This is a genomic window from Streptomyces sp. H27-H5 (assembly GCF_026627505.1).
Classification (GTDB): Bacteria; Actinomycetota; Actinomycetes; order Streptomycetales; family Streptomycetaceae; genus Streptomyces.
In genome coordinates, this window is the sequence record NZ_JAPNLK010000039.1 from 1 (window position 1) to 81,147 (window position 81,147).

65 protein-coding genes are annotated in these 81,147 nt (G+C 73.5%); 32 read left to right on the forward strand and 33 right to left on the reverse strand.

The genetic code is table 11. The annotated features are described in order from the left end of the window. The first annotated feature begins 288 nt into the window (after positions 1-288). A complete protein-coding gene (locus OTB19_RS20145; RefSeq protein WP_267799712.1) occupies positions 289-852 on the forward strand; it encodes a pyridoxamine 5'-phosphate oxidase family protein in 564 nt (187 codons plus the stop codon). Between the two features lie 28 nt (positions 853-880). Here the strand turns inward: OTB19_RS20145 and OTB19_RS20150 are convergent, their stop codons facing one another. Next, positions 881-1,222 carry a hypothetical protein gene (locus OTB19_RS20150; RefSeq protein WP_267799713.1) on the reverse strand — a complete coding sequence of 114 codons (342 nt, stop codon included), beginning with the start codon at positions 1,220-1,222 and terminating at the stop codon, positions 881-883. A 185-nt stretch (positions 1,223-1,407) separates the two neighbouring features. Here OTB19_RS20150 and OTB19_RS20155 point away from each other — a divergent pair, with 185 nt between their 5' ends. From OTB19_RS20155 to OTB19_RS20165, 3 genes are all read left to right on the forward strand, one after another. After that, positions 1,408-2,175: a class I SAM-dependent methyltransferase gene (locus OTB19_RS20155; protein ID WP_267799714.1), complete on the forward strand. Its 768-nt coding sequence runs from the start codon at positions 1,408-1,410 to the stop codon at positions 2,173-2,175. 180 nt (positions 2,176-2,355) lie between these two features. Beyond that, a complete protein-coding gene (locus OTB19_RS20160) occupies positions 2,356-2,940 on the forward strand; it encodes a dihydrofolate reductase family protein (protein ID WP_267799715.1) in 585 nt (194 codons plus the stop codon). Then, positions 2,937-4,001 carry a GNAT family N-acetyltransferase gene (locus OTB19_RS20165; protein ID WP_267799716.1) on the forward strand — a complete coding sequence of 355 codons (1,065 nt, stop codon included), beginning with the start codon at positions 2,937-2,939 and terminating at the stop codon, positions 3,999-4,001. The genes OTB19_RS20160 and OTB19_RS20165 overlap by 4 nt, the downstream gene beginning before the upstream one ends. On the opposite strand, the gene OTB19_RS20170 is transcribed toward OTB19_RS20165, so the two are convergent. The 4 genes from OTB19_RS20170 to OTB19_RS20185 form a co-directional block, all read right to left on the reverse strand. After that, positions 3,996-6,815 carry an ATP-binding protein gene (locus OTB19_RS20170; protein ID WP_267799717.1) on the reverse strand — a complete coding sequence of 940 codons (2,820 nt, stop codon included), beginning with the start codon at positions 6,813-6,815 and terminating at the stop codon, positions 3,996-3,998. The two genes, OTB19_RS20165 and OTB19_RS20170, sit on opposite strands and share 6 nt — an antisense overlap. 210 nt (positions 6,816-7,025) lie before the next feature. Next, entirely contained in the window at positions 7,026-7,667 is a 642-nt protein-coding gene (locus tag OTB19_RS20175; protein ID WP_267799718.1) for a sortase domain-bontaining protein, read from the reverse strand. Positions 7,668-8,112: 445 nt separating this feature from the next. Further along, entirely contained in the window at positions 8,113-9,060 is a 948-nt protein-coding gene (locus OTB19_RS20180) for an alpha/beta fold hydrolase (RefSeq protein WP_267799719.1), read from the reverse strand. A 60-nt stretch (positions 9,061-9,120) separates the two neighbouring features. Further along, entirely contained in the window at positions 9,121-10,524 is a 1,404-nt protein-coding gene (locus OTB19_RS20185) for an alpha/beta hydrolase (protein ID WP_267799720.1), read from the reverse strand. A gap of 87 nt (positions 10,525-10,611) precedes the next feature. On the opposite strand from OTB19_RS20185, the gene OTB19_RS20190 reads away from it, so the two are divergent. From OTB19_RS20190 to OTB19_RS20205, 4 genes are all read left to right on the forward strand, one after another. Beyond that, entirely contained in the window at positions 10,612-11,226 is a 615-nt protein-coding gene (locus OTB19_RS20190; protein ID WP_267799721.1) for a TetR/AcrR family transcriptional regulator, read from the forward strand. 70 nt (positions 11,227-11,296) lie between these two features. Next, positions 11,297-11,668: a hypothetical protein gene (locus OTB19_RS20195; RefSeq protein WP_267799723.1), complete on the forward strand. Its 372-nt coding sequence runs from the start codon at positions 11,297-11,299 to the stop codon at positions 11,666-11,668. A gap of 106 nt (positions 11,669-11,774) precedes the next feature. After that, entirely contained in the window at positions 11,775-12,158 is a 384-nt protein-coding gene (locus OTB19_RS20200; RefSeq protein WP_267799724.1) for a hypothetical protein, read from the forward strand. A 125-nt stretch (positions 12,159-12,283) separates the two neighbouring features. Beyond that, entirely contained in the window at positions 12,284-12,451 is a 168-nt protein-coding gene (locus tag OTB19_RS20205) for a hypothetical protein (protein ID WP_267799725.1), read from the forward strand. A 69-nt stretch (positions 12,452-12,520) separates the two neighbouring features. On the opposite strand, the gene OTB19_RS20210 is transcribed toward OTB19_RS20205, so the two are convergent. From OTB19_RS20210 to aroF, 6 genes are all read right to left on the reverse strand, one after another. After that, positions 12,521-13,255, reverse strand: a complete 735-nt coding sequence (locus OTB19_RS20210) for a hypothetical protein (RefSeq protein WP_267799727.1) — start codon at positions 13,253-13,255, stop codon at positions 12,521-12,523. A 207-nt stretch (positions 13,256-13,462) separates the two neighbouring features. Continuing rightward, positions 13,463-14,545: a histidinol-phosphate transaminase gene (hisC, locus tag OTB19_RS20215; RefSeq protein WP_267799728.1), complete on the reverse strand. Its 1,083-nt coding sequence runs from the start codon at positions 14,543-14,545 to the stop codon at positions 13,463-13,465. Between the two features lie 46 nt (positions 14,546-14,591). Then, a complete protein-coding gene (locus OTB19_RS20220; RefSeq protein ID WP_267799729.1) occupies positions 14,592-15,782 on the reverse strand; it encodes an NAD(P)/FAD-dependent oxidoreductase in 1,191 nt (396 codons plus the stop codon). A 115-nt stretch (positions 15,783-15,897) separates the two neighbouring features. Further along, positions 15,898-17,535, reverse strand: coding sequence for an isochorismate synthase (locus OTB19_RS20225; protein ID WP_267799730.1), 1,638 nt, complete (start codon positions 17,533-17,535; stop codon positions 15,898-15,900). Positions 17,536-17,537: 2 nt separating this feature from the next. Further along, a complete protein-coding gene (locus tag OTB19_RS20230; RefSeq protein ID WP_267799731.1) occupies positions 17,538-18,635 on the reverse strand; it encodes a phenazine biosynthesis protein in 1,098 nt (365 codons plus the stop codon). Positions 18,636-18,660: 25 nt separating this feature from the next. Continuing rightward, the gene (aroF, locus tag OTB19_RS20235) at positions 18,661-19,731 is read right to left on the reverse strand and encodes a 3-deoxy-7-phosphoheptulonate synthase (protein ID WP_267799732.1); all 1,071 of its coding nucleotides are present in this window, start codon (positions 19,729-19,731) and stop codon (positions 18,661-18,663) included. Between the two features lie 406 nt (positions 19,732-20,137). On the opposite strand from aroF, the gene OTB19_RS20240 reads away from it, so the two are divergent. From OTB19_RS20240 to OTB19_RS20270, 7 genes are all read left to right on the forward strand, one after another. Further along, the gene (locus OTB19_RS20240) at positions 20,138-20,803 is read left to right on the forward strand and encodes a cyclase family protein (RefSeq protein WP_267799784.1); all 666 of its coding nucleotides are present in this window, start codon (positions 20,138-20,140) and stop codon (positions 20,801-20,803) included. 159 nt (positions 20,804-20,962) lie between these two features. Further along, a complete protein-coding gene (locus OTB19_RS20245; RefSeq protein WP_267799734.1) occupies positions 20,963-22,309 on the forward strand; it encodes an aldehyde dehydrogenase family protein in 1,347 nt (448 codons plus the stop codon). A gap of 61 nt (positions 22,310-22,370) precedes the next feature. Further along, positions 22,371-23,471, forward strand: coding sequence for a hypothetical protein (locus tag OTB19_RS20250; RefSeq protein WP_267799785.1), 1,101 nt, complete (start codon positions 22,371-22,373; stop codon positions 23,469-23,471). A gap of 42 nt (positions 23,472-23,513) precedes the next feature. Beyond that, entirely contained in the window at positions 23,514-24,713 is a 1,200-nt protein-coding gene (locus OTB19_RS20255) for an ATP-grasp domain-containing protein (protein ID WP_267799736.1), read from the forward strand. Positions 24,714-24,755: 42 nt separating this feature from the next. Next, positions 24,756-26,012 carry an ATP-grasp domain-containing protein gene (locus OTB19_RS20260; RefSeq protein ID WP_267799738.1) on the forward strand — a complete coding sequence of 419 codons (1,257 nt, stop codon included), beginning with the start codon at positions 24,756-24,758 and terminating at the stop codon, positions 26,010-26,012. A gap of 53 nt (positions 26,013-26,065) precedes the next feature. After that, a complete protein-coding gene (locus tag OTB19_RS20265) occupies positions 26,066-27,331 on the forward strand; it encodes an MFS transporter (RefSeq protein WP_267799739.1) in 1,266 nt (421 codons plus the stop codon). Between the two features lie 102 nt (positions 27,332-27,433). Next, a complete protein-coding gene (locus tag OTB19_RS20270) occupies positions 27,434-28,810 on the forward strand; it encodes a hypothetical protein (protein ID WP_267799740.1) in 1,377 nt (458 codons plus the stop codon). 100 nt (positions 28,811-28,910) lie between these two features. Here the strand turns inward: OTB19_RS20270 and OTB19_RS20275 are convergent, their stop codons facing one another. Beyond that, positions 28,911-30,275, reverse strand: a complete 1,365-nt coding sequence (locus OTB19_RS20275) for an FAD-binding oxidoreductase (RefSeq protein ID WP_267799742.1) — start codon at positions 30,273-30,275, stop codon at positions 28,911-28,913. Positions 30,276-30,314: 39 nt separating this feature from the next. Next, positions 30,315-31,262 carry an ArsR/SmtB family transcription factor gene (locus OTB19_RS20280; protein ID WP_267799786.1) on the reverse strand — a complete coding sequence of 316 codons (948 nt, stop codon included), beginning with the start codon at positions 31,260-31,262 and terminating at the stop codon, positions 30,315-30,317. A 112-nt stretch (positions 31,263-31,374) separates the two neighbouring features. On the opposite strand from OTB19_RS20280, the gene OTB19_RS20285 reads away from it, so the two are divergent. Both OTB19_RS20285 and OTB19_RS20290 read left to right on the forward strand, forming a co-directional pair. Continuing rightward, a complete protein-coding gene (locus OTB19_RS20285; RefSeq protein WP_267799743.1) occupies positions 31,375-32,601 on the forward strand; it encodes an MFS transporter in 1,227 nt (408 codons plus the stop codon). A gap of 20 nt (positions 32,602-32,621) precedes the next feature. Continuing rightward, positions 32,622-33,467: a siderophore-interacting protein gene (locus OTB19_RS20290; RefSeq protein ID WP_267799745.1), complete on the forward strand. Its 846-nt coding sequence runs from the start codon at positions 32,622-32,624 to the stop codon at positions 33,465-33,467. A 172-nt stretch (positions 33,468-33,639) separates the two neighbouring features. On the opposite strand, the gene OTB19_RS20295 is transcribed toward OTB19_RS20290, so the two are convergent. From OTB19_RS20295 to OTB19_RS20320, 6 genes are all read right to left on the reverse strand, one after another. Continuing rightward, on the reverse strand, positions 33,640-36,120 hold the full coding sequence (locus OTB19_RS20295) for a dolichyl-phosphate beta-glucosyltransferase (protein ID WP_420716873.1): 2,481 nt from the start codon (positions 36,118-36,120) through the stop codon (positions 33,640-33,642). A gap of 418 nt (positions 36,121-36,538) precedes the next feature. Continuing rightward, entirely contained in the window at positions 36,539-39,076 is a 2,538-nt protein-coding gene (locus OTB19_RS20300) for an acyl-CoA reductase (protein WP_267799746.1), read from the reverse strand. Then, positions 39,073-40,305: an acyl-protein synthase gene (locus tag OTB19_RS20305; RefSeq protein ID WP_267799747.1), complete on the reverse strand. Its 1,233-nt coding sequence runs from the start codon at positions 40,303-40,305 to the stop codon at positions 39,073-39,075. Before OTB19_RS20305 ends, OTB19_RS20300 begins: the two co-directional genes overlap by 4 nt. Continuing rightward, on the reverse strand, positions 40,302-41,438 hold the full coding sequence (locus OTB19_RS20310) for a GNAT family N-acetyltransferase (RefSeq protein WP_267799748.1): 1,137 nt from the start codon (positions 41,436-41,438) through the stop codon (positions 40,302-40,304). Before OTB19_RS20310 ends, OTB19_RS20305 begins: the two co-directional genes overlap by 4 nt. Continuing rightward, on the reverse strand, positions 41,435-42,817 hold the full coding sequence (locus OTB19_RS20315; RefSeq protein WP_267799750.1) for an MFS transporter: 1,383 nt from the start codon (positions 42,815-42,817) through the stop codon (positions 41,435-41,437). The genes OTB19_RS20310 and OTB19_RS20315 overlap by 4 nt, the downstream gene beginning before the upstream one ends. Then, a complete protein-coding gene (locus OTB19_RS20320; RefSeq protein ID WP_267799751.1) occupies positions 42,814-44,082 on the reverse strand; it encodes a phenylacetate--CoA ligase family protein in 1,269 nt (422 codons plus the stop codon). The genes OTB19_RS20315 and OTB19_RS20320 overlap by 4 nt, the downstream gene beginning before the upstream one ends. A 526-nt stretch (positions 44,083-44,608) precedes the next feature. Here OTB19_RS20320 and OTB19_RS20325 point away from each other — a divergent pair. After that, positions 44,609-44,749 (forward strand): hypothetical protein, encoded by a 141-nt coding sequence (locus tag OTB19_RS20325; RefSeq protein WP_267799752.1) that lies wholly within the window; start codon positions 44,609-44,611, stop codon positions 44,747-44,749. On the opposite strand, the gene OTB19_RS20330 is transcribed toward OTB19_RS20325, so the two are convergent. From OTB19_RS20330 to OTB19_RS20340, 3 genes are all read right to left on the reverse strand, one after another. Then, positions 44,689-45,957, reverse strand: coding sequence for an amidase (locus tag OTB19_RS20330; RefSeq protein WP_267799753.1), 1,269 nt, complete (start codon positions 45,955-45,957; stop codon positions 44,689-44,691). The genes OTB19_RS20325 and OTB19_RS20330 overlap by 61 nt on opposite strands. Before the next feature lie 64 nt (positions 45,958-46,021). Continuing rightward, positions 46,022-50,221, reverse strand: a complete 4,200-nt coding sequence (locus OTB19_RS20335) for a bifunctional nitrate reductase/sulfite reductase flavoprotein subunit alpha (RefSeq protein ID WP_267799754.1) — start codon at positions 50,219-50,221, stop codon at positions 46,022-46,024. A gap of 230 nt (positions 50,222-50,451) precedes the next feature. Beyond that, the gene (locus OTB19_RS20340; protein WP_267799755.1) at positions 50,452-51,486 is read right to left on the reverse strand and encodes an aldo/keto reductase; all 1,035 of its coding nucleotides are present in this window, start codon (positions 51,484-51,486) and stop codon (positions 50,452-50,454) included. 106 nt (positions 51,487-51,592) lie between these two features. Between OTB19_RS20340 and OTB19_RS20345 the strand changes: the two genes are divergently transcribed. The 10 genes from OTB19_RS20345 to OTB19_RS20390 all read left to right on the forward strand — a co-directional run bounded on the left by OTB19_RS20345 (position 51,593) and on the right by OTB19_RS20390 (position 64,057). Then, a complete protein-coding gene (locus OTB19_RS20345) occupies positions 51,593-52,246 on the forward strand; it encodes a TetR/AcrR family transcriptional regulator (protein ID WP_267799756.1) in 654 nt (217 codons plus the stop codon). A 362-nt stretch (positions 52,247-52,608) separates the two neighbouring features. Beyond that, positions 52,609-52,800: a thiazolylpeptide-type bacteriocin gene (locus OTB19_RS20350; RefSeq protein WP_053684594.1), complete on the forward strand. Its 192-nt coding sequence runs from the start codon at positions 52,609-52,611 to the stop codon at positions 52,798-52,800. 232 nt (positions 52,801-53,032) lie between these two features. Next, positions 53,033-53,221 carry a thiazolylpeptide-type bacteriocin gene (locus OTB19_RS20355; RefSeq protein ID WP_267799757.1) on the forward strand — a complete coding sequence of 63 codons (189 nt, stop codon included), beginning with the start codon at positions 53,033-53,035 and terminating at the stop codon, positions 53,219-53,221. Positions 53,222-53,329: 108 nt separating this feature from the next. Beyond that, on the forward strand, positions 53,330-56,032 hold the full coding sequence (locus OTB19_RS20360; RefSeq protein ID WP_267799758.1) for a lantibiotic dehydratase: 2,703 nt from the start codon (positions 53,330-53,332) through the stop codon (positions 56,030-56,032). 53 nt (positions 56,033-56,085) lie between these two features. Further along, the gene (locus OTB19_RS20365; protein WP_267799759.1) at positions 56,086-57,261 is read left to right on the forward strand and encodes a lantibiotic dehydratase C-terminal domain-containing protein; all 1,176 of its coding nucleotides are present in this window, start codon (positions 56,086-56,088) and stop codon (positions 57,259-57,261) included. A 188-nt stretch (positions 57,262-57,449) separates the two neighbouring features. Next, the gene (locus tag OTB19_RS20370) at positions 57,450-59,222 is read left to right on the forward strand and encodes a hypothetical protein (RefSeq protein ID WP_267799760.1); all 1,773 of its coding nucleotides are present in this window, start codon (positions 57,450-57,452) and stop codon (positions 59,220-59,222) included. Beyond that, on the forward strand, positions 59,219-61,183 hold the full coding sequence (locus tag OTB19_RS20375; protein WP_267799761.1) for a TOMM precursor leader peptide-binding protein: 1,965 nt from the start codon (positions 59,219-59,221) through the stop codon (positions 61,181-61,183). The genes OTB19_RS20370 and OTB19_RS20375 overlap by 4 nt, the downstream gene beginning before the upstream one ends. Positions 61,184-61,220: 37 nt before the next feature. Then, positions 61,221-62,960, forward strand: a complete 1,740-nt coding sequence (locus OTB19_RS20380; protein ID WP_267799762.1) for a thiopeptide-type bacteriocin biosynthesis protein — start codon at positions 61,221-61,223, stop codon at positions 62,958-62,960. A 75-nt stretch (positions 62,961-63,035) separates the two neighbouring features. Continuing rightward, positions 63,036-63,401, forward strand: coding sequence for a hypothetical protein (locus OTB19_RS20385; RefSeq protein ID WP_267799763.1), 366 nt, complete (start codon positions 63,036-63,038; stop codon positions 63,399-63,401). Next, the gene (locus OTB19_RS20390; RefSeq protein ID WP_267799764.1) at positions 63,398-64,057 is read left to right on the forward strand and encodes a nucleotidyl transferase AbiEii/AbiGii toxin family protein; all 660 of its coding nucleotides are present in this window, start codon (positions 63,398-63,400) and stop codon (positions 64,055-64,057) included. The genes OTB19_RS20385 and OTB19_RS20390 overlap by 4 nt, the downstream gene beginning before the upstream one ends. Positions 64,058-64,237: 180 nt before the next feature. Here OTB19_RS20390 and OTB19_RS20395 read toward each other — a convergent pair whose 3' ends face one another. Then, positions 64,238-64,789 carry a MarR family winged helix-turn-helix transcriptional regulator gene (locus OTB19_RS20395; RefSeq protein WP_267799765.1) on the reverse strand — a complete coding sequence of 184 codons (552 nt, stop codon included), beginning with the start codon at positions 64,787-64,789 and terminating at the stop codon, positions 64,238-64,240. 293 nt (positions 64,790-65,082) lie between these two features. Between OTB19_RS20395 and OTB19_RS20400 the strand changes: the two genes are divergently transcribed. Then, positions 65,083-66,162 carry an alkene reductase gene (locus tag OTB19_RS20400; protein ID WP_267799767.1) on the forward strand — a complete coding sequence of 360 codons (1,080 nt, stop codon included), beginning with the start codon at positions 65,083-65,085 and terminating at the stop codon, positions 66,160-66,162. 45 nt (positions 66,163-66,207) lie between these two features. Beyond that, positions 66,208-67,113, forward strand: coding sequence for an NADP-dependent oxidoreductase (locus OTB19_RS20405; protein WP_267799768.1), 906 nt, complete (start codon positions 66,208-66,210; stop codon positions 67,111-67,113). Positions 67,114-67,173: 60 nt separating this feature from the next. Here the strand turns inward: OTB19_RS20405 and OTB19_RS20410 are convergent, their stop codons facing one another. Together OTB19_RS20410 and OTB19_RS20415 are read right to left on the reverse strand one after the other, a co-directional pair. Beyond that, on the reverse strand, positions 67,174-67,665 hold the full coding sequence (locus OTB19_RS20410) for a DUF3515 family protein (RefSeq protein ID WP_267799770.1): 492 nt from the start codon (positions 67,663-67,665) through the stop codon (positions 67,174-67,176). 73 nt (positions 67,666-67,738) lie between these two features. Beyond that, the gene (locus tag OTB19_RS20415) at positions 67,739-68,989 is read right to left on the reverse strand and encodes an MFS transporter (protein ID WP_267799771.1); all 1,251 of its coding nucleotides are present in this window, start codon (positions 68,987-68,989) and stop codon (positions 67,739-67,741) included. 203 nt (positions 68,990-69,192) lie between these two features. Here OTB19_RS20415 and OTB19_RS20420 point away from each other — a divergent pair, with 203 nt between their 5' ends. After that, a complete protein-coding gene (locus tag OTB19_RS20420; protein WP_267799773.1) occupies positions 69,193-70,158 on the forward strand; it encodes a LysR family transcriptional regulator in 966 nt (321 codons plus the stop codon). Between the two features lie 129 nt (positions 70,159-70,287). Here the strand turns inward: OTB19_RS20420 and OTB19_RS20425 are convergent, their stop codons facing one another. The 5 genes from OTB19_RS20425 to OTB19_RS20445 form a co-directional block, all read right to left on the reverse strand. After that, the gene (locus OTB19_RS20425; protein WP_267799775.1) at positions 70,288-71,508 is read right to left on the reverse strand and encodes an NAD(P)/FAD-dependent oxidoreductase; all 1,221 of its coding nucleotides are present in this window, start codon (positions 71,506-71,508) and stop codon (positions 70,288-70,290) included. An 80-nt stretch (positions 71,509-71,588) separates the two neighbouring features. Then, complete coding sequence (locus OTB19_RS20430) at positions 71,589-72,533, reverse strand: RNA polymerase sigma-70 factor (protein WP_267799776.1); 945 nt, start codon at positions 72,531-72,533, stop codon at positions 71,589-71,591. A 148-nt stretch (positions 72,534-72,681) separates the two neighbouring features. Continuing rightward, the gene (locus tag OTB19_RS20435) at positions 72,682-73,212 is read right to left on the reverse strand and encodes a hypothetical protein (RefSeq protein ID WP_267799777.1); all 531 of its coding nucleotides are present in this window, start codon (positions 73,210-73,212) and stop codon (positions 72,682-72,684) included. A gap of 312 nt (positions 73,213-73,524) precedes the next feature. Continuing rightward, complete coding sequence (locus OTB19_RS20440) at positions 73,525-74,370, reverse strand: SDR family oxidoreductase (RefSeq protein WP_267799779.1); 846 nt, start codon at positions 74,368-74,370, stop codon at positions 73,525-73,527. Continuing rightward, positions 74,367-75,506 carry a helix-turn-helix transcriptional regulator gene (locus tag OTB19_RS20445; RefSeq protein WP_267799780.1) on the reverse strand — a complete coding sequence of 380 codons (1,140 nt, stop codon included), beginning with the start codon at positions 75,504-75,506 and terminating at the stop codon, positions 74,367-74,369. The genes OTB19_RS20440 and OTB19_RS20445 overlap by 4 nt, the downstream gene beginning before the upstream one ends. 60 nt (positions 75,507-75,566) lie before the next feature. Here OTB19_RS20445 and OTB19_RS20450 point away from each other — a divergent pair, with 60 nt between their 5' ends. Continuing rightward, entirely contained in the window at positions 75,567-76,181 is a 615-nt protein-coding gene (locus OTB19_RS20450) for a TIGR03086 family metal-binding protein (protein WP_267799781.1), read from the forward strand. A 90-nt stretch (positions 76,182-76,271) separates the two neighbouring features. Here OTB19_RS20450 and OTB19_RS20455 read toward each other — a convergent pair whose 3' ends face one another. The 3 genes from OTB19_RS20455 to OTB19_RS20465 form a co-directional block, all read right to left on the reverse strand. Continuing rightward, positions 76,272-77,798 carry an FAD-binding oxidoreductase gene (locus OTB19_RS20455; protein ID WP_267799782.1) on the reverse strand — a complete coding sequence of 509 codons (1,527 nt, stop codon included), beginning with the start codon at positions 77,796-77,798 and terminating at the stop codon, positions 76,272-76,274. 136 nt (positions 77,799-77,934) lie between these two features. Further along, positions 77,935-79,635, reverse strand: coding sequence for an NAD(P)/FAD-dependent oxidoreductase (locus tag OTB19_RS20460; protein WP_267799783.1), 1,701 nt, complete (start codon positions 79,633-79,635; stop codon positions 77,935-77,937). 61 nt (positions 79,636-79,696) lie between these two features. After that, entirely contained in the window at positions 79,697-80,965 is a 1,269-nt protein-coding gene (locus tag OTB19_RS20465) for an FAD-dependent monooxygenase (protein ID WP_324290531.1), read from the reverse strand. Between the last annotated feature and the right edge of the window lie 182 nt (positions 80,966-81,147).

Here is an 81,147-nt window from a genome sequence, read left to right on the forward strand (position 1 = left end):
GCCCACCACTTCAGTGTCTGGCCCGCGGTCATCTCCTGCATCGAGCGCGGCACCCGACGTGACGACGACCTCGCCAGCGCCTACCGCGACTGGCTCACTGCCGCTTGACAGCCAATAGGAGCTTCAGCGCCGCCCGAACGGGAACCCGGGGGCCCGGCCCGGCCGCTCGACCGCTTGCCCACTCGCCCGCTCGACCGCCATCAGGCGTACGGATGGGTACAGAGCGGCGTGGCGGTGATGTCCGCACGGGCCGCCGGTCGTTGTGGGAGAAAACGAAGGAGAGGTGCCATGACCACTCAGGAACCCGCCGACCGGCCCGCGCCCACGACCGAGCTCGACGGGCGCTACAGCTCCGCGCTCAATCCCCGCCCCGGCGCCGAGAACGTCACCGCCACCGAATGGGCCGATGCCCAGAGGCAGTTGGAGACGGCCGAGATCTTTTGGGTCTCCACGGTGCGACCCGATGGCCGGCTGCACGTCACGCCCGTGATCGCCGCCTGGCACGGCGGGGTGCTGTACTTCTCGACCGGCCCGGACGAGCAGAAGGCGAAGAACCTCGCCCAGGACGGGCACTGCGCGCTGACCACCGGGGGGAACTCTCTCACGCGGGGACTCGACCTCGTGGTCGAGGGCACGGCGAAGCCCGTCGCCGATCCGGCGGCACTGGAGGAGGTCATCGCGGCGTACGAGGCGAAGTACGGGGCGCACATCACCTCGCCCGAGGGCACCTTCCACGGCATCGGGGACGCCTTCCGGGCCGGGAACGCCGTGGTGTTCGGGGTGACCCCGGACACCGCGTACGGCTTCGGCCGGGACGACGGGCTGTACACGCACACGCGGTGGACGTTCTGAACCCTGCCGCGCGCGGGGCCGCCGGGGGTCATGGTCGCGTCTCCTTCACCGTGAGGCTGCCGTCGGGCGTGAGGGTGAAAGCGGTACGGAAGAAGACGCTGGTGTCGTGGTCCGTCCCGCCGAACGCGTCGAGGTGTACGTCTTCGGCCTTGCCGTAGTGAACGCGGGCCTGGGCGGCGGGCACCCAGGAGTTGGTCCGCACGTGCGTCGACCAGGCGCCCATCGTTTCGCTCTTCCAGGGGCCCCAACTGCGTTCGGGGTAGAGTCCCGGCGTCCTGCCCTGGTGAAAGAGCACGCCGGTGAGGGCGAGCACCAACACGGCCACAAGGACCAGAATCCACGCGATAGCGCGGTGACGGTTCAGCGGCACGGGCCTCACTCCTGACGGTCGGTGGATCGGTGGATCGGTGGATCGGTGGATCGGTGGCCCCAGCATCCGTCATCGAGATCGTCCTCCGGGGCCCTGTTACCGCATCGTCGGGTAGCAGGGCTCCACCGCGGCCCCGGGCCGAATTGCCGGGCACTCGGGGCGCGGTTCGTGTCAGGATGCAAGGCATGTCCGATCGCGCACTGAGCTTCGGAGCAAGGGCGGAAGCGTACGAACGGTTCCGGCCGGGGTATCCCGACCGGCTCTTCGACATGGTCGCGGCGTACGCGGGTCATCCGCTCCGGACCGCGCTCGAAATCGGTGCCGGGACGGGCAAGGCGACTCGTCTCTTCGCCCGACGGGGGATCGCGGTCACCGCGACCGAGCCCGACGGGGCCATGCTCGCCGAGCTGCGCAAGCACGTTCCGGCGCACGTCACGGCGGTGCGGGCCGCTTTCGAGGACGTACGGTCGGGCGAGAGGTACGGGCTGGTCTACGCCGCGGCGGCGCTGCACTGGACGAGCCCGGAGGGCCGGTGGTCGCACGTGGCCGGGCTGCTGGAGCCGGGCGGCGTGTTCGCCTCGTTCGGCGGACCGTTCCGGCCGGCCGATGCGGCGGTGGAGGAAGCCGTTCGCGCGGCGCGGGCGCCGTTCCTGGAGAGCGACGAGGTCCCCTCACCGGACGGGACTCCGCCGGAACACACCATGCAGTGGCCGGGTACGGAACTCCAACGGTCCGAGTGGTTCACCGATGTCCGACAGTCCCTGATCGAGAGGCGCTTGACGTTGAGTGCGCGCGACTACGTCGGCCATCTCTCGACGATCTCGGCCTATCTCGTCCTGCCGGCCGCCGCGCGGAGGCAGGTGTTCGAGCAGATCGCGCGGGCCCTGCCGGAGCGGGTCGAGCTCACCGCCGACCTCACCGTCCACCTCGCCCGTCGCCGCGCCGAGGGATAGCACGTCGGGCGGACGCAGGACGGTACCGCTCCCCCACCAACCCGCCGCCGCGACCCATGGCCGCGGGCCGGGGGGCGGTCACATTACGTCGGGGTGACCGATGCCGGGCGGGGAGTGGCCGACCTACCGTCAGTGACGTCACCCCAGTGCATCACCTCATCGTCTCGAAAGCAGGTCCGCGTGCGTCCCCTCACCTACTGCGTCGGTACCAGCCTCGACGGCTTCATCGCGGGCCCGGACGGGCAGTTCGACTTCATCCCCTTCGAGGGAGACCTCGCCGCCGCGCTGCTGGCCGAGTACCCCGAGACCATCCCGGTGACGGGTCGCGGGCCGTTGGGCATCGAGGGGGCCGCCAACCAGAGGTTCGACACCGTTCTGATGGGCCGGGGAACCTACGAGCCCGGTCTCGCGGTCGGCGTCACCAGTCCCTACCCGCACCTCACCCAGTACGTCTTCTCCCGCACCCTGTCCCGACTCGACCCCGCCGTGGAGATCGTGTCCACGGATCCGGTGGCGTTCGTCCGCGACCTCAAGCGGCGGGACGGGGCGGGCATCTGGCTGTGCGGCGGCGCGGATCTGGCCGGGCAACTGCTGGAGGAGATCGACGAACTGATCATCAAGCGCTACCCGGTCGTCATCGGGTCCGGGATCCCGCTGTTCCGCGCGCCGTTCCTCCCGGTGAGGTTCACGCTGACCGACTCCCGCGTCTTCAACACGGGCGCGACCCTCACCACCTACTCGACCTCCTCGACACCTCAGAAGTGAGTACACACATGTTGTTCCGTTCCACGACCGAGACCGACCTCGACCGCGTCACCGCCGTGACCGTCGACGAACCCGTCGGTTGGATCCCCGCCGACCGCTACCTCGAAGAGCTGAAGGAGGGCATGTACAGGCCGGAGTGGACCTGGATCGCCGAGGACGGCGACCGGATTGTGGCCCGCGCCCTGTGGTGGGGTCATGCGACCGGCGAGCACCCGCTGGCCCTGGACTGCCTGTACGTCGACCCCTCGGTTCCCGACCGCGCGGCGGTCGCGGCCGGGCTGATCACGGCGGGGCTGCGGGCCTTCGCCGCACAGGGCGCGACCACGCCCCCGCTGTACAACCTGACGCTGCCGACCGGGTGGCGCCAGGACCCGGCCGTCGTCGCCGCCCTGGAGTGGCGGCGCGAGGCCGCCCGGGCGGCCGGGCTCACCGATCAGGTGGAGCGGCTGCGCCTGGAGTGGACCCCCGAGGCCGGGCTCCCGGTCTCCAGCGGGCGTCTCATGTTCACCGAGGGCTCGGACGAGGAGTTCCTCGACGTGTTCCGGCGGATCGCGGTGGGCAGCCTGGACGGCGAGACGCGCCGGAACCTGGCGTCCATGGGAGCCGAGGCCACCGCCCGCGAGGAGGTGGACTTCTACCTCGGGTGTCCGGGCGAGCGTTCGTGGTGGCGTCTGGCGCGCACCCCCGACGGGCAGGTCGCCGGGCTGGCGCTCCCCTCGGCGACGCCGTACAACCGCAACGTCGGCTATCTGGGCGTCGTCCCCGAGCTGCGCGGACAGGGGTACGTCGACGACGTGCTCGCCGAGATCACCCGGGTGCAGGTGGAGGCGGGCGCCGAGCTGATCACGGCCACCACGGACACCGACAACGCGCCGATGGCCGCCGCGTTCGCCCGGGCCGGCTTCCGGACCACCCAGACCCGGATGATCTACTCGGTTCCGGAGGCCTCGCAGCCGGCGTCGGTGGGTTCGCAAGAGGCGACGGAGGGTTCGCCGGAGGCGGCGGAGGGTTCGCCGGCCACGTCGGAGGGTTCCCGGGCGGCGTCGGCCGCGGCCTCATGAGTCGTGTACCGGGGCGAGCAGCGCGGCCAGTTCGGTACGGGAGCCGACGCCGAGTTTGGGGAACGCGCGGTAGAGGTGGTGCCCGACCGTGCGGGGGCTCAGGAACAGTTGCGCGGCGATCTCCCGGTTGCTCGCGCCGGCCGCCGCCAGCCGGACGACCTCGCGTTCCTGCGGGCTCAGCAGGCTGATCGGGCCGTCCTCGCGGGTGGTCAGCCCGGTCTCCCCGCCCGCGGCTCCCAGCTCCGCCCGGGCCCGGCCGGCCCAGGGGCGGGCGCCGAGCCGCTCGAAGGCCTCCAGCGCGGCGCGCAGTTGGTCGCGGGCGTCGATCTGGCGTCGCAGCCGGCGCAGCCATTCCCCGTAGAGCAGCGCGGTGCGGGCCCGGTCGTAGTCGCTGCCGTTCTCGTGGAGGGCCAGCGCCGCGGTGAAGTGTTCCTCGGCCGTACTGTCGGGGCCGGTCAGCGCCTGGCAGCGGCGGGCCAGCGCGGACAGGGCCGGTTGCCCCAGGGCGGTGGCCCATTCCCCGAGCAACCGGGCCGGTTCCTTCGCCCGCTCCGGTCGCCCGGCACGTCCGGCCGCCTCGACGAGGTCCGCCAGCAGGGGCAGGCAGAGCAGTGGACCGGCGGCCTTGTGCGGCGCCGAATCGAGTCGCTGCGGGGTGGAGTTCAGGGGTTCCGGTGCGGACTTCAGCGACCGTGCGGGCTCCGGTGATTGCGGCGCGCAGTTCTGTGGTTCCGGTGCGGAGTTCAGGGGGTGCAGCGCCGATTCCAGGGGTTCCAGCGCCGCCTCCGCCCGTCCCAGGCCGAGTTCGAGCACGCCCAGCGCCCACAGGGCGTCCGCCGTGCCCCGCCCCACCCCGCGCGGTCGCGTGTACGCCAACGCCTCGGCGGCCAGGGCGCGGCCCTGTTCCTCGTCGCCCCGTACGGCCGCCGTCATCGCCAGTGCGGCCCGCAGGTGGGCGGCCCGGTGGGCCAGGTCGTGGTACTCGGCGAGCCGCAGCCCCTCCGCGGCGTGCGCGGACGCCTCGTCGTGGCGGCCGAGCGCCAGTTCCGTCTGCGCCAGCAGGTGGAGCGTGGTGGGCAGCCATCCGCCGATGCCCTGCTCCCGGCAGTGGGCGACGGCTCCGGCGGCGGCCTCCCGCGCGGCCGCGTGGTCGCCGGTCAGCTGACAGTGGATCCCGGTCATCAGCCGGTCCATGACGCCGGTGGCCGGGTCCCGGCAGTCCTGGACGAGCGCGCGCAGCGCGTCGAGCGCGCCGGGTACGTCACCGCCGAACAGCCGGGCGGGCACGGCCAGTACCGGCAGGCCCGGGGCGCGGGACGCGATCTCCTCGATCAGCGTCGCGTCGCCCGCGGAGAAGGCGGCGTGCACCGCGTCGGTCAGCAGCGAGGCGACGGTGTCCGGGCGGTCGGTACCGGTCAGGTCCGCGCTGTCGAGCAGGATCCGGGCGGCCGTCTCCGGCCTGCGGAAGCCGAGTTCGACGACCGCCCGGGCGCGCGCGAAGTCCGCCGCCACGCCGGGGGCGTCCAGCGGCAGCGGTACCTGGTCGGCGAGCGCGCCGCACCGCTCGTCCTGTCCGGCGTCGGCGGCCCGCTGGGCCGCCCGGACCAGGCGGCGCGCACGGGGGCCGGGATCCGCGGTGAGCTGGGCGGCCCGCTCGTAGGCCGCGGACGCGGACGCCATCGCCTGTCGGCTCCCGGCCCACTCGGCGACCCGTTCCAGTTCCTCGGCGACCCGCTCGTCGGGGCCCGTGGACGCGGCGGCCAGATGCCAGGCACGCCGGTGCGCCTGGCCGGCGTCGCCCAGCGCCCGCGCCAACGCCCGGTGAGCGGCGATGCGCCGGGCGAGCGGGGCGCCCTGGTAGGCGGCGTACCGCACCAACGGATGGCGGAAGCGCACCACCCTCCCGGACACGCGCACGAATCCGGCGCGCTCGGCGGGTTCGAGGTCCTCGACCGCCGCGCCGAGCGGTTGAGCGGCCCGCAGTACCACGGTGAGATCCCCGGAGTCGTCGGCGGCGGCCACCAGCAGGACCGCCTGCGCGGCTTCGGGAAGCCTTCGGATCTGCTCCAGGAAGCCGTCCTGGATCCGGCTCGGCAGGCCGGCGCCCTCCTCGGGGAGCGCCAACGGGCCCAGCCGCCCGGCGCGCTGGGCCGGGGTGAGCGCGGCCGACAGCTCGATGAGGGCGAGCGGGTTGCCGCGGGCCTCCTCGATGACCCGGTCCGCCACGTACGGCGGCAGCCCCGGCAACAACTCGGCGGCGTCCGCGCGTTCGAGACCTTCGACGTGCAGCCGGGGCAGTCCCTTCACGGCGGCGCCGGGCGCCCCGTCGCGGACCGCGAACAGCATCACGACGCCCTCCGCCCGCAGTCGGCGTGCGGCGAACGTCAGCATGTCCACCGACGGCTGGTCGAGCCACTGCGCGTCGTCGACCAGGCACAGCAGCGGGCCGCCGGACGCGGCCTCCGACAGCATCGTGAGCACCGCGAGGCCGACGGTGAAGGGATCGCGGACCCCGTCGGCGGTCAGCCCGAAGACGGCTCGCAGGGCTGCGGCCTGCGGTTGCGGCAGGCCGTCGACGAGGTCCAGTACGGGCAGGAACAACTGGTGGAGGCCGCCGAAGGCCAGTTCCATCTCCGACTCGATGCCCTCGACGCGCAGTACGCGCGTCCCGTCCTCCCGGTCGGCGGCGTGGTCGAGCAGCGCGGTCTTGCCGATCCCGGCGTCGCCGTGCAGCAGCAGGGCGCCGCTCTTGCCCTGACGCGCGTCGACGAGCAACTGCTCGATCCGGTCCCGTTCCGCGTTCCGCCCCCGCACGATGTGCCCCTGCTTCCCGTTCTTCCCGTGGTCCCGTCGTCTGTCCGCCCGGGGTGTGGGAGTCATTGTCGCTGGTCAGACGTTCCGCCTGCCGGTCCGGGTCGGGCGCCGGCGGTGCGCGTGGTTCCCTTGCCGAAGGCGGCGGGCACACGGCGGGACGTCGAGGCACACGGGGCGGATGCCACCGGCCACCGGCCGGCGGGGTGTTGCTCAGGGCTTGGTGGACGTGAGGACGCCGATCTTGTCGATGCGGTGTTCCGGGTTGTTCTGCGCGTCCCGCCAGTGATTGCCCGCCGCTTCGTCCTCGGGCGTGAGGCACGTGGTCACGGTGATCATCGCCCGGCTGGGCACGGCGCCCGGGGAGCCGGGGACCGCGGCCCGTTGGGCGTCCATGGAACCCGGAGACCGGAACGAGGTCGTCCGTGTCGCGGTGATGGTGTACTCGTACGTCACGCCGCCAGCGGTGACGTGGACCGCCGCGCCGTTCGGCAGTGACGGCAACGCCCGCAGGGGCCCGCCCGCGACGATGCGGTGGCCCGTGACGATGTAGTTCCCCACGTCGCCGGGACCGACCCCGCCGCCGGGCCCGTGGGGGCTCGCCGCCGCGCCCTGGTCCTGGATCCGGGTGCCGGGCGCGTCGTCGGGAGTCCCCTGGTACGGGACGACCGTGAGCCCGGACACGCCGATGGCGGGGATGGACAGGACGGCCGTTTGGATGCCGGTGACGGCGCGGCCGGGTGGTGCCGCCGGTCCGGAGGTGGAAGCGGGCGCGGCCGGTCCCGCCATCAGCACGGCGAGGGCGGCGCCGGCGAGGACCGCCGGCGCGGCGCGGAAGGCTGGGCACTTGGGCATGGCTACATCCGTGGTTCAGCGGGCCGCACGGGGCAATACCGGCCCGGGTGGCCCTTCCAGCGTTGCACAAGGGAGTCCGCGCGGCAGCCCGTGGGATGGGGGGCAGCCCGTCGCCGAAGGCCGCGGCCCCTCGTGGCGGACCGTGCGCGCAAGAGTGCGCGGGCGCGCGGGCGCGCGGAGCGGAGCTGGCCGAGGAGGGCCTCGGTGATGAGGGGCAGCCCGGCCCACTGCGGGAACTGTCGGTCGATCAGGTGCCTGACCAGGGCGGTGTCGATGGACGGGCGGGCATCGGGCGGTGTCCCGGTCACTGGGGCGGCTCCGACGATCGGCCCGCTTCGTGCGGCGGGCTCCGTGCGGCGGGCGGCGGGCGGCCGAGACCAGGACACTGCGCCGCGGCCGCCCCTGTCCACCCGTTGATCGGCGTCGTCGGCCGGGCGGCTCCGTGTCAGCCGTTGGTGTCGAGTACCTCCCGCAGGGTCCGGGCGAACTCCTCCGGCGCTCCGTGTTGCCCGTACTCGCCGCCCAGGAAACCGCCGTGATCGCTGGGGAACAGCGCGAGCGGGGTCCCCAGGCCGGCGGCGGTCGCCGCCGCCGCGCGGGCGGGGAACTGCTCCCCCGATTCCTTGCCCGCCGCCACCACGATGCGCGTGGGGGCGGCGCGCAGCGCGGTGAAGTCGGGGCGGTGGGCGGTGCAACCGCGCATGTTCTGACCCAGCAGGGGGTCTTCGCGGGAGCCGTCGTCCTCGGTCGGCAGCCCGAAGTCGGCCGGGGAGGGCGCCGGTCGGTCGGTCCAGTCGTCGGGGAGGGGGCCCTGGTGGGAGACCAGTACGAAGAACTTCGCCATCGCCGGGCCCGTTCCCTCGCGCAGGTACGTCCGGTGGATGTCCGCGCAGGCGGCGAGCGCCGCTTCCCGGTCCGGGAGCACCCGGGCCAGCGGGGGCTCGTGCGCGATGAGGGTGTGTACGAGGCCGCCGTGTCGTTCGACCAGGGTCAGCGCGTTGACCGCGCCGCCGCTGCTCGCGAAGACGTCCACCGCTCCGACGCCGAGGGCCTCGATGACCCGGCGCAGGTCGTCGGCGTGCTCCTCGGGGCTCGACTCCGCGGCCCCGTCGGTGCGCGCGCTGCGACCCACGCCCCGAGGGTCGTAGGTGACCACGGTGCGGTCGGTGAAGTGGGAGGCCAGGGTTCGGAATCCGTCGGCGCCCATCGGGGATCCCACCAGCAGCAGCGCACGCGGCTCCCCGCCCGTGCTCTCGCCCGCCGCGCCGCCCTTCCCCGTCCCGTTGCCGTTCCCGTTGTCGTTCCCGGTGTTGTTCCCGGTGGTGGGCCGTCGCACGTCGAAGCCGAGGGTGGCGCCGGTCGCGTCGAGGGTCCTGGTCTCAAGGTCGGTCATGTCGTCCGTCTCCTGCCGTGCGGGGGTCGTCAGGAAGAAGACCGCCGGCGCCGCGGAAACTCATCGGTCTCCCGCGAAGTCCCTGAGGAAGTCGGGGATGTCGTCGCGGGTCGGGTGGTTGGGCAGGGGTGCCGGTTCGTCCTGGAGGAAGGCGTCGATGACGGCGGCGGCCCGTTGGTCGTTGTCGTCGAGACCGTTCCACATGTGGTGGCCGACGCCGGGCATGTACTGGGTGCGTCGGATGCCCGGGGTGTCGGCCAGGATCGCGGTCGCCCACTCCCGGAGTTGGGAGGAGCATGCGGCGATCATCAGCATCGCGGGGGTGCGGGAGCGCCTCAGCTGCGGGGCGATGGAGGGTGAGTCCTTGATCGTCTGCTGGACGCGGAGGCTTGCGGCCGGGCTGAAGGAGAAGGTGCGCGCGGTGTCCTCCTCGGGGATGCGGTGCGCGTCGCGGGCGCAGTACGCGGAGGCGGTGTCGCTGCCGAGGTCGGCGGCGGTGAACGCGTTGACGCCCTCGGCCTGGCCCACCAGGGCGCTGTCGGGGCCGAGGAGTCCGAGCCGCATCAGTCCGAACGCGGTCGCGTAGCGGGGGAGGCGCGTCGAGCGTGGTCCGGTCACGGGCGGTGCGGTGTCGCGCGCGGACGGCAGGCCCCGGTGCCCCGTGAGGCGCGCGGTGGGGCCGTCCACCGGGCCGGGCTCCGCGATGACGGCGCGGTGGACGCGCGGGGCGACGTTCGGGTCGGCCAGGGCGCGGGTGAGTACGACGGCGCCCGAAGAGAATCCCAGGACGTCGACGCTGCCCTTGCCGAGCCGGCCGAGGAAGGCGTCGAGGTCGCGGACCGACCTGGAGATGGAGTACTGGTCCATGGGGAGCAGATCGCTCCGTCCGCCGCCGGCCTGCTCGTAGGCGTGGACGTCGTAGCCCTGGCGGGCCAGTAGTCGCAGGAACCGGTGGTCGAGCGTGGAGATGCCGCGCACGGGTCCGCCGTGGAGGTACACGAGCGGCACGGGTCGTCGGGTGGCGGAGTTCGCGGGCGGGTAGTGGTAGACCGCGACCCGGCTGCCCGTGCTCAGCGTCCAGTGCTGCACGGCCACGAACGGCAGCGCCGCCGGTACGCGTCGCGCCGTCGCCACGGTCGGGACGCACACGGACGCCGTCAGCACCGCCGCGACGACCACGGGCAGGAACGGTACGCACCGGGCCCGCCAGGCACGGCGACGCCCGCGCCGCAGGGCGGCGGCGACCGCGACGGCCAGGGTGGCCGACCACGCGACGAGCCCCGAGGCCGCCCCGTCCGTGAGGACGATCAGCGCCAGGAAGACGACCACCAGGGCCACGACGGCGGCGGCTGCCGCGAGCACGCGACGGGCGCCGGCGACGAGGAGGGCGGGGCGTAACGCGGCGGAGCGGGGGGCGAGCTGCGGGGCAGCGTGCGATGTGGGCTGTGGGGTGGGCTGTGGCATGGGTGTCCCCCGGGAGGTCCGCGATGGAGCGAACAGTTTCAGAACGGCGTTTCAAAACAACGTTACCAGCGCCGGTAGGCTGTCCCCGTGGGTAGGCCGAGAACGAACGACGCCGCGGTCAAAGAGCGGCTTGTGGCATGCGCGACCGAGATGTTCGCCACCCGTCCGCGGGAGTCGGTCACGGTCCGCGCCCTGGCCGCCGCCGCCGGGACGTCGACGGCGGCGGTGTACACGCTGTTCGACGGCAAGGACGCGCTGATCGGCGAGGTGCGCGACCGGGCGGTCGCCGGCCTGTTCCGGGACCTGTCGGCGGTACCGACCTCCGACGACGTCCTCGCCGACCTCTACGCGCTGGCCGCCGCGTACCGGCGCTGGGGCGCCGAACACCGCCATCTGTACACGGTCCTGTTCGGCGGAGCACAGTCCTTCGACCCGTCGGGGGCGGTCGGCACCCGCGACCCGGTACGGCCGCTGGTCGCGGCGATCGACCGCGCGGTGGCGGACTCCGTCCTCGACGGCGAGGCGACCCTGATCGCCGTCTCGCTGTGGGTGACCCTGCACGGGCTCGTCACGCTCGAACTCGCCGGAGCCCTCGACGCCGCCACGGCCGAGGGCGCCTTCGCGTCCACGGTGCGGGCGGCGCTGCGCGGCTGGGCGACCCCCGAGGCGTTCGGCGGGCTCCGGCGCGGCGACCCCGCATGATGAGGCGGCAGGGCCATCCGGCCCGGTTTCGGAACCCACTGACGATGATGCGAGAGGCGAGGAAGAGTCGATGACGTTCACAAAAGGCCTGCGGGTGAAGCTGGCCGCGGACACCAGGCTGTCCGATGCGATCGAGGTGTCGGGGCTCGTCGTCGGGTTCCTGTCCCTGGCGGCGGGTACCGAGGGGACCGTCGAACGGGTGGTCGAGGATCGGCAGGAGACCGAGGGAGTCCGCGAGTACGAGCGGCTCAAGTCGCTGCTCGACTCCTTCGGCGGCCAGATGCCCGCGGAGAGCCGGAAGCAGCTCGAAGAGAAGGTCGGCTCCCTGGAGCCCGAGTGGGTCGCCTTCCAGGAACAGGGCCCCCGGGTGACGGTGCGCGTCCGCTTCGACAACGGATTCATCCTCGACGACGCGGACGCGGCCGTCTTCACCCCTGCCTGAGCCGCGGCGACGCCCGACTCCCTCGCCGATCCCGCCCCCGAACGCACCGTGAGCGACCTGTGAACGCCCCTGTCCACGCCCCCGTGAGCATCCCTGTGAGCGACCGATGACCCGAGACCTCTACAACGTCCGGTACGCGTCCGCCTCCACCTCCGCGGAACCCGGCCCGACGTCGACACCGCTGACCGACGACGAGGAGCGCCGCGCGCGGACGACCTTGTTCCACGAGCTCGGCGACACGATCTCCGCCCAGGGCTGGGTCCGTTTCCCCGCCCACTCGCCCGAGGAGCGCCGCCGTCTCGTGGACGTCGCACGGCGCCTCGGCGCCCACTGGGGTCTGGAGGTGTTCATCGAGGCCGAGGACCAGTGCGCGATGCGGCTGTACGTCGCCGGGTACGAGGCGGTCACCGGGCGGGAGCAGGGTGCCGGGTACGGGACGGCCGAGGGGCACGGGGCGGCGGCCGGACACGGGACCGCGCCACAGGGCTGACCCCGATCGGCGCCCACGGCCCACCGCCGGCGAGACCCGGCGGCCCGCGCCGATCGACCGGCTCGCGCCGCCTGACCGGTCCCCTCCACCTGGCGCCCGTGGCGGGGCACCCGCAGCATCGGATCATGGCCGACCTCAGCCTCACCGTTCTCGTGTTCCAGGGCATCCGCGTCGAGCACCACCACGGGGGCCCCGTCACCGAAGGCCGACGGAACGGGTCGACGCGACGCACCCGGTCACCGCGCACGCGCACCGTCCCGGCCGGCCTCCGCCGTCGCCGCGACCGCTCCTGAGCCAGTACCGTTCCCGAGCCCGGTCCGGTCGGGTGTCGCCCGAGTCGGGCGCCCGGGGCTCCGGCGCGGTCAGCAGAAGGACGTGCCCGACGGCGGGACGAAGGTCGCGGCGAGGGTGCCTTCGGCTTCGACCTTCACGTCCATGGCGCCGCGGCCCGCCGCGGTGAAGGAGGTCGGCATCTGCAAGTCGTCGGGAAGCTCGTCGATCGCGATGTCGTGCCCGACGTGGACGACCGACAGCGAGCCGCGGCACCCCGTCGAGTCCGGCGGGACGCTGCCCTTGGCGATGCCGTCCTCCGGGCCGACCGAGAGGGACGGGCGGTCCATGAGCGTGTACCGGAACTCGTACGTGGGTGCCGTGGGGGACGTCCGGGACGAGCCGGCCGCGTCGCTCGCGCGGGTCATGTCCACCCAGAAGCGGCTGAGGCGCACCTCGACCGCCTCGCACGGACGCTCGATCTGCTCCGGGCGGAAGTTCAGCCCGTCCCCGTCGATGGTCAGGGCCTTGCTGCCGTAGGAACCGCTGGTGCTCTTCAACCCGGCGAGGTACCGGCCACGCTTCCCCGGGTCCATGGCCTTGGTGTCCACGCACTGCCCGCCCGCGTCCGCCGGGGCCGGAGTCGGGGTCGGGGAGGGACTGGGGGTCCGGGACGGGGACGGGGGCGGGGTGGCTGTCGGGGAGGGGGCGGCGGACCGGCTCGCGGGGGAGCCGGAGGCGGCCGGTGCGCCCTCCGAACAGCCCGCGACGGCGAGTAACACCAGGGAGACCACCGGAAGAACGGGTCGTGTCGAGCCGCGACGCATGTCTGCTCCAGCCGTGGGGACGGAGGGATGTCGTGCCATGGGCTGCCATCGTCGCAGGAGTGGGGGCGGTCGTACGTCGGTACGCCGAAGCCGGCTGGCGGCTCAACTCCCTCCTCCTGCGCCGCAGTCGAACACACGAGCCGCCGGCGTCAGGAGGGCGGCGAAGACATTGCCCTGGCCCGCCCCCGCCCCGGGGAGCCGTGTCGCTCAGGGGCGGGTGGCGGGCGCGTGCTCGAAGGTGGCGGCGGCCGCGAGGAAGGCGTCGTTCTCCTCGGGGGAGCCGATCGAGACGCGGGCGCCGTCGCCCGCGAAGGGGCGGATCGCCACGCCCGCCTCCGCGCAGTGTCGCCCGAAGTCCAGGGTGCGTTCGCCGAGCGGGAGCCACACGAAGTTGGCCTCGCTCGGGGCCACGGGCAGGCCTTGGGCCAGCAGGGCCTCGCGTACCCGTTCGCGTTCCCGGGTGGTGGTCTCCACGCGGGCCATCAGTTCGGCCTCGGAGCGCAGTGCGGCGATCGCGGCGGCCTGGGCGACGCTGTTGACGCTGAAGGGGACGAAGGCCTTGCGGATCGCCTCGATCGTCTCGCGGTGGCCCACCACGTAGCCGATGCGCAGGCCGGCGAGGCCGTAGGCCTTGGAGAAGGTGCGCAGGACCACCACGTTGGGCCGGCCGGTGCGGAGCGCGAGGCCGTCGGGGACCTCCCGGTCGCGGACGTACTCGTGGTAGGCCTCGTCGATGACCACCAGGCAGTCGGCGGGCACCCGGTCGAGGAAGGTTTCCAGCGCGGCCGCGTGCACCACGGACCCGGTCGGGTTGTTCGGGTTGCAGACGAAGATCAGGCGGGTCCGATCGGTGATCGCGGCGGCCATCGCGTCAAGGTCGTGTGCCCCGTCGCGCAGGGGGACCTCGACGGGGGTGGCGCCCGAGAGGCGGGTCAGGATCGGGTACGCCTCGAAGGAGCGCCAGGCGTACATGACTTCGGCGCCGGGTTCGGCGACGGCTTCCAGGAGCATCTGGGAGACGCCGACCGAGCCGCAGCCGACGGCGATCTCGTCCTCGGCGACCCCGAAGCGCGCGGATATCTCGGCGGTCAGCGCGACGCAGTTGTTGTCGGGGTAGCGGTTGACGTCGAGGGCCGCCTCCTCGATGGCCTTGACCACGGCGGGGAGCGGCCCGTACGGCGACTCGTTCGCGGCGAGGGGGTACGAGCGGCCCTCGGGGGAGCGCACCGGCGGACCCGGCTTGAAGTTCACGAGTCGGTCGAGCACCGGGCGGAAGGTGGGTTCGGGCATGCGTGTTCTCTCCTTGTGGTGGTCGTCGGCCGGTCGGCGCGTGCCGTCAGCCACGTACGGCCTTGCGGAGCGGCACGTCCGGGTCGGTGGCCAGGTCGAGGTCGAGCCGGCCGGCGTCGGTGATGAGGCGGCGGCCCTGCACCAGGTCGCGGGGGCGGTCGACGGTCAGGATGGCCTCCAGCCGGTCCCCGGTCAGCCACAGGACCGTCCAGGCGGGGTTGTCGGGCGAGCCCCGGAAGACCATCCGTTCCGCGGCCGGGTGGTGGCCCGCGTACTGGACCATGCGCCCGAACTGTTCCGACCAGAAGTAGGGCACGGTGTCGTGGGCGGCGTCGTGGCCCAGGAGCGTCGCGGCGGCGGTCTCGGGGGCGTTGAGGGCCGCGTCCCAGTGCTCGACGAGCAGCCGTCGGTCGTAGCGCCCCGACCACCAGGCGGCGCAGTCGCCGACCGCGACGACCTCGGGCCGGGAGGTCCGCAGCGCGGCGTCGACGAGGACGCCGCGCCCGACGTCGATCCCGGAGCCGTGGAGCCAGTCGACGTCGGGGCGTACGCCGATGCCGGTGACGACGACGTCGGCGGCCAGGAACTCCCCGTGGTCGAGGGTCAGTCCGCCGTGGTCGACGGTGGTGACGCGCACGCCGCACCGGAGGTCGATGCCGGCCTCGGTGTACCAATCGGCGGTCAGCGCGCCGAGTTCCGGCCCGAGGGCCTCGGACAGCGGGGCGGCGGCGGCCTCGACGACGGTGACCCGGCAGCCCTTCGCGGCGGCGGCGGTCGCGACCTCGGCGCCGATCCAGCCGGCGCCGACGACGGCCACGCGCGCGCCCTCGACGAGTTCGGTGCGCAGTGCCAGGGCGTCGTCCCGGGTCCGTACGACGTGCTGGGGGCCGTCGCCCGGCAGCCGGACGGGGCTCGCTCCCGTCGCGAGGACCAGGGCGTCGAACTCCAACGGGCCGCCGGTCGTCTCCAGGATCCCGCCGGGCCGGTCGGCGTGCGGCCGCAGGGCCTCGGCGCGGCGGCCGAGGAGCAGGGTGCAGCGGAGTTTGTCCCAGTCGGTGGGGAAGGCCGTGTCGTCGGTCTCCCCCGTCAGGACGCCCTTCGACAGCGGGGGCCGGTCGTAGGGGGCGTGGGTCTCGGCGCCGACGAGGGTGAGGTCGCCCTCGTAACCCTGTGCGCGCAGCGCTTCGGCGGTGCGCAGGCCGGCGAGACCGCCGCCGACGACGATCACATGGCGCATGGTCGGACCTTCGGTTCTCGGGCGGTGGTGCCGGCGGCCGCGAGGGCGGCCGCCGGGGGTCCCGGCCGGGTGTCCGGCCGGGACGTGGGGCGGGGCGTGGGGCGGGGCGTGGGGTTCACTCGATGTCGAGGGCGTGGAGCATGGGGCGGAGCTTGGCGCAGGTCTCCGCGTACTCGGCCTCGGGGTCGGAGTCGGCGACCAGGCCGCAGCCCGCGTACAGGGAGGCGGTGTCGCCGTCGAGGAGGGCGGAGCGGATGGCGACCGCGAACTGGCCCTGGCCGGTGCGGTCGGCCCAGCCGACGGCTCCCGCGTACCAGCTGCGGTCGAGTCCCTCGTTGTCGGCGAGCCAGCTCAGGGCCGCCTCGCGGGGGTGGCCGCCGAGGGCCGGGGTGGGGTGGAGGCGCTCGACGAGGTCGAGGATGCCGGCCGGGGAGTCCTCGGCGAGCCGGCCGTGGACCTTGGTGGACAGGTGTTGGACGTTGGCGAGCTTGACCACGCGGGGCGGGGTCTCGGCGTCGACGTCGGCGCAGGAGTCGCCGAGCGCGTCGCGGAGCATCTGGACCACCACGTCGTGCTCGTGCTGGATCTTGGGGCTGTCGACCAGTTCGCGTTCGTGGGCCTCGTCCTGTTCGGTCGTGGCGCCGCGCGGGGTGGTGCCGGCCAGGCCGAGCGCGTGCACGGTGCGGTCCTCGACCCGTACGAGGTACTCGGGGGTGGCGCCGAGGAAGGTGCATCCGTCGTGGTCGACGGCGAAGACGGTGGTGCCGGGGTTGGCCGTGCGCAGCCTGCGCACGGCGTCCGGTACGTCGAAGGGCGTGGACGCGGTGACGCGCAACTCGCGTGCCAGGACCACCTTCTCGAACCCGCCGGCGCGGATCCGGCCGGTCGCGCGGCGGACCAGTTCCTTCCAGTCCTCGGCGGCCGGCAGCTCGACGGCGGTGTGGGCGCGGCCGGCCGGGGCGGTGGGCAGGTCCCAGGCGGGCTCGGGTTCCCACAGCAGGCAGGTGTCGGCGAGGGCGGCGAGTTCCTTGGCCCGCTGTTCGGGGTCGTCGTCGGGCGACAGGGCCGCGTTGAGGCGCAGTTCGGCGCGGGCGGGGGCCTCGGCGGCGCCGCGGGCGGGTGTCAGGCCGCGGATCTGCAGCGCGGGCACCCACATCAGGGCGTCGGGGAGGCGGCTGCCGCGCGGGTCGGCGGCGGCGAAGGCGAAGCCGCCGATGGCGAGCGGGCCTTCGCCCGATGCCGTGGAGGGGTCTGCGGCGCCGCCGCAGACCGGGTCGCGGACGAGTTCCGTCCAGCCGGCGCGGACGCTGTCCACCCGGTCGGCGCCGTGTCCGTCGAGGTCGTGGGCGCTGCCGAAGGCGACGACGGAGCCGCCGTCCCAGGCGGACTGCCACAGCAGCGAGCGTGTCGTGTGCAGGCGGGCGCGCTGCCAGATGTCGACGGCGGAGCCGAGCGAGAGGGGCTTGGCCCAACTGGCGAGCGTGGGGCGGCCGGTGTGGCGGGCCCGGTCGGAGGCGAGCCGTAACGTGGCGAGCAGGCTCTCCAGGTCGTGGTGGTCGAGGGCGCGGCCGTACGGAGCGGCTTCGACCGGCGGGGTGAGCGCCAGGGTGGCCGCCGGCGCGGCGACCGCCGGCGCGCACGCCGGTTCGGCCGCCGGAGCGGTGCGGGAGTCCGGGGCGGTGAGGGAGTCCGGCACGGTCAGGCTGTCCGGCGCGGTCAGGGACTGCGGCGCGGTCAGGGAGGGGGTCGCCATGCTCAGTACACCCCTTCGATGGCGGTCGGGCCGCCTTCGACGGTGAGCGGCTGGACGTCGGCCAGGCCGTCCTGGGGGTACTTCGACGTCGGGGGGACGCGGAGCACGGAGTCGCGCTCCAGGGTCCACGGCAGCAGCAGGTCCCGGGAGACGAGGCTGATCCGGGCCTGGCCGCGTTCGCCGTAGCCGACCTGGGCGTCGGTGTTGTCGGGGTCGACGACCGTCACCCGGCTGAACGGGTGGAACGGCACGAAGACACAGCGTTCCTCGTCGGGTTCGCCGGTGCGGGGACGCTGCGGGGCGATGCCCATCATGGTGTTGCCGTACAGCCCGACGACGGTGGCCTGCGGGAACAGCTCGTCCTCGAAGACGCTGAGGGTCTCGGGGCTGACGCTGGTGCCGGCCCAGATGATCCCGCGCACCTTGTCCTGGACGAGGTCGAGGAGTTTCTCGTCGGCGGCGATCGCCTCCAGGACCGGCGGGGTGGCGAAGAGCACGGAGACGGGCTGGGTGGCCAGGATGTCGTGGGCCTGCGCCAGGATGTGCTTGACGTAGCGGCCCGCCTCCTCGGCGCGGCCCTGCTTCACGCTGCTCTTGACCCAGCGCGGGTCGAAGTCGATGTAGTGGCAGAAGGTGCCGCGCTGGTGGGCCAGCAGGCCGACGGAGCGTCCGACGATGTGCGGGCCGGTGGGGCCGATGTGCAGCCAGTGGCCCTCGCCCTCGCCGGGGATGCCGTGGTCGGCGAGGACCTCGCTGACCCACAGGACGCCGTTGCGGCGCGATCGGGATTCGACGATGCGCTTGGGGCGGCCGGTGGTGCCGCCGCTGTCGAACACCTGGAAGTCCCAGCCCTCCCGGCCGATTCCGGCCGGGACGAGCGCGTCGACGGATATGTCCCGCCATTCCTCGCTGACGTCGGGGAAGAGGGCGAGGTCTTCCCAGGTCTTGACGTCCGTCAGCGGGTCGAAGTCCAGCGCCGCGGCGCGCTTCACCCAGTACGGGGAGCCGGTCGCGGGAGAGAAGTGCCAGTGCATGGCGGCGCGGATGAACTCGTCCGGCGCGAGATCGGCGGTGAAGGGCTCGGCGGTGTCGTCCAGCATGTTCTTGTCTCCAGGAGGGGGCGGGTCAGACCGAGGCGAGGGAGTGCGCCCGCGTGGGCGCCATCGTCCGGCCGACGGCTTCCACGACGGGCGTGAGCCGGGTCATGACGTCGGCGAACTGTTCACCACTGAGCGCCTGCGCTCCGTCGCACATCGCGTTGCGCGCGTCCGTGTGGACGTCGATGATCAGGCCGTCGGCTCCGCAGGCCGCCGCGGCCAGGGACATCGGCGCGACCAGGTGGGGCTGTCCGGTGCTGTGACTGGGGTCGACGATCACCGGCAGGTGGGTGAGCCGCTTCGCCTCGGCCACGGCGCTGAGGTCCAGGGTGAACCGGGTGCTGCGGTCGTAGCTGCGGATGCCGCGCTCGCACAGGACGACGTCGCCGTTGCCCACGTGCAGCAGGTACTCGGCCGCGAGCAGCCACTCCTCGATGGTGGCCGACATGCCGCGCTTGAGGAGGACGGGCCGGCCGGAGGCGCCGGCCTCGCGGAGCAGCTCGAAGTTCTGCATGTTGCGGGTGCCGATCTGGAGCATGTCGCTCTCCTCGGCGACGAACTCGACGTCCTTCGGCGTGACGACCTCGGTGACGACGGGCAGGCCGGTGCGCTTGCGCTGCTCCGCGAGGAGGGTCAGGCCCGCGAGTCCCAGCCCTTGGAAGCTGTAGGGGGAAGTACGCGGTTTGAACGCGCCGCCGCGCAACATGACCGCGCCGCTTCCGACGACGGTGTCGACGGCCGCATTCATCTGGGTCACGTTTTCGACCGCGCACGGGCCGGCGATGACGACGAATTCCGGCCCGCCGAAGACGGCACTCGCGAGGGCACCCACCCGTACGTGGGTATTTTCCGGCCGGAAGACCCTGCTGGTCAGTCGCTGCACGCCCGGGACCACGACGACGCGCTCCACGGCCGGCAGCTTTTCGACAACAGAAATAAATTCGGAAGTTCCGGTTCCCTCACTGATGAGCATTGAGGAATCCATTACCGAACTCTCCATGGCGGACATTCCATGGACGTGAAGTCTTTCCTTCACGGATTCAATCTCTTCACGCGTGGCGTGCGGACGCAATACCACAATCACGATGATGCCTTCCATGGGATCAATCGCCGGGATTTCGCACTTCAGATTGCGGCGAGGCTAGCGCACAGATATTTGGACGAGCAACCCGCTAAAAATGGAGGCTACTGCTCCGTAACTCGTTTCAAGACAGCGGGCGTTCATGGCCAGAAACGTTCGTAGACAACGGGGTTGGGGCCCACACAAATGGAAGGGTTAAATCCATAAAGAAATGCCTGGCAGGCTGTAGTCCGGCCCCCCGCGCTGTGGTAGAAAGTCATGCTGCGGTGAAGGCGACAGCACACCCGGGACTTCCCCCTTTGGTCACTTAAGCGACATGGCTCACCGCCATTGCCTCGCCGACCGCTGTGCTAGCTTCCGCAATGTTCCCGCGAGAGCGGGAGCCGAGATGTACGCCGCTTGATCAATGGAGTAGATCGTGAAGATGATTGACATTAGCCAGGGCTGGCACGAGGGCATGCCCTCCTACGACGCCCCCTGGTACCCGAAATTCGGGATCCGCCGGGCCATGACCCCGGAGACGGACCCGGCCAAGGGCGGGCGGACATTCTCGGATCTGCAGATATTCCCGCACAACGGGACACACGTGGAGTCCGGCTACCACTTCTTCGAGGACCGCGAGAAGATCGACGAGGTCCCTCTGGAGACCTTCGTCGGCCGCGCGTGCGTGGCCGATCTGTCGCACAAGCGGGATCTGGATCCGGTCACCGGCGAGGACCTGGAGGAGGCGCTGCGCGACGTGTGGCAGCCCGGCGACCGGCTGCTCATCCGCACCGACCACCCGAACCGCTACCTGGGCCGCGAGGACTACTGGGACAAGCCCCCGTACCTCACCCTGTCGTCGGCCGACTGGATGGTCGAGAACGGCGCGACGCTCGTCGGCATGGACTGCATCACCGAGCGCCCCGACGACCGCAGCGGCCAGGTGCACCGTCGTCTGCTGGCCGCGGGCATCCCGATCCTGGAGAACATCCAGAGCCTCGACCAGATCACCAACCCGATCGTCCAGTTGATGGCGCTTCCGATCAAGGTCGCCGGTGTGGAGGCCGCCCCGTCGCGTGCCGTGGTCTTCGACGGATGGCAGTTCTGAGCCTCCCGCGGCCCCGAAACCGCCCGCACGCACAGGGAGTTCGCATGACCGGCGGGTCCACGGCCGACGCCTCCACCGGGGCCGGGGCCGTGGGCTGCCCGCCCCGGGCGATCCGGACGGCCGGTCTCGCCCGGCCCGTACCCGAGGAGTTGGTCTGACATGACGCTCGCCATACCCGTGCTCCGGGACGGACGGGAGCGGACCTCCCGGGACACCCGCGTCCTCAACGGCGTCGAAGGCGTCCCGCTCGCCACGGTCCACGAAGCGCCCGCCCTGGTGACGAGGTTGACCGTGAAGGCCATGCGCCAGGCGCCGCGCATGGCACCCGACGAGCGCCTGGCGGTGCTCGCCAAGGCCGGTGCCCTCTTCGGCTCGGCCACGCTGGGCGGGGTGACGCCCGCGGAGTACTGCCGGGTCCAGGCGCTGGCCTCCGGTGTCCCCGTCGACGTGGCCCGGCGGACGCTCGGCCGCATCGGCGACGACTGCGCGCGGCTCGGCGAGGTCGTCGACCGGCAGGCGCCGGTCGGGGCCGGTCGCACCGCCCGCTGGGTGCGCCGCGGCTCCGTCTTCGGCGTCGTGGCCCCCAGCAACCACCCAGCCACGCACGGCGCGTGGCTCCAGGCGATCGCCATGGGCTACAAGGTCCTGGTGCGCCCCGGGGCGCGCGACCCGTTCACCCCGCTGCGGCTGGTGCGCGCGCTGCTGGAGGCCGGTCTGGAACCGGGTTGGATCAGCCTGCTGCCCGGTCCCCACGCCGCCGCCGACACCCTCGTGGAGACCGCCGACCTGTCGCTGGTCTACGGCAGCGAGTCCACCGTGGCCCGGCTGCGCGGCAACGACCGGGTACTGGTCCGCGGCCCCGGCCGCAGCAAGATCCTCGTGGACGGTCCGCTCGACGAGGCGACCCTGGACCACCTGGTGGCCGAGATCGCGGCGGACGGCGGCGTGCGCTGCACGAACACCACCGCCGTCCTCACCTCGGGCGATCACCGGGCATTGGCCGAGGCGCTCGCGGAGCGGCTGGCCGCGCTCCCGGCCCACCCCGTCACCGACGACCGCGCGGTCCTGCCCGTACGCCCGCGGCGGGAGGGGGAAGGCCTGCGGGCGGCCCTCGACCTGGCCGCGGCGGGTGCTCCGGACCTGGTCGCGCGTCACCACGAGGACGGTCCGCTGCCGCTCGTCGCGGCGGACGCGGTGGCGCTGCGGCCCGCCGTGATGTGCGTGGACCGCTCCGACCATCCGGGGTTGGCGACCGAACTCCCCTTCCCCTGCGTGTGGGTGGCGCCCTGGCGGCGCTCGGAGGGGGTGGGTCCGCTGGACGACTCGTTGGCGCTGACCCTGCTCACCGACGACGCCTCGCTCGTCTCCGAGGCCCTGGAGTCCCCCGGTGTCCGCACCGTGCTGCACGGCAGGGTCCCCGGCTGGTGGAAGGACCCGTTCCTGCCGCACGACGGGTATCTGGGGCAGTTCCTCAAAGAGGCACGTGGTTTCGCCGCGTCGTCGTGACACCCGCGGGCCCGCGCCCGGCCTTCCCCACGGCAATTCCGAACGTTCTGAGGTGACCGACATGTTTGCTGCCTGCCCTGACATCCCCATCGTGGTGCTTCCCGCGAACAACCTGGTGCGGGCCGCCGCCCGACCCGCCGAGCGGGTCGAGACGGCCCTGACCGCCGCGATCGAGCAGCTGACGCAGCTGCACGCCGCGCTGCTCGATCCCCGGGGGGCGAGCCCGGCCGCGAAGGCGGCCATGGACGCGGCGGTGGAGGGGGTCGGCCGGCTCGCCGCCGAGGCCCGCGTCGCCCCCATGGACGCCGCGGCGCTGACGCCGATCGTCCCCAACCACGAGTACTTCGGGGTCAGGACGGCGCCGATCGACGACGCCCGCCTCGTCTCCGAGGTGACGACGATCGTCGCGCGGGCGCTCACCGATCTGCGCGTGGCCCGGCTCGACCTCAACGACCAGGCCGCCGTGGTGCTGTCGATGGTCCGGATCCTGCGCGGTCTGCTCGCGGTCGACGGCGCCCCCGCCGCGCCGGGGTCGACCGGCGCGGAGGCGGCGGAGGTCGGCGCCCCGTATGTCGTGGGCTCGGACGAGCTGACCCGGTGGGTCATCACCCACCACTTCTACTTCGTCCTGAACCTCGCGGCGGCCGACGCCGTCTCGCGGGCGATCACCGCCCTGAAGGCGATGGACCGCGACACCGCGCTCGCCGCCGTGGAGGAGGCCATCGTCCTCGTGCGCGGTTTCACCGCGGCGATGCTGCACTCCGGGGACATGTCGGCGGCCTGCTACGGCGCCGTGGTCCGGCCCACGATGGCCGCGCCCGCCTGCCCGGTCGCGCTGACCGGCCGTACGCAGCCCGAGCACAAGGCCTTCCGCAAGGCGATGCGGAACCTGATCAAGGTTTCCGCCGAGCCGTTCGGGAAGCTGGCCGCGACCGATCCGGAACTGGCCGCCGCGCGCGACGCGTTGCTGGAAGCCGACCTCCAGGACATCGAGAAGCACGTCATCATCACCGCCAAGCTCGTCGGTGACGACCGCTCGATCGTGCAGGGCGAGGACTCCGAGAGCGCGATCGCCGTGCTGCGCACGATGCGGCACGCCCGCGCGGAGTCGTACCGCGACCTGATGCGGTTCGGCGACACGGTCACCCTCATCGGGGGCTGACCCATGGTTCCCACGACACCGCTCCCCCTGGAAGGTTCCGAGATGGCTCCGCGCATCGCCCTGCTGGGCGGCCGACCGAGTGTGTTGAAGTCCGCGTCCGACCTCGGTTGCGACGTGGTGCTGATCCAGACGCCGGGCGTGTACGACCCGGAGGCCGCCGCCGCGTTCTGCGTACAGGTCGTCGACACTCCGCTCGTCGACCAGGAGGCGGCGGTCGCCGCCGGTCGCAAGGTGTTCGCCGAGCAGCCGGTGGTGCGGTTCTTCTCGCCCGCCGAGCTGGGGCTGGTCGCCGCCGCCCGGTTGAACGAGGAATTCGGCCTCGGCGGCAACTCGGTGGAGACCGTCCGGCTGCTCAAGGACAAGGCCGCGATGCGGCGGCGCCTGGCCGAGGTGGGCCTCTCCCCCGTCCGCTTCCGTGTCGTGGAGAGCGAGGCGGAGCTGCTGGAGTTCGTCACCGAACTCGCGGGCCCGGTGATGATCAAGCCGTTGGACTATGGCGGCAGCCGCGACGTCCACCGGGTCGAGGGGCCCGACCGGGTCCCGGAAATCTGGCGGAAGGTCGAGGCGGTCGGGCGCAGCCGCATGCTGGCCGAGGAGTTCCTGTCCGGTCACGAGGTCAGCGTCGAGGGCTTCTCGCAGGACGGCGTCCACTCTGTCGTCGCGGTGACGGACAAGCTGCTGGGCGAGGGCGGGTCCGGGTTCATCGAGGCGGGCCACTCCGTCCCGGCCCGGGTGGACGAGGCGACCCGGCAGGGGATCGTGGACCTGACGGGGCGGCTGCTCGACGCGGTCGGTCTGGTCGAGGGGCCCTCGCACACCGAGATCATGATCACCGATGCGGGTCTGCGGATCATCGAGTCGCACAACCGTGCGGGCGGCGACAACATCCCCGAACTGGTGCGCCTGGCCTACGGCGTGGACCTGGTCCGGGCCGCGGTGGCGGTGCCCCTCGGCCTGGAGGCCTGGGACCCCGAGGTCCCGGAGGCCACCGCGGGCGCGGCGATCCGGTTCCTGCTCGCCGAGCCGGGGGTCGTGACCGACGTCGAGGTGCCCGCCGAGGCGGAGGAGGGCGTCACCCTCGGCATCCAGGCCGTGCCCGGGACCGTGGTGCCCCCGCTCACCTGGTCCGTGGACCGGGTTTGCGGCCATGTGATCGCCGTCGGCGCCGATGCCGCCGAGGCCGTCGCCCGCTGCGAGAAGACGGTCGCCGCCATCGAGATCAGGACCAGGCCGGTCGGCTGACGCGGCTCCGTCACACGTCCACATCCACAGCTGAGGTAAGTAATGAGTGGTGACACCGTTCCCCGTACGGTCGTGATCGTCGACGCGTACGCGAGCGCACGCTGCCTGGCGCCGCTGTTCCGGGCCCGGGGCTACACCTGCGTCCACGTGCAGAGCACCCCCACGATTCCGCCCGCGTACGAACGGAGCTTCCGACCGGAGGACTTCGTCGTCAACATCGTCCACGACGGGGACGTCTCCCGGACGGCCGCGGCGATCGCCGCGCACGGCCCGAAGGGGCTGGTGCCCGGCGTGGAGCGGGCCGTCGTCCTCGCCGACCGGCTGAGCGAGGAACTCGGCCTGCCGGGCAACGGGACCGCGCTGAGCGCGGCCCGCCGCGACAAGTACCGCATGATCGAGACGGTCAGGGAGGCCGGAGTCCCCGGCACCGACCAGGTGCTGGCCGCCGACCTGGACACCCTGCTGCGGTGGTACGAGAAGGCCGACGGCCGTGTGGTGCTCAAGCCGGTGAGCAGCGCGGGCAGCGACGGCGTCCACTTCTGCGACACCGTCGAGGAGGTGCGGGCGGCGTTCGACGCCCTGCTCGGCAGCACGAGCGCGCTGGACCAGGACAATCACGCGGTGCTGGCGCAGGAGTACCTCGTCGGCAGCGAGTACATCGTGAACACGGTGAGCCTGGACGGGCGGCACTACGTCAGCGACATCTGGAAGATGCACCACCTCAGCGCGAACGGCGTGCGGGACCTGCCCGCGGGCGCCGAGCTGATGACGCGTCACGGGGTCGAGCAGGAACAGCTGGTGGAGCACACGCTGCTGGTGCTCGACGCCCTGGGCATCCGCAACGGCCCGGCGCACACCGAGTTGAAACTGACGCCCCGGGGCCCGCGGCTGGTGGAGACGGGCACCCGTGTCTGCGGCGCCGACGTGCACGTGCCCGTCGAGGCGGCCATCGGCGAGAGCCAGTTGGACTGGACCGTCGACGCCTGCGTCGATCCCGAGCGGTTCGCGCAGCGGTGGGAGAGCGGCTACGAGCTGAACCGGCACGCCCGGGTCGTCAACATGGTCTCGCCCGCCGAGGGCCGGCTCGCCGGGTACCCGAGGATGGCCGAGCTGCGGGCGCTGGAGAGCTTCCACGACGTGCTGTTCCGCGTCACCCCCGGCAACCCGGTCTTCCGGTCCGTCGACGACTGGACGTTCCCGCTGCGGGTGTACCTGCTGCACGAGACCGCGAGCACCGTGGCCCGTGACGCGCTGACCGCGCGGTACATGGACGGGGACGGCTTCTACGACATCACCTGAGACGTCTTGGCCGGCGGTCACCTCCCGCAACCGCACCCCACTTTTGGAGATCCATGTCCTTCCTGCGCCCTCGGTTTCCCGGTGAGCGCGCCCTGGCCGCCGGGATCGCGATCGACGCGACCGGCAACGGGATGTACGTCCCGTTCAGCCTGGTGTTCTTCCTCCACGTCACCGGATTGCCGCTGGCGCTGATCGGCCTGGTGCTCACCGTCACCGGGCTGATCGGCATCGCCGCGCTGCCGGTGGCCGGCATCGCCGTCGACCGCTTCGGCGCGCGGAGGGTGCAGCTCTTCCTGTACGTCCTGCGCGGGCTCAGTTTCGCCTGCTTCCCGCTCGCCCACTCGCTGCCCGCCTTCGCCGCGGTGGCGATGCTCGCCGCGATCGGCACCCGGGCCTTCCCCGCCGCCCTCCAGGCCAGGATCGGGGAGCTCGTCGACGGGGAGAACCGGGACCGGATGCAGGCGCTCAGCCGCAGCCTCGGCAACGCCGGGCTGGGCGTGGGCACCCTGATCGCCTCGCTGCTCATCGCCACGTCGGGGGACTCCGGCTACATCGCCGCCGCCTTCCTGAACGCGGCGAGCTTCCTCGTCGCGGCGGTGTTGGCCGCGCGCACCCCGATCACCGTGCCGGCCGCCCGGTCCCGGGCCGACAAGCGCGGGGGGTACCGGCTCGTCGCCAAGGACCGCCCGTTCCTGACGCTGACCCTCGCGAACCTGCTGGTGGCGTTCGGCTACACCTCGCTCAGCGTGCTGTTGCCCGTGTACGCCGTCGACTGGCTGCACCTGCCGCAGGGGCTCACCGGTGTCGCGTTCGTCGTCAACACCGCGCTCTGCGCCACGGTCTCCGTGCCGGTCGCCGCGTTCGCCCGGCGCCGGTTCACGACCCGGACCCGGGCGGCGGCGGCCGGGGCGGCGCTCTTCGGGACCGGTTTCATCGGGCAGATCGTGCTCGGCACGCTGCGCCCGGAGAACGTGCAGGTGCTGTTGGCCGGGCTGCTGGCGGCCGTGATCGTCATGACGGTGGGCGAGATGGTGCACAGCACCTTCTCGGGCTCGCTGGCCCAGGCGGCGGCGCCGGAGGCACTGCGCGGGCGGTACCTCGCCGGATACCAGCTGTCCTGGTCCCTGGCGTACGCCCTCGCGCCCACCGTGTTCACGGCCCTGATCACCCTCGACGGCCGGCTGCCCTGGGTGCTGGTCGCGTCCACGACCCTGCTGGGCGCCGGTCTGCTCCTGCGCGTCGAGCGCTCCCTGCGTCCGGACGTCGTCGCGTTTCCCGCGCCGCCCGTCGAGAGCAAGGCGGCTGCGGCGAGCCGCTGAACGCCGTGCCGGCCCCGGAGCCGGCACGGCCGATCGGCGCACGCCGATCACCACCTGACAGCCAATCGACCCACATCGCACAGAAGTCAGAAAGAGGTTCGCATGGATCGCGTCGCCTTGACCGAGGAGTACCTGGCCGAGCTGGCCGGCGGCAACCTGAAGACGAGCGAGCTGCTGGGAGGGCTGCCGCAGAACAAGATCCTCAACAGCGACAAGCCCAACGGCATGGGCCAGTGGCTCTCGCGGCCCCTGTTCCTGGGCCGCGACGAGCACACCCGACTCGCGGGTGACCTGGACAACCTGCTGAACGCCCTGTCCAGCCTCCCCGACCGCCTCTTCGGCGGGGACTTCGCCGCGTTCGCGAGCGCGGGCGGCCTGAACGAGGTGCAGGTCGCCGCCGTCATGCGCAACCGGGGCGCGAGGATGACCCGCCAGACCCGGGCGGACCTGATCTGCGACGAGGCCGGCTTCAAGCTGCTGGAGTTGAACATCGGCAGCGCGGTCGGCGGCATGGACAACGTGGACGTGTGCCGCGAGCTGCTCGCGCACCCGGTGCTCGCGGAGTTCGCCGAGCGGCACGGGCTCACCTTCATGGACTCGCTGCGCGAGCAGGTCAACAACATCCTGGTGGAGAGCGGGTTCGCTCCCGGGGACCGGCCGGTGGTCGCCCTGACGGAGTGGCCGAGCGTCTTCGAGGACGAGATCCCGTACATGACGCAGCTGTGCGAGCGCTGGGGCGAACTGGGCCTGGACGCCTCCCCCTGCCACCTCGGGCAGTTGGAGGTGCGCGACGGTCGGGTGTGGCTCGGCGAGAAGCCGGTGGACATCATCGTGCGCACGTTCCTGATCCGGGACCTGCTGACGCCCGGGGCGGAGGAGCTGACCGCGCCGGTCTTCGACGCGGCGAACCGGGGCGAGGTCAAGATCTTCACCCCGCTGGACACCACCGCGTACGCCAGCAAGGGCGCCCTCGCGATGCTCTCGGACGAGAACAACCGCGGTCTGTTCAGCGCCGAGGAGCTGGCCAGTCTGGACCGCATCCTGCCGTGGACGCGGATGGTGCGGCCGGGTCTGGTGACCCTGGAGAACGGCGAGCGCGTCGACCTCGTCTCCTACGCCGTGGAGCACCAGGCGGACCTGGTGCTGAAGCCGACCTCCCTGTCCGGCGGCAAGGGGGTCGTGCTCGGCTGGTCCGACGACCTGACGCCCGAGCAGTGGCGGGAGCAGGTCGACCTGGCGCTGGAGAGCCCGTACGTCATCCAGCGCAGGATCCGCTCCGTCCTGGAGTCGGTGCCCGTGGACGAGGACGGCACGCTGGGTCGGTTCCGGCCGGTGTGGGGCGTGGTCACGGGTGTCAACGGCTTCACCGGCGCCAGTGTCCGGGCCATCCCGGAAGCCGCCGGGGACGTCGTGGTGAACGTGGTGAACGGGGCGCACGTGGGCGGCGTGCTCCACCAGACGGCCGAGTCCGGCGCCTGACCCGGCCCACCGGTCTCGTCGGCCCCCGGCTCCGTGGTGACACGGTGTCGGGGGCCTTCGCGTGCGGTGGGCCGGTCGGTCGGGACCCGCCCTCGGGGCGTCAGTCGTGGTCGGGGAAGAGGGTGTGCGGGCTGAGCAGGTGGTCGGGGTCCAGGGCCGCCTTCACGGAACGCATGACGGCGATGTCAGCGGCGGACCGGGTGAGGTGCAGGTGGCGGGACTTGGCCCGGCCGATCCCGTGTTCGGCGCTGATGCTGCCGCCGACGGCGGCGACGCGGCCGAGCACGGCCTCGGTGACCGCCTCCTCGTCGTCGGGCGCGACGTCGAGGAGGTTGACGTGCACGTTCCCCTCGGCCAGGTGGCCGAAGAGGTACGGCGTGGCCCGGCCGGCGAGCAGGGCGGGCAGGTCGGCGGCGAACGCGGGGAGGTCGGCGAGGGGGACGGTGACGTCCAGTTTCAGCGGGATCCCGGCGGCGTTCAGGGACTCGGTGTGCCGTTCGCGGTAGGCGGCGAGCCGGCGGCCGTCGGAGGCCGTCCGGGCGACGGCCACCTCCCGTGCGGGCGCCTTCTCCAGTGCGTCGGCGAGTTCCTCGGCCGGGTCGCGGCGGCCCGCGCACTCGACCAGCAGGTAGACGGGGTGGGTGGTGCGGAAGGGGGCGGGGAGTCCACTCGTGGCCAGGACGAGGGCCAGGCCGTCGGCCGTGAAGAACTCGACCAGTTCGAGGGATTCGAGCCGGCGGAGGTCCGTCAGGAGGGTGACGGCGGCGTCGAGCGAGTCCAGGGCGAGCAGGGCGGTGACCCGTCGGGGCAGGTGCGGGACCAGCGCGAGTCGGGCCCGGGTGATGACGGCCAGGGTGCCCTCGCTGCCGACCAGCAGGCCCGTGAGGTCGTAGCCGGTGTTGTCCTTGGGGAGACCGGCCAGCCGGTCCAGGACGCTCCCGTCGGCCAGGACCGCCTCCAGTCCGACGACGTTGGCGCGTGTGGTGCCGTACCGCACGACGCGTTCGCCACCCGCGTTGGTGGCGATCATGCCGCCCAGGGTGGCCGAGTCCCGGGAGGCCAGGTCGACCCCGAACTCCAACTCCCGCGGGGCGACGTGCCGCCGCAGCGCGGCGAGGGGGACGCCCGCGCCGACCGTGACCCGGCGCGCGGCCACGTCGATCGGGCCGAGTGCGGTGAGGCGGCGCGTCGAGAGGACGACCTCGGTGCCGGAAGGGTCGGGGACCGAGCCGCCGACCAGGCCGGTGTTGCCGCCCTGCGGGACGATCGGGACGCCGGCGGCGTGGCACAACCGCACCACCTCGGCGACCTGGGCGGTGTCGGCGGGGCGCACCACCAGCCGGGACCGGCCGACCCAGCGGCCGGTGAAGTCGCTCTCGTGGGAGGCGCGCAGTGACGGGTCGGTGAGCACGTGGGCGGCCCCGACCACGGCCGAGAGGCGGGTGGCGAGCGGGTCGGGTTCCATGGGGGTCGGTCGGTCCTCTCGGTCCTGGGGGCTTGCCGATCAGGTGGGGGCGCCGGCGAGGATGGACTCCCCGACGGAGGTGCGGGCGTAGAGCACCGAGCGTCCGGCCCGGTGGGCGCTGACCAGGCCCGCGTCGCGCAGCGCCGTGAGGTACTGGGACACCCCGGCCGTGGATATGCCGGTGCGGTGGGCCAGTTCGGTGGTGGAGGCGGGGGCGTCCAGCTCGGTCAGCAGCAGGGTCCGTGAGCGGCCGAGCACGGCGGCGATGGCGTCGGTCCGGGCGACGGGCCGGGACTCCCACAGCGGGCCGATCCCGCGTGCCGGGTAGGCGAGTTGGGGCGGATCCGGCAGTCGTACCCGGGTCAGGACGCGGGGTCCGGCGAAGGCCGAGGGGACCAGCAGCAGGCCCGCGCCCGCCGTCTTGCGCGTCAGGGTCCGCTGCCTGCGGACCATCCGCAGGCCGTTGTCGACCCAACTCAGCGACACGTGGAGTTCGTTGAAGAGGCGTCCGGCGCCGTGCTCGGCGACCTGCCGGGCCCGGTGGAAGACGTCGGCTTCGAGCACGGTCCGGATCCGGGCCCAGTAGGGGGCGAGCGCCAGTTCCCAGTACGCCTCGATCTCCTCGCCGACGCGCGCCAACTGGGGCCGCGGCTCGGCGTACAGGGCCCGCAACCGGGGCCCGCGCGAGCTCATGTGCTTCTCCAGGTGGTCGAGGTCCTGGCGGACCCGGTCGTCCGGCTCCTCCCGGATCGCGGCCAGTTCCTCCGCGAGGGTGGGCGCCGCGCCGGGGGGCGCGGGGGTGAGGAAGTCGGGGAGGTAGCGCGCGGGCGGGATCAGCTCGGCGAGCCAGCCCCGGTCGAGGCCCGCCGCCTCGACGCGCGGCCGCACCTGTTCGATCCAGGGACCGTGCACGGGGTGCGCGAGGCCGGATCGCAGGAGCCGGAAGCTGGTCACGACCTCCCACATCGGCGAGACGGCGAACCGCATCTGCGCCAGGTCACTTGCCGAGAACGCCAGTTCCGCCACGACAACCACCCCATGGATTCAAGCATTTCTTAATCAATGGCCATCAGCGTACAGCGGCGGGAGGATCCGGCACATGCTCTCCACCTTCAGTGGGCTGCCCCGCACAGCCTGGATCGTCTTCGCGGGCACGATCGTCAACCGACTCGGTTTCATGGTCACCCCCTTCCTGGTCTACTACCTGGGATCGCGCGGGATCAGCACCTCCGACGTCCCCTACGTGCTGGGCGCCCTGGGGGCCGGCAACCTGGTCGGCCCGCTCCTCGGCGGTTTCCTGGCCGACCGCAGCGGCCGGCGCGCGACGATGGTCATCGGTCTGGTCGGTGTCGCCGCCTCGCACGGCCTGCTGTTCGTCGCCCCGAACCTGCTGAGCCTCATGCTCACGGCCGCGCTCCTGAGCGTCACCGGCAGCCTCGTCGGTCCGGCCGCCTCCGCGCTGGTCGCCGACGCGGTCGACAAGGACCGGCGTCGGGCCGCGTTCTCGCTGGTCCACTGGGCGGTGAACATCGGCACCGCGGGCGCCGGCATGCTCGGCGGGTTCCTGGCCACGAAGGGCTACTGGCTGCTGTTCACGGTGGACGCGGCGACCTCGCTCGTCTACGCGGTGATCGCGGCCACGATGCTGCCCCGGGGAACGGGCCCGAAAGCGGCCGGTCCCCAGGCCGGCGCCGGCGGGGCCGGTTACGGCGTGGTCTACCGGGACCGTCTGATGCGGGCCCTGCTGCCGCTGTTCGCCACCTCCGTCGCGATCTACTGCCTGATCGAGGCGAGCCTGCCGCTCGCCATCCGCGACGACGGCCTCTCCCCCACCGTCCTCGGCCTGATGTTCGCGCTCAACGCCGCGCTGGTCGTCATATTGCAGCCGATCGCGACGGCCGTGCTCGCCGACGTGAAGCCGCTGCCGGTCTACGTCTCGGCCAGCGTCCTGGTCGCCCTCGGCGTCGCGCTGACCGGTGTCGCCGACACCCCCTGGGCGTACGCCGGTACGGTGGCGCTGTGGTCCCTCGGCGAGGCGTCCCTCGGGGGTCTGCACTCGTCGATCATCCAGAGCATCGCCCCGGAGGACGCACGGGCCCGCTATCAGGGAGCCTTCCAGTGGTCCTGCGGCATCGCCCGGTTCACCGCGCTCACCGCCGGCACCGCGGTGTACGCCCACGCCGGTCCCGCCGTCCTCTGGTGGATCGCCGCCGTGGCGGGCGTGGCGGCCTCCCTCACGGTCGGCGCCCTCGGCCCCATGATCAACCGCCGGCACGCCGCCATCGAACTGGCCGCCGCGTCGGACTCCGCGCCCGTCGCCGGCTGAACCACCGAAAAGGAACAGCAATGCCTGAAGCACAACCGAGGAAGAGGGTCATCCACCGCGGGCGGGTCCTGCGGACCGAGCGGATCGCACCCGCGATGGTCCGGATCGTCCTGCACGGCGAAGGGCTCCGTGAGTTCAGCGCCGGGCGGTTCACCGACCACTACGTCAAGATGCACTTCCCGCCGCCGGGCGTGGAGTACGCCGACCCCACCGACATCCCCGCGATCCGCCGCGACCACCCGAGGGAGGAATGGCCGCGGACCCGGACGTACAGCGTGCGCGGTTGGGACGCCGAGACCGGGCAGCTGACCATCGACTTCGTGGTCCACGGCACGGCCGGCGTGGCGGGCCCCTGGGCGGCGGCGGCCCAACCGGGCGACGAGGTGGTCTTCTCGGGTCCGGGCGGCGGCTACGCCCCGGACGCCGAGGCCGACTGGCACCTGCTCGCCGGGGACGAGAGCGCCCTGCCCGCCATCGCGGCGGCCCTGGAGGCCATGCCCGCGGACGCCGTGGTGCGTGCGTTCGTCGAGGTGGACGGCCCGGCGGACGAGCAGCCGCTCGTCTCGCCCGCCCGGGTGGAGACGACCTGGCTGCACCGGGGGGCGCGGCCCGTCGGCGAGGCCCTGGTCGAGGCGGTGACGGGACTGGAGTTCCCCGCCGGATCGCCGCAGGTCTTCGTGCACGGCGAGGCGCACTTCGTCCGGGAGCTGCGCCGGTACCTGCGGGTCGACCGCGCTCTCGCGCCCGCTTCGCTGTCGGTGTCCGGCTACTGGCGCAGGGGCGCGGACGAGGAGGCCTGGCAGGCCACCAAGGGCGAGTGGAACAGCGATCCCGTCCCCCCCGCCGCACCGGCCGGCACCGGCTGACCGGCGGCGCCGGAGTCCGCACGGCCGGGAGAGCCCGTCACACGTGCCGTCGTGTGCGCGGGCGGCGCCTCCGTGCACGCGACGACGGGGCCCGCCCCCGGGTGGGGGCGGGCCCCGCGGGCCGTGTGGGTCATCGCCGTGGCGGCGGTACGGACGGGCGACGCCGGGCGGGTCAGGAGGAGGCGACCTGCCAGATGAAGCAGTCGGCGACCTTGCGCGGTTCCTGGTCGAGCAGCGCGGTGAGGGTGCCGCGCAGCTCGGGGGCGCGGTCCTGGGTCACGGGAAGGACGATCAGGCCCGCCTTCCAGTGGGCGAGGTCCGCACGGGCCTGGTCCCGCATCGGCGGGGGGATCTCCGAGGGGCCGTCCGCGCCCCGGCGGACGTCGCGCAGCAGGTCGGACAGCATGCGCGGCTTCGCCCCGTAGATCCCGACGCGGTCGGGGCCGTCCGGGCCGTTGAAGTAGCCGCCGGCCAGCTTGAAGCCGAAGCCGGTACCGCTCTGCCAGCGCAGCGCGGCCGCGGAGCCGGGGTCGGGGAGCGGCACCGGGACGAGGGAGCGGCCGTCCTCCAGGTAGTCCTTGTAGTGGCCCTCGGCGATGAACGCCGGCACGGGCTCGCGGTCCGCGGTGACGAGCGGGAGCGGCAGGATCGGCACGAGCGCGGCGGCCACGGCCAGGTATCCGACGACGCGGTGCTCGCGGGCCCGCAGGCCCCCGATCCGGTCGAGGGCCAGGGCGATCAGCATGCCGAAGACCGGCGCGCACACCATCGCCACCCGGCCCTCGATGACCGATTCGAGCAGGGGCAGGTGCCGCAGCAGCGCCCAGGGGGCGGGCAGGGTGACGTCGAACTTCTCGATGCGGACCTGCGGGCCGAGGGAGAGCACGGCTGCGGCGAGGGCGGTGAAGCCGAGGGCGCGGACGACGGGCCGGCGCCACAGCCAGAGGGTGATCCCGGCGGCCAGGGCGAGCAGCGGCCAGCCGTAGAAGGCGTTCTGCTCGGTGGTGTTCAGCGAGAGCTTGCCGGCCGTCTCGGCGTCGCCGAACAGCGAGCGGGCCGAGTGCTCGGCCAGGGCGCCCAGCGGGTTGCCGGCCCCGCCCTCGCCGTGCAGCACGGAGTGGTAGCTCTGCGGCCCGAAGAACTGCCAGGCCAGGGGGAAGGCCACCAGCGGCACGGAGACGATCGCGGCGATCGCCAGTCCCTCGCCCAGCGGCCGGACGGCCGCTCGGGCGGCCTCGCGGTCGTACAGCGCGAAGACGAGGGCGAAGATCAGCATGCCCATCGCCGCCAGCAGGAACGGCTCCTCGCCCAGGAAGACCTGGTACGCGGAGAACAGTCCCAGCAGGATGCCGTCACGGACGACGTTCCTGCCCTCGCAGAGCCGCAGGGCCCGGTCGATGATGACCGGGATCATGAAGAGGACGACGAAGTTCGGATGCGCGTTCGCGTGCGAGACCATCGGCGGCGCGAAGGCCGCCAGGGCCCCGCCGACGGCCGCCGCCCAGCGTTTCTCCGTCAGCCGCCGGTGGATCAGCCAGTACCAGGCCCAGGCCGTCGCGGCGATGCCGAGGGTGAACACCAGGGCGAGGGTGATCGTGGGGCCGAAGAGCAACGTGACGGGGGTGAGCGGCACGGACAGGCCGAGCATCACCGTGTTGCCCATCAGGTTCACGCCGTCGGGCATGTTCTGGAAGTCGGTGAACAGCGGATTCCGCAGGTGCGCGACATTGTCCGCGGTGACCCCGAAGAACCATTCCCACTGGTTCTGGTCCTGGAGGGAGTGGGCGAGGATCGCCCCGTCCGGATCCGCCCACAACCCCTTGTAGAGGAAGAAGGCGGCGAACAGGTACAGCGCGGCCACGAGGATGCCGTGGGCATTGAGGCGGACCAGTTCGCCGAGGGTGCGCACGTAGTCCGGGAACCGGACCTTGGAGCCGTCCTGGTGGGCCCAGCGGACGGGTACCTCGGCCACGGGCCACCCCTTGCGTCGGAAGTACTGGAGGATCTCCACGTCGATGGCCCAGCCGTCGAGTCGGGAGGCGCCGAAGGCGGCGCGGGCCTGGTCCCCGTCGAACAGCTTGAATCCGCATTGGGTGTCGCGGATGCCGCGTACGGCCACCAGCCGGATGACGCGGTTGCCGGTCCAGCCGAGCACCTCGCGCAGCGCGCTCTGCTGCCGCTCCACGGTGGAGTCGCGGTGGGCGCGCGAGCCGATGGCGGCGGCGAGCCGCGGGTCGTCGGCGAGCGTCTTCTCCAGCCCGGCCAGTTCCTCCATCGGCGTCGACAGGTCCGCGTCCATGACCAGGACCCGGCGGCCCAGCGAGGTGCCCACGCCGAGGCGCAGCGCGCTGCCCTTGCCCTTGTTCTCCTCGGACCGGACGAGCCGGATCCGGTGCTCCCGCACGCCGGCCTTCAGCGCGATGGCGGTGGTCCGGTCCGGGGAACCGTCGTCGACGACGATGACCTCCCAGTCCTCCGGGCCGCTGCCGACGTGTGCGTCGAGGTAGGCCCGGACCTCCTCCAGGGTCGGAGCGAGACGCTCCTCCTCCAGGTAGGCCGGGATGACCACGGACAGGCCGACGGACCCCGGTCCCTGGTCGACGGGCTGACCCGTGATGGTCGCACCACGAGGCCTGAGTCTGTCGTTCTGCACGTGCAAGCCATTCGTCGAGTTGTCCCGTTCCACCGGGAGATGCACGGCGACCGCGCGGGTGACGGGTCCGAAGCCACTGCGTGCGTCCGCCGCGGAGACGGCGCGGGGAATGGCCCTCGGACCACGCCGACCGTTCCGGTCTTCATGACGGTGCCGGGTCTACCCCGCGGTGTGACGCATCGTCCCCCCTCGGAGCGACTCCGGCTGTCTGTTGTTCGCAGCGGAACGGGCGGACAGCCCGACCAATATAGATCAGCCCTCGCGGGGGCCACCCACGCGTCGCGGCCTTCGGGTGCCGGTGCGCCGTCGACGCGCGCCGGGAACGGGGCCCGCCGGGGCCGGGACGGGCGGGTCGGGCCGTGAGGCGTTCCTCACGGCCCGGCCGGCCCGGCGACGGCGGCCCCGGCGCGGCGACGGCTCAGGCGAGCCCGTCCGGGGACCGCTGTCCGCGCCTGCGGTCCACGACCGCCGGCAGCTTGCCGCTCGTCGGGGTGCGGAACAGCGCCGCCCCGTCGACCGCCTCGACCGTGAAGTCGAGCAGCTTCTCCTCGACCGCCGAGCGCACCTCCGGGTAGGCGGCGAGGAAGGCCTCGCGCGCGGTGTCCGGGTCGAGCGCGTGGGACCGCTCCATCCGCAGGGTGATCCCCTCGCGGGTGGTCCCGCTCGTCAGGACGGTCTGCATCTCGCCGGCGTGACCCAGGTGCTCCGCCGCGATGGCGACGAAGCGGCGGTGGTTCAGGAAGTACGTCGCCACGCGCATCACCTCGCCCAGCCGGCCGAGCAGTTCGAAGCGCGGGGCGTGGCTGCCGCAGGGGCAGCGCCCGGGCAGCGCCCGTCCGAGGTCGCCGATGACGTACCGGTCGAGGTGCTGGCCGCGGCGGGCACGGGTGGTGAAGACGAGCCGGCCGGTCTCCCCCGGTGCCACCGGGCGGTCGGTGTCGACCTCGACGATCTCCAGGGTGTGGAGGTCGGCGTGGAGGTGGTGGACGCCGCCGGTGCTGCGCGTGCACTGGTAGCCGAGGGGGCCGAGGTCGGTGCTGCCGTAGGTGATCGAGTGGACGACCTCGATGCCGAACGTGTCGGTCAGGACGCGGCGCTGTTCGTCGGTGAAGTGCTCGCCGCCGTAGTAGATCTTGCGGAGGCCGCCGTAGGAGCGCAGGAGGTCGGCCTCCTCGTGCAGGAGCTGCCAGAGGTAGGAGGGCATCCCGAAGAGGGTGTCGACCTCGTACGCGACGATCATCTCGGCGGTGGCCCGGTGGTCGGGGCCCGCGGCCATCGGCATCTGGACGCCGCCCAGGCGTTCCAGGATGGAGAAGAAGCTGATGAACCCGCCGTACATGCCGCCGCAGTAGAAGAGGTTGGCGGTGCGGTCGCGCGCCGGGTCGTAGCCGGCGGCGAGCAGACCGCGGGCGGCGGCCCGCATCTGCGTGTCGTAGTCCTCGTACGTGAAGAGCGACAGGGCGGGCGCGCCGGTGCTGCCCCCGCTGCGGAAGTACAGCTCGGCGTCGGCCCGGTCGACGCCGCGGTTGAGGTCCCGGACGTCGTTCTTGTCGAGCAGGGGCCCGGCGGGGCGGGGGAAGTCGACCGGGCGGGCGAGGTCGTCGAGGCAGGCGGTGGCGGCGAAGCGTTCGTCGGCCTGGACCGAGACGCGGCGGCTGTAGCGCTGGAGGGCGTAGACGCCGTCGTGCGGTTCCCCGGCGTAGCCGGCGGTCATGGCGCCGACGGGCGTGACCCGGGTGACTCCGGCGGCCAGGACCAGGGCGGAGAGTTCCGCGATGTCGGTGCGGCTGCCGGCGACGCCCGCCGTCTGGAGGTAGCGGCGCATGGGGCGCAGCGTCGCCATGAGGTGCTTGCGGGGCAGCGGCTTGACCCAGACGCTGCGGTGCAGCGGGGAGGCGGTGAGGGCCGGGCGGATGTCGGCCATGACGCGCCAGGTGCGGTCGGGGGCGGCGAGGACGCGGGTGAAGCCGAGGTGTTCCTCCAGGCGGGCGAGGTGCTCGGTCGTGGTCAGTTCCGCGTACTCGGCCGGGTCGAGTTCCTGGTCGGCGGGCGCGGGCCGGGCGGCGAGGGCCGCGGCGAGCCGGTCGCAGAACGCGTGGAGTTCGCCGGTGTCCTCGGTGTCGAGGTAGACGACCTGGGGGCTGGAGCAGGCCTGCTGCTCGAAGAGGCAGATGTCCTCGGCCAGGGCGTCCAGGGTCGCCCCGTCGGCCCAGGCGTCCCGGGTGAGGTAGGCGAAGGAGATCTTGTGTCCCCATTCGACGAGCCGGCAGCCGGCCGGCACGTGGGCGGCGACGCCCGCCACGGCGGACTCGCCGCCCCAGACCGCGACGGCGTCCGCGGGGGCGCACATCAGGCGCAGCCAGTCCTGGCGGGAGGAGGGGAAGCGCAGCACGATGACGCGTTCGGCGAGGGCGCCGGTCGGGTCCTGCGCGACGAGCTCGGCGAGGAGGTGCGGGGCGAGGAGGGTGTCGGTGCCGCTGGTCTTCAGGACATTCACGTTGCCCGCGAGGAGGCCCTCGACCACGCTGAGCGGGGCGACGGTGGCCGCGTTGCCGGGGGCGATGTGGGCGACCAGGCCGACGGGCGCCCAGGCCTCGTAGACCGTCTCCTTGGCGTCGGGCCGGTTCAGCCGCTGTGGGGCGGCGCCGCCCAGTTCGCGCCGGAGTTTGCGGGTGAGGGCGCTCCGGTCGAGGAACGCGGCGAGTTCGGCGTACAGCGCGGCGGCGTCCTCGGCGTCGCCCGCGGGCAGGTGGGGCGCCAGCCGGTCCCGGACGGCGTGGCCGGGGTCGCGCAGGGCCGCCGCGAGGGCGTCGCAGGCCGCCAGGACGGTCTCGGTGTCGAGGGGCTCGGCGAGCGCGGCCTCGACGGCGGCGGGCAGCGCGGCCAGGCGGTCGGCGGCCTCGTCGTCGCCGATGAAGGCGCCCTGCCAGTAGTGGTGGTTGATGGTGTCGGTCATGACATTCCCTTCATCAGTTCGGCGGCGGCCACGGCGCAGCTGCGGTTGCGGCTGACTCCGGCGCGACCGTGGATGGTGAACCACGGGGTGGTCAGCTCGCAGCCGCACTCCTCGCCCGGGTGGAGCGAGGCGAGGTCGCCCATGACGACGCTCTGTGCCGGTACGGAGGTGATGTACGGGGACACCAGGTGGAGGTAGCCGCGTTCGCCGTACGGGAGGGGTTCGAGGGTGCGGGTGGAACGGATGAACACGCGGGACCAGACGGGTGCGTGGAGGTTGTGCCGCGCGCACTCGATGTACGGGACGCAGTGCTCGACGGAGCCGAAGGTGTCCCGGATCCGCTCGGACGGCACGCCCAACTGTTCGGTGACACGGGCGTACAGCTCGTCCTTGCCGATCCGGCGGTCGGCGTGGCCCTTCCAGCCGCCGCCGAGGATGACCAGCGAGCCCTCGGGCAGTCGCAGCGGCGCCAGCCCCATGGCGCGCATCCGTTCCAGGGTGAACCAGAGGAACGCGGGGAAGCCGAGGATGCGGACCGGGACGTCGTCCTCGGCGAAGCTGCGCAGCGCCGCGACGCAGCCGAAGGGGTCGAACTCGTGCCCGTTGCCGGTGTCGCGCAGGGCGTACTCGACCTGCCGGGCCGGGGCGAAGTCGCACAGGTAGTTGTCGGTGAACGAGGTGCCCAGATTGAGGTCGCGGGCGGGCTCGTAGCTGTAGAGGAGGTAGTTGACCGGCTGGTCGGGGGTGATCCAGCCGTTGTGGTCGAAGATGCGGGCGACCATGCGCTGGGCGGAGCGGATCGTCCACTCGTCGAAGAACATCTGCGACTTCTGTCCGGTGGTGCCGGAGGAGGTCAGGTGCAGGTGGACGTCGTCGCGGGGGATGGAGAGGACCTCGTGGCGCTTGAAGAAGTTCGCGTGCACCAGGGGTGCCGCGTACGGGGTGCCGGGCGCGTCCGTGGCGTGGACGTCGCCGTCGTGGCGGTCGCCGTCGTGGCGGTTCGCACCCAGGAGGTCGGCGTCCTGGAGGTCGGCGTCCTGGAGGCTGCGGAAGAACGGGGACCGGTCCCGGTGCCAGGCGTTGATCTCCGCCATGGCCGCGGCGAACAGTTCCTCCTCGGCGGGACCGCAGGTGTAGGGATCGCTCAGGTCGCAGAGTTGCTGCAGTCGGGCGAGGGCCGCGGCGTCGGGGACGTCGACGGGGGCGAGATGGGGGTTCGAGCCAGTCATGGGGCGACCTCACGTGAGGGCAGATGCGCCGACGCCCAGGCCGACACATAGGAATCGAGGAAGGGTTGGAGCGGCGGGTCGACGACCACGCCGCGGAAGTCGATGTGCTCGGTGGTGCGGGACATCACCACGTAGTCGTGGAAGCCGTCCCCGTCCCGGCGCATGGCCGGGTACACGGCCCCGGCGATGAAGCCCTGGGCGGCGAAGGCGGACAGCGCGGCGTGGTGTTCGAGGGGCACGAGGGCCTCGACGTAGCCGGCGCCCGCGCGGGTGAGGGCACGGGTGACCGGCTCCAGCCACCCCGCGGCGGCGGCCGGGTCGGGGTGGGCGGCGACCAGGGCGCAGTAGCCCCCGGTGCGGTTGAGGTAGGCGTACACCTCGAAGTCGCCGTCGGCGGGGGTGAGCAGGATGTTCGGGGTGTGCAGCGGGTAGAACCAGCGGCCGCCGTCGGGGAAGTGCGCGTGGAAGCGGCGGCGGACGAACGCGGGTGCCTCGATCACTTCCAGGGGCGCGGCGGCCGGCCCGGCGGACAGCGGCGTCGGCGCCGTGGGCCGGGCGTCCGCGTAGCTGATGCCGAGGCTCGCCCCGGCGGTGCGCAGGAGCGGCGCCAGGAGGGCGGGTACCTCGGCGACGGGGACCCGGCGGTCCAACACCCCCGGAGAGTGACGCGCGTAGAGCGCGAGGCTTTCCCGGCTGCCGAGATCGACCGCGTTGGGCAGGATGCCGAGCGGGCGGAAACCGTGCCGGGCGACGACCCGTTGGGGTCCGGCGCTGACGGTGCGGACGGTGGCGTACACCGAGTCGAGGGTCCCGGCGTCGAGGGTGGCGGAGCACAGGGCCTCGGTCAGTCGCCCGGCGAGCCCCGAGCCGCGCTGGTCCGGGTGGACGGCGAGCCCTTCGAGGCGGCCGATGCGGGTCCCGGCCTCGCCGTGGATCGCGGCGGATCCGGCGAGGGCGCCGGTACCGGGGCAGCGGGCGACGAGCCAGAGGGTGTGCGGGTCGCGGATGAGCCGGGACATTTCGGCCGGGTCGGTGCCCAACGCCGTGGGGTAGTGCGGTCCGTAGACGGCGTAGTACAGCTGGCGCAGGTCGGCGATGTCCGTCGGCGCGGCCTGCTCGATGACGGCGCTCATCGGGTGCCTCCGGCGGAGGGCGCGGAAGCCGGCGCCGGGTGTGCGGCGGGCTTGTCGGCGGGCGCGGTGACGGGCGCGCCGGCGGGCCGGCCCTCGGGCGCGTCCGGCGTGCGGTGGCGTCCGGGCAGCAGGAGGAGGGCGAGGGCGGCGGGCACCAGGCCGGCGGCCTGGATCAGGCACAGCGTCCGCGCGGAGAGGTGGTCGCCCAGCAGTCCGAACAGCAGCGAGGCGACCGGGAAGGTCGCTCCGAGCACGGCCTGCATGACGGCGAAGAAGGCCGGCTTGTCGGCGGGCGGGACCAGGCGCTGGAACAGGGCCACGAAGCGGACGCCGATCACCCCGACGCACCAGCCCGTCACCAGGAGGGCGCCGGCGATGACGGGCCGGGCCGCGATCAGGCCGGGGACGGCGAGGGCGACGGCCATCGCGCCCAGGCAGGCGGAGCCGACGACCGTGGGACGGCCGGGCACCCGGGCTCCGGTGAAGGAGCCGATGAGCGTGCCCAGGCCGAGGGACGCCTCCAGGAGGGACACGGTGGCGCCGTCGCCGTGCAGGACCGTCGCGGTGTAGAGCGGCATGACGACGAAGACGGCGGTGGTGAAGAGGTTGGCCGCGGTGAAGCAGAGCAGGATGGCGCGGACGTACGGCAGCCGGCCCAGGATCCGTCGCAGCGTCCGGCGCGGGGCGGGATCGGCGGCGGCCGTTTCGGTGTCGAGGTCGGCGCCGGCATCCGCGTCGGCGGAGGGCTCCTCGGCCGAGGCCGGGGTGCGGAAGCGGACGGTCGTGATGAGCACCGCGGCCGTGCCGTAGGCGAGGGCGCAGCCCGCCGCGAGGCCGGCCACGCCGGCCCCGTCCACGACGAGGGCGCCGAGCAGGGCTCCGCCCAGGCTCGCGAGGGACTGGGTGGACAGTTCGAAGCCGGTCGCGGCCTCGATGTCCTCGTCGTCGACGAGTTCGGGTACGGAGGTGGTCAGGCACGGGTCGAAGAAGGCCTGGCAGGTCGCCAGGGCCAGGGCCGCCGCGTAGACCGCGACGACCGGCAGGTCGCTCAGGGCGGCCCAGCCGGCGAGTGCCGCGGCGGCCGTCCCCGCGCCGGCGGCCGCGCCGCGCAGCAGCGAGCGGTGGGAGCGGCGGGCGATGGCGCGGGCCACGAGCGGGGCGAGGGCCACCGCGGGCAGGGTGCTGAGGGCCATGAGCATGCCGGCGGCGAATCCACCGTCGCCGGAGGCCACGTGGCCGATGAGCCACCAGGAGGTGCCGACCTGGAACATGCGCGTCCCGGCCTGGCTGAGCACCTGGCCCAGCCATACGGTGCCGAAGGCGCGGTTGCGCAGGACGAGCGGGGGTCGGCGGCCGGGGGCCGCCGTCGGGGTGCTCATGCGGTCGGCCTCTCGTCGAGGACGCGGACGAGCTTGCCGGAGCGGGAGTTGACGACGAGGTCGCGGTGGCGGGTCCATTCGACGCCGAGGGGGTGGACGAATCCCGTGGCGACGCTGTCGGGGTAGAGCGGCCTGGCGGTGTTCAGTCCCTCGACGATCTCCTTGGCCAGGACGTCCCGTGCTCCCGGATCGTGTTCGGGGGCGGTGGCCAGGCGCAGGATCAGGCCGTCGCGCCCCTCCCAGCGGCGTACGACGAGTTGCGTGCCCGTGACGAGGCCCTCGGTGTCGGCCTCGGCGACGGCGCTCAGGACGTCGTCCCAGTACAGCGAGACGGGCCCGACGCGTACGCCTTCCTCGGCACGGCCCAGGATGCGGAACGCGCCGCCTTCGGTGTCGGTCCACTCGGCGCGGTCGCCGGCGGGGTAGCGGATGACGGGCATGAGGCTGCGGAAGAGTTGGGTGACGACGACGCGGCCGGGCCGGCCGGCCTCGCGGATCGGTTCGTCGGTCGTCTCGTCGAGGATCTCCACGACGGTGTGCGGGGTGAAGGGCCGGTGCGTGCGCGTGTCCGGGCCGGCGACGGGCCTGCCGAGGAGACCGCCGTCGACGCTGGCGTAGCCGAGCGAGCGGGGCACGGCGTTGGGGAAGGCGCCCGCGAGGAGCCGGCGCTGGTCGGAGAAGAGCGCCTCGCCCCCGAAGAACAGGAGTTCCACCTGCGGGAGTCGGCGGCCGGTCGACGTCAGGTGCTCGGCGAGCCGGCACAGGGTGGTCGGGGTGCCGGCGACGACGTGGGCGCCGAAGTCCTGGAGGGAGGTGACCGTCGACTCCAGGGGCGCTCCGCCGCCGATGGGCAGGCGGACGTTGGCGACGGGGGCGTGGGCGAGGGAGTCGAGGACGAACAGGAAGCTCGCGTACAGCTCACCGGCGTAGAACAGGTCGGCCACCCGGTGACCGGGGCGCAGGCCCGCGTCGACGAGGCCGGCGCCGAACGCGGTGACGAACTCGCTCCACTCCTCGCGGGTGTAGCTGGAGAAGCGCGGGGTGCCGGTGGTGCCGCCCGTCTTGTAGACGACGGCTTCGGCGAGGGGGGCGGTCAGCACCCGGTTGTCGTGCAGGGTATTGGCGGCCCAGAACGCGTTCTGATCCACCAGGGGTAGATCGGTGAGGCTGTTCACCTCGGGCGGCAGGTCTGCGTAGAGGTCGGCGTAGAAAGGGGAGCAGTCTCGGGCGAAACGCACGAGGTCGGAAAACCGCTGGACGGGCATGCTGCCTTTACCTGGAAGACGAAGTGGAAAGGGAAAGGAAACAGGCGGCTTCCACGGCGTGACGGTCCCCCGACCTCATCTGTTGACTAATCAACAATGCACGTGTGCCCTACAGTTCGAAGGTGCGAGCCACACCTGATCCCGTCTCACATCATGGAACACGGGGAACGCACCGCCAAATCGATGGCATGTACGACCGGGGCGCAAAAGTGGACTTCCGGCCCGCCTGGCCGAAATCGCGGCGCGGGAGAAACGGTGTCGACGCTGCCGCGAGAGCGGTTCCGGGGGCTTTGGAGCCCGTGAATGCGGGGCTCGGGCCACGTGTGGCGTGTGGCGAGGTTCTCACGCGTCGAGAACGACGGCGGGCGTGAATGAGGCCGATATCAGCGCTTTCCGGCCCTCCCCCCGCATCGATATTCCAATCCCGGAATACTCCCGACCCTCGGGCTCCGGGGTCGAAAGGGGCGCCGCGGGTCGGACGCCCCGTCGAGCACGGGGCCCTGGACGGCCCGAACGGCGGTCGTTGATGGCCGAGAAGGCCCGCGCCGGCGACACCGGCGGCCGGGCCGAGGACGCCGCACGTGCCGCCGAGCGGGAGCGGCTCCTCTACGAGGCGGTCAAGGACTTCCGGGTCGCGGCCCGCAACACCATCGGGGCGAACGACTGACCCAAGGCTGCGGCGCCTCGGGCGTCCGCGACGTCTCCGGTCCCTCGGGCGACCGCGTGCCCCGGGTTCTCGGCCGCGGCGGCGACGGAGAGGAGGTCCGCCTCCCGGCCGCGGCGGGCCACCAGGTGGAGTCCGACGGGCTCGCCGTCGGGGGTGAGGCCGGCGGGGATGCTGATGGCGGGATGACCGCTGATGTTGAACGCCCAGGTCAGTGCCACGCTCAGGGTGTCGCCCGGGCCGTCGTGGCCGTGGGGGGCGTTGGGGGTGGTGGGGGTCGCCAGGAGGTCGACCTCCGCGAAGACGCGGTCGAGGGCCCGCGCGAGCGCGGCCCGGGTCCGCGCGACGCGTTCCGCGTCCGCCGGGGCGTGTCCGCGCAGGCTCCGCCAACACGCGGCGGGGTCGACGAGGAGCACCGGTACGTCGACGGGCTCGGTCGCCCCGGCGCGGGACAGGTCGTGGAGGAAGGTCCGGGCGCGCTCCGCGATGTCGGGGCGGGTCGCGGCGAATCCCAGGTCCGGGGACCATGCCGTGCGCAGGGGCCGTGCGGGGGCCACGAGGGCACGGGACGCGGTGGTCGTCCCGGTGAGCGCGTCCAGGTACACGGCGGCGTCCGCCGCGTGGCGGGCCAGCGGGCCGGCGATGTTCAGGCCGGCGCGGTCGCGGGCGGGCACCAGGCCGTTGGTGGGCTTGAGTCCGATGACCCCGCACCAGGCCGCCGGGATGCGCACGGATCCGGCCCCGTCGCTTCCGGTGGCCAGGGGCACCATCCCGGCGGCGACCGCGACGGCCGATCCCGCGCTGGAGCCGCCCGGACTCCACCGCGGGTCGTGGGGGTTGAGGGTCACGCCGCGGTCGGTGGCGCCCCAGGTCTGCCAGCGGGTGCCCGGGCCGGGGGTGGAGGTGGCGCCCACGGGTACGCAGCCCGCCGCGATCAGCCGGGCGCTCTGGAACGAGTCGGGCCCCTCGGTGCCCTTGACCCCCAGGGGCACCCCGGCCAGCGGAAGCCGGTGGCCCTCCCGCACCCGGCGGTCGACCGCCGCCGCGTGCTCGGCGGCCTCGCGCGGCCACAGTGCGGTGAAGGCCCGCAGCCCGGTGTCGTCGCGGGCGATCCGGGCGAGGGCGTCCGCCGCGGCCTCCCGCGCGGTCAGCCGGCCGGCGTTGACCTCGCGGGCGATCGCGCACGCGGACAGCTCTCCGTGGTCCCTCATCCGCTCCCCTTCCGATCCGCTCGATGGTGACACGTCCGAGCGGCCGGCCGGCTCCCCGGTCGGCTCAGTAGACATCGCGGGCGTAGCGCCTGTCCGCGGCGAGCTGCTTCAGGTAGGCGGTCGCCTCGTCGGCGCTCAGGCCGCCGTGGGTCACGGCCACGTCGCGCAGGGCCCGGTCCACGTCCTTGGCCATGCGGCTCGCGTCGCCGCACACGTAGAAGTGGGCGCCGTCCTGGAGCCAGGACCACAGTTGGGCGCCGTGCTCGCGCATGCGGTCCTGTACGTAGACCTTGGTCCGCTGGTCGCGGGAGAAGGCGAGGTCGAGGCGGCTGAGGGTGCCGTGCCGGTGGAGTTCCTCCAGCTCGGCGCGGTACGAGAAGTCGGTGGCGCGGCGCTGTTCGCCGAAGAACAGCCAGTTGGCGCCCGGGTGGCCGAGGGCGCGGCGGTGTTCGAGGAAGCCCATGAACGGGGCGATGCCGGTGCCGGGTCCGACCATGACGGCCGGGGTGTCCGGGCTCGCGGGCGGCCGGAAGTTCGCCGAGCGCCGGACGAACAGCGGTACGGGGGTGCCCGGTTCGGCGTCCGCGAGGAAGCCGGAGGCGACGCCCTTGCGGCGGTGGCCGCGCGGTCCCTCGTAGCGCAGGACGGACACGGTCAGGCTGACCTCGCGCGGGTCGACGAGGGGGCTGGAGGAGATCGAGTAGAGGCGGGGGCGGAGGGGTTTGAGGCGGTCGACCCACTCCTGGGCGCCGAGTCGCACCGGGAACTCGGTCAGGACGTCGACGGGCTGTCGCCCCCAGGTCCAGCGGGCGAGGCCATCCTTGTTGTCGGGGCGCGTCAGGTGCTTGAGGGTGCGGTCCCCGGTGTGTTCGGTGATCAGGCGCAGCAGGTCGGTGGTGACGTGCGTGATGTCCAGGTGCCGGTGGAGCGCCTCGGCGAACGGCATCGGGTCGCGGCCGTGGACGGCGACCTCGGCGTCCGGGGACAGGCCGGTGGTGGCCAGCCATTCCGTCACCAGGTCGGGGCAGTTGACGGGCTGGACCCCGAGGGCGTCGCCGGCCTCGTACGCGGGGCCGTCCTCGCCCAGGTCGAAGGTGAACCGGCGGATCTCCTTGGCGGCGCCGGGCAGGCTCAGCAGCCGGTTGCCGGACAGTCGGGCGAGGTGCGGCGCCTCCTTGCTCGCGGGACCCGCACCGGCCGGGGGCACGAGAGCCGGGGACACGAGAGCCGGCGCCGGCTCGGGGTCGGCCGCGGGGTGCGGGGCGCCGGTCAGGGCGGCGCGGACCCGCTCCAGCCACTGCCGGGCCGGTTCCTCGTAGTCGGGCTCGCAGTCGACCCGGGGCAGGAGGCGTACGGCCCCGAGTTCGTCGAGGCGCCGGTCGAGTCGGCGGCCGTGGCCGCAGAAGGCGTCGTACTGGGAGTCGCCGAGGGCCAGTACGGCGTACCGGACGTCCTCGAACGCGGGGGCGGCGGGGTCGCCGAGCGCCTCCCAGAACCCGGCGCCGTTGTCGGGGGCGTCGCCGTCGCCGAACGTGCTGGTGACGACCAGCAGGTCGGTGCCGGGGGTCAGGGAGAGCGGTGTGCGGTCCGCCATGTCGTGCACGGCCGCCGGGTGCCCGTCCGCGGCGAGTCGGTCGCCGATGGTGGTGGCGAGGTCCTCGGCGTTGCCCGTCTGGGAGGCCCACAGGACCACGATCCGACGCGCCGGGGTGTCCGGGGCGGAGGGGTCCGGAGCCCCGCCCGGTGCGGTCTCCGGGGGCGCGGTCGGTCCGGAGGACGGCTCGGGCGAGACCGGCCGCGCGCGGGAGTACGTCCCGGCGAGCACGCCGTCGATCCAGAGCGCGTGCGCGGCCTCGAACGGGGCGTCCGGGGGCAGCGTGGGCACGCCCGCGTCGGGTGGTGCGGCGGCGAGTCCGGTCAGGAAGCCGGAGAGGTAGCGGCGCTCGTGGTCGGCGAGGACCGGTGGCGCGAGGTCGCCGGGGCCGCACAGCGCCGCCAGGGCGGGGACGGGTACGGGGGCGGCCTGCGGGGTGGTCGTCTCGGCGGCCCCGGGCGGGGCCGGGGGCGTGGCGGGCAGCGGGGCCCGGGTCTTGGTCAGGGTCACCGCGCAGGCCTTGAGCTCGGGTTGGAAGGAGATCGGGTCGACGGCGTCGTTCGTGACGGCGTTCACGCCGAGGTATTCGCCGAACAGGTCGTTCCAGTGGAAGGGGGCGAAGCAGTTACCCGGCCTGACCCGGTCGGTGACGACGGCGGGCAGCACCGCCCGGCCCCGCCGGGAGGCCACCTCCACGCCGTCGCCGGCGGTGATGCCGAGGGAGGCCGCGTCCTGCGGGTGGATCTCGACGAACGGCCCGGGGTTGAGCTTGTTCAGCTTGGCGACCCGGCCCGTCTTGGTCAGGGTGTGCCACTGGTGCTGGAGGCGCCCGGTGTTGAGGACGAACGGGTAGTCGTCGTCGGGCAGTTCGGCGGCGGGCAGGTGCGGGCGGGCGTGAAAGACGGCCCGCCCGGTGTCGGTCGGGAACACCAGGCGGGGGCGGGTGCCGTCCGGGCGCTCGACCAGGGTCTGGCTGACGCCGTCGTTGAGGTAGCGGATCGGGTTGCGGTCGGGGCCGCCGGGGGCGGCCGGCCACTGCACGGGGGTGGAGCGCAGCCGTTCGTAGGTGACGCCGCGCAGGTCCCAGCCTGTGCGGGGGTTCCAGGCCTGCCGCAGCTCCTCGAACACCTCCTCGGCGCAGGTGTACGTGAATGCCTCGGCGAATCCCATCTCGCAGGCGACCCGGGCGATCAACCTCCAGTCGGGGACGGCCTGGCCGGGCGGATCGGCGGCCCCCTGGACCAGGGTGAGGTTGCGCTCCGAGTTGATCATCACCCCGTCCGACTCGACCCAGAGGGTGGCGGGGAGCGCGATGTCGGCGTAGGCGTTCGTCTCGGTCTCCGCGAACACGTCCTGGGTGATGACCAGTTCGGCGGTCTCCAGGGCCTTGATGACCGTGCCCCGGTTGGCCACCGAGGCGACCGGGTTGGTGCAGATGATCCAGCACGCCTTGATCGCGCCGGCGGCCATCTCCTCGAACATCTCCACGGTGCCGCGCCCGACGTCGGTGCGCAGGGTGCCGCGCGGCACGCCCCACAGGTCCTCGGTGAACTCCCGGTCCTCGTCGACCAGGACGGAGCGTTGCCCGGGCAGGCCGGGCCCCATGTAGCCCATCTCGCGCCCGCCCATGGCGTTGGGCTGGCCGGTGAGGGAGAAGGGGCCGCTGCCGGGACGGCAGATCGCACCGGTGGCCAGGTGCAGGTTGACCAGGGCGTTGGTGTTCCACGTGCCGTGGGTGGACTGGTTCAGGCCCATGGTCCAGCAGCTCGTCCACTCCCCCGCCTCGCCGATCCAGCGGGCGGCGAGGCGGATGTCCGCCTCGGGTATGCCGGTGATCTCCGAGACCCTCTCGGGCGGGTAGTCCGCCAGGAAGGCGGGCATGGCCTCCCAGCCCTCGGTATGGGCGGCGATGAACTCGGGGTCGGTCCGGCCGTTCTCGACGAGCAGGTGCAGCAGGCCGTTGAGGAGGGCCAGATCGGTGCCCGGCCTGATCTGGAGGAACAGGTCGGCCTTGTCGGCGGTGGCGTTGCGCCGGGGGTCGACGACGATGAGTCGGGCGCCGGCGGCCTTGACGCGGTCCATCATCCGCAGGAAGAGGATGGGGTGGCAGTCGGCCATGTTGGCGCCGATGACGAGGAACGCGTCGGCGTGCTCGAAGTCCTCGTACGAGCCCGGCGGCCCGTCGGCGCCCAGCGAGGACTTGTAGCCGCTGCCGGCGCTCGCCATGCACAGCCGGGAGTTGGACTCGATGCGGCTGGTGCGCAGGAAGCCCTTGGCGAGCTTGTTCGCCAGGTACTGGGCCTCCAGGGACATCTGGCCGGAGACGTAGAGCGCGAGTGCGTCGGGGCCGTGCGCGTCGAGGATCTCCCGGAGGCGGCGGGCCGTCTCGGTGACGGCTTCGTCCACGTCGGCGGGGACGGGCTCGCAGCCGCGGTCCCGGCGGATCAGCGCGGTCTCCAGTCGGCCCGGCGCGGCCGTCATGTCGACGTGGGTGGCGCCCTTGGTGCACAGGCGTCCGGAGTTCGCGGGGTGCTGCCGGTCGCCGGTGACCTTCAGCGGCGTCCGGCGTCCGTCGGCGCCGCGGGCGAGGTCCACCACGATCCCGCAGCCGACACCGCAGTAGGAGCAGACCGTCCGTACCCGGCCGGTCGCCGCATCCGCATCGGCCACAGGAGCCCCCCGTCGGAAACACCGGGTGGCGCCGGGAGCTCCGGACGCCACCGGGGTGCGCGGGTCCGTCCCGCGGCCCTCACCGTAGGAAGCGCGTGTTGCGCGCACGTGACGGGCGGGACCGCGCGGGCGTTACGACGAACCACACACCCGGCGGCCGGCGGGCGTGAGGTGCGGGGCGCGGGGTGCGCGGTGCCGGGTGCGGCATGGTGCCCGCGCGCGCGGGGCCGTCAGACCGCCGGCGGGTTGAGGCGGGCGAAGCCCTCCTGGCGCCGGTACGGGAAGTGGGGGTAGGGGGCCGGGCGCTCGCTCGCCGCGTCGAGCCTCGCCATCTGGTCGGGGGTGAGGGTCCACCCCACGGCGCCGAGGTTCTGGCGCAGTTGTTCCTCGTTGCGGGCGCCGATGATGACGGAGGACACGGTCGGCCGCTGGAGCAGCCACCGCAGGGCGATCTGCGGGACGGCTCGGCCGGTCTCCTCCGCGATCTCGTCCAGGGCGTCGACCACCCGGTACAGGTGCTCGTCGTCGACCGGCGGCCCGTAGTCGGCGGTGTCGTGCAGCCTGCTGCCGGCGGGCAGCGGCCGGCCCCGGCGGATCTTGCCGGTGAGCCGGCCCCAGCCGAGCGGGCTCCAGACGATCGCGCCCAGCCCCTGGTCGAGGCCGAGCGGCATCAGCTCCCACTCGTAGTCGCGGCCGATGAGGGAGTAGTAGACCTGGTGGGCGACGTACCGCGCGCGGCCGTGCCGGTCGGCGGTGGCGAGGGACTTCATCGTCTGCCATCCGGAGAAGTTGGAGACTCCGGTGTAGCGGATCTTCCCGGCCCGGACCAGGTCGTCCAGGGTGGACAGCACCTCCTCGACAGGGGTGCCGGCGTCGAAGGCGTGCAGTTGGAAGAGGTCGATGTGGTCGGTGCCGAGGCGGCGCAGGGCGTCGTCTACGGAGGTGATCAGGCGGGAGCGGGAGGTACCGGCGTCGCCGGGGCCGTCGCCCGTGGGCAGGCCGGCCTTGGTGGAGATGATCACCTGGTCCCGGCGGCCCTTGAGGGCGGCTCCGAGGACCTCCTCCGAGGCGCCGGCCGAGTAGACGTCCGCCGTGTCGAACATCGTGATGCCGGCGTCGATGCAGATGTCGACGAGGCGGCGCGCCTCCTCCACGCCCGTGTTGCCCCAGGCGCCGAAGAGCGGCCCCTGTCCGCCGAAGGTGCCCGCACCGAAACTCAGCGCCGGCACCTGAAGCCCGGACGCACCCAACCGCCTGTACTCCATGACGCATCCCCTTCTCTCCCACGCACCCCAACTAATGGGCCCGCAGTTCCGTTAAGATGGGGCCAGCGTAACAAGCCATGCCTATTAATGGAACAGGAGTCCCGTTATGGAGTTTGCGGACGGTGAGACCGAGGCCGGGAGCGAGGCCGGGAGCGAGGTCGAACCTGGGACCACCCGGCCGGGCGGTCGCACCGCGCGCGTACGGGCGGCGGTGCTCCGGGCCGCCGGGGACGTCCTGGCCGAGCGGGGTTTCGCCCACCTGGACCTCGCCGACGTGGCACGCCGCGCCGAGGTCGGGAAGACGACCGTCTACCGCCGCTGGGGCACCGTCACCGGCCTCGTCACCGACCTCCTGTCGGACATGGCGCAGCAGTCCGTGCCCCGTACGGAGACGGGCTCGCTCCTCGGGGACCTGACGGCGAACACCCGGCTGGTGACGCGGACACTGGCCGATCCGAGGCAAGGGGCCCTGTTCAAGGCGGTGATCGCGGCCGCGACGTGCGATCCGAAGGCGGCGGAGGCCCTGCACGGTTTCTACGCCGTCCGCGTCGAGGAGTGGGCCCCGTGCGTCGCGCAGGCCGCGGCCCGGGGCGAGGTGCCCGAGGGCACCGACGCGCACGAAGTCGTCCGTGCCGCGTCCGCCCCCCTCTACTACCGACTGCTGACCACGACGCTGCCCCTGGACGAGGCGGCCGCCGACCGTGCCGCGACGGCCGCGGCGGCGGCGGCGCGCGCGGGGGCGTACGTACGGGACGTGTAGCGCCGGCGGCGGCCGGCGGCCCGGTGCGCGGTCGCCGAGGGCATGATCCTCAAGTCCCCCCGGAAGAGGTGCGGTTACCGGACGGAGCACCGGCTTCCGTTGGCCGGGATATTGGCTGCATCTCCCCTCCAGCGGTCCTGAAGCACCGTGCATGATCGTGGATGCCTGGCCGGTCAACGGCCGGACGGAGCCCGGATCCAGGAGATCGAACCGCGGTCCTCACCCAAGGGACGGCGGATCGCTCGTCTGCGGGCCCGACCGGCCGTACGCCGGAAACCTCGGGGCCGGGTGACACCGCCTCGTGGACCGGGCGTTCGGTCACGGCACATTCGGCTTTCACCTCCACCATCCGGGAGACACGCATGTCCGACATCGCTCGCACCCCCGAGTTCGCCCTCCAGGACCTCGACCTCGACCTCGGCGACCTCACCGTCACCTCGATGCGCGACACCGTCGCGCTGCCCGAGGGCGGGGCGTCCTGGGGTTCCTGTTCCTGCCAGGGCTCGTCGTCCTGCGCCCAGCCGACGCTGGACGCGGGCGAACTCGCGGGCTGACCTCCGCGCGCCTTCGCACCACGGCCTTCACCTCACGGGCCCTCGCACCACGGGCCCTCGCACCACGCACCACGCACCACGCATCACCTCACGAGCGGCGCGCACCGACACCGGTGCGCGCCACCCGCGGCGGACAGCCGACCGCCGCACGCCCCGACCGTCGACCGTCGACCCGTCGCACCCGACGGCCGTCGCCCGTCGACCGTCGCCCTTCCGATCGGAGGAGACCTCCATGGACCGAGCCACCCCCGGCCCCGGCTTCGCACTCGACGACCTCGACCTCGACCTCGGCGACCTCACCGTGACCTCCATGCGGGACACGGTGGCACTGCCCGAGGGCGGGGCCTCCTGGGGCTCCTGCTCCTGCCAGGGCTCCTCGTCCTGCGCCCAGCCGGAGCGGCCCGAGGTCCCGACGCTGTAGCCGTTCCACACGCACACCCGCACACGTCGTGACGCCTCCCGCCGTACGCCGCGCACACCGCGTACGGCGGGAGGCCCGCGCGTCATCACCGACAGGAGGGGAACCGTCATGTCGCAGCCGCGCCGGCCGGCCGCCGACACGGACACCGGCGCCGGCGGCTACCGGGTGCGCTCCGCGCCCTACGCGCTGGTCCGCGCCACCGTGCTCGCGCACCCGGCCCAGCAGCCGCCCGCCGCACGGTTCCGTGCCCTGCTCGCCCGCCTGCACCTGCTCGACACGCGGTTGCTGCGGATCACCGCGCCGCTCTGCGACGCCCTGTACGACAGCCGGGACGGTCATCCGGCGGAGTTCCACCACGGCGTCGTCCTCCCGCTGCGCCGGGCCCTGCACAACGGTCGCGAGCCCCGGCCCGCCCTGCTGGAACGCCTCGGCGACCTGCCGGACCGGGTCCCCCCGCTCGCGTCCTGGCTCGCGCTGCGCTCCCGACGGAGCGCCGTCCTCGCCGAGTTGGACGACGCCGCCGAGCGGGCGCTGGCCGGCGAGCGCGCGGCCCTGGCCGCCCTGTGCCGCGAACCGGCCCTCGGCAAGGCCGTGGCCCTCACCAGCGCCGATCTGCTCCGGGCCGTGGAACGGGCCGCCACCGGCGTGCTCGACCGCAGGGCGCGCAAGGAGGAACCCACCGTGCTGCGGTACGCCCTGCGGGCCAGTACGAAGACCAGCCCGCTGTCCTGGTTCACCGCCGTCGGCTGGGGCGTGTCGTCAAGCTCCGCACAGGACCGGCCCGCCGCCGCGTGGGGAGCCGCACCGCTCTTCACGGACCCCCTGCACCCGGTCGTGAAGGTCAACCGCACCCTGACGACGGCCCTGACCCTCGCCCTGCTGACCGCACCGCACCGGCGGGCGGCCCTCCCCCACCGGATCACCAGCAGCGCCCGGGTCAAGGGCGGCCGGGCCGCGTTCTCCCGGGACCGGACCTCCTTCGCCGGCGGCCGTTACCTGGTGGCCGACGAGGACGAGGTCGAACTGCCCTACGGCGGCCCCCTGGACCTGGTCACCGAGCACGCCGAGACCCCGGTGCCCCTGGCCGGATTGACGGAACTGCTGGCCGGCGCCCTGAAGGGAGCGGGCGACGACGGCCCCGCCGCCGCCTCGGCCTTCCTCGACCGCCTGGGGCAGGCCGGGCTGCTGGTGCCGGGCGACCCGGTGGCGCCGCAGGACGGCGACCCGCTGGAGGGCCTCTCGGCGTGGCTCCGCACGCTCGGCGCGACCCACCCCGAGGACGCGGCCCGCGCCGACCTCGTCGACGAACTCGCCCGGGTCACGGCCGCCTTCGCGGCGGCCCCCGCCACCGAACGGCCCGCCCTGCTCACCGACCTGTCCCGGGACTGGCAGGCGACCCTGGCCGACGCGGGACGTCCCGTACCGCCGGTGTCCGCGCCCCTGAACGTGCTGTCCGAGGACGTCGTCGCCCCCCACCCGCTGCCCGTCGACGGCTTCCTCGACGCCGCCGACCACGAGGCGCTCGGCGAGGTCACCGCGCTCGCCGAGTCGTTCGACCTCGGGCACCTGCTCCGCCGGATCGTCCGCGACCGCTTCGTCGCGCGGTACGGAGCCGGCGGCACCTGCCGCCACCCGTGGGAGTTCGGGGCCGAGGTCGCCGACGCCTGGGAGGAGGCCGGGCGGCTCGCGGCGCTCGCCCCCGGGGACCGGGCCGCGTTCCCCACCGGGGCCGGTGCGCTCGCCGATCTTCGCGCGGAGGTCGTCCGGACGGTCGCGGGCCCCCCGCAGGGCGCCCCGGCCGACGACGACACGGTCGTGCTGCCCCGGGACCTCATCGCCGGTCTCGGCGGGCGACTGCCCGACTGGAGCGTCGAACGCCCGCTCGGTTACGCGTACTTCCTCCAGCGGGAGCCGGGCCGGCGGGCGGCCGGGACCGGACCGGTCCCGCTGTGCGTGAACCACGTGTACGGCGGGTGGGGCCGGTTCACCAGCCGGTTCCTGGACGCCCTCGATCCGCGCGCCGGCGTCGAGGTGTCCCGGCAGATCCGCCGCGGGTTGGGCCCCGGTGCCCGCGCCGCGCAGGTCCGACCCGTCGGCGGCTTCAACGCCAACCTGCACCCGCTGCTCGTCCCGGACGAGATCGGCCCCGACCGCGACCGGGCCTCGATCGGCGAGGGCGACCTGGACCTCGTCCACGACGAGGCGACCGACCAGGTGCGCCTGCGGCTGCGGAGCACCGGGGAACACCTCGACGTGCTGTACCCGGGATTCCTCGCGCCCGTGTTGCTGCCGCGCCGCATCGGGGCCCACCTGGCCGACCATCCCGAGGGCGCCGTCGACTTCGGGGCGCTCGTGCCCCGCCGCGCCGTCACCGCGCCGGGCGGGCTCGTGACGCGCACCCCCCGGCTGCTCCACCGCCACGTGGTGCTCCGCCGGCGCCGCTGGCTGCTGCCTCCCGACGTGGTCCGCGCCCTGCGCGCCGACCTCGGCTCCGAGCCGGTGCCGGCCACGGCCGCGGTCCGCTGGCGCGCCCTGCTGGACCTGCCCGAGCAGCTCTTCCTGCACCCGGTCGGCGGCCCCGCCACCGGGCAGGCCACCGCCGACTTCCTGAACCGGCTGAACCGCCCCAAGCCGCACCTGGTGGACCTCGGCAACGCGCTGCACCTGCGGTGCCTGGCCAAGTGGCTGTCCCGGCACACCGAAGGCGGCGCGGTCCTGGAGGAGGCGCTCCCCGCGCCCGGCGGCCTGGACACCCCGACGCACGCGGTCGAGCTCGTACTTGAGGTCAACCGGCCCGGGCGGCGGCGATGAACCGGGACACGACGGCGCGAGAGCGACGAACACCACGAGTGCCGGAAGAGAGCGTGCGAGCCCTGCGATCCATCGAGGACGACGCCCCGGGGGCCGGGGACGTCCGCGAGGCGCGGGACGTGGTCGTCTACCACCACCACCCCGTCAAGGCTCCCCTGCTGCGCGAGGTGGTGTTGCCGCTCGCCGAGGCCTTCGCGGCGGACGGGGGCGCCGCCCACGTGGAGCGGCACTGGTTGCACGGCCCGCACCTGAGGCTGCGCCTGGTGGGCCCGCGCGAACGGGTCGAGGCCGCCGCCGGGTCCGCCGCGACCGACGTCCGCGCGTGGCTCCGGGTCCACCCCTCGCACGGCGACCTCACCGAGGCCGAGTTGCTGGAGCGGGCCGAGGAAGCCGGCCGCGCCGAACTCGTCGCCGGTCCCTACGGGCCGATCGTCGCGGACAACACCGTCCGGGTCGAGACCGTCGACCGCACCGCCTTGCGCGGCCTCCTCGGCGACGACGGCGCCGACCTGCGCGACGAGCTGCTGCGCGCCGGCCTGGACCCGTTGCGCGCCGGCGCCGCCTTCCTCGGCGAGCACGGCGACTCCGCGCAGGCCCGGGTCCAGCTCGCGGTGGTCGCGCTCGCCGCACACGCCGGCGCCCACCCCGGCGGGCTGGCGGGCGGTCACTACTCGTACGTGTCCCACCTGGAGGACTTCCTCTTCCACGAGGATCCGGACGGACGGGTGCGGGACCGGTTCGAGCGCCACGCGGAGCGCGTGGACGACGCGGTGACCGCTCTCGTCGGGCGGATCTCCGGCGGCGGCGCGCAGGGGTGGGAGCGGGCCTGGTCCGCGTACTCGGCGGGCGCCTGGGAGCGGGTCCGCAGCCGGTACGAGGCGGGCGCGGACCTGCACGGTTCCCCGGACGCGTACCGGGCGCGGGCCGCGGCCACCGGGGACTCCGGGACGGCGCGGCGCTGGAACCACGAGGAACGCACCGGTTACAGCGCCTTCCACGCACTGCTGCGCCGCTCCGACCCCGAGGGGACGATGTGGAGCCGCCCCGACTACCTGATCCACCGTGCCTCCACGAACGCCCTCTACCGGCTCCTGGCCATCTGTGACGTCCGTCCGCTGGAGCGGTACCTGGCGGCGCACCTGGTGATCCGTACGGTGCCCGGTCTGACCGGCTGCGACTGGCGTACGGAGATCGGCGCGGCCGTCGACGCGGTGGAGGGCGCCTCGTGAGCGCCGAACACCCCGCCGTGCCGGGCGCCGGCCCGAGCCCACGGACTGACGCACGTCCGGGCATCGGCCCGGGCCCGGGTGCCGACGCGCGTCCGGACGAGGACGCGGGCACGGGTCCGGGCCCGGGCGAAGGCACAGGCACGGACACGGGCTCCCGAGCCGTGCGGCGGTTGCGCCCCGGGGTGGCCGTGACGCCGTTGCGCGTCGGCCTGCACCTGCGCGGGCGGCGCGGGAGCGTCACCCTGGAGGGCAGCAAGGCGCTGCCGACCCTGTGGCGCATGATCGAGGGGCCCCTGCGCGACGGGGGGTTCGAGGAGTTCCTGGACGGCCTGGAGCCGGGCTCGGCGCTGCGCGGGGCCATGGACACGCTCGTCGGGCAACTGGAGGCGCACGGCCTGCTCGTGGCGGGCCCGACGCCACACCCGACCACCGCGCGGAGCACCGCGACCGGTCCGGTCGGGGAGTGGCTCGGCGTGACGGCCGAGCGGCCCGACACCGCGCGGGGGGCGCTCCTCGGGACCCGCGCCGAGGTGGTGTCCGGCGCTCCCGACGGCCCGCTGGCCAGGGCGGCCGGGCGGGCGCTGGCGGCGGGCGGGCTGCCCGTCGCGTACACCGTCGATCCGGATCTGCCCGGGGACCGGGTCCTCCTGTACGCCCGGGGGGCGGGGCCCGTCCGGGGCGTGGCGGTCGGCCGGCGCGGCGGGAGCGGCTACGCCACCGCGCTCGGCAGTCCCGCCCAGATCCGGTCCGAGGCCGAGGCCCTGGAGGCCCGACTCGACCACCCCGGCCTGCCGGGAGTGCCCGCCACGTCCACCACGCCCATCGCGCCCGCGCCGGTCGAAGTGCCCGCCGTGCCCGCCGCGTTCTTCCCGCTGCTCGCGGGCGCCGCGGCGCACCGGCTGCTGTGCGGGGCCGCCGGGCTGCCGGACCCTGCGGGCGAGGGCGAGGACGACCGGCTGTTGCCCGGGCTGCCGGCGGTGCTGCTCGCGGACGCCCGGCCGCCGCGGGCCGACTACCGCAGCTGGCTCGGGCCCGACCGCGTCGACGCGGATCGGCGGGTGCTCCTGCCTGCGGCCGCCACCCTCGGCGAGGCGCTGCGGCGGTTGGCGGCCCTCGCCGACGAACGGTGCGGGATGCTGCCCGAGCCGCTCCCGGGGGACCTGCGCCAGTTGCCCGTGCCGCTCGCCCGCTGCGTCCTGCGTCGGGCGGGCAGCCCTGACGGCGTCCTGGTCGGCGGTGCGCCCCGGCTGGACCTGGCGCGCCTGGACCTGTTCTGTCGGGCCGCCGAACTCCTTCTCGGGGGCGACGGCTTCACCGTCGGGGCGAACCCCGGGCACGCCCGGGGCCGGGCCCTGCGCGCGGTCGCCGCCGGCCTGCCGGAGCCGGCGGGCGGGCCGCATGCCGTGCCCGCCGACCGGTGGTCCGGGCACCCCCAGGTGCGCCACTGGTGGACCACGCTGACCGACCGGCTCGCCGTCCCCGCGCGCCTGGAGGTGGTCCGGGTGGCTCCGGGCGAGGAGGTGTACCGCGCCGTCGTCCGCCCGACCGGGCACCGTGAGCCCTCGTGGGGCCCGTCGCGTGAACTCCCCCGGCTCGGTGACGCCGTGGAGGGGACGCCGGGCGACGCGGCCGGCTTCGCCGCGCTCGCGGCCGTCGCCCGCGTCTCGGCCTCCGATCCCGACTCCGCCCGCGACTCCGGGTTCGCCTCGGGCTCGGGTGGCGCGGTCGCACCGCTGGCCGCCGCCGGGGTGCGGACGGCCGGCTGGGAGGACTCGGGGTGGACCGGCCGCTGGTTGGCGGAACTGGCCGGGCGCGAGGACGCGTTCCAGGACGCGCTGCGCCGGGTGACGGGCGCGGACCCGGCCCCGGGCCCGCCCGTCGCCGGGCCCGCCGGCGAACCCGGGGCGCTGCTGCGGGCGTTCGGGTTCACCGTCCTGCACACCCCCCGGGAGACACCATGACCTCGGCGACCTCGACCACGAGCGCGGCCCCGGCCGGTCCGCTCGGGGCGCTGCCGGTGCCCGTGCTCGACGCCGGTTCCGCGACGGCGGCCGTGTCCGGCGCGGCCGTGGTCCTGTTGCCGCGGTGGACGCTCGGCCTCGCCGAGGAACTCAGCCGGCACGCGCTCGACCACCCCGTGGAGTTCGTACCGGTGCGCTTCGACGGGGCGCTGGCGGTGGTCGGGCCGGTGCTGCGGCCGGGCGCGGCGGCCTGCCTGTGCTGCGCCGAGTACCAGCGGCTGGCCACGGCGGGCGGCCGCGTGCCGTGGCGGAGCCCGACCCTGGAGCTGGCCGGCGTGCCCTCGCCGGCCCTGTCGGAGTCGCTGGGCGCCCTCGCGCTGGAGCTGCTGGAGCCGGCCGCCCCCGAAGGGACCGGACCCGGTGCGGAGTCGGGGACGGAACCGGGTGCCGGGTCGGCCGTCGTGTACGTCGTGCACCTCGGGCGCGGCACCTGGTCCACGCACCGGGTCCGCCCCGTCGGCGGCTGCGCGGTGTGTCACCCGCTGCCCGCGGACTCCGCGTCCGACGTCGCCCCGCTGCCGTCGGCCCCCCGGCCGCTCCCCGATCCGTACGTGCTGCGCGCGCCCAACCCGCTGACCGCGCCGGTGCGGCTGCGCGAGGCCCTGTACGACGAGCGGTTCGGGCCGGTGCGCGCGCTGTTCCGGTCCGAGGACTCGGCGTTCTGCCTGACCAGCGCGTTCGTGACCGACGGTCGTCTCGTGGACGACGGCGGGTACGGCCGGGCCCGGGACTTCGGCGACAGCGAGCGGATCGCGCTGTTCGAGAGCGTGGAGCGGTACACGGGCATGCGGCCGACCGGCCGGCGCACGGGGCTGCGCGCCTCCTTCGCGGAGTTGGGGCCCGAACGGGCCGTGGACCCGGAGCGGCTCGGCCTGCCCGACCCCGCCCACCACGGCCACCCGTCGTCGCCGACCGTGCCCTACACCCCGAACCTGGTCATGGACTGGGTGCACGGCTGGTCGCTCACCCGGCGGCGGCCGACGGCCGTCCCCGAGCACGTGGCGTACTGGGACGTTCCAGGCGCCGCCGACCGGCCCCGCGTGGTGTACGAGTCCTCGAACGGCTGCGGACTCGGCAACAGCCCCGAAGAGGCCGCGCTCTACGGGCTGTTCGAGGTGGCGGAGCGCGACGCGTTCCTGATGGCGTGGTACGCGGCGACGCCCCTGCGCCGGGTGCTGCCGCCGCCGGACGACCTGGACACCGCGCTGCTCGCGGACCGTGCGGCGCTGGCCGGCTACCGGCTCGTCCTCCTCGACGCGACGAACGACTTCGACGTCCCGGCCGTCGTGGCGGTCTGCCGGTACGAGGGCTCCCACCCGGACGCGCCCCGGATGTTCCTGGCGGCCGGCGCCCACCACGACCCGCGGGCGGCGATCCGCTCCGCGGTGGCCGAGGTCGTCACCAACGTGCTGGACGCGGGGCACCGCGCCCTGGCCGAGGGCGGCCCGCGCGATCCGCGGCGGCTCCGGCCGATGCTGGACCGGCCGGACCTGGTGGTGTCCCTGGACGACCACGTCGGCGTGAACACCCTGCCCGAGGCCGGCCCGCGCCTGGAGTTCCTGTTCGCCGACACCCCCCGGCTGTCGGTCGAGGAGGCCTGGCCGGGGGCCCCGGAACCGGTGGGTGACCTCGCCGACCTGCTCGGGGCGAGCGTGGAGCGGCTGTCCCGGGCCGGCCTGGAGGTGATCACCGTCGACCAGTCCGAACGGGGGCTGCGCCGGCGGCTCGGACTGCACGCGGTGAAGGTCGTCGTCCCGGGCGCCCTGCCGATGACCTTCGGGCACGTCAACCACCGCACCCGGGGGCTTCCCCGGCTGCTGGAGGTGCCGTACCGACTGGGGCGCACGGAAAGGCCGTTGCGCCCGGAGGACCTCGCGGTCCACCCGCACCCCTTCCCCTGACCCCACGACGGGCACGGGCCCACGACGAGGACCGCTGATGACGACGATCGACACCTGGCAGAGCCACCACCTGTTCCTGCACTCCACCGCCGAGGAGGCCGACGCGTTCCTGTTGCGGGACGTGGCCCCCTTGCTGGACGGCCTGGTGGCGGCCGGGGAGGCCGGAGGGTGGTTCTTCATCCGCTACGGGGAGGACGGCCCGCACCTGCGGATCCGGGTGCACGGCGCGGACCCGGCCGCGGCGGCGCGGCTGCCGGAGGAGTTGGCGCGGGCCGCGAAGGAGGTGCCCTCGGTGCCGGGCCCGTGGCCGTCCGCCCACGGGGAGGTGCGGTCCGTGCCGTACGTGCCCGAGACGGACCGGTACGGCGGCCCGCTCGCGCTGCCGGTCGCCGAGGACGTCTTCGGCGCCTCCACCGGGGTGGTCGTCGAAGCCCTGCGGGAGGTAAGGGGCGGGGGCGGCGCGACGCGGCTGGCGGTCGCGGCGGACCTGGCGCACGCGACGGCGTACGCGCTGGGCATGGGCGAACTCGCCGCGGCGCGCTGGCTGCGCGGGCACGCGGCCGGTTGGCGGTGGGTCACCGAGGTGCCGCTGCTGCCGGGCGCCTCGGTACACGCCCGGGTCAACTCCGTGTACTCGGCGCAGCGTTCGACGCTGGGGCGGCGCGCGGCGGACCTGCGTCGGCGGCTCGCGGACGGCACGGCGACGCCCTGGCTGCTCCGGTGGACGGACCGGGTCCGGGAGGCCGATGCGACGCTGCGGGCCGGCGGGGGGCCGGAGGCCCCGTACGCCTGGGTGTGGGCGTCGCAGCTCCACATGCTGTTCAACCGGCTCGGCGTCACCCCCGACGAGGAGCGTGCGGTGTGCCGGCTGGTCGCCCGCACCCTGCTGGAGACGACGGACGCGCAGACGACGGCATCGGGGACGACGGCCTCGGCGACGACGGACGAGCCGGTCGACTACTTCCCGTCCTCGCACACCGCGCCCGACTTCCGCTACCTGGAGCGCAGCAAGTTCCAGATCGGGCGCGGCGAGGACACGGCCCTGCGGCCGTCGGCGCCGCTCTCCCCGTCGGCGACCGGCCGGGCGGGGTGGGGAACGGCCGGGCCGGAGATCGCGCTGCCGACGGGTCCGCTGCCCGAGGTGTCGCTGCGCGAGGTCCTCGCGGGCCGGTCCTCGCTGCGCGGCGCGCTCACCGGGCCGCTCGACGCGGACACGCTGGGCGCGTTGCTGTGGCACTCCCTGTCCGAGAGCGGCCGCTCCGAGCAGCTCCTCGCGGACGGCTCGACCCGTTCCCTCGTCCACCGCCCCCACCCGAGCGCCGGCGCCCTGTACACCGCCCGGGTACGGCTGCTGGTCCTCGATACGGCCGGGGTCCCCGCGGGCACCTGGGAGTGCGTGCCGGAGTCGCGGACGCTGCGCCGCGTGGGGCCGGTCCCCCCGGTGGAGGCGATCAAGGCGCTGTCGACGTACCTGTCCCGTCCCGCGCCGGACCCGGACTGGATCGGCATCGACGACGCGCCGGTGGTCCTGGCCGTCTACGCGGACCTCGGCCTGCTGCGGCGCCGCTACGGTCTGCGCGCCCTGCGGCTGGCCCTGCTGGAGACCGGCCACCTGACGCAGACGCTGCTGCTCACCGCGACGGCCCTGGGCCTGGCCGGGACCCCCCTCGGCGGCTTCCACGACGACCTGGCCCACGAACTCCTCGGCCTGGACGACCTCGAACAGCCGCTGCAGTACCTGCTCCCCCTCGGCCGGCGGCCCGGGGCCGGAAGCTGAGCGCTGTCCCCACACCATCGGGGGAATCCCCCACCCGTCGTGCCGGGGACGGGTGGGACACGCGATACTGGCCCCATGGTCCAGCTGTCCTCTCCCGTCCCGCCGGCACCGGTCGGCGAAGTGCTCCGCTCGCGGTACGCCGGCCGCCTGCCCGGCTCCCTCGCCGAGCTGACGGGGCCCGTGCGCGGGCCGGTGGCGCTGCCGCCGCATGTCGCGTGGTCCGGGCTGCGGACGTACGACCTGGACCGCCCGCGCCAGCGGATGAGCCTGTACCGGACCGTCCTCGCCGAGGGCCGGCGCGAGGATCTGGTCGCCTTCCTGGAGCGGGACCTGCTGATCGCGCAGTGGCCCGTCCTGCGCACCCTGGTCAGCAGGCACGTCCGGCAGGTCTGGGAGGACCGCTTCCCCCAGCTCCCGACCCGGACCACCACGCTCGCGTGAACCTCAGCGGGCTGCACCGCCGACTCCTCGCCGACGTCATCGCCATCGGTTCCCCGTACCCGCTCGTCCTCACGGGTGGTTACGCGGTGCAGGCCCATGGGCTCGTCGACCGGCTCAGCCAGGACCTCGACGTCGCCACCGAGAACCCGGCCCCCATGGAGGACATCGCCGCCGACCTGGTCCACGAGCTGACCAAGCGCGGCTGGGCCGTGGAGGTGGTCGCCGTGGACCCGCTCGCCGCCCGCCTCATGGTCACCGACCCCGCCGACGGCGCGCGGTGCGAGGTGGACGTCCTCAAGGAGAACCTCTGGTCCGCGCCCGAGGACACCGAGTACGGACCGGTCCTCGCCCTCGACGACGTGATCGGCACCAAGGTGCGCGCCCTGGCCGACCGGGGCGCACCGCGCGACCTCATCGACGTACAGGCGGCCCACCGCCTGCGCCGGCACGACCTGGGCGAACTGGAGCGTCTGGGCGCGCGGCACGGGCGCGACGAGTTCCGCCTCGACGACCTCCGGGACCGGCTGGCCGGCTCCGAGTGGTACGACGACGAGGAGTTCGCCGAGTACGGTCTCGACGCGGACGCCATCGCCGACCTGCGCGAGTGGGCCCGGCGGTGGGTCATCGACCTCGAAGGCCGCCTCACGGACGACTGACCGGCCCGCCGCACGACCGGGCGGAGCGCGTCGCACGCGGGACCGGGGCCGGGCCGCGTCGTTCACCCCGTGAAGGCGGCGAGGGTCTCACGAACCGGTCGGCGTCGTCGATCCCTCGCCCACCGCATGCAGCGCGACCGCCTCGGGGACGCCGGCTGAGGTCGACGGCCGGGGCGGCCCTCAGTGCTCCGCGTCGACCGGGCAGGCGGCGTCGGCGGCCGCCTCCACGAGGTTCTTCTCCAGGCGTTCGAGGGTGTACAGGGCAGCCGCGCGCTCGTCGTCCGTGAGGCCGGCCGTCGAGATGTCCTCCAGTTGGGTCCAGACCTCTTCGACCTGACGGCGCAGGGCGTGGCTCGCCGCCGTCGGCTCGATGAGCGACGCGCGCTTGTCGGTGGGCGAGGGCCGGCGGCGGACGAAGCCGGACTGTTCCAGGCGGCGGACGGTACGGGTCATGGTGGCCGCGTCGGAGTCCATCAGCCGCACCAGGTCGATCTGCCGCTGGGGACCGCGTTCCCACAGGTGCATCATGACCAGCTCCTGGCCCGGGTGAAGGCCGATGCGGCGCAGCAGCTGGCCGGCGAACATGCGGTGCAGGCGGGCCAGCCGGAAGATCGCGTGACTGACGGGTCCGCCGCCGGCCGCCGCCGGCATCGGCACGGTGGCCTCCTGCTGCGCCACCACGGGCCTGGTGGCCTCGGGCTTGTCTCCGGCGTCCGGCGTGGGCTGCGTCATCGTCTTCCTCCCCGTACCGCTCGGTTGGCTTTACTGCCCGGTCAAGGTAACCCTACCGCCACCTGAAGCCGGCGGCGCCACTCCGATGCCCTCTTGAATATGCCCAGTTCAGAGCACATCTCCCTGAGCCGTTGCCGGCAGATCACCCCTCTCGCCCGTGACTCCGGGGAATAGATCCGGGCTGGTTACTTGTTCGGACAGGTGATTTACTTGTTCAGACAGGCAACTGCATGGACGCGGGCACCCTGCCGTGCCCGTGGCATGCGGCACCACCCACTCCGAGGGGACTCGACATGACCACCGCGACCACCGCGTTCGATCCGATCGACCTGGGCGGCAAGCGCCTCGCCAGCCGCATCGTGATGGCTCCGATGACCCGCAGCCGCGCCCACGGGGCCGGCGCGGAACCGACGGAGCTGATGGCGACGTACTACGCGCAGCGCGCCTCGGCCGGGCTGATCGTCACCGAGGGCATCCAGCCCTCGCCGGTCGGCCAGGGCTACCCCGACACCCCCGGCCTGCACACCGCCGGCCAGGTACGGGCATGGCGGAAGGTGACCGACGCCGTGCACGACGCGGGCGGCGTGATCTTCGCCCAGCTCATGCACACCGGGCGGATCGGCCACCCGAGCCTGCTGCCCGACGGCCTGGTGCCGGTGGCGCCCTCCGCGGTGACCGCCAAGGGCCGGGTCTTCACCCACGAAGGGCCCAAGGAGTTCGTGACGCCGAAGGAGCTGGGCGACGCCGAGATCCGGCAGACCATCGCCGACTTCGCCGCCGCGGCGCGCCACGCGATCGAGGCCGGGTTCGACGGCGTGGAACTCCACGGCGCCAACGGCTACCTGATCCACCAGTTCCTCTCCGACCACACCAACCGGCGCACCGACGCGTGGGGCGGTGACATCGAGGGCCGGATCCGTTTCGCCGTCGAGGTCGTCACCGCCGTGGTGGAAGCGATCGGCGCACAGCGCGTCGGCCTGCGGATCTCGCCCGGAAACCAGTACAACGACATGTCCGAGACCGACCCCGGCGAGGTCCACGAGGCGCTCCTGAGGCGGATCGCCGGGCTGGACCTGGCCTATCTGCACCTGCTGGAGGGCCCCGACCCCGAGGCGGCGCCGCGGCTGCGCAAGGCGTGGCCCGGCACGTTCGTCCTCAATCCCTTCACCCACCCGGACGTCACCGGCCCTGACGCGCTCAAGCTGATCGAGGACGGGAGCGCGGACATGGTGGCCTACGGCGCCCTCTTCCTGGCCAACCCCGACCTTCCCCGCCGCCTCGCCGCGGGCGGCCCGTTCAACACTGCGGACCAGTCCACCTTCTACGGCGGCGACCACCGCGGCTACACCGACTACCCCACCCTCAACGGCTGACGCCCCCGCCAGTCGTCGACCACGCCTTCACCCGGGAGTTCACGGATGTCCCAAGCGATCACCTTCTCCGAGTACGGCACGTCCGACGTGCTGCGGCTGTCGGAGGTCACCCCTCCGGAGCCCGGTCCCGGCCAGGTCCGCATCCGCGTGCGGGCCGCGTCCGTCAACCCGCTCGACATCAAGATCCGGTCCGGACTGATGGCCGGCAACGCCCCGGCCCGCTTCCCCGTGATCCCCGGCCTGGACGCGGCCGGCGTCGTCGACGCCGTCGGCGAAGGAGCCGCGGCGTCCGTGGGCGATGCGGTGCTCGGTTCGGCCGCGGGCGGCAGCTACGGCGAGTACGCCCTGCTCGACCGGCCGGTGGCCAAGCCCGACGCCCTCGACTGGGACGTCGCCTCCTCGCTCGTCACGGTCGGCCTCACCGCCGCCCGTGTCCTGGCGGAACTGGACGTACGGGCCGGACAGACCCTGCTCGTCCACGGCGCCGCGGGCAGCGTGGGCATCATCGCGGCCCAACTCGCCGTCGCCCGGGACATCACCGTCGTCGGAACGGTCGGCGAGCACGACATCGACCGACTGACCGCGCTCGGAGCGAAGGCCGTCCGCTACGGCGACGGCTGGGTGGAGCGGGTGAAGGCCGCGGCCCCGCAGGGCGTCGACTCCGTCTTCGACGCCTCGGGCGCCGGCGTACTGGCCGAGTCCGTCACCCTGACCGGCGACAACACGCGCGTCGTCACCATCGCCGACATGGCCGCCGCACGGCACGGCGTCCGCTTCAGCGCGGGCGGCGGCGAAAGTGCCGGAGCCTCCCTGGCGGAGCTGGTCGCCCTGGCCGCCGGCGGTCGGCTCACCGTCCCGATCTGGCGCACCTACCCCCTCGCGGAGGCCGCGCGGGCGCACGCCGACCTGGAAGCCCACCTCAACCGGGGCAAGGCCGTCCTGCTGCCCTGACCTCCGAAGGCCGCCGCCCCGCCCGCTCGGGCGGCGGCCCCGGGGCCGGACCGCCGGCCGTCAGGTGTCGCTCGTCGACAGGCATCGGGTCTTCCGGGCGAGGCCGCCCAAGGCGTCGTTGATGGTGACCAGGGCGTCGCCCGCGGGCCGGGAGCCGCCCGCGAACGCGACCTCGACGGCGGGTTCGCGCCCGTACGTGGTGAACACCCACGCCCCGTCCCGCTCGACCCCGGCGTCGTCGAGGACCCAGTCGAAGCCGTTGACGTTCACACAGGTGTCGATGGTCGGGGCGAGGGGTTCCACGCCGCAGCGCAGCACGACGGCCCTGTCGCCCCACCCGGCGGCCCCCGCGCCGTCGACGTCGTCGCGGCCATGTCCCATGAGGGTCTCGGGAAGGCGCGCGACCACGTCCGAGCAGGGAGCGGTCCGGGCGAAGGGCCCCGCCGGCACGCTGTAGTCGGCGCGGGCGTACACGGCGACGGCGACGCAGAGGGACGCGGCGGCCACGGCGCACACGAGCGGTCCGCGTCTCTTCGTCCGTCCCATCCCCATGCCCGCCACGGTAGTTCGCGCCCGCGACGGCCACCTCACCGCCCCCGGCCGCCACGTGGCGCGGCCGGTCGCGTCACGCGTGGTCGCGGGCCGGTTCCCGCCCGGGGCGTGGTGTGCGGTCGTGTCGGGGAAGCAGGAACGGGGTCGTCAGCATGAGGAGACCGGCGATCGCGATCGCCGTGCGCGGGCCGGTGACGGCCGCCAGCAGGCCCCACAGCGCGGTCAGGAGGGCGACGGTGGCCTTGCTGGTGACCGACCACGCGGCGAGGGTACGGACGACCCGGTCCGCCGGGGTCCGTTCGAGCCGGTAGGTGGCGAACACCGGGTTGAACACCCCCATGCAGGTGATCAGCCCGAGCTCGACGGCCATGAGGAACACCAGCCCGGCTGCGCCGGGGCCGACGAAGGCCGTCCCGAGCGACCAGCAGGCCCGCAGTGTCCCGGCGGTGCGCATGACCGCGTGCCGGCCGAACCGGGCGACGAGCCAGGGGGCCGGCCGTGAGCCGATCAGTCCGCCGACGCAGGGCACGGCGAAGGCGAGGGCGTACTGCCAGGGCGCGAACCCGAGCGGGCCGAGCATGAGCACGGCGAGCAGCGGCGAGGTCGCCATGATCAGGCCGCTGACGAGGACCGTGTTGAGGAACAGCGGGCGCAGTGCGGAGTCGGTCAGGATGTACCGCCACCCTTCGAACAGGTCGCCGACGCGCGACCGGGACGGCGCCTGGCCGGCGGGTGCGGGGCGCGCCTCCGGGCCGCCCATCGCGCGGATCCCCGCCGCCGAGAGCAGGTGGCTGATCGCGTTGGCGACCACGGTCACCACCGGGCCGAACGCGGCGATCGCGGCCCCGCCGAGCGGGGGGCCGAGCATGGTGGCGGTCCAGGTCGTGGACTCGAAGCGGCCGTTCGCGACGAGCAGGTCGTCCGGCCGCACGAGCGCCTTCACGCACGCGCCGGCGGCCGCCGTGAAGGCGATGTCGGCCGCGCCCACGACGATCGCCACGACCAGGAGCTGGGGAAAGGAGAGCCGACCGAGCGCGAACGCCGCGGGCACGCTCATCAACGCCGTGAAGCGGACCAGGTCCATCGCGACCATCACGGGCCGTTTGCGGCGGAACTCCAGCCACGGGCCGAGCGGCAGCGCCAGCGCCGCGCCGACCGCAAGTCCGGCGGCCGCCAGCAACGAGACCTGGGTCGGTCCGGCGTGCAGGACGAGGATCGCGATCAGGGGGAACGCGTCGAACGCGAGCCATGTGCCGAGGGTGCTGATCGCGTACGCCGCCCAGAGCCACCCGAACGGCCGGCCGAGCGACCGTCCACCCGCCATGATCGACCCACCCCTCGCCCGCCGTGGAACACCCTCGTGTTGACCGGAGGAATCAAAGCGAGGGACACACCGGCGGGTCAAACAACCCGCCGACCGGCGCTCACAACCACGCGTTGTGCGACTGGCCAGGGCCTGGGTCCCGTCGTCGAAGTGGCGCGGCGGGTCAGGCGAAACGTGGACGACAGGGCCTAGGGTGGGTCGGCGTGAATCTCGATGCCGTACGCACCTTCGTGGCCATTGCTGACGCGGGCCGCTTCCAGCGGGCCGCCGACGACCTGTCGATCACCCAGCAGGCCGTGTCCAAGCGCGTCACCGCCCTGGAGAGGGATCTCGGGGTGCGGCTCTTCATCCGCGCCCCGCAGGGGGTCCGGCTCACCGTCGACGGGCAGGCCTTCCTGCCGCACGCGCGCGCTCTCCTGCTCGCCGCCGAGCGGGCGGCGGATTCCGTGCGTCCGGGCCGCCGCGCCCTGCGCGTCGACGTGATCAACCGGCGGATCGCTCCCGCGCGACTGCTGCGCGCGTTCCACAGCGCGCATCCGGAGGGCGAACTCGACGTCGTGACCAACCTCCTCGACGCCGACTCGGCGATCACCGCCGTCCTGTCGGGCACGATCGACGCCACCTCCCGCGCCCTCACGATGCCGACCCGGGAGCTTCCCGAGGGCGTCGAGAGCGCCCGTGTCCTCGACGACCGTCTCCAGCTCCTCACCGGGCCGGGTCACCCCCTGGCGGGCGTCGGCGCGGTCACGCCCGCCGAACTCGCCCGGTACAAGATCTGGATGCCGGGCATCGTTCCCGGCACCGAATGGGCCGCGTACTACGACGAGCTCTCGGCCGAGTTCGGGCTCACCATCGACACGATCGGCCCCAACTTCGGCTCCGACGCCCTCCTGGAGGCGATCGCCGGCTCCTCGACGCTGGCGACCTTCGTCGGTGAGGAGGACCCGCTCGTGGGCCCCGCCCACCACGACCTGCGGCGCATCGAGGTGCGGGACCCGACACCGGTGTACCCGCACTCGCTGGTGTGGCTCGGCGACAACCCGCATCCCGCGCTCGCCATGCTCCGCGACCACCTGCGGTCCACCCGGCCCGACCGCTCCGACGCCGCGATCTGGACGCCGACGTGGGCTCGGGAACGGCACCCCGGACACCGCGCCTCCCGGGTGTGAGGCGCGTACCGGAGCGGACGACCGGGCGCTCCGGAGCCGCTCCGGAGCCGACCGGGGCACCGAACCGAACCGGAGCGGACGACCGGGCAAGCGTCGGGCCGGCCGGGCCGTGCGGACGCGGATGGCGCGTCACGTGGTGACGAGTCGGGTCTCCACCTCACGGGTCGCCGCGAGGCGACGGCGGCGACTCGGCATCAGCATCGTCGGGTGCGAGATGCTCCAGGCCGCGGCCGAGCAGATCAGCTCCTTGATGCGGGCACCGCTTCGGCCGGCGATGACGGTGGACGTGGCCTCGTCCTCGTGGGTCACGCGCTGGAGGATCCCGTCGCGGCGTCCGAGGCTGATGCACTGGGCGGCGTAGCCGATCGTGGTCTCCCGGACCTTGCGCCCGGTCAGGCGCGCGGCGAGGGCGTCGGCGGCCTGCCAGGCCATCGGGGTCGCCGTGGCGCAGGCCATCCGCAGCGGCTTGCCGCCCGCCCCTTCGGCGCGCGCGGCGTCGCCGACGGCGTACACGTCGGGGTGCGAGACCGAGCGCATGGTGCCGTCGACGATGATCTGCCCGGTGTCGGAGACTGTCAGGGTGGTGGCGGCGGCGATCGGGTGGACGGCGAATCCCGCCGTCCACACGGTCACCCGGGCGGGGATCCGTCCGGCCGCGGCGGTGACCACGCCGTCCGTCTCGACGCGCGTGACGTCGGCCCGCTCGTGGACCGCGATGCCGAGCCGGTCGAGGACGAGGTGCAGGTGGCGTCGGGCCTTGTCGCTGAGCCAGTCGCCGACGCCGCCGCGGGCGGCGATGGAGACCCGGAGGTCCGGGCGTGCCTCGGCGATCTCGGTGGCCGCTTCGATACCGGTCAGGCCGCCGCCGACGACCAGCACGGTCGCGCCGGGCTCCAGCTCGGCCAGGCGCGCCCGCAGCCGCAGTGCGTCCTGCTTCCCGGCGACGTTGTGGGCGTACTCGGCGACGCCGGGGATTCCGCGGTCGGTGGTGGTGCTCCCCAGGGCGTACACGAGGGTGTCGTACGCGAGGGTGTCGGGGCCGAGCGTGTCGGGGCCGAGGGCGTCGGGGCCCTGATCGCCGGTGAGGGCGACGGTCTTGCGGTCCGCGTCGACCGAGGCGACCCGCGCCGTCCGCAGTCGCACTCCGGTGCCCGCGTAGAGCGCGTGCAGGGGGCGGGGCCGCAGGTCCTGGCCGGTGGCGAGCTGGTGCAGGCGCACGCGCTCGACGAACTCGGGGTCGGCGTTGACCAGGGTGATCTCGACGTCGTCGCGGTGCAGGCGCCGGGCGAGGCGACCGGCGGTGGTGGCTCCGGCGTACCCGGCGCCCAGGACGACAATGCGGTGCTTCATGGCTGGCTCCTATCCGGTGGGACTCACCTCCTGAACCGGACAGCCGCTCGATCCCTGACAGGTTTCGCATGTGACGTGGGTCACCACACCTGCGCGAGGGGCTGATGCGGGCCGGCGGCCGCCCACCGGCGCGTGATGCGGTCCAGCTTGTCGGGGTTGACCAGGATGTGGATCTCCTCGACGCCGTCGGGGGTCGTCCCGAGGCAGATCACGCCGAGGATCTGCTCGCCGGCCGCGATCAGCACGGCGGGACCGCCGTTGACGACGGCGGCGTGCAGGGCGGCGCTGCCTCCCACCCGCGCCCGCTTGGCGGGGGTGGGCCGGAAGAGGGAGCGCAGGTAGCGCGCGATGCGGAGCGCACCGATGACGGGGGTCCTGCGGGCCTGGACCTTCGCACCGCCGTCGGCCACGCTGACCGCGTCGTCGGTGAGCAGCCGGATCAGCGGATCGGTGTCGCCGCTGAGAGCCGCGGCGAGGAACTCCTCGACGACCTTCCGCGCGGCGGCCGCGTCGACCTCGGTGCGGGGCCGGTGCGTGGCGAGGTGCTGTTTGGCACGCCGGTGGATCTGCTGGCAGTTGGACTCGGTGAGGTCGAGGAGTTCGGCGATCTCCCGGTGCGCGTACCCGAACGCCTCGCGCAGCACGTACACCACGCGCTCGTTGGGCGTCAGCCGTTCCATCAGGGTGAGCATCGCGACGGAGACCGACTCGCGCTGCTCGGCGGTGTCGGCCGGACCGAGCATCCGGTCTCCGGCCAGGACCGGTTCGGGGAGCCACTGCCCCACGTAGGTTTCCCGCCTGGCCCGCGCGGAGGTGAGCTGATTGAGGCAGAGGTTGGTGAGGACTTTCGTCAGCCAGGCCTCGGGCGTCTCGATCCGCTCCCGGTCCGCCGCGTGCCATCGCAGGAACACGTCCTGTACCGCGTCCTCGGCGTCTCCGGCCGACCCGAGCAGTCGGTAGGCGATCGCCTCCAGGCGGCCCCTGGAGTTCTCGAACAGATCGACCTCGTGCGTGCGGAGCGGCATCGGACCATGATCGGCCATGTCCGCGGGCCTCGTCCACCACCCGCGGCCGGCCCGACGCGGGAACCGGACGTGCCCGACGCGCGAACGGCGTGAAGGGGCCCCGCTCCGGCCGGTGTCGGGCCGGAGCAGGGCCCCTTCAGGTCCGACGTCAGGGGGCGGCGGCCGTTCCCGACGGGGTGGGGTGCGCGTCGGTCGGGTGCCAGCGGGGGCCGCGCTGTTCCGCCAGCCGGAAGGCGGCCAGCGCCTTGAGGTGCTTGGCGATCGTCGGCGGGGTGAACCCGACGGCGGCGGACAGCTCTTCCAGGGTGGCCCCGGCGGGGGCGGTGGCCCTCAGTCCGTCCCAGGTGCGCGCCGCGGGCAGGCCGAGGCCGCCGTTGCTGGCGGAGGTGTGGAACAGGTCGTGGTGCGGCTCCGGCCCACCCGGATCCGCCGCGGCGGCCACGGGGTCGGTCTCCGGGGACGACGCGGGGTGGGCCGCCGGGGGCGACACGGGGTGGGTCTTCGGGGACGACCCCCGGTCGACCCCGGACGGCGACACGGGGTCGGCCTTCGGGGTCGGCGCCGGGACGGCCGCGGAGGGCGACACGGGGTCGGGCCCCGGGGCGGGTACGGACACGGTGGCCGGCACGCGCAGGGGACGGCCCCGGGCCGGTCCGACCGGCCGGGGCGTCATGTTCACGGTGCGGTGCCTTCGGCCCTTTTGACGTTTGCTCACAGGCTTCGCGTCCCTTCACCAGTACGGATCACGTGAAGGGAACGAGTGAGCGGGAGACCGGTGACTCGCGAACCGGTTTTCGTTCGCCTGAAAGGGTGCCCGCCGCGTCACGCGGGGCCCCGTACGTCGGAAACGTGGGCCCGTGCGTGGGGCGGCACGGACCCCGCGCGTCGGGCGGCACGGGTCCCGGACAGCGGGAACGCGGGCCTCTCCGCCGACCCGTGCGGGGGACGGGCGGGCGGCGGGGAGGCCCGCGGGTTCGGTGGGCCCGAAGGCCTACTTGAAGGCCGGCAGGCTGCGCTCGACCCAGGCGGCGAAGGGGGAGGCCGGGCGTCCGAGGACCTTCTCCACGTCGGGGCTGACGCGCTGCTCGGCCGGGAGGGGCTGTCCCAGGATGTCGAGGGTGCCCTGGACGACGCCCTCCGGCATGAACTGCGACATGTGGGCGTAGGCGGCGTCGCGGCTGAGTTCGATGAAGGTGATCTCCTCGCCGAGGACTTCGGCGAGCGCGGCGGCCTGCTCGCGCGGGGTGACCGCGGCCGGGCCGGTCAGCTCGTAGGTCTGGCCGGCGTGGCCCTCCTCGCGCAGGGCGACGGCGGCGACGGCCGCGATGTCCGCCGGGTCGACGACGGGGAGCGCGACGTCGGCGAACGGCGCGAGGACGGTGCGGTCCGCGCGGACCGACTCGACCCAGGCGTAGGCGTTGGAGGCGAAACCGCCGGCGCGCAGCACGGTCCACTCCAGGCCGGAACCGCGAACGGCGTCCTCGAACTCGCGGAGCCGGCTGTGGGACTGCGCGTCCGGACGGGTGGCGGTGATCTGCGAGGAGAGCAGGACGACCTTGCGCACGCCGGACTCCCTGGCCACGGTCAGCAGGGTCTCGGCGCTCTCGCCGCCGCCGAGCAGTTCGCCGGCGAGCAGGATGAACAGGGCGTCGGCGTCCTTGAGGGTCTCGCGCAGGCTCTCCGCCCGACCGAGGTCGGCCTGTACGTGGCGTACGTCCCGGGCGAGTTCGGCGGGCAGGGGGTTGCGGGAGACGGCGGTGACATCGGCGCCGGCCGCGGTGAGGGTGGCGATCAGCGGGCGGCCGACGTTTCCGGTGGCTCCGGTGACAACGATCATGAGAATGCTCCTTCATCAAGGTTCATGGTGGGAGAAAGCCGCTGTCGGGGGCGGCGCCGCGGTGGCCGGACGGTGTCCTTCGCCGTGATACCGGGGACGCTAGCATCCTCGACATAGTAAGTACCTAGGGGAAAGTGACTATCCCTCCGGGAGGTGCTGTCCCCGGTCGGGACGGCCGGGCCCGGTGCGGACTGCCCGTGTACGGCGGCGAGTTCGCGACCGAGGCGTGCCAGGTGGGCACGCGCCTCGGGTGGGCCGAGTACTTCGACGCGGGCGCCGAAGCCGGCGAGTCGGGCCGTGAGCACGTCGAGTGACGGCCCGTCGGCCTCGATGTCGTGGCGGCCGTCGGCGCGCGGCTGCGGCCCGCGCAGCCGGTCGCCGAACAGCTCGCGCAGGGCGGGCAGCACGTCGGTGTGCACCGCCGCGCGCACCGTGGTGGTGCGCAGGCCCCGTTCGACGCCGTCGGTCAACGCCTGCCACGCCGTGGCCAGGTCGAAGTCCTGGGGGCGGCGGGCGGGTTCACCGGTGGCGGTGACGGAGGTGACCCCGGTGTGCCGGAAGGACCGCAGGCCGTCCTCGGTGGCGGCGACCAGGTGCCATTGGCCGGCCTTGCAGACCAGGCCGAGCGGGTCGACGGTCCACCGGCCGGGCGGGGCGTCGGGGTCCGTGTACCCGAGGGTGATCCGCACCCGGTCCAGGACCGCCTGTTCCAAGGCGTCGTGGTGCGGCCCGCCGGCGGTGCGGACGGCGGCCCGGGACCAGTCGAGGCCGTCCACGACGAGTGCCTTGGAGGCGGCCTCGGCGTGCGGGCGCATGGGGGCGGGCAGTGCCTGGACCAGTTTGCGCAGGGCGGCGCGGAGTTCGGGTGAGGCCGAGAGCGGACCGGCGGCGAGGAACAGCGCCCCGATCTCGCGCTGGGTGAAGCCGGTGAGGTCGGTACGGGATCCGCCCACCAGGCTCCAGCCGCCGCCGCGTCCGCGCTGGGAGTAGACGGGTACGCCCGCCAGGGTCAGCGCCTCCAGGTCGCGGCGGGCGGTGCGTTCGGAGACTTCGAGTTCGCCCGCGACCTCCTTGACCGTGACGCGTCCGCGCGCCTGGAGGAAGAGCAGCGTGGCGACCAGACGATCAGCCTTCATTTTGCCCACGTTCTTTCTAATAGGCCATAAGATGACCTGTTTGGTGGGGAAGATGGAGTCATGACAGAGACTGTGAATGTTTCCGGCGCCCCTGCCACCCGTCCGTCCACCGACCCCCGCGGCGGCCTCTTCAAGGTCGTCGCACTGGCCCACGAGGTCCTCGCCGGCATCCGCCCGGACCAGTACGACGAGGTCACGCCCTGTCCGGACTATTCGGTCCGGGACATGGCCAACCACCTGGTGTCGGTGCTGCGCCGGGTCGCCGTGCTCGGTGCGGGCGGTTCCTTCATGAGCGTTCCGCACTTCGCGGAGGACGTCGCCGACGGTGACTGGGCCGAGGCCTGGGCGGTCTCCGTCAAGGAGTTCGACGCGGTCTGGTCCGACCCGGCCGTGCTGGGTCGTCAGATCGGTCTGCCCTGGGGCCCGGTGCCCGGTGTGGTCGCCTCGGTGATCTACACCAACGAGTTCGTCCTGCACGTCTGGGACCTGGCCAAGGCCACCGGCCAGAACCCGACGTGGGACCCGGAGATGCTCGCCGCGCCGTTGGCGAACATGCACCGCGCCGTGCCGGCCGAGCCGCGTGGCGGCCAGGTTCCGTTCGGTCCGGTGGTGGAGGTGCACGAGGATGCTCCCGCGATCGACAGGCTCGTCGGCTGGTACGGCCGCCGTCCCTGACGGCCGCCCGGGTCACGGGGTCGCCGTCCCGGGACGGCGGCCCCCAGGCCTTCTCTTCCGGTTCTTGCCCGGCCCGTGTCGGGGTCCGGATCAGCCGGCGGACCCGATGCCCTGCGCGAAGGAGAAGAACCGCGCGGGGTCGTACTTGGTCTTGATCCTGGCCAGGCGGGCGTAGTTCTCGCCGTAGTAGGCCCGCTTCCAGTCCGTGAGCGCCGGGTCCATCCAGTTCTGGTACGTCTCCCCGTTGGACAGCGGGTCGATCGTCCGGAAGCCGTTGTCGACCCAGTGGGTGGCGACCGCCCGCGCGTCGGCGGTGTTCTGCTGCGGATCGTTGATCAGGGCCCGGTAGTTGACCGAGAACAGCGAGTCCCGGTGGACGTACGCCGTGTCCGTGCGCCCCGGGTCGTTGGCCGCGCCCCCGAAGAAGTGCAGGTCGAGGTAGCGGGCCTGGCCGGCCCTGCGCTCGGCGTCGAAGGCCGTCATCACGTCCGTCCAGCCGGTGTGCCCCAGCGGGCGACCGGCCAGGCGGGTGCGCTCCAGGCCGAACTCGGGTCGGGTCAGCACGCCGGACGGGGACTTGCCCGCGCGTTGGCACTGGTCCTGGCTGAGCGTGCCACAGCCGAAGATCATCATCATGAGCTGCTGGTACGTCATGACGGCGTCCTGGCGGGCCAACGGCGCGCCCGTCAGGGCGATCAGTCGGGCCGCCTCGGCGTCCCGTTCCGCCGGGGTGCCCCGGGAGGCCAGCATGATGTTGACGTTGGGGACGGAGCCGGGTGCCGCGTCCGGCTGGACGACGTACCCGCCGCCGCCGATGGTGCGGGGCGCGTCCACCAGCCAGGTCGTGGCGGCGTCCAGGACGTCCGCCGCGCGGTCGTACGGGAAGATCAGGTTCGTGATGGCCATCTGGTCGCCGACGTGCGGGGTGACCGTGAAGCGGGTGACCACGCCGAAGTTTCCGCCGCCACCGCCGCGGATCGCCCAGAACAGGTCGCTGTTGCGGGTCGGCGAGGCGGTGACCACGCGGCCGTCGGCCAGGACCACCTCGGCCGAGGTGACGGCGTCGCAGGCCATGCCCATCGGGCGGGTCAGGAACCCGTAGCCGCCGCCCTGGAGGAAGCCGCCGGCCGCGACGGTCGGACAGCCGCCCTCGCTGACGACGAGGCCGTGCGGGGCGAGGGCATTGAGGATGTCGACGTTCTTGGCGCCGGGACCTATGTTCACCGAGCCGTTGCCGGCCGCGACGGCGACGGCGTTCAGCCCGGACACGTCGATGATCAGGCCGGGGGTGGTCGAGTACCCGCCGAAGCTGTGGCCGCCGCTGCGGACGGCGGCGGGCAGGCAGTTGTCCTGGGCGAAGCGCAGCGCGACGGAGACGTCGGCGGAGCTGACGCAGTAGGCGACGGCCTTGGGGTTGGCGGCGTCGAACTGGGCGAGTTCGAGCTGCTTGGCCACGCCGTACGCGGCGTCGGTGGGCAGGACGAGCCGGCCCTGGAGGTTGCGCGCGAGCTGGTTCCAGGGGGCGCGGCCGGCCGCGGCGGTGACGTTCGCGGCGGGCAGGACGGTCAGGCCGACCGCGGCCGTGCCGGCGCCGATGAGTGCTCTACGAGTGATCACGGTTGTCCCATGGGTCGAGGCGACAGGGGTGTGACGAGGCGGTGTGACGAGGCTGTGGGGGGCGGAGCGGCGGCGGGCCACCGGCCCGGCCGCCCGGAGGGGGCGGCGGGGCCGGTGGAGCCGGGAGGGGCCGAGGCTAGGAGACCTTGCGGCCGCGCACGCCCTGTCGGACGACGCCCTTGAGCATGGAGCGTCCGAGGTCGCGCATCTCCTTGGGGCCGGAGGTGCTCGCCCACCACATGAACTTCATCATCGTGGGGGTGGTCGCCCGGAAGAACCGGTGGTCCTCGGGGTCCTTCCAGCCGAACGGCGTGTTGACCGACTCGCAGTCGCGGATCGCCTGGAAGACGATGTCGGCCGCCTTGTCCCCGTCGATCTCGCCGGCCTCGAACCGTTCGCAGGTCTCGGCGGTGATGTCGAAGAGGTGCTTGAAGGCGTGGCTGTCCGGCCACCACAGGCCCGTGTAGGGGGCCTTCTCCATCTCCCGGAAGTGGCGGTCGTCGCCGTCCAGGGTGAAGTTCTGGCGCGCCATGATCTGGCGCATCGTCGCCGGGGTGGTGAAGCAGGCCCACACCCGGAAGACGGCGTTCCAGAGGCGGAAGTGACTGAAGGCGATGTAGGAGGCGTTGACGATCTTGTCGTTGTACTCCAGCAGGCCCTGCTCCAGGCGCTCCACGTACTCGAAGCGCTCGACCGAGAAGTCGTCCTCGCGCAGCGCGTCCAGCACCCGGTAGGCGAGGGCGTCGACGACCTCGAAGGTGTTGGACAGACCGCGCGAGTACAGCGGGTCGATGAAGCCCGCGGCGTGCGACATCAGGCACCAGCGGTGGCCGATGGTCTGCTTGGAGGAGTACTGGATCCGGTCGGTGGAGACCCACTCGCGGACCCGCTTGGCCCCGTCGAACTGGCGCTTCACCGCCGGGTACATGTCGAGGTAGTGGTTGAACTCCTCGTCGGGGGTCATGTCCTTCGGCTTGGGGTACAGCCGCTCGTCGAAGGTCAGGCCGACGCTGCAGAGCGGGTTCTTGGAGTCCTTGTAGTTGTCGAACGGGATGATCCAGAACCAGCCGCGCTCGATCAGGTGGTGGAGCGTGCCGCCGTGGAAGGGCGATTCGGCGGGCGGGCGCAGCGCCTCCGGGTAGTTGCACACGTCGTCGTACGGCTTGATGCCGACGTAGTGCGTGAAGAGCGACCGCGAGTGGTGCTTGTGGCGGGGCGGGTTGTCGCGCAGGGCGAACTTTTCGGCGAGCGGGGAGCGGAACCCGCTCGCGTCGATGAGGAACTTCGCGCGGAACACCTCACCGGTGTGGCCCGTGACGGTGACGCCGTCCTCGTCGAAGTCGAGGTCGGTGGCGCGCCAGTTCTGCCGGATCGTGCAGCCGTACTTGGCCGCGACGTTCAGGTAGTACGAGTCGGTGTCCTGCCGGTAGAGGTGGACGGCCTCCGTCAGCATCTTGGGGATCACGAACATCGTGGCCTCGGCCGGGTTCGGCTCGCGGTTCTTGTCGTGCGAGACGAAGCCGAAGCTCTGCTTGCGGCCGTGGTGCGGGCCCATGTGCTCGGTGATCGCCTTGACGTCGAGCATGTGCTTGATCTCGGGGACGTCGTAGCGCGTGGCGAGGATGTGCAGCCACTCGACGAGCTGCGGGTTCTGCGACTCGCCGACGGCGAAGCGCGGGTGTTGGCCGGCGTCTATGAGGACGACGTTGGCGCCCTGGCGGGCCAGGATCGCGCCGGTGATCGAGCCCGCGAGTCCCGATCCCAGGATCAGGACGTCGCACTCGTTCCACTCTTCGGCCTTGGGGGCCTCTTTCGTTGCCTCAGCCTTGGTGGGCAAGACCGTACTCCTCTTTGTCGATTTCACTCGGCGCTTGCGTGGACGCCGGCCGGTCATCGGGTCAGGCGGTGTGGCGCGGCGCGCCGAACCAGTCGGTCAGGGCCTGGGCCAGTCCCTCGGGAGAGCCGTCGGCGGCGACCCAGGCGACGTAGCCGTCGGGGCGCACCAGCAGGCTCGCGGCCGGGGCGTCGGCGTCGTTGCGGGTGGCGGTCACCACGTCGACGCGGTCCGTCCAACCGGCGGCGGCGGCGCGCAGTTCGGCGTTGTCGTGCAGGTCGAGCAGGACCGGGCGGCCCTGGTGCAGCAGTTCGTACGTGCTGGTCTTCGCGTCGTCGACCAGGAGCTCCTGGTCGGGCAGGCGGCGGCCGAGCAGCGGGTGGTCGCCGGGGGCGGCGCCGTAGGTGGTGTCGAGGCCGGTGACCAGCCCGACGAGGTGGGTGCGCACCTCCTCGATGCGGACCAGCTCGGCGAACAGTTCGCGCAGCGGGTCGGCCTCGGGGCCGCCGAGGTAGAGGGTGCGCTGGACCAGGGTGTTGGCGACGATGCGGGCGCCGACCGGGTGGCGCTCGGTGTGGTACGTGTCGAGCAGCCCCTCGGGGGCGGTGCCCTTGACGGCCGCGGCGAGCTTCCAGCCGAGGTTGACCACGTCGCCGACGGCGGCGCTGATGCCCTGCGCGCCGATGGGCAGGTGGATGTGGGCGGCGTCGCCGGCGAGGAAGACGCGGCCCTTGCGGTACTCGGCGGCGTGCCGGCTCGCGTCGGTGAAGTAGCTGGTCCACAGCGGGGTGGCGCCGCTGATGTCCTCGCCGGTCACCCGCTGGAAGGACTCGGCCACCTCCTGGAAGGTGGGGGGCTCCTGGGTGGGGCGGACGCCGGCGCCGCGCTCGAAGACCACGACGCGGGTGGCGTGCGGGCCGAGCGGGAGGACCACGACCATGCCCTGCTCGCCGACCTCGCCGGTGGGGCGGATCCGCAGCGGGACGCCGCTCACGTCGGCCATCTTCATCTCGATGGTGGCGCTGGTGCCGGGGAAGTCGATGCCGGAGAGGCGGCGGACGGTGCTGCGGGCGCCGTCGCAGCCCACCAGGTAGGCGGCGCGCAGGCGCTCGACGCCCTCGGGGCCGGCGATCTCGACCTCGACGGCGTCCTCGCCGTCGGTGAGGCCGACGACCTCGTGGCCGCGGCGGATCTCCGCGCCCAGGCCCACGGCCCAGTCGTGGAGGATGGCCTCGGTGCGGGACTGGGGGACCCCGCGGACGCCGAAGTTCCCGCCTTCGATGATGCGGTAGTCGATGGGAAGGCCGCCGAAGTGTAAGCATTCAGAAGGAATTGCGGCTGGATGGTGACGGTATGTGAGGCTTGCTGGTCAGGTGGTTTGTTCGATCGGTGGCATCCAGAGGTTGCCGGTGAGGGCGCGGTGGATGGCCTCGAAGGCGCTCAGTCCGTGTTTGCGGGCGGAGTCGAGGTAGGAGCGCACGGCGAGCCAGGCCGTCGCACCGTGTTCGGACTGGT

What these genes read in the sequence shown, in the direction of transcription:
- OTB19_RS20275 (WP_267799742.1), bottom strand. Translation starts at nt 30,275, where the DNA reads ATGGAACCCGACCCGCTCGCCACCCGCCTCTCGGCCGTGGTCGGGGCC.
- OTB19_RS20175 (WP_267799718.1), bottom strand. Translation starts at nt 7,667, where the DNA reads ATGCCCAAGTGCCCAGCCTTCCGCGCCGCGCCGGCGGTCCTCGCCGGC.
- OTB19_RS20340 (WP_267799755.1), bottom strand. Translation starts at nt 51,486, where the DNA reads ATGGAGTACAGGCGGTTGGGTGCGTCCGGGCTTCAGGTGCCGGCGCTG.
- OTB19_RS20415 (WP_267799771.1), bottom strand. Translation starts at nt 68,989, where the DNA reads ATGGCGGGTGGACGGTCGCTCGGCCGGCCGTTCGGGTGGCTCTGGGCG.
- OTB19_RS20310 (WP_267799748.1), bottom strand. Translation starts at nt 41,438, where the DNA reads ATGAGCGCCGTCATCGAGCAGGCCGCGCCGACGGACATCGCCGACCTG.
- OTB19_RS20255 (WP_267799736.1), top strand. Translation starts at nt 23,514, where the DNA reads ATGGCTCCGCGCATCGCCCTGCTGGGCGGCCGACCGAGTGTGTTGAAG.
- OTB19_RS20375 (WP_267799761.1), top strand. Translation starts at nt 59,219, where the DNA reads ATGACCTCGGCGACCTCGACCACGAGCGCGGCCCCGGCCGGTCCGCTC.
- OTB19_RS20405 (WP_267799768.1), top strand. Translation starts at nt 66,208, where the DNA reads ATGTCCCAAGCGATCACCTTCTCCGAGTACGGCACGTCCGACGTGCTG.
- OTB19_RS20230 (WP_267799731.1), bottom strand. Translation starts at nt 18,635, where the DNA reads ATGCTGGACGACACCGCCGAGCCCTTCACCGCCGATCTCGCGCCGGAC.
- hisC (WP_267799728.1), bottom strand. Translation starts at nt 14,545, where the DNA reads ATGCCCGAACCCACCTTCCGCCCGGTGCTCGACCGACTCGTGAACTTC.
- OTB19_RS20195 (WP_267799723.1), top strand. Translation starts at nt 11,297, where the DNA reads ATGACGTTCACAAAAGGCCTGCGGGTGAAGCTGGCCGCGGACACCAGG.
- OTB19_RS20320 (WP_267799751.1), bottom strand. Translation starts at nt 44,082, where the DNA reads ATGCCCGTCCAGCGGTTTTCCGACCTCGTGCGTTTCGCCCGAGACTGC.
- OTB19_RS20185 (WP_267799720.1), bottom strand. Translation starts at nt 10,524, where the DNA reads ATGCCACAGCCCACCCCACAGCCCACATCGCACGCTGCCCCGCAGCTC.
- OTB19_RS20220 (WP_267799729.1), bottom strand. Translation starts at nt 15,782, where the DNA reads ATGCGCCATGTGATCGTCGTCGGCGGCGGTCTCGCCGGCCTGCGCACC.
- OTB19_RS20205 (WP_267799725.1), top strand. Translation starts at nt 12,284, where the DNA reads ATGGCCGACCTCAGCCTCACCGTTCTCGTGTTCCAGGGCATCCGCGTC.
- OTB19_RS20245 (WP_267799734.1), top strand. Translation starts at nt 20,963, where the DNA reads ATGACGCTCGCCATACCCGTGCTCCGGGACGGACGGGAGCGGACCTCC.
- OTB19_RS20155 (WP_267799714.1), top strand. Translation starts at nt 1,408, where the DNA reads ATGTCCGATCGCGCACTGAGCTTCGGAGCAAGGGCGGAAGCGTACGAA.
- OTB19_RS20305 (WP_267799747.1), bottom strand. Translation starts at nt 40,305, where the DNA reads ATGACTGGCTCGAACCCCCATCTCGCCCCCGTCGACGTCCCCGACGCC.
- OTB19_RS20330 (WP_267799753.1), bottom strand. Translation starts at nt 45,957, where the DNA reads ATGAGGGACCACGGAGAGCTGTCCGCGTGCGCGATCGCCCGCGAGGTC.
- OTB19_RS20250 (WP_267799785.1), top strand. Translation starts at nt 22,371, where the DNA reads ATGTTTGCTGCCTGCCCTGACATCCCCATCGTGGTGCTTCCCGCGAAC.
- OTB19_RS20445 (WP_267799780.1), bottom strand. Translation starts at nt 75,506, where the DNA reads ATGAAGGCTGATCGTCTGGTCGCCACGCTGCTCTTCCTCCAGGCGCGC.
- OTB19_RS20265 (WP_267799739.1), top strand. Translation starts at nt 26,066, where the DNA reads ATGTCCTTCCTGCGCCCTCGGTTTCCCGGTGAGCGCGCCCTGGCCGCC.
- OTB19_RS20280 (WP_267799786.1), bottom strand. Translation starts at nt 31,262, where the DNA reads ATGCGGTTCGCCGTCTCGCCGATGTGGGAGGTCGTGACCAGCTTCCGG.
- OTB19_RS20350 (WP_053684594.1), top strand. Translation starts at nt 52,609, where the DNA reads ATGTCCGACATCGCTCGCACCCCCGAGTTCGCCCTCCAGGACCTCGAC.
- OTB19_RS20360 (WP_267799758.1), top strand. Translation starts at nt 53,330, where the DNA reads ATGTCGCAGCCGCGCCGGCCGGCCGCCGACACGGACACCGGCGCCGGC.
- OTB19_RS20395 (WP_267799765.1), bottom strand. Translation starts at nt 64,789, where the DNA reads ATGACGCAGCCCACGCCGGACGCCGGAGACAAGCCCGAGGCCACCAGG.
- OTB19_RS20425 (WP_267799775.1), bottom strand. Translation starts at nt 71,508, where the DNA reads ATGAAGCACCGCATTGTCGTCCTGGGCGCCGGGTACGCCGGAGCCACC.
- OTB19_RS20180 (WP_267799719.1), bottom strand. Translation starts at nt 9,060, where the DNA reads ATGACCGACCTTGAGACCAGGACCCTCGACGCGACCGGCGCCACCCTC.
- OTB19_RS20430 (WP_267799776.1), bottom strand. Translation starts at nt 72,533, where the DNA reads ATGCCGCTCCGCACGCACGAGGTCGATCTGTTCGAGAACTCCAGGGGC.
- OTB19_RS20345 (WP_267799756.1), top strand. Translation starts at nt 51,593, where the DNA reads ATGGAGTTTGCGGACGGTGAGACCGAGGCCGGGAGCGAGGCCGGGAGC.
- OTB19_RS20450 (WP_267799781.1), top strand. Translation starts at nt 75,567, where the DNA reads ATGACAGAGACTGTGAATGTTTCCGGCGCCCCTGCCACCCGTCCGTCC.
- OTB19_RS20410 (WP_267799770.1), bottom strand. Translation starts at nt 67,665, where the DNA reads ATGGGGATGGGACGGACGAAGAGACGCGGACCGCTCGTGTGCGCCGTG.
- OTB19_RS20285 (WP_267799743.1), top strand. Translation starts at nt 31,375, where the DNA reads ATGCTCTCCACCTTCAGTGGGCTGCCCCGCACAGCCTGGATCGTCTTC.
- aroF (WP_267799732.1), bottom strand. Translation starts at nt 19,731, where the DNA reads ATGGAAGGCATCATCGTGATTGTGGTATTGCGTCCGCACGCCACGCGT.
- OTB19_RS20440 (WP_267799779.1), bottom strand. Translation starts at nt 74,370, where the DNA reads ATGATCGTTGTCACCGGAGCCACCGGAAACGTCGGCCGCCCGCTGATC.
- OTB19_RS20200 (WP_267799724.1), top strand. Translation starts at nt 11,775, where the DNA reads ATGACCCGAGACCTCTACAACGTCCGGTACGCGTCCGCCTCCACCTCC.
- OTB19_RS20240 (WP_267799784.1), top strand. Translation starts at nt 20,138, where the DNA reads ATGATTGACATTAGCCAGGGCTGGCACGAGGGCATGCCCTCCTACGAC.
- OTB19_RS20400 (WP_267799767.1), top strand. Translation starts at nt 65,083, where the DNA reads ATGACCACCGCGACCACCGCGTTCGATCCGATCGACCTGGGCGGCAAG.
- OTB19_RS20270 (WP_267799740.1), top strand. Translation starts at nt 27,434, where the DNA reads ATGGATCGCGTCGCCTTGACCGAGGAGTACCTGGCCGAGCTGGCCGGC.
- OTB19_RS20315 (WP_267799750.1), bottom strand. Translation starts at nt 42,817, where the DNA reads ATGAGCACCCCGACGGCGGCCCCCGGCCGCCGACCCCCGCTCGTCCTG.
- OTB19_RS20260 (WP_267799738.1), top strand. Translation starts at nt 24,756, where the DNA reads ATGAGTGGTGACACCGTTCCCCGTACGGTCGTGATCGTCGACGCGTAC.
- OTB19_RS20355 (WP_267799757.1), top strand. Translation starts at nt 53,033, where the DNA reads ATGGACCGAGCCACCCCCGGCCCCGGCTTCGCACTCGACGACCTCGAC.
- OTB19_RS20210 (WP_267799727.1), bottom strand. Translation starts at nt 13,255, where the DNA reads ATGCGTCGCGGCTCGACACGACCCGTTCTTCCGGTGGTCTCCCTGGTG.
- OTB19_RS20380 (WP_267799762.1), top strand. Translation starts at nt 61,221, where the DNA reads ATGACGACGATCGACACCTGGCAGAGCCACCACCTGTTCCTGCACTCC.
- OTB19_RS20290 (WP_267799745.1), top strand. Translation starts at nt 32,622, where the DNA reads ATGCCTGAAGCACAACCGAGGAAGAGGGTCATCCACCGCGGGCGGGTC.
- OTB19_RS20145 (WP_267799712.1), top strand. Translation starts at nt 289, where the DNA reads ATGACCACTCAGGAACCCGCCGACCGGCCCGCGCCCACGACCGAGCTC.
- OTB19_RS20325 (WP_267799752.1), top strand. Translation starts at nt 44,609, where the DNA reads ATGGCCGAGAAGGCCCGCGCCGGCGACACCGGCGGCCGGGCCGAGGAC.
- OTB19_RS20225 (WP_267799730.1), bottom strand. Translation starts at nt 17,535, where the DNA reads ATGGCGACCCCCTCCCTGACCGCGCCGCAGTCCCTGACCGCGCCGGAC.
- OTB19_RS20385 (WP_267799763.1), top strand. Translation starts at nt 63,036, where the DNA reads ATGGTCCAGCTGTCCTCTCCCGTCCCGCCGGCACCGGTCGGCGAAGTG.
- OTB19_RS20300 (WP_267799746.1), bottom strand. Translation starts at nt 39,076, where the DNA reads ATGACCGACACCATCAACCACCACTACTGGCAGGGCGCCTTCATCGGC.